Here is a 115,343-nt window from a genome sequence, read left to right on the forward strand (position 1 = left end):
CGCGCGTCAGGGTGCCCGTACCCGCGCCGAAATCCAGGATGTTCTGGCCCGTCAGGCCGATTTGATGGGATGCCAGCCGGTCGAAGGTGACCTGGGGAAAGCCCACCCGGTACCGCACGTATTCGGATGAAGTTTTTCCGTATTCAACGCCGTTCACGTCAACCTCCGCGTGTTGTTTGGGGATGCGTCGCGCGATCGATCGCCGTCGCATCGGCGCACGCCGATCGGGCTTGATCGGGCGGGAGGACGAATGGGAGGGCGAGCCCTCAGAGTTTGGTGGCGGAAACCAGGGTCAAGTAGCGGCCTTTGTGATCCAGGGCCAAACGGGTGATGCCCTTCAACCCCTGATCGGCGAGATCCGCGATCTGGCGCCATTGCTTGTCGCGCTTGGGGTGGAGCAGGTACAACCGGGACTCGCGAGCCATCAACAGCGCGCCGTCGGGTGTCCAGACGTAATCTTCGGCGCCCTCGACGGTCTCCGCCAAAACCTCGCGCTTTTGATCGGACAACCCGAGCTGGAGGATTTGCCAGGTTTTGCCCTCGGGTTTGTGGACCGCGTAGAGGCTTTTCTTGTCGGGAGCCAAGGTGAAACAGCGGCCCACGTCGTTCAGCAGGGTCTTGGGTTGGCTTTTGGCGACGTCCACCCAAACCAGGCGATGGGGCTCACCCACGATGAACAGGGCCAATTGCGTGGGCGACAGCCAGGTGTGGTATCCCACCGAAGTCACCTCCGGCAGAATGAGGCGGGGCTCTCCGCCGTCCAGTGGGAACTGCCACAGCCGCTGGGTTTGATCGGCCTCGACCCGAACGACCGAGAAATGGCGTCCGTCCATCATCAGGGTCGGGCTGAATTCACTCTCGGGTGTCGCGGTTACCTGGGTGGTGTTTCCCGACTTGGGGTCGAAGCGGAAGATATCGGTCTGTTTCCCATCGCGGGAAGCGGTGTAGAGGATTTGGCCGTCGGGGAGAAAGTGAGCCTGGTTTTCGTAACCGGGCTGCTTGGTGATGTTACGGGCGGGACCCAGTTTGGGAAGCGATCGACCGTCCTCGGATTTGCTCCAGGAGAGCTCGACCAGGAAGATGTCGTTATCGGGTAACTGACTGAAAGCCAAGGGAGATAATAGAGCGAGAAGACAAAAAGGCAGGTAGCGCATGATATCCTCGGCAGTAAATACTTTTGGGGCGGCTGGCTTGGACGAGTGGTGGAGAATTGCCGCGATGTGGTGGGTTGATCCGATCATAGCAATTTATTCGTGAATCGTTGTAGCGGGAAATGGGTGTCTGTTGGTAGGATCACCGCTCGACCGTTTGTGAATGAGGGGTCCTTTGCGCACGATCGCCGCACGCCGCGGTGTCGGTTGGCGTGGTTACGGCCGTGGGTCGGTCCGTTTCGTGTGACGTTCGGATGCTAGGATGCAACATGGTAGGCCGCTGGTTCCCCAACGAACGGCTTTGACTTTGCCTTGGGAGAGGGAACATGCCCGTCAAAGTGATCTTGGCGGAGAAACCCAGTGTGGGACGCGATATCGCGCGGGTGCTCGGCGCGAATCGGCGCGGCGACGGCTTCATCGCCGGTCGCGGATTCGTGGTGACCTGGGCGTTGGGACACCTGGTCCAGTTTGCCGAACCCAACGATTACGGTTCGCCCTGGTCGGGACGCTGGTCTTTTTCTCAATTGCCGATCATTCCCGAGAATTGGGAACTGAAGAGCCAGGAGCGTACCAAGGACCAGTTGAAGGTGGTGCAGCGTTGGTTCAACGACCCCGAAACCGAGGAAATCATTTGCGCCACGGATGCCGGCCGCGAAGGTGAGAACATTTTCCGGCTCATCTATCGGTTCACCGGCTGCACCAAACCGTTCCGCCGGCTCTGGATCTCGAGCCTGACCGACGAGGCCATTCGGGAAGGTTTCGCCAATCTCCAGCCGGGCTCGGATTTCGACGATCTGGCCGCCGCCGCCCTGGCGCGTACCCAGGCCGACTGGCTGGTGGGCATGAACATGACGCGCGCCTACACGGTCCACAACAACATGCTGTGCACCATCGGCCGCGTGCAGACGCCGACCTTGGCGATGATCGTGAAGCGCGACTGGGAGATTCGGAACTTCGAAAAGGCCTACTACTACGAATTGGCCGCCGATTTCACCGAGGGTTTTACGGCGAAATACCTCAACGAGGACGGTAAATACCGCATCGACAGCAAGGTGGTTGCCCAACGCCTGCACCAGCAGTTGTCGGTCAACGAGACGGGCACGGTGCTCAAGGTCTCCAAAAAGAAGAAACGCAACCGACCGCCGCAACTGTACGATCTGATCACGCTGCAAAAGGAAGCCAACAAACGCTTCGGGTTCACCGCGCAACAGGTTTTGACCTACGCCCAGCAGCTCTACGAAAAGTTCAAATTGATCACCTATCCGCGAACCGAGAGCCGCCACATTTCCGAGGACATGGCGCCCCAGCTCCCGCGCATCCTGGCCAATCTGGAGCATCCCCAGGCCCCGCTCGCCCTGGAGCGCTTGCGCGGCGGCCACAAGCTCGGCAAGCACTACATGGACAAGACCAAGCTTTCCGATCACCACGGCATCCTGCCCACCGGGCGCCGCCCGCCCAGCAACCTCAGCGGCCCGCCCGCGCTGATCTACAACATGATCGTCACGCGCTTCGTGGCCATCTTCCTTCCCGACCAGGTCGTCGAGGAAACCACGGTCACGATCTCGATCGGCGACGCCACCTTTCAGGCCAAGGGCTCGGTTGAGCTGGAGCGCGGTTGGAAGATCGTGGAACCGCCGCGACGGAAGAAGGAGCCCGCGCCGGGAGAGGACGGCAAGGCGACCAAGAAGGACGACGAAAAGGACTTTGGACGCCAGGCCTTGCCGCCCCTGCAAAAGGATCAGGTGGTTCACATCGACGAAATGCGCCTGGTCGAGCGCGAAACCGCACCGCCCAAACCCTACACCGATGCGACCCTGCTCACCGCGATGAAGAATGCCGGGCGCGAAATCGAGGACGACGCGCTGGCCGAGGCCATGAAGGAATCCGGGCTCGGTACGCCCGCCACCCGAGCCGAGATGATCGAAAAATTGATTCGCACCCGCGTCATCGAACGCCGCAAAAAGGCGCTCCATCCGCTTCCCAAGGGCGATGCCCTCATCGGCATGGTCCAGGAGCCATTGCGCAGTCCCGAACTGACCGGAGCCTGGGAACAGCGCCTCAAGGACATCGAAAACGGCAAGCTGGGCGCGGACCAGTACTACCAATCGATCGTCGCCTTCATCAAGGAGCTGCTGCCCCAGGTGCGCAACAGTAAGGCACTTCGCGGTGCCGATTTCGAGCCGCGCCCCGCCAAAACCGCCAAGGCCGGGTCCGTCGGGGCGGCGACCGACGGGAAAAAACCCGCTTCCCAAGGCGATGGCGGAGCGGTCGCCGATGGCGCCTTGGATCCCAAACCGCGAGGTTTGGATACCCTGGGTACCTGCCCGAACTGCAAGCGCGGTTGGATCATCAAGGGAAAGAGCGCCTATGGGTGCACGCGTTACCGCCCCGGTTGCCGATTCCTGATTCCGCTGGCGCCGGCGAGCAAGAAGCTGACCCAGAAGCAGGTGACCGAGCTGATCGAAAAAGGCAAGACGCGGGTGATCAAGGGCTTCAAGCGCGAAGACGGGCAAACGTTCAACGCCCGCCTCGTTTTGGGCGCCGATCACGCGTTGCAGTTCGAACCGGTGGAGGCCAAACCCAAGAAGGATGCGCCTCCGGACGATCTCCACGACCTGACCTGTCCCCGCTGCGGCCAGGGCCGAATCATCCAGGGCAAACGCGGATTCGGGTGCAACCGGTTCAAACAGGGATGTCGCTTCGTGGTGTGGAACGAGTATGCGGGGAAAACACTGACTCCCAAGCAGATACGGCGACTGCTCGAAAAGGGGAAGACGACGCTGATCAAAGGATTCAAAGGCGAGGATGGCTCTTCGTACGGCGCGCGGCTGGTGTTGGACGCGCAGAAGGAAGTCCAGATGGCGCGCGAATAAAAACGAGCGATCGCCCTTGATCGGCCCTCGCAGGTTTTGGAATGGATGGCCCATTCGACTTTTTCAAGACTTTGAATGACCGTCAAGCATTCTGTTCCTAGATGGATGACGAGGGTCAGGTAGATTTGTTGATCTTCTTGAATTAACTGCAGATAGTCTTTGATGTGTCTTGAAATTGCCGATTGTTCAGGGTTGAGTCGACTCTTTGTTTGAACTGAATATCGTCTTGATGACCTGAATCACTTCTTTTGGCGATGAGGCGCACCATGTTGTATGCAAAGCCGGAGGCATTACCCATCGAATGAATCCGTCTTACTCAACTGTCCGAAGAAGTGTTGGCGTGGGCGAGGCAGACGAATGGCTTCGCCGGTAATCGAACGTGCACCCCGTGTGTGACCCTCGCCCGCGTTCCCCCTACGGCAGTCATCCGCCACCCGTCCCCGATGGTTCCCCCACCGCTTACCCTTTGAGTGCCGAACCTGTACCCATCGCTAGGTTCGGGGCTCGCCGTACCTTTTGCTCGATCCGTCCCTCCGTGAGATCGGCCGGTGCGGCACTTACGCGGCGTTGTTGCTCCACAACGCCGCTTTTTTCTTTTTTGGGGTACCTCTTTTCCAAAGACACTCAAGGGGCCCATTTCACCAGGGGATGGGAGAGATCGATGCCTTCGCTGCTCGGCACGACGCGAATGCCGTAGGCTTTCAGCCCGTTGCGGGTCGGCACGTAGGTGCCCTTCCACCGGCTGCTGCATTCGGTTCGTTCCGTCAGCGCGAGCGGCATGACCACCAATTCGTGAAACTGGCCGTCGTGATCGCGGCGTGCACTGACGAACTCGACCCGAAGGGCCTCGGGCGGGAGATCCGGATGGTGGACCTCGACCAAAATGGGCACCTTCTGGCCGTGGCACACCGATTCTTCGCGCAGCACTTCCACCCTGGCCTCGACGATGCGGGTGTGGGGCCAAGCCTTGTCGATGCGGGCTTTCTCCGCGGCCAGCGAGCGGGTCGCCGCGTATTCCAGCTCGCTCAGTTGGCGGAACCGTTCCTGAATCGGCAGGTAATATCGTTGCCGGTATTCGTGGCCGACGCGACTCGAGGTGAAATGCGAGATCGCCGCGATCATCGATTCCTTGCTCTTTGTCAACCAACTGGCGGAAGGACCCACCAGACAATCCTTGAAGTAGGCCGGAATCACCGTTTGTTCCAGCAGTAGATAGAGGTGTTGGCTGTCGAATTCGTCCTGGTAGTCCTGACTCTCGTTCTGCAGATTCTTGCCGATTGTCCAGCCGTTTTCCCCGTTGTCGCCCTCGACCCACCAACCCGCGGGAATGCTGAGGTTGAGGGCGCCGTTCAAGGCCGCCTTGATACCGGAGAGACCGGTGGCCGAGGCGGGCACCACGGGCGCGTTCAGCCACAGGTCACAGCCTTGGACCAGGCGCTTGGCCATGGCGATGCCGTAATCTTCGAGGAAGATCAACTTACCCAGGAACTCCTCTTCGCGACACAGGCGGTAGGCGTTCTCCAGCAGTTTCTCGCCAAACGTGTCGCCAGGTTGGATCTTGTCGGTGAAAAACACCATGACGGGGCGGTCTTCGAGGTTGACGATGCGGGCCAGGGTGGCCGGGTCCCGAAACAGCAGATTGGCGCGTGAGTGCGGGGTGAAGTCGTGGGAGAAGCCGATGATGAGGGCGTCCTCGCGCATGTTTCCGATGATCTTGGTCAACAGGCTCGGCGAGTCTCGGCGCTTGTGCCAGGTGTGTTCGAGGTGGCGTCGCACGTCGTGAACCAATTTGGATTTGAGCTCTTGGCGAATGCGACGCAGGTCTTTGTCGGGGATCTCGCGCAGGCTGTTCCAGTCGGGGGTGGTGTCGGTTTCGGAGCGCCAGTGTTCGCCGATATTGCGGGACAACAGCTTCTGAATCGGGTCGGCCAACCAACTGGCGGCGTGGATGCCCTCCGTGACGCAGGTGATGGGCAGCTCCGAATAATGGAATCCCGGGGCGATGGTCTGCAGACGGTGGCGCAGCGATTCGCGGTGGGTCTGGCTCTTGGCGACCACGGTACCGGATGCGCGAATGGCCAGCAGGGTCATGGAAAAGTGATGGTGGCCGGGCTCGCTGCGCTGGGCTTTGGATCGCGCCCCATCGGGTGGTGCCGACACCTGGCCCAATGGTTCGGGCCGACTCGATTCCGGCCAGGCCCCCAGTGCCATGATCTGGGACCACGAGGTATCCAGTGCGTGGCGGTAGATACTGAAGTAGGGGCGCATGGTGTCCTCGTCGAAAGCGCCACTGTCCAAATCGGGGTGTTTCCCGGCCTGATGCAGGGTGACCAGGGTGGACTGGCGCACGAATTCCCAGGCCGCCTCGAAATCGAGGTTCGTGTGGTGGATCAGGTACGCGGCCCGACTCAGCGCCGCCAGGGCGCCGGAGCAGTCGTTGAGATGCCAGACCTGCGGTGCGAATCCCAGTTCCCTGATGAGGTTGCAGCCGCCGATACCCAGGATCATGTACTGCTGCAAGCGCAGTTCGTTGTCGCTGGGATTGCAATCGCGAGTGATATGGCGGTCGCGTTCGTGATTGTCAGGGTGATCGGTGTCCAGGAGGTACAGCGAAACCGCGCCCACTTGGACCAACCAGATCTGAACGGTGACCTTGCGTCCCGGAAAGACCAGGGTCGTCAGGAACAGGCTGCCGTCCTCGCGCTTCAAGGGCCGAAGGGGCAGGGAAGTGAAGTCGGACTCCAGTGGTTCGTGGAGTGGATGTCCCTGCAAATCGAATTTTTGGACGTAGTGGCCGCGATGGAATGCGAGGCCCACCGCAATCACGGGCGCGCTGAGGTCGCTGGCGCTCTTGAGGTAATCGCCGGCGGTGATGCCGGAGCTGTTCTGGTACAGCGGCAGGCACTCGTGGATGCCGAATTGGTAGGAAAAATAGGCGATTTCGGGTTTGGCCATGCGCTCCCGGCGTTGGGTCTGGTAGGCGTCGAAAGAGGCCAGGACGCGGTCCAATCTATCCAGGAAAATGGGATCTTGGGCCGCCTTGTCCAGTGTTTCCTGGGGAACCGAATCCAGCAGTTCGACCGGATTGTGGCTCGCTTCGAACCAGACGTCGGGTGAAAGGTCCCGAAACAGGGTTTCGGCATCCGGATGCCAGGACCACCACAGGTTGTAGGCCAGCTCGCGCAGCCGGGTCAGGGAGGTGGGGAGGATGTTGAGCACGGTGAACGGCTTCATGATGGGCCGCAGGTGGTCCTGACTCTCCAGCGGATGGCCTGTGGGCCGGTCTTCCCAAATGGTTTCGGGATGGGTATTGCCTTGGCCGTGGAAACGCCGATCGCGCGTGAGCACCGCCTCGTGATAGGCCTCCAGGTAGTAGCGAATGTACACCGTCCAGTGAATCGCATCGGCGATTTCCTTGGCCTGGCTGCGACGTTTCTCGACCTGGGTCGGCTCTGCCGGGCCGATGCCGCGCAACATGTGTTCGGCGAGGTCGCGCGTCGCCTGTTCGTAATCCGCCTGGGCGCGCGGCATGACGTAGCAGGCCTCGGGATGCTGCACCGATTCGGCGATCCAGTTTCCGAATCCGGACAGGTCGGAAGTGATGGTGGGTACCCCGCAGGCCAGCGACTCCATGGCACTGAACCCCCACGATTGGTAGTGCGAGGGATACACCGAAAGGTCGAAGGCCGGAATCAGTTCCAGGAAGTGGCGCGGCAGGATGGCGTCGCTGCCGTCCAGTTGGGTGGGAATGAAGATGACCTTGATGTGGTCCGCCGCCTCATTGCGGATGTCCAGGCGTTCGAGGTGGGCCAGCAGGGGATCGTCCTCGGGTAGCGACAGTTCGTGGGTGATCAGTTGCGGTTTGGATACCGGACTGACGCCGTTCAACGCGTTCAGCAGCTCCGTTTTCGGGGCCTTGGCCCCGCAGGGCATCAACAGAAAGAGCACCATGTGGCGGTCGGATTGTTCGAGCGATTCCTCCATGAGCGGCAGGCTGTCCAGGATCAGATTGAGGCCCTTGTTGACGTATTCGTATCTTCCCGAGGTCAACACCAGGCTGGTTTTGGCCCGATCCAATTTCTGGTTTGTCATGGCCTCGGTCAACCGGAACAGTTCGTCGCGAATCGCCAATCGCCGTTCGGGTTGCAGGTAATCCTTGTTGGGGAAAGGGTCCGGAAGCGCGTTGGGCAGGATCAACCCCGGTTGGAGATCGTGAAAGACCTGGATTTCCGTCGCGGTGATCGCCGATATGGCGGTGAGACAGTCGGCCTCGGTCATGCAGGCCGCTTCCAGCGACACCTTGGCCATGACGCCCAGTGCCGCGGCCCGTTCCTGGGTGTGGATTTTCTCCATCGAATTGATCAGGTTCTCCCCGGTTCCCGCGATGCCGCGACCGAGGACGGTGTGATGGGCCGTAAAGACCTGGGCCACTTCCGGGCGAGTCTGTTTCAGGTAGAGCAGTCCCGCCCCCACATGCCAGTTGTGCCATTGGGCCAGCACATCGCGTCCGCGGGCTCGTTCCTCCGCGAAGTTGGCGATGATCTGTCCGGCACGATAGCCGAACAGCACCGGTTCCAAGTAGTCCCAATCGGCGTTGACCGAATCCACGCGGTAGTTGTGCCACAGCCATTCCAGGATTTCTCCCTTGCTGCGGTAAGCGCCCGAAAAGTCCACCAGCAGGCAACGCGGATTGCCGGGAACCTTCCAGCGTCCGGTCAGGACGCGCAGTCCTCGTTCGGCGAGACCGCCCAGCCATTTGGCTTCGAAGGGTTCCGGCGCGAACCAGATGTGGGCGTCCTCCGCCTGGTCCGGATGCGGGGCGATCAGGTAGTAGTGATCACCGTAGATCCGGCTCATTTTCAACGCTTTTCCCAGTAGGACCTGGCGGGTGGATCCGCTTTTCTCGCCGAGCTCCCAGCAGACTTCGAAGACGTAGTAGGAATCGGTTGGTTCGCGTGGAGGTGAGATCATGTTCACTCCTTTTTCCGGTACGACGGGTCCGTTGTTCCGCACGGCATGTGCAAGGACGTACGTGCCCGCGAGCCGGAGCGCGCTCCAGGGGTCCTTTTCCGGATGGCACGGGCGAGGACGGTGCCGAAGGTCCAGGGCGGGGATCGATGGAGCTGATCCTTGACGACAGACTACTCAAATCTACGTTATCGGTCTTTTTGTGAATTGTTATTATTCTACCTGGAAACGACTTGGACGGACGAGCAATTCCCGCGGCATCCATCGATCTCGATGGGAGGAGATCCCGAAACCTTTCGGTCTCTCGCGAGGGTTCGCGATCGTCCCGGCGCGAAGGGCGCCTGTTCACGAAATAAACGATGGCCGGAGGAGGCTGGATTTGGTGGAACGGAATGAACGAGCGGAAGGCGACGAAGAACGCCGTGATCCTTCATGGAAAGAGACTTTTCGCGAGGCGTTTCTCAGGTATGTCGCCGAACACGGGCGGCGACCGAATACGATTTATGCCTTCGCCAAATCCCTGAATGCGACCGAGGCCGATTTCTTCTCTTGCTACAACGCTTTTTCGGCACTGGAAAAGGATGTATGGCTGGAGTTTCACCGACAGACCTGCGAGGTGTTGTCGGGCGATTCGGCCTTTGCCGAATACAGTGCGCGCGAGCGAATGCTGGCCTATGCCTACACCCTGATCGAGCAGCTCAAACCCCAACGCGGCTTCGTGTTGAATGCCAACTTGGGATTGGATCCCTGCCCCTCTTTCCTGCAAACCTTTCGGCGCGAGTTCCTCGAATGGGCGTCCCAATTGACGACATTTGCCGAGGAACAGGGTGAGTTTGCCGAACGGCCGCTGTTGAAACCGGATTATCCCCAGTTATTCTGGATGCTCGTGCGGTATTTGATGCAATTTTGGGTACGCGATGAGTCTGCCGATTACCAGGAAACGGACGAGGCGATCGAAAAAGCCGTTCACGCCATGTTCGACACGGCGCAACCCAATTTCCTGGATTCTTGGTTCGATTTGGGTAAGTTGATGCTCCGACAGTTCGGCTCGTTTCGCTAAGGTGGGCGAGAAGTTCGGATCTGGCCGTCGTTCAGTGGTTTTTTTGAAGTAGCCTTTGTCGGTCGGGTGCGTGCATATTTGGTCAAGGTGCAGTATCCGTGTTGATCTGGTGGCTTGGCCACCGGCCGCGTTCGCCTGACCGTCGAATACGGTCGACCATCGCGGTCATGGTGAAAGGTCGTGCTTCACGTACGAATGCGTGTCCCTATGGGTCTCGATGAGGCGCCTGTTTTCTCAATTGTGGTTTCCCATGCGAATGTCCGACTTTGCCCTTTTCAGAGGTTGTCATGAAGGAACAGGAACAGATTCCCACATCCAAGGTGCAGCGGGCCATGCGGTTCGCGCGGACCGGAGCCAAGGTCGGCGGAAATTACGTCAAGCACTATTCGAAGAAACTCCTGGATCCCAGCCTGGATCGCGAAAATCTTCATCAGGAGAATGCCCGCGACATCTATCACTCGCTCAGTGAGTTGAAGGGCAGCGCCCTCAAGGCCGCCCAGATGATCAGCATGCAGCACGATCTGTTGCCGGCGGCCTACCGCAACCAATTCAGCCAGGCTCAATATTCCGCACCGCCGTTGTCCTACCCCCTGGTCGTCAAGACCTTTCGCGAATGCCTGGGCCGAGAGCCGGGCGCCCTGTTCGATGCCTTCACCAAGAGTGCGGTCAACGCCGCCAGCATCGGTCAGGTCCACCGTGCCGAGTGGCAGGGTCAGGTGCTGGCGATCAAGATCCAGTATCCGGGAGTTGCCAACAGTATCGTGAGTGATCTGAGGATGTTGCGCCCTCTGGCCGCACGTATCCTCAATGTCAACGGTCGCGAACTCGACAGCTTCATGGAAGAGATCGCCCAGAAGATGTTGGAGGAAACCGACTACGAATTGGAGCTGCGCCGTTCGCAGGAGATCAGCTCGGCCTGTGCCCATTTGGAAGGCGTGTTCTTTCCCCGGTACTATCCCGAATTCTCCGGAAAACGCATCATCACGATGGAGTGGCTGGAGGGCCTGCATCTCGCGGATTTCCTGAAGACGAACCCCTCCCAGGACACCCGCGATCTGGTAGGACAGCGACTCTGGGATTTCTACCATTATCAAATTCACGAGCTGTTCAAGCTGCACGCCGATCCGCATCCCGGTAATTTTTTGTTTCGGCCCGACGGAACCCTGGGGATTTTAGATTTTGGCTGTGTCAAGGAAATTCCCGAAAGCTTTTACAGGAATTATTTCGGTATGGTTCGTCGCGACCTGCTGGCGGAGGGCAACGAGGCCGAGCGCGACATCTTGTTTCGCAACATGGGCTTTATTTACGACCGCGACAGCCCTTCGGAGCGCCGCATGTTCACCGAGCTGTTTTGCGAAATGATCGAGTTGTTGGCGCGTCCGTTTCACAGCGATGTGTTCGATTTCAAGGACGAAACCTACTTCAAGCAGATCTACGCGATGAGTGAGCGGGTTCAGGCCGATCGCAATGTTCGCAGCAACAAAACCGTGCGCGGCAAAAAGGATGCGATCTACATCGACCGAACCTATTTCGGGATCTATCACATTCTGCACGACTTGGGCGCTCGTATCCAGATTACGCGGCCGGATTGGCTGAAGTGACTTAGGGTCGTTTTGTATCTCGGTCGGCGGTGACTTCCTGGTAAAAAAAGACTTACGCATAAGCAACCCTGCGCCTTCAGAGGAACCCCCTTCCTGCAAAGGACAAAAAAAAGAGAGCGGATCATCCGCTCCCTTTTGCTTATTCTCGTAGAAAATGGGGAGAGTTCACGAAAAAGTGACTAACGCGGGACCAGACGAGATCCCAATGAAGAGGAAGCAATTCGGTTTCCTGAAGTTTTCTGATCGCCGAAACCGACCGATTCGCGCTTCATGGGATGGGCAGCAGCGAGAACGATTCGACGGATGGTACGCCAGGAAGGGGCTACCGATTACTGGCTTCGAAGCTCAAAGACCTTTCATCCAGACTTCTTGGAAGAACCAGCCTCCAAAATTCTCCATTTTCACGAAGTATTCGCGCTTGGTCGAGTCGTACCAGCAACCGTTTTCGGCCATGGCGCGCTCTTGGCACTTTTCCTTGCGAACGAGGTTTTTGATGACCTCGCTGTTTTCCTTGAACGGAGAATACTGACAGATGTCGTTCAGCCGGAAATAGCCCTTCAACTTGAGGATCGAGTTGGCATCGGTCATGTTCTCGGGAATCGTTTTCAATTGTCTGGGGTCGATGTTGGTGGGGATGGATTTGAATTCGGAAATTCGGGAAAAAGTTTTCCGAAATTTGCTCATTTTCAGGACGTATTGGCTGCCCCGCGGCTTGAAAAAGCCGTAGTGCTCGTAGGTGTCGAGCCCCTGCTGCTCCGCGAGTTTGCTCAGCTTCGTCAGTTCCATGGTGGTCATGCCTAAGATGTCCTTGATTTTAGAGAACTTATACATGCCATCCTGGTTGAGGATTTCCTGAGGGGAAACGTCGTTGTCCACGTTGGGCCAATGCATTTCCTCGCGATCGAATTCGAACTTGCCGTTTACCAATTTGTCGAAGTTATTCATGTTATAGCCTCCGCGAAAGTGTCGTTAATTTCGTTTTATGGAATGAATTGAAAAATTTGAATATCTGATTCAGTGAAGGAAGCCCGGCACGCCATTTTAAAATGACAATTCAATGGATGTAAAGAGGTGGGAAAAAAATTGAATGCGGTTAGTTTGTCTGCTCCGGGGAACCCAGAATAGATAAAGAATGTGAATTAGTTGGGTTTTGCTTGCCTCGGAACAGGCTGTGTTTGAAGCCTTTAGGGTCGCACCCACACGCTTCCGAAAAACCAGGGGACGAAAAGCTGCATATCCACGAAATACTCGCGTTTGGTTTCGTCATACCAACAACCGTTGGTATTTTTTGCTTCTTCCTGGTTTTCCTGGCTGCGGACGGAGTTCTTGATCACCTCTTCGCTTTCCTTGAAAGGCGAATAAGCGCAGACCTCCTTGAGGTAGAAGTACCCATCCAACTCGATGAGCGAGTTGGCGTTGTGTATGGCAGTGGGGATCGATTGAACTTGGTCGAGATCAATGTTGGTAGGCAGGTTTTTTCGGCTGGTGTAGTCAGAATAAAAATTGCGAAACAACGACATTCTCACAATGTACTGACTTCCTTTTGGTTTGCCGAAACCGTAGGATTCGTAGGTGTTGATATTGTTCCGGAGTGCGTCCCGACTGATTTTCGTCAGGTCCGCGGTGGAAAGGCTGAGCTTATCTTTGATCTTGGAAAATTTGAACATGCCCGTTTGTACGAGCAGGTCTTCCTCGGTCCAAGAATCCTCAACGTCCGGCCAGGTCATCTCCTCGGTATCGAAGGAGAGTTCCGGCTTCTCTTTCTTACTGGATTTCAAGGCCATAGGCTTGGATAGACCTCCGTGAGTCGATATGGATCGTCATGTAGCGGTCGCTATAGCGGCACCAACCGCATACGAGTCTATGCATAAGTATTAACGACTCGTCAAATCTTCCGTTGCTCGATTTATTATAAACGCAATTGATTGCCAGCTATGGAGAATGCGGCGTTTTTGAGCTGGCTCACGCTATTTTATTCAATCCATGTTTCGTGGCCAAGTCGGAAAAAGTTTTTCCCTTATCGATTTGCCGCTCTTACGAAAGGCAAGTGGGCGCCAGTAAAGGCTTTTCAGCCGATCCAGTGACTTCAAAAAAAATATTGGCTCGGATCCAGCTCACGTGTTTTCAGGTCTTTCGGAAGTGTGAGCTGGCTGATACGGCGAATGTTTCGAGGAATTCTGACAACCAAAAGTACCCTCGAACTTTTACAAAGTCGAGCCTGAAGTTTAACAAAGTGTTTGGTCGCAAAAAATGTTCTGATTGAGATATCTGTCGCCGATCGATACTTCCTCGATCGAATGCGAGGGGTTTCACACCTTGAAAGTCGCGATGATCTGGTTGAGATCGTTGGATAATTCTGCCAATCTGCGGGCTTCCTGACTCAATTGCTCGGCTCCCGAGCGCGAGCCCTTGGCCTGACCGTCCAGGCTCTCGCAGATCTTCAACACTTCCTTGGAGGCCTTGTAGATCGAGCAGGCATCGTCCGCGATGATCTTGGCGCCCTCACCGGATTCCTGGGCTTTCAGGGTCACCGTCTGGGAAAATTCCGCGGACTCCTTGACCGAATGGGAGACCTGGTCCGCTCTTCGGGCCGAGTTGGCCATGCTCTGTTCGATGTCGATGGCGGTCTGGGTTTGTTGTTCCACCGCCGCCGCGATCTCTCCATTTTTCAGGTTGATGACTTCGATGATGCGCACGATGTCCTTGATGGCTTCGATCGCCAAGCCGGTATTGCTCTGTATCGCGCTGATTTTGTTTTGGATATTGTCGGTCGCCTCGGCCGTTTGATTGGCCAGTTCCTTGACTTCGTTGGCGACCACCGCAAATCCACGACCGGCTTCACCGGCACGTGCGGCCTCGATCGAGGCGTTCAGGGCCAACAGGTTGGTGCGTTCGGTGATTTTGGAAATCAAGCTGATGACGTCGCCGATTTCTCTGGCCGCGGTATCCAACTGATTGACGTTGGAGTCGGTGTGGATGGCCTTTTCCGAGGCTTCGATGGAGACCTGGCGGGCGTCGCGGACCGTATCGCCGATTTGTTGGATCGTGCGGCTCAACTCTTCGATGGCTCTCGCGACTTCGCCGACTTCCTGTGACATTTCCGCAGCGGCACCGTCGACCGAGATCAACCCGTCCTGGATTTGGCCGTTGATTTGGGCCATGCTTCCGACCGAATCCGCCGATTTCTTGGCTTCGGTGGCGATACCCGACAGTTTGGTGGAAGCTTCGCGGCTGTTTCGGGAGACTTTCTCGGTTTCTTCCGAGAGCCTTCCGGCAGTGGCCTCGCCGGCGAGACTGCTTTCCGTCAGGCGTTTCGATGCCGCCAGCAGTTCGTTGCCACTGGCGGCCACGTCGAGAATCATCTGCCGGATCTGCTCGTTGTAACTGTTGAACCAATTGGCCAGCTCGCCCATTTCATCGGTGGACATCACTTCCAGCCGATGGGTCAGGTCGCGCCGTTGCAGCATGTCCTGAATGTGGAACACCGTTTTGCGAACGGGGTTGGTGATGCGGTTGACCCACCACAGCGAAACCACGCAGGTGGCCAGGCAGACCAGGAGCCCGATCCACAATAATTGAAGGACCTCGGCGACGACCAGATTGCGGAGGTCGGTGGCGGTGAGGTCGACCGAAACCAGGGCGGTGGTGGTGCCGTCGGCGGCTTTGATGGGTCCGTACCCGGAGATATAGGAGTCGTTGGTACTGCGATAGAGACCGGTGTGGGTCGGTTCACCGGTGTCGAACAGGCGCTGCATGTCGGACTTGACCCCGTATTTGGCGGGGTCGTAGGTGGTCAGTGCCACGTCCTCGGCATTTTGGGTGATGACCACGAACTCCATCAGATTGCTCTTCGGCCGAAAGGTGTAAATCGGTTCGGAAATGCCCGTAGCCGTTTGCACGGCGCGCAACGTGGCCTGGAGCCGCTGGTACTCCGGTGTGTCGATGTCCGCTTTGCCGGAAATCGCCGCGTGCAGGTCCTGTTCGATCAGCAGAGCGGTGGTACCGGCGATTTGCTCTGCGCGAAGACCCAATTCATCTATGGCGGACCGGCGCATGATGTGGTAAGTCACGAAGATGAGTGCGACAGTCGTCAGGATCACAATGGCGACACTGTAAATGGTCAACTTCATTGAAAGCTTCATGTCGGTTCAAAGCTCCTTGGCCAGAATTCCGGCGGCGCCTAGAGATTAAATTGGAATAATGGGTACCTTTATTTCATCGCTCCTTTCTAGAATTCAATTAGTTTTTGTCCGGATTTTCGAAATGGTGTTGCTCCGATGAGGGGAAACCCTTTGATAGGAAGGGTTTCCCGCTTTTGAGAGGCGAGCGGAACCAGGCCCTGGTCGATGCGCGGTTCCGTTTATCTTTTGTGAGGGGCGGATGAGCGTTCAGTTCGATGACTCGCGTTCGGATTTGAACTGGTCCGTCAGACGAGTCTGGATTTCCTTGGGAACCGGTTCGTAATGGGAGAACTTGCGACTGTGGCGTCCGCGACCTTGGCTGATCGAGCGCAGGTTGGACGAATATTTCCATAGTTCGGCCAGCGGGATTTCCGCGTGGATGATCTGGAAGTTCCCTTCCGAATCCATACCCAACACCTTGCCGCGCCGCTGAGATACGTCGCCCATGACGGCACCCATGTACTCTTCCGGGATACGAATCTCCAATTCGTAAAGGGGCTCGAGGATGATGGGGTTGGCTTGGCCCATGGCCTCCTTCATCGCCAGCGAGCCCGCGATCTGGAATGCCATATCGGAGGAGTCGACGCTGTGATAGGAGCCGTCGAACAGCCGCACCGACAGGTCCACGATGGGACAGGTGGTGAGATATCCCTCGGCCATGGCCTGGGTGACGCCTTTCTCGACCGCGGGGATGTATTTCGAGGGTATGGCCCCGCCGACGATGTTGTTCACGAACTGGAAGCCGCCACCGCGGTGAAGGGGCTTGACTTCGATGTGCACGTCGCCGTACTGTCCGCGCCCACCGCTCTGCTTCTTGTAGCGGCGGTGAATGGTGGCCGGTTTGCGAATGGTTTCGCGGAAGGGGATTCGCGGCTCCAGCAGTTCGGCGTTCACACCGAAGCGATCCTGCAGCCGGTGAATGACCCAATCCAATTGCAGCTCGCCCTGCCCGCTGACGATGGTTTGCCGAATTTCACCGTCATAGTGGAAGTGGAAGGTGGGATCCTCCTGGTGCAGCTCCGCCAGACCCTTGCTCAGTTTGTCCTCGTCGCCTTTGCTTTCCGTGACCAGGGCCGCCCGAATCACCGGTTCCGGGAATTTGATCTGGCTGAGAACCACCGGACTGTTGGCGTCACACAGGGTGTCGTTGGTGTGGGCGTGCTTGAGCTTGATGATGCCGCCCATGTCTCCCGGCTCCAGCATGTTGGTCTCGTGCCGTTCCTTACCGTTGAGCATGTACAGGGTCGAGATGCGTTCGGAGGTGTTGTTGTTGGCGTTGTGTACGTCCATGCCGGTTTTCAGCACCCCGGAATAGACTTTCACGAACGACAATTCGCCCACATGGCTCTCCGAAATGGTCTTGAAGATTTGGATCGCCAGTGGTTCTTCCGCCCGACAGGCGCGCGAGACGATGTTGCCGTCGACGTCCTTGCCCGTGATGTCGGGTAGATCGGAGGCCGAGGCGCCGTACTTCACCAGGATTTCCATGATACGCGAGACACCGATGTTGTTTTTGGCACTACAGCAGAGGATGGGGTAGATTTCGTTGTGCTTGCTGGCATGGGAGAGCGCCCGCTTCAATTCCTCTTCCGAGATTTTCTGGTCGTCGAGATACTTTTCCATCAGCGCTTCGTCGTGCTCAATGATGGATTCCATGAACGCCAGACGATAGTCGTTGTACACGTCGCGAATGCTGTCGGGAATCGGTTCTTCGGTATAGGCACCGCTGCCGTCCGTCTGGTAGACCAGAACCGCGTCGCGAATCAGGTCGACGATCTTGGTGAAGCCGGCGCCCGTTTCCACCGGGAATTGCGCCACGATCACGTTGGGCCCGAATTGGTCCATCACTTCCAGGGCGACGCGGTCGAAGGAAATGTCTTCCTTGTCGAGCTTGTTGAAGACGATGAATTTGCTCAGGTCGTGTTTCTTGCCGTACTTCCAGTGGAGCTCGGTTCCGACTTCCACACCGGCGGAGGCGTCCACGGTGACCAGGCCGATATCGACCACGTGCATCGCGCCGTACACCTCGCCGATGAAATCCAGGTAACCCGGCGTATCGACCAGGTTGATCTTGTGCTCCATCCATTGAAAATGCATCATGCTGGTGCTGATGGAGATTTGTCGCTCGATCTCCTGGCGGTGGAAATCCGAGACGGTGTTGCCTTGTTCGACGGTGCCCATGCGATTGATGGTGCCCGCATTGAGAAGCATGGCTTCGGCAAGAGTGGTTTTGCCGGAGCCGCCGTGTCCGCAAATGCCAACGTTGCGAATATCGTCCACTTTCATTTATCGACCCCCGGTATGTGGAATGGCGAACTAAGGTCGGGCCCGGACAGCAAAAGTCAAGTGAACACAGGTGCTTGGATTCAATGCCAAAACCAGGTCGTGCGGCTTGTGCTGTGGGATTGTAAATTGCAGGTAAAGTACTTCCCACTATAGCCGAAAGCGATTCCGCATGCCACGGATAATGGCAAAATTGTGAGGCGCTCGTGGAGATTTCGTGATGTTTCCATCGCCCCACCGGGACCCGTTTCGCCCCGGTTCGCAACGGCCGAACGATCGGTGATTTCAAGGCCGAACCCATGGCTGGCGCGTGTTTTCGGCTTCTGGTATGCTATAGGGCCGCTCGCCCGCCGGCCGGTGCGAGCATTCTTCAGCGAGGCTTCCCCATGTCGTGGTTGAACGTTTCCAGACCGATGGTCATTCTGGCGCCGATGGACGGGTACACCGATCCCCCTTTTCGTCGCTTCATCAAGCACATCGAGCCGCGTGCCGTCGTCTTCAGTGAATTCCTCAGCGCGGCGCTGGCCGCCGGAAAACCATCCCTGGCCCCGACGATGTTCCGCGTCTACGACGACGAGCGTCCGGTCGTGATTCAGCTCTACGGTAAGGACCCCGACCATTTCTGCACGGCCGCGCGCCTGGCCGAGGAACAGGGGGCGGCCGGGATCGACATCAACATGGGTTGCCCCGCCAAAAAGGTCGTCGCCCACCGCCACGGTTCGGCCCTGATGCGCGAAATCGACCTGGCCTGCGACATCATTCGTTCCGTGAAGGCCGCCGTCTCGGTGCCGGTCACGGTCAAGACCCGCTTGGGTTGGGAAAACGATCGCAACCTGATTCCCTTCGCCCTGCGTCTACAGGATTGCGGGTTGGATGCGATCACCATTCACGGCCGCACCTACAGTCAGAAATTTGACGGTGAAGCCGATTGGCTGCCGATCTACGCGCTCAAGGACGCCTTGAGCATTCCGGTTTTCGGAAACGGGGACCTGGTGACGGCCGAACAGGCGCAGGCCAAATTGGGGAACCTGGACGGGGTGATGATCGGACGCGGCGCGGTTTCCGATCCCTGGCTTCTGCAGCGCGTCTGCGACGGCTTCGCGGGCAACGTCGGCGCGGCCCGCCGCATGTTACCCTTTTCTCATAAAGTCAAGGCTTGGAAGCGTTTCGCCCAAATGGCGGTGGCGACCAACCCCAAGAGCGAACGCCATGCCTGCCAGGCCTTTCGCAAATTTCTGGTGCGGCTGCACAAAGATCTCGGACTCTCTCCCGAGGTGCGGCGACCGGCGGTCCAAGTGGCGACGCTCGAAGATATCGAACGGGTTCTGGACCTGTTTCTGGACGCCTCGCAAGAGTTGAGCAGCGTGGTGTGACCCCGCCGCGGCCGATCGAATCCGGAAGCGGGAGAAAGTCATCGACCGACCGAAGCGGGGTTGACGGTTGGGTGTCTCGTGATGCCGGGTGAGGCCGCGCCTCACTTCTTGGCCGAGACGTGACCGATTTGATCGAAGTGCATGCCCAAATCACTGGCGGCCTTGATGCCCATCAACTGAAGCAGGGTGAGGGCGTTGTCACCTTCGGCGGCACCGCCGGCCATCTGAACCTGGGGAACCAACTGGGCTTGGGACATGTACTTGTATTTGGCCACTTCCACTTCCTGCCAGGCGGCGAGCTTGGCATCGAAGACCCGTTGCGGATCGAGCGCGTTCTCGGCCGCCGTGCGGCGCGCCTTGGCCAAGACTTCGAGACCCTCGGCTTCCTTGCGCTGGCGCTCGAGGATTTCCAACTGTTTCAGTTTGTTCTGACGCGCGACTTCGACCTCGCGCTGGGCGTTGATCTTGGCGACGGCCGATTCCTTCTGGGCCTTGATCTCGGCCTCCAGTTTCTCGCGCTCGGCGATGGCGCGCGCTTCGGCGATCGCCTTTTCACCGAGGGCATGGGCGGTCTTGGCTTCCTGCTGGGCTTTTTTCAGGTTCTGGCGGGCCAGGGCCTCGTCTGCCGCGGCCTTTTTCTGGGCTGCCAGGCGCTCGTCCACCCGGGGCTCGTAATCCACATCCTCGATCGAGGCCGAAACCACGACGATCTGGTAGTCCGAAAGCGGATTCTTGGTGCGAATGAAGGTCCCATCCTTGCTCTTCTTCTTCACGACCAGGACTCGGGCGCGGCGTCTGAGGGTGGTTTCCTCCGATGTCGCCGTTGCGGCTTTGCCTTCTCCACTGGTTTCCTCTTCGCTGGTGTGAATCGAATCGACGACCTGCTCGATCACGAAGATGCCGTTGCGGAGCTGATCGTCGAAATCCAGGGTCATTTGACCCGCACCGCCGGAGTAGTGCTCCTCGACGGACATGGTCCGCGCGGATGCCTTGGCCGTCTCGACCACCACGCGCTCCATCAAATTGGAAATCAGGCTCTGCATGCTGCCGAATTCGCGGTGGATGTTGATCATGGCCTCCTCGTTGGTGGGCAACCGGAAGCGCGCCACACCGCGAGCTTCACCCATGGAGGTGTCGAGGAAGCGCACCTTGATCCTCGGCAGTATCGAGGCCGCATCCGCGTTGTTGTTGCCGGTGAAGTTCACGGCAACGACTTTCTTGTATTCGTGAGGGGTTCCGAAGAAACGAAAATAGGGGCCCGGCTCGGTGATGACGCTCAGGTTGCCCGTGATCGATTGAAGCACGATGGTGGTATCCGCGCGGTTGCTGTCCACCATTTGGAAAAGCAGGAAAATCGTTGCGAAAATGAGGCTTAAGGTGATTCCGGCACGCATGGCAAGGCGAGAGGTTCCCCGCTTTCCGAACGAGCCGTCAGGATTCGTTATCGCGTTCTGATCGCTGTCTGACATGTGTTTCCTCCCACTGAAAGATATCTATTTCCATCGGGCGGAAATCTCCGGGGAAAAGTGCAGGCAAACCGGTGACAGGGTTCTGGGGAGGTGGTGCGGGAGAAAAACGACGCGAAGCGACCCGATTCGGGGAACCCGCATGCGCGTAAGAGACATAAAGCCTGTAGGTGGAGCAGCTTGCTCCACCAATCGAAGGGATCTGGCGTGGATCGGAATCGATCATGGAGAGATTTGGAGGCTCGACTTGTCTGCTCCGCTTTTTAATCACTCGATTTTGGGAAGTGTGGGCCGCTTCGAAAAGTCGGCCGAGCCGGCTTACCTACAGCCGCGCCGATCCTCGCAGCATGCGGGAACTCCTCAGAGGGGTGACTTCGAAGAGTACATCCGGCGGATGTACCTACCGGGCACGACGAATCTCTGGGGATTCGGGAACTCCTCGCTTGGGCCGCTTCGAAAAGTTGGCAGGGCCGGCCCTCATTGCATGCGGGAACTCCTCAGAGGGGTGACTTCGAAGAGTACATCCGGCGGATGTACCTACCGGGCACGACGAATATCTGGGGATTCGGGAACTCCTCGCTTGGGCCGCTACGAAAAGTTGGCAGGGCCGACCCTCATTGCATGCGGGAACTCCTCAGAGGGGTGACTTCGAAGAGTACATCCGGCGGATGTACCTACCGGGCACGACGAATATCTGGGGATTCGGGAACTCCTCGCTTGGGCCGCTACGAAAAGTTGGCAGGGCCGACCCTCGCAGCATGCGGGAACTCCTCAGAGGGGTGACTTCGAAAAGTACATCCGGCGGATGTACCTACCGGGCACGACGAATCTCTCGGCATGCGGGAACTCCGAGGCGGTATGGGGATCGGTGCCTGACGTTCGCCGCCGGCGGTGTTCCTTCGACGCCGCGATGGGGGAAGCGTTCAGTCCACCTTGGGGTGGGCCTGGGCGGTGCGCCAATAATCGCGGATACCCTTCAAGAAGGTGCGCAACTTCATGCGCGGGGTTCCCTTGCGGGCGTTCTGTCGGCCGATTTCCCAGAGATACCGGTAGTGCCGGAACAGCGACCGATAGGCGAACAGCAGGCCGTGGCGGTGATCGTACATGTGCGAGGGTTCGCCCGTGGCACCGTTGAGCTCGATGATCTTGAAGGCGCGGCCCTTGCGAAAGTCCTCCAGGTTCTCGGCTCGGATGTCGTAGCGCCCGATGAAGAAACCCGGCATGGATTGTGAGATGGTGTCGATCCGCGCCTCGAGTTCGGGCGTCAGCAAACGGGTGCTGTCGTTGAACACGGTGCCCAGGCAGTGGTTGCCGGAATTGACGAGCTGGATCACTTCGCCTGCCGGCAGTTTGCGTTCGAGGCTCCGTCGAAAGCGATTCATATAGATGTGGATGCGTCCCAGCCCCGACGGATTGCGCAGGATCAATTCCTCGAGCGACTGATTGCCGTCACCGGCGGCGATGGGGAACTCCTTGCCCGTGAGGCCCAGAACCCTGCCGTTCGATTCGTTGGGCAACCGCACGTAGTAGACGCCGAATTCGTAGGGGCCCGGCTGAAACTCCTGGGCCTGGATCAAGGCCGGGTAGGCGCCGAAATATTCGCGCGCCTCCTCGGTACTCTTGATGCGCCGCACGCCGGATCCACGTTGGCCCATGTCGGGTTTCAATATCAGCGGGTAGGACAGCGACTGGGACGCCATCCACGATGCCAGCTTCGACAGCCGATCTTCGACCGGACCCGGTTCGATGCCGATCCAGCGCACGAAAAAAGGATCCTGATCCTCGAAGGCGCCCATGATGCGGCATTTCGATTCACCGACGAAGCCGCTGTAGTCGATACCCGGGTTGGAAAGGAGCGGCAGGGTCAGCGCGCGGAAACGCAGCATCAGCCACAAGTTGTAAAAGAACACGGGAAAGTACAGCACCAGGATCGGCCAGAATTCCCAGCGAAAGATGCGGTGGACGCGGGACTTGACGCGGCGACGGACCTTCCAGTCGCTGAACATCATGACCAGGCGCAGCAGGAGGAACATGGTCAGGATGCCGGTGATCATCACGGGAATCTGGTATTTCTCGCTGAAGACCATCAGGGAAAGCAATTGCTCGCCGAACATCCAGGCCAGCAGCACCAGCAGTGGGGTCCAGACCGCGACCGCCACGGCCGAAGCCAGCAAAAAGTACTTGGCGCGCGAACCCAGCAGACCGGCCGCAAAGTACGTGGGCAGTCGAGTTCCCGGAATGAAACGGCAGACGATGACCACCATCATGCCGTTTTTGGCGAACCAGTCTTCGCATTGGTGGACTTTTTCCTCGGGAAGCAGATTGCGCAGAACGGGTAGCTTGAGCGCGGGTCGACCCAACACCAGGCCCGCCAGATAGAGCAAGCCGTCGCCGACAAAAATGCCCAGGAAACAACCGACGACCGCCACGACCGGGCTGATCGACCCCTGGGCGACCCAAATCCCCGCGCTGATCGTGGTCAAGTCTTCCGAAATGAGGGTGGAAGTGGCCAAGATGAAGATCTTCAGCCAGTCGGGAGCTTCAACGAGCCGGTCAAGCCATGGTTGCAATTGGGTTTGCCTCGAAAAAAGGATTCATGGGACGGAAGCCCGGGTCGGGGACCTGCTTAAAATGGGAAACCGCGCCGGAAAAGCAACGGCGGTTCGGGGCGATAATCTGCAAATTTTCTGGGGAAGAGCCGCCAAGCCCGAGGGGTCAGCAGCGTTAAGAGGACACCGGCCAAACAATATTGAAGGACTTGTTCGTTGAGGGTGGGCTCCAACATCATCTCGAGAAACTTGATGCGGTCTCCCAGGTACATGAAGGACAACGGACAGTAGATCACCAGCATGAACCAGAAGCCGCGATAGCGATTGACGAGGCATTGGAGCGCGAACACCAGGCCGGTCGCGGTGAAAAACAGCTCGCGATATTTGACACGTGGCGGCTCGTCCATCAAGGGAACCAGGCCCTGGGCCCAAACGAACGCGAACACCAGAAAAAAGGCGGCGAGCAGAATTCGCAGGGATTCCGGCTTGAAACGACCGCTGCTCCGCGCGACGGATTGTGTTGGGGATGCCTTTGGTTCGGACACGACTACCTCATCGTTCATGCGCTTTTTCGGAAACGCCGCGGTGGAACCGCCGTATTCCGGGCCCTTCGATGTCGGGAACGCCGACCGCGATGGGGGGCTGACGATTGACCGTTGCGGGACTGAAAGAGCATACGGTTTGATTTCGCGAAAAGTCAACTATCGCGACATTTCTTAGCCGCCGGGCGGCCTGGGTCAGGTGGATTCCGCGATGGGAAAGCGGGCCTCGATGGCGAGGGCTTCGGTGTGCTCGACCGCCTCGGCCACCAGGGCCTCGATATCCAGCTTCCGTTCCTCGCGGTGGACGACCTTGAGTGAGGCGCGGGTGACCGGCTCTTTGGGAGAGAACAGCGAGCAACAATCTTCAAAGGGTTGAATGGAAATGGGGTAGGCACTCATGTGTTCGCTGATGCGAATGATTTCGGTCTTGTCCATGCCGATGAGCGGGCGCAGGATGGGCAGGGGCACGCCTTCGTTGATGGCGGTGATGTTTTCGATCGTCTGGGAAGCGACCTGGCCGAGACTCTCGCCGGTCACGATCGATTGTCCGTTGACCTTTTCCAATAGGGCGACCGCCACCCGCATCATGAACCGGCGGGTCAGGACCACCATGTACTTGTCCAGGCATTCGGCCCGCAAGGTTTTCATGAGTGCCGTGAAGTTCACGACGTAGAGCGTCAGGCCGTTTTGGTAGCGGGCCAGGACATTGGCCAGGTCGACGACCTTTTCGCGGGCCGCCTCCACCGTGAAGGGGGGCGTGTGGAAGTAGATCGCGTCGATGCTGCCGCCTCGCTTTTGAATGAGATGGCCGGCCACCGGCGAGTCGATGCCGCCGCTGAGCAGCAGGCCGTGTTTGGTCTTGCCGTTGACCGGCAGACCGCCCAGCCCTGGCCAGGTATCCAGGTAGAGCCACGTTTCCTTGAGCTCGATCGAGACGGTCAACGGCAGGTCCGGGTGTTTCAAATCGACCTTCAGGTCGAGGCCCTGATCGAGAAGGAACCCGGCCAGTTCCAGTTGCAGATCCATCGAGTTCATCGGATAGCGCTTGTTGGCGCGCCGGCCGCGTACGGCGAAGGTCTTGTCGCTGTTGCAGTGGGGCGCCATCAACTCCCAGGCCTTTTCCTTGATGACCTCGATGTCGTGGCCGACGATCCAGATCGGACTGATGCCCGAAAGGCCGAACACCGTGCTCAGTGCCTTGCGCACGTCCTCCGGCTCGGCTTCGGTCCGCAGCAGAACCTTTTTATGTCGCTTCTCCAGCTTGCCGCCGAGGTGCTTGACGCGGGGTTTGACGATTTTGATCAAATCGTCCACGAATCGGTCCTGATTGCGACCCTTGAGGGCCAGCTCGCCAAATCGCAACACGTAGGCGCTGGGTTTGTCGGACATGAAAGGCTCCTTGAACTGGGACACCGGCGCTCGTTCGCCGGGATTGCCGCTGGCTGCGGTCCTTGCGGGGCGGATCCCCACCGTCGGGAAGCGACGCGGGTGATCCTAGATGATCGTTTCGACCCGAATGGCGATTCGGGTTAGCGTCGGATGGCGCGCCCGGCCGATATCGCCGTGCGGCCCGAACGACCCGGTCGCCGTTCCCTGGAGGAGCGGCGATCCGTGGTTCGATTCAGTTCTCCAGGTAGGCGGGAGCCAGGGCGCGGATTTGCTCCTGCAGGCTCTTGGCGACGCGGGCGCCGTTGATTTCGCATTTTCCACCTTTGTGAAGGTAGAAGGCGAACACCACCTTGGGGTTGTTCAGGGGGAACATGCCGACCATGATGCTGTTGAAGGGGCGGTCGCCGGCGGTTCCGGTTTTCATCGCGGCCTTGACGAAGTCGACGCGGGCCCGGCGGGCCGTGCCGCGCGGCTCCTGCAGGGCGGCCTCCATGGAGGCCTGGAGTTTTTCGGCGGTTGCGGCGGAGAAGGCCGATGTAACATCGCTCGACTCGATTTCGCGGTAGATCTGACCTTCCAGGTTGGCGAACGAATCCAGCATTTGCGGGGTCGGAATCTTGCCGCCGTTGGCGACGGCCGCCGGGATCTTGACCAATCCCAGGACGGTGGTCTCCAACGAGTCCAGGCCAATGGCGATGCGGCCCAATTCGTAGGCGTTCTCCGGGTCGTGACTGACGCGGCCCGGTGTCGCTCTCTTCAGCATGTTGGGCACTTCGCGGTCGTCGAACAGCAGGGAGAACCCCTTGCTCAACTCGGGCCAGCCCAACTCGATGCCCATTTGCGCGAACATCAGGTTGCACGACACCGCCATGCCTTCTTCCACCGAGTTCAGGTCGCCCTGGGTGGTCCAATCGTAGAACAGGCGCCCGCCGATTTTCATGTTGCCGGGATAGTTTTTCGGTGCGAACGGCGTCACGTCGCCGTCCTCCTCGAGGAAGATGCCGTAGGTCAGAACCTTGATGACGGAACCTGGCTCGAAGGTGGTCGTCAACGGGTCGAGGCCTTCGCTGCCATAGGCGGCGAGCACTTCGCCCGTGTCCGGTTGGAGCATGACCATGGTGCCGTTGTAGCCCTTCATCGCTTGGAAGGCGGCCTTCTGCAGATTCAGGTCGAGGGTGCTCTTGATCAGGCTCAGCCGCTCGTCGGTGGAGAGATCGGCGATCGGCGACGCCTCGCCGTTGGGGTCGCCCCAACCGGCGAACAGCTTCGGTGAATCGAAGGCGTAACTTTCCTCGGTAACCTGGTAATTCAGGATCGGGTTGCCGTTGCGATCGACCCAGACCGGGATCTCGTCTTCTTTTTCATAATGGTGGATCAGCTCCGAGAGCTTGGCGAACCGCGGCGTCTCTTTCAGTTTTTGCGGGGTTTTGTCCAGGTAGGAACGGGCTTCGCGAATGTTGCGGTTTCCCAGCGAAAGTGCGCTGAACAGCAGGTAGTAGTCACTCAGTTGGTCCGCTTCCTTCCAGCTCAGCAGGAAGTCGCGGTAGATGCGGCCGCGCTCGTAGGCGCCGCGCGTGTAGAACTTCTCGAGGATCAGGGCCGGATCTCCGCCGGTGCCCGAGGGCTTCTTTTCCAGCACGATCTTGAAATGCGATCGCGCGCTCTCGAGATCCTCGTGGAGCAGGTCGATCACGCCCAGGCCGTCTTGGCCGAGACCTTTGCTGAAGGGGAGACCACTGACGCGTTGGAAGTAGGTGCGGGCTTCGTCGAGGTTGTCGACGGCCAGGGCTTCGTTCGCCTTGACCAGGTTGATTTGAATGAACTTGCGATAACTGAAATAGCCGATGCCCGCGATCACCAGGGCCAAAATCAAAAAGCGCAGGCCGCGGCGGCTTTCGTTTCCGTATCCGCGTCTGCTGTAACCGATCCTTCTGCGCAAAACCATGAAGTGTATCGTCCCCGTCAGGTATGTATTTAAATGATCTCCCGACCATGCCTCATCGCGGCGGAACCGGCGATGGGCCCGGTCACATTCGATGTGGATTGCCGAAATAGGGCGTGCCCGGCACCGCGAAACCGCCATCGGGTCGGCTGGGTTTGGGTACGCGCCTAAAGCCAGCGATCCGAAGGGATTCGTTCCGCCTGAATCGTTCCCATCCGAATCTTAGATCTGCGAGGCGCGTGCCGGGTCCGATCTAACGCCTTGGTTTCGGTCGAACTCCTCCCGACACGAGGTGCGACCCAGGCCATGCCGCGAAACGCGAACGGACGACCTGCTGCACGCGCCTTGTGGGGCACCCTCGCGCAAACCGAATCAGCGTAACACAAAAGTGTTGAGGCTCGCCAGAACGGCGCCAACCCGTGGAGGGAGTGTCGATTATTGATTGGATTTACATGGTGCTTCGTGTTTTCGGAGGTGCGGCATATTTGCCCTGGCCCCGAGGCTCGATGGGCATGCTCGACCACGCGTGTTCAGCGCTGCCAGGTTTGCGGCAGAAACAGGATGAGCAGCGAAAAGATTTCGAGCCGGCCCATGATCATGCACAGGCTGAGAATCCAGATGCCGGGCGTGGGAATGCTCGAAAAGTTCTCGGTCGGCCCCACGTCGCCCAGGCCCGGTCCGATGTTGCTGACGCACGACAGGCTGGCCGTGAAGCTGGTCAGGACGTCCACGCCGTACAGCGAGAGGAAGAACGAGGCCAGCAGGATGATGAAGATGTAGACCATGCCCAGGCTGAGAATGTTCTGGATCACCTCGCGCTTGACGCGTTTGCCGTCGATCTTGATGACGAACACGCCCGAGGGGTGAAGCTGTTGGTTGAGCGCGATTTTCAGGTATTTGGTGAGCAGCAGGATCCGCACGACCTTCATGCCGCCGCCGGTACTGCCGGCACAGCCGCCGACCAGCATCAGGGCCAGCAGGACGACGTGCGTGATCGGCTTCCACTGTTCGAAATCGGCCGTGCCGTAGCCGGTGGTCGTGATGATGCTGACCACCTGGAACAGGCTCTCGCGGAAATTCTGTTCCACCGGGATTTGGGTGTCCAATCTCGAGAAGTAGATGATGAAGGTCGCCGCGAAGATGATGAACAGGTAGAACCGCAGCTCCGAAGTCTGCAGGTAGGATTTGGGTTCACCGCTCAGGGCCCGGTAGTGAAGCGCGAAACTGATCCCGCAGATCAGCATGAAAAAGATGATGATGTACTGGATCAACGGCGAGTGGAAATGGGCGATCGAGGCGTTGTAGGTGGAGAAACCGCCGGTGGCCACGGTGCCGAAGGTATGGCAGGCGGCGTCGTACAGGTTCATGCCGGCGAGCCACAGCAGCAGGAAGCAGAGCAGGGAAACCAGCAGGTAGACGCCCCACAGCAGTTTGGCGGTCTGTTGGATGCGCGGTTCCAGCTTGTCCTTGGTGGGTCCCGGTGATTCGGCCTTGTAGAGCTGCATGCCGCCCAATCCCAGGTAGGGCAGGATGGCGACGGAGAGCACGATGATGCCCATGCCGCCCAACCAGTGGAGAAAGCTGCGCCAGAAGAGAATGCCCTTGGGCAGGGATTCGATTTCGTTCAGGATGGTCGAGCCGGTGGTCGTCAGTCCGGAGGCCGATTCGAAGAAGGCCATGGCGAAGTTGGGAATCGAGCCGGACAGCATGAAGGGCAGCGAGCCCACCAGCGACGCCACCAGCCAACTGAAGCCCACGATGCCGAAGCCTTCCTTCAGGCCCAGCTCGCCTTCGCGGGGCTTGTACTGCTTGAAGCAGGCCGCACCGGCGACGATGGCGATCATGGAGCTGACCCCGATCCACATGGCCACTCGCTCCTCTTCGTAGGCGAGCGATACGAACATGCTCAGAAGCATGCTCAGGCCCATGAAAATGGAGATGATGCCGACGAGGCTGAGGACCAGGCGAATCTTCATTGAAACAACTCTTCCAACCGGCGCTTGCTGGTGTGGCCCGCGATGACCACCACGCGATCGTGTTCCAGGATCTGGGTGTGGCCCGTGGGGATGAAGATTTCGCGTCCCCGCACGATCATGGCGAACAGTACCTCGGGCAGGGCGGGCAGGTCCTTCAGCGGCGTGTTCAGCAACTTGCATCGCGGTGTGGCCGTGAATTCGATGACTTCGGCCTCGTTGCCCTTCAGGGTGGTGACCGAAAGGATGTTGCCTCGACGCACGTATTTGAGGATGGTGTCCACGATCGCCAGACGCGAGGACACCGCCGTGTTCACGCCGACCTGGTTGACCAGCGGCACGTATTCCAGCTTCTCCAGCAGGGCGATGACGATCGGCACGTGTTTGCTGCGGGCGATCAGGCCCGAGAGCAGGTTTTCTTCGTCATCGCGCGTCAGAGCCAAAAAGGCGTCGGCCTCGCCGATACCTTCCAGGTCCCACATCTCCACATTGGTGGGCTCGCCCTGAATGATCAGGGTCTGATCCAGCTCTTCGGCCAGGTGTTCGGCGGTTTCTTCGTCGTTTTCGATGAGCGTGGCACGGATTCGCTGCTTTTCCAGCATCTTGCAGAGGTAGACCGCGACCTTCGAACCGCCCAGGATCATGACCCGCTTGACCTGCTTGCGCTTTTGGCCGCAGAACTCGTACACGTCGTCCAGCGAACTGCGCAGGCAGAAGATGAACACCTGATCGCCGGTTTCCAATCGGGTTTGACCGGTGGGAATCAGGGTGCGGCCGCGACGCGAAATGGAACCGATCAAAAAGTAGTCACGGTCCTGCTTCAGCATGATCTCCGAAAGCGTCTCACCGACGCAGGGCGCACCCGGTTCCACCTTCAGGCCGACCATGATGCCCTCGCCGCCACCGAACTCGGCCACGTCCGAGGCGCCCGGCACGGCCAGCAGGTTGCGGATTTGGAGCGCGCATTCGAATTCGGGGTTGACCAACAGGTCCACGCCCAAGTCGTCCTCGCTGAGCCAGTTGTCCAGCAGGTAGTAATCCATGTTGCTGACGCGGGCGATCTTGAAGGGAACCTTGGACTTGCAGGCGGTCAGGGAGGCGACGATGTTGATTTCGTCCTGATTGGTCAGGGCCATCATCAGGTCGCAGTTTTCGATGCCCGCCGATTGAAGCGTCTTGGGCGAGGCGCCGTTTCCCTGGATCACCAGGATGTCCAACGCATCCTGGAGCCGCTGCATGCGTTCCTTGTTTTCTTCGATGACGGTGACGTCGTGGTGTTCTTTGGAGAGTTGATCGGCCAGATGGGAGCCCACGGCGCCCGCGCCGACAATGATGATTCTCAAGCCTGCCTCTCAGCGCAATGTAGGGTGTTCGAATTCGATCGGGAATGCTGTGCTCGATGGTCCGGCGTGCGCCGCGATCTCGGCCGTTTCGAGGGGAGACGCCGTCGAAACGGGTGCGGAGCACATGGGTTGGACGCGCGTGATGGCACCACATTACGCCAATCAGGGACAAGATACAAGCCGCCGAAGTGGTGAATTCGCTCTGGTTTACCGCCGGCGGCGGCCCGTACTCGTGCAGGTCGAACGGCGCTGGTCCCGGTCAGGTGGTGTCGGTTCGCGATGCCAGTTCCTTCCGATACACCTCGAGGCTCTCGGCATCGAAACACACCAGGTAGACCTTGGCGATCGAGCTCGGTCGCTCCAGAAAGGCGACGATCTCGGTTAGCGCGATATTGGCCGCGTCTTCCTTGGGGTATCGGTACACGCCGGTACTGATGGCCGGAAAGGCGATGGTGGTTGCGCCCAGTTCGGCCGCCCGGGTCAGCGAGTTGCGGTAACAGGAAGCCAGCAAGGCGGCTTCGTTCTTGTGGCCGCCCTTCCAGATCGGGCCCACGGTGTGAACGACCCAACGGGCCGGGAGATCGTAGCCTCCGGTGGCTTTGGCCTCGCCGGTGGGGCAGCCGCCCAGCGTGCGGCATTCGGCCAGCAGTTGCGGCCCCGCGCCGCGGTGAATGGCACCGTCCACGCCGCCGCCGCCCAGCAGGGAACTGTTGGCGGCATTGACGATGGCGTCTACCTCGAGACGGGTGATATCACCCTGGTGAAGCTCGATGTGGTCGTAGATGGACATCCGGGGTACCTCGTGACGCGTGAATTTCGGTGGAAACCGAGCTCATTATACCCGGCTCGCTGCCGGTGGCCCCACCGCTTCGGCGCGACTCGATCGGGCCTCGCCTGCGGGCGTCGCGCCCGGCCATTCGACCTTCAGGCAACCTTTGACCGGGACTTCCCTTCCGTGGTCTAATTTCTCCGGTTTAGCTTTCGTCTTCGCCCGGCTGCACTGCGGCTCCGGCCTCGCTGACGGCGGGCATGTCGATTCCCGCGTCCGGTTTCGGGTGTCTCTGGTCGAACCTCTTCCGGGTTCGACGTCCAGGTATCGCAAGTCAAAGGATTTCCGTGTGAGGATGAACATGGAATCCCAATGTGAACGGCGCGACGGGGGATCTTCGCCCGATACCTGATACCCGAAGATCGGAATCGCGGTCGTTGGCTCAATTTGAATAGCGTGAACGCGTTCGAGCACGTGTTCCGGAAGGAAGAGGATATGTACGGAAAGTCTCAGGAAGTCTTCGATCAAACACTGGAGGAGATTCGCAACGCCGGCCTGTACAAAAGCGAGCGAATCATCACCACCCCGCAAAGTCGCGCCATTCGCACCGGTGCGGAACCCGTGCTGAACTTTTGCGCCAACAACTATCTCGGCCTGGCCGACAATGCCGATCTGATCGAAGCCGCCAAGGTGGGACTCGATAGCCACGGCTTCGGCCTGTCCTCGGTGCGATTCATCTGCGGGACGCAGGACATCCACAAGCAGTTGGAAGCCCGGATTTCGGATTTCCTCGGCATGGAGGACACGATCCTCTATTCTTCCTGTTTCGACGCCAATGCGGGCCTGTTCGAAACCCTGCTCGGTCCCGAGGACGCCATCATCTCCGACCAGTTGAACCACGCCAGCATCATCGACGGCGTTCGCCTCTGCAAGGCCCGTCGATTCCGCTACGCCAACAGCGACATGGCCGACCTCGAACGTTGCCTGAAGGAAGCGTCCGGCCAGCGAATGCGCATGATCACCACCGACGGCGTCTTCTCGATGGACGGTTACATCGCCAAGCTCGATCAGATCTGCGATCTGGCGGAAAAATACGATGCGCTGGTACACGTGGACGATTCCCACGCGACCGGCTTCGTGGGCAAGACCGGCCGCGGCTCGCACGAGCACAACGGCGTCATGGGCCGCGTCGACATCATCACCTCGACCCTGGGCAAGGCGCTCGGCGGCGCATCCGGCGGTTTCACCGCGGCTCACGGGTCGATCGTCGACCTGCTGCGCCAGCGTTCGCGCCCCTACCTGTTTTCCAACACTTTGGCCCCGCCCCTGGTTCAGGCGGGCATCAAGGCCTTCGAGATGCTCTCCGCGACCACCGAATTGCGCGATCGCCTCGAAGCGAATACCAGCCACTTCCGGGAAGGTATGAAGCAGGCCGGTTTGACGGTGCTCGAAGGGGTTCACCCGATCGTGCCGATCATGCTGGGTGACGCCCGGCTCGCTTCCGGGATGGCCGACAAGCTACTCGAGGAAGGGATCTACGTCATCGGCTTCAGCTATCCGGTCGTGCCGAAAGGCCAGGCCCGGATTCGGGTTCAGATCTCGGCCGGGCACACCACCGAGGATTTGGATCGGGCCATCGCGGCCTTCACCAAGGTGGGCAAGGAAATGGGCGTCGTGAGCTGAACGGCCGCATATCCGTGAAGGACGCGAAGGCCACCGGTCTTCGCGTCTCGTCCCGGTGCGCTCCGATGTGCCTCCGCAGGGCCATTCCCAGGGCCCTGGACGGCGCGCTCGTCACCGGGGGCTTCGATCGCCCTCGCGATTGTGGTTCAATAGATGGCGGGGCATCGCCGATCGCGGTGCATCCGGGAGGTACCGTTGGATTTTTTCGTGCCCATGGCAGACGAGGCCACGTTGAAGCGCGAGCGGCAAAAAGCGCGCGAACTACGCAAGAGCGATTGGTGGACGAACCAGGTCGGCCGCGGCTTTTGCTATTACTGCGAAGCGGCCGTGGCGCCTTCCGAGCTCACCATGGACCACAAGACTCCGGTGATTCGCGGTGGGCGTTCCACCAAGAACAACCTGGTGCCGGCCTGCAAACCCTGTAACAACGAGAAAAAGCACATGGTGCTCGGCGAGTGGATTCGCCTACGGGAAGAGGAAGGCCGGCCGCTGGCCTGTGCCAAGAACGATCTCTACTACTGAGCCGCCGCTCAGGCTGGATGGCTGTCCGCGGTTTCGGGTGGTACCTGGCGGTGACTGGGCAGGCCGTCCCGAATGGCCACTTCCACCTTCGATTGGAAGCCCTTGCGATCGCCGACCGTGAACGATTTCGCCTCGACGGGCGGGTGAACCCGAACCCGTACGATTCCCTTGTGGGTCCAGAGATTGTTTCTACCGCAGACTTCCTGCGAGTTTTCGATGGTCACCGGCACGATATCGATCTGCTCCTGGATCGCCAGCAGGAAACCGCCTTTCTTGAAGGGCAGCAGGTGCCCGGTCTTGGTGCGCGTACCTTCGGGAAAGATGACCACGTGGATGCCGCTCTTGATCTTCTGGCCGGTCTTGCGCAGGCTGCCCACGGCTTTGGTGCGGTCGCCGCGATCGACGGGAATCATACCCATCAGCAGCATGGCCTGCCCTAAAAAGGGCACGTACATCAACGAGTGCTTGAAGAGAAAGCGGATGTGGACCGGCAGCGCGGCTACCAGGATCGGAATGTCGATCATGCTGGCGTGGTTGGCCATGTAGATCGAAGGCCGCGATGGGTCCACGTGTTCGAGGCCGGTGACTTCCAGCTTGATGCCGGACATCCAAAATACCGAGTTCGCCCAGAGGCGCAGGATGCGGCTCGGCATGTTGCGCCGCGAAAAGGGGACGACCAGCGCCACCACCAGCGAGAGAATACAGGTTATCGGTACAATCATCAGCCCCGCGACGAGGCTTCGTAGGTTGGGGGGTCCAGCCAACTTTTTCACACCCAAAACGCGTCATGCTCGACGGAACGAATTTCGGTGGTAGGGGGAATCGCCACCAGGCCGCGGGCCGAAACCCAGGTCCGCTCGTCGAGAGAGAATTTTCGAATTTGTCGGCCACGGTGAGGTTGGAGCCGCGAATCCGGTATCGGTCCGCGCGCCGCGCAGGGCAGCGCTTGGAGACCTCACTCCCCGAGAATTGTCGATCCCGGGATGAATCGAATGTGGCTCGAACGTTCCGTGGCCTGCAACCTGAAGTATGCGTCTCGGGTGGATGCGATGTACCGTGATGCGGATGCAGCGCGCCGCCCGGAAGCGCTCAAATCAAGTTCCGTGAGCCACGACCCGAGATTCCCGAGCGTTCCTCGGGAACACTCGCGTCCGCCGCATGAAAGCGACCGGAACTCGAGCATCCGCCAAAGGTGCACCGCTTCTGGTGGAAACCGGGGACGGGCGCTATCTTAACACGGGCCGCGCTCGAGCGTGACCGAGCTTACCTTGAAAATGGCGGGGTCGTGCTTGTCGCCTGCCGTCGGAGGGCCGGCGAGTCGGGTCTTTCCTTTGATCTCGCGAGGCGCTAGGCTTCTCTGGGAGGCTGACTTATGAACACCGACGCGTTGTACGTCCTCTTGCACCGGATCGAGGGACCGGTCAATTTGGGTGCCGTGTGTCGCGCCATGGCCAATACGGGTTTTGCCAACCTACGCTTCACGGGCCCCTTGGATGCACAGAGCGAGGATGCGCGCAAATTCGCCGTCCACGCCCTGCCGTTGCTGGAATCGGGCGGGAAGTGTCGCGATTTTGCCGAACTGATTCGCGGACTGGACCTGATCGTCGGCTTTACACCGCGGTCACCTTGGGCGGATGGGCGCGATTTGGATCTGCCGCGTGCACGGGCGCGAGTCGACACCGCCTTGGCCGAGGGCAAAAAGGTGGGGCTGCTGTTCGGCAACGAGGCGGAGGGTCTGACCAACCGCGATTTGGCGCTTTGTGACGTGCGCGTCGCCTTGCCCGCCCATGCCGATTACGTGAGCATGAACCTCTCCCAGGCGGTGTTGATCGCGCTTTGGGAACTGACGCGCGCACGTGCGGAACCCATCGCGGATCACCCGGTGGTACCCGATCTGGCCGATCCCTTGGAGAAAGAGGCCTTGTTGTACAAGGTACGGCTCTTTTTGGATCGCATGGAGTTCCTGGATCCCCAGCATCCCGACCGGCTTTGGCGCGAAGTGGCGCCCATTTTCAAAACCCGCGATTGGAGCCGGCGCGAAATGCAGCTCCTGTTGGCCATCTTTTCCAAGGGGGCCAGGCGATACGAAGCGCTGCAGCGCAAATTGGGAGAGGACGCGCCTCCCGAAGGGGATGGTGTGGGTTAGATCGATGTCTATCCCGAAACAACGGTATATTGAAATGGTTCCTCGAAATCGGCCGGTTCTCAATTCGAGCTGGCATCGGCCGTCAGGTATCAGGTGTTGCCTGATACCCAATGGCCAAGTGCTTTGCCGATGCCGGACGCCTGAGAGCTGATACCGAGCCCATCCAGCCCGACCACCTTGGGATCGCAATCATTCCGTTTGCGGATGAGCACTAGAGTAGCGGCAGGCCGTGGTAGTTGGAGAAGATGAAATAGGTCGGCGCTTCCTCTTTGCCGGCCCTGCCACAGATATAGGTTCCGCCCTTCAGATAGGTTTGCAGGTAAACGGGAGGCGGCGCTTCCCAATTGACGTCCGAGAAGCGGATCGGAAATTTGACACCGGTGGGATTCGGCGTGTGGAAATACAGTGCGTTGTCGTTTTCCGGGCTTTCGTCGACGGTGATCCAGGTCTGAAAGGGGCCGTCGTAGTCCGTCACCTGGACCAGGACCCGGTTGTACGCCAAAAACAGGCTTTCGACCTTCTCCTGCAGAAACTCGCCGGGACCGAACGGTGTGGACGGTTGCCACTGCCATAGATCGAAGGTGCGCCCCGGGCTCAGATCCATCTGGAATTCCGCTGCCTCGGAAAGCATCTTCTTGACTAGGCGCTTTTTGCCGCGAATTTTCTTGCGGTTCTTTTCGCTGGAAGCCACGCCACCCTTCATGCAATCACCTCATGCCTCGCTCGATCCGAGCGCAACGATCACGGCTTCTCCGATCCATCCAACCCGTCGAAAAACGCGGACCGGAGAAAAAGCCAAGGCTGTATTTTAGCAACTCCGCAATGTTTGCCAATCAAAAACCAAATTCGAGACCGCGACACGAGGCGGAGATTGGGGCAGAACTGTCTGGCGGAGCAGCTTTTGAGGTGATGTGAGGGGTTCGCCAAAGGAGGGGAAATCGCGACGAAGGGAACCGCATTGCGGAGCGGGGAAGGCCGGCGATCATCGCCGCGTACCGAGTGGGGCCGAGGTGGTGCGATGCAGGTCGACCACCACTCGATTCGCCATGGCCCCTATCCGCAAAACGCGAACGAGGTCGAGGACGCGATGGAAACTGGGTGCGGTCAATTCGCTCCTTCGAGCGATTCGTTCTTCTTCTTGGCTTCGGATTCCTGAGATCCGTCCAGCTTGAACTTGCTGGTGATGGCCAACATCGACTGGGCGGCGTCGCTCAAGTCGGCCACGGAACTGGTGCTGCTTCCCAAGGCCGTCACCATCTCGGCGGAAGAGCTCTTGGCTTCTTCGGACTTCTCCGCGAGCAGTTTCGAGTGCTCGAGGATTTCCCGGGTGACGCCGAGCACGCTCGAAGCCTGCTTGAAGGCTTCCTGGCAGGCGTCGCGCACTTCGATGGAGACCTCCAGCGAGGCCTGCACGGACTGGCTGATGGCCTCCGATTCGGTACTGGTATTGTCCAGGTTGCGGTGGATCTCCTGAACGGTCGAGGCCTGCTCTTCGATGGTGGCGACGATCCCGGTGTTGATCGAACTCACCTCGTTCATCACGGTGGCGATCTGGTCGTTGGCTTCGATCACCGTGTTGGTGCTCTGTTGGATCTCCGAGACGCGATTGGCGATCTGTTGCACCGCTTGGGCCGTTTGCTTGGCCAGGTCCTTGACTTCGTTGGCGACGACCGCAAAGCCCTTGCCCGCTTCGCCGGCACTGGCCGCCTCGATCGTGGCGTTCAGGGCCAGCAGGTTGGTCTGCTTGGAGATCGCGTCGATGATCGATACGAAATCGCTGATGTTGCGGGCGTGTTCGTCGAGAACCTTGACGCTTTCGCTGGCCTTTTTCGATAGTTCGGTGGCGTCCGTCGTGGTGCGGGCGCAGTGTTCCATGTTGCGCGAGATTTCCTGCAGCGTGGCCGACAGTTCTTCGACGGCGGTCGCCACTTCGGCGAGGTTGCGGCTCGCCGACTGAACCGACGTGGCCACCTCGGAAATGTTGGAGGACATCTTTTCCGAACCGGATGCCACCTTCTCCATTTCCGAGTGGGAGGTCTCCGTGCCCAGGTTGATGTTGTCGATGCCCTGTTGCAGGGAGTCGCCCACCTGGGCGACCGCGTGGAAGGTGCTGTCGGTACGGTCGACGTTCTGGTGCAGCAGGCCGATGTTGTTGTTCAGGTTGGCGAGCTGGGTGTTGAGCAGGTGGCTCGTCCTGTCCATGCGGCCGATCAAATCGTTGAGCTTGCTCACGAAGGTGTTGAACCACTTGCACAGGTCGCCGATTTCGTCCTGGGTGCTGGCCTTGAGCCGCACGCTCAAATCGCCTTCACCTTCGGCGATGTCCTTGATGATATCGACCACGTCGTTGATCGGGCTGACGATGTAGTTCCCCAGCAGGATCCCGATGACGACGGCCAAGATACATCCTCCGATGACTATAAATAAGGATGTGAATCGATATCGACCGATGATGCCGTCGATGCGCTCCAGGCTGTATACCAGAAAGACCTGGGCGCTGGCGTCCACCGAGCCCTCGTCGAACGCCGCACTTCCGAACACCAGGTGATTGCTGCCCTGGATGTCCAGATCGTCCATGTGGAGGTTGCTGGAAAATCCGTAGTCGGTGTTGTTGGTGATCGCCTTGGCGAATGTGAGGAAATCCGCCTCGGTGGCGGTCTTGACGGGAATGGAGTTCTCGCCGTTCTGAAAGCGGACATTGGTTTTCTGAAGGTAATCGAGCAATTTCTTTTGCTCGGTTTCGAGCGCCTCGGGAGTCATCACGTCTCCCGTGCTGCTCGAGGCGCGATAGGTCCAGGTCTCCGCACCGCTGTCGTAGACGAGCAGGCCGACCAGATCCGAGCCCCTCAATCGCGTGCTCATGCTCTTTTCCACCGCTTCCGTGTCACCCATGATCAAGTTCAGCGTTATCTCGTTGATAAAGCTGGATGTATCGCTCTCGATACGGGTCAGGAACTCATTGAAAAGATTGCGCTGGAAAAGGTAATCCGTCACGAAGGCGAAAACGATCGACAAAACCGCGACCAACGTTAGGAAGCCGCCCCAAATCTTGGTCTTGATTCGGATATTGAGTAAGCTCTTCACCGCCATGCTCATTCCTCGATTTTAATTTTTCCGCTACCCTCGGGAATCTTCAGTTCGAAGCGCGAACTCACTTTGCCGTTGATCTTCAATAGCAAACCGCCGCCCTCGCCGACCAATTGACCACAGGCGCCACCCTTGAATGCATTTTCGGCCGAGGTAAAAACCGGGATTCCCTTCTTCACGGTTTGTTTGACTACGAATTTGATGGAATTGGTTCCGGTAACGATTCGGTCCTCGACCAGGTACACGAAATCGACATCGAAGGATTGGAGGTTTCTCATCGCCGGAGCGATCTCCCGAATAGAGTTGACCGGCACGCGCACGACCATCAGACCGTTCTCGGTGCTCGTCTTTTGAATGGCGGCTTCCACTGCGGAGTCACCCGCTTTGAACAAAATCGCCACGCGTGTGGAATTGGGCATAACTTCCTTGATCAAGCTTACATGTGAAGATAAGCCGTTTTGCGCAAAAACGCTGGATGCGAAAAAAAGGACTATCGGCAGCAACCCGCGTACCACGAACAAACCCCCTTGGAAACAGCACATGCACCAAAGTCTTCATCGACTTTCGTGCGGATTACATGAGAAATGATTTTGGGCACGCATTGGAAGAATAACGAGGATTATAGCACTCCATGCTTCCAACGCCTACCAATAAGGAATCTCGAGCCGAAACGCGACTCGCTGAATTTGCATTGCTTGAGGATGGTCGCCTGATCGAGGGCGCCGGTGCGATCTCGGCGTGTGCCTTCGGGGCGGTGGTTTCCGGGTCGGGTTGGCGGAGCCGTCGGCGGTGATCCGGACAGGTCCGTCGAGGATGGCGATCGAGGTGGCCGCAGGCCTTGGGATGGTGGCGCGCAATCGCGTGCCTCCGCCACATCTTCCCGGTGATGCGTACCGGATCGGCGCAAACCCCCGTCGCCGTCCGAAAGCCGAAGCGGGGTTCCGTGTGGCGCACGTTGGAGAATCGCGCTGAGATGAGGTGCCGGTCGACGGGAGTGCTCCCGCCATGGCCTTTTTCCCAGGGTCTGCTTGAAATCCGGATGAAGAATGTGGGCTTGGACTTACGGCCTCCGAGTGGGGGACCCTACCTGGTAGGGATGTCGAGTGGATGTGCGGAGCCACGATGGCGGCGGTTTGGGGATGCTCAAGGCGCTGGATCGCAGAAGTGATGAAAAGAGTGGGAGGAATGCCCGCTTTGGCCTTTTGAAGTTGAAAAGGGTTGAGATTCGGGTGGCGGTTCGACCGCCGGCAAGCTCAGCTCATTGAAAAAAGGTCGTGGCCCGGTTCATCCACAAGCGTTGTTCTTCTTTCGTCATGCTGGTTGCCGATCGCTTTCCATGGTGTCGATGGGGATGTGCGTTGCGCGGATGCCCCGGGTGAATTCGGCGTGGGATTCCATTCCACCTCGTGTGCCACGGCTCGGGAAATCAACCGCCGATTTGGTTGCTGCTCGAACGTCGAGTGGTGGATGAACTGAACCTAAAGGGAGCCAATCGCTGGCGGGTGGTTTCTGTCGATCATTGGGGGGCAACGGTTTGAACGAATGCTCGAGTGCGGTCGATTCCGCTGGTCGCGCCGCTTTTCAGTGGTGCCGTTTCGATGGCCTCACCGCGGTGGCCCGATCTGGGTGGATCCACCTCGGCAGCTCCTCCCAATCCGTTGAGTTCCTGTTTCTCGGCAAATTCCTTCCGCGCGAGTCGCGCGTTTTAGGTCGAATCGCACCGGTCCTGCAATGTAGAGGCATCGGGCGCGAGTCGTTCGGCTCATTAACACCTGAACCAATTTTATGCGTCAATGGGGGCAGCATGCAATAGGCTCTTTTTATTTGGTTTGTATTGCTGGAATTGCGCTTTTTCGGGGGCTTGTAATTTCTTCCGGAGAGAAAGGGCTTACCTGTCGGAGGTAGCTCACGTGATTGGCTTCTTTGCTCTTGGTTGCTGACCCCGCTCGTGCTGGGTTATACTGCGGGTCGTTATTGTAAGTGGGTAGCAAATTTTTTGTTACGCGAACTACTCGCGGTCATGGGCTCTGGGCCTCTCCCCGTTGGAGTTTTACGCACCCGGTTTCAGCCCGGCACACCGGTTCCGAGTCGGTTTTTGCTCCCCCAATCTTTTGATTTTTTTTGTCGACGCTCCATGCTTCGGTATCGAGCGGCTCCGGCTTCATTCTGGGAAAAAGAAGACTTTGAGGGTATCAACACTATGACAGAGGTCAAACACAGTCACCCGCGCGGCCTGTATGTGCTCTTCATGGCCGAGATGTGGGAACGTTTCAGTTACTATGGCATGCGTGCGCTGCTCGTGCTGTACTGCGCCAAACAGCTTTTCGCACACATGGACAATCCCGATAGTGAGGCCGTGGCGGTGTATGGGAGTTACACCGCGCTGGTTTACCTCACACCGCTGATCGGTGGCCTGATCGCCGATCGTATTCTGGGTTTTCGCAAGGCCGTGATTCTCGGCGGCATTTTGATGTCGATCGGACACTTCGTCATGGCTTTCGAACAGGAACAGGTTTTCTATCTGGCCTTGGCGTTCATCATCGTCGGTAACGGCTTTTTCAAACCGAACATCTCCAGTATCGTCGGTCGTCTGTACGACGAGGGCGATGCCCGCCGCGACGCGGGTTTCACCATTTTCTACATGGGCATCAACCTGGGCGCCTTCCTGGCGCCGTTGATTTGCGGGTACGTCGGCGAGCAGATCGGTTGGCACTACGGTTTCGGGCTCGCCGGGATCGGCATGGTCCTGGGTCTGCTGCAGTTCATCTACGGTCGCAAGCATTTGAAGGAACGGGCCGAGCCGCCCGATGCGGATGCCTTGAAACACCAGGTGCTGCCCGGGGTGAACAAGGAGTGGGCGGTCTACATCGGCTCCTTCCTCGCGGTATTCGTCTTCTGGCAACTGGTTCAGCTCCACACCTTCGTGACCTACATGCTGGGTACCATCGCGGCCCTGTCGGTACTGCTCGTGGCGGGTTACGGCATCTCCAAGTGCGAGCGTATCGAATCCCACCGCCTGTTCGTGGCGTTGGTCCTGATCATTTTTTCCGTGCCTTTCTGGGCTTTCTTCGAGCAGGCCGGCAGCTCCATGAACCTGTTCACCGACGAATTCGTCAATCGCGTGATGTTCAACTTCGAGATTCCGGCCTCGGTCTTCCAGTCGGTGAACTCGCTGTTCATCCTGCTCTACGCGATTCCCTTTTCCATGCTGTGGATCTGGCTGGCGGAGCGTGACAAGGAGCCCAGCACCCCCTTCAAGTTCGGTCTGGGGATCGCCCAGGTGGGACTCGGTTTCGTGTGCCTCTGGTACGGCGCCACCACCGCCAAGGACGGCGGCCAGGTCGCCATGGTCTGGCTGATTCTCGGCTACATGTTCCACACGACGGGCGAACTGTGCGTTTCCCCGGTAGGGTTGTCGATGGTGACGAAGCTGTCGCCGCAGCGCATCACCGGCCTGATGATGGGGATGTGGTTCCTGTTCACCGCCTTCGCCAACAACCTGGCCGGTATCATCGCCAAGTTCACCACCGGTGGAGAAGCCGCCGAAGCCGGTTCGGGCGTCATGGCCTACGGCAGTGTCTTCGGCACGGTGGCCGGCCTGGCGTTCGGGTTCGGATTCTTCGTGCTCGTGATCGCACCGCTGCTCAAGAAGGGTATGCACGGTATTAATTAATGTTTCCATGGAACCCGAATCTCGCGATTCGGGTTCCGCCCTCGTTTGATTGGTCGCCACCATCGCGGCTATTTCTCCCGGGATCGGTCCGCCTGCCGGCGGCGATCGGGAATTGTTGCGCTCACGACAGCGCTATCGGGTTATGATGGCGGGATTTATTTGTCATCCGGCCGGCTGCCGAACGAGCGCGCTTCTCGCGATCGACCGGCAATTTGATAGGCTGCGCGGCTCGTGGCCGGATCGAACGAGGGATTGAGATTCATTGCGAGCGTATTGGCGTGTCCTGAAAGAACATCCCCACTACCGACGGATCTACGTGTCGCGGACGATCTCGTTGTTGGGCGATTGGTTGAACCTGCTGGCGCTGCTGGGATTGCTGCGCGAGTTGGGCCACAATCGCCCCGAACTCATCGGCGCGCTGTTCATCGTCAAGCTGTTGCCCGCGTTCCTGGCCGGGCCGGCGGCCGGGGTCGTGGCCGATCGGGTCAGCCGCAAGTGGATCATGATCGTTTCCGATCTCGTGCGCGTCGCCGTGGTCTCCGCCTTCTTTTTGGTGCCCTACTTTCGCGACCAGGCCGTCGTCTTCGTGCTGGGCCTGGCCCTGGTTCAAGCGGTCGCCTCGGCCTTTTTCGAGCCCGCCAGAACGGCTTGCCTGCCCCAGATCCTGCCCCCCGAGGACCTGACCACGGCCAATTCGCTGGGGGCCCTGACCTGGTCCGTCATCTATGCGTTGGGCGCAGCCCTGGGTGGACTGATCACCCAATTCCTGGGATGGCGGGTGGCCTTGGCCCTCGACGTGTCCACCTATCTGTTTTCGGCGGTTTTCCTGGTGGGTCTGCGATTACCCGTTCGGCCGAAGCGCATCGAGGCCGTCCATTGGACGCGCATCCTGGGCATTCGCGACGTGTTCGAGGGCTTGGGATACGTGCGGTCCCGGCCCCTGATCGGGTACAGCCTGTGTCTCAAGGCCGGCTGGTGCATGGCCGGGGGCGTTCAATTGCTCCTGACCCTCTTTGGCGAACGGGTCTTCAACTTCGGTGGCCATCCCGATCTGGGCACCGCCTTCCTGTTCACGGCGCGGGCGGCCGGAACCGCGTTCGGACCGATCATCGCGCGGCGTTACAGCGGGGAAGACCTGGATCGCATGTACCGCGCCGTGTGGTACTCCTTCTTTTGCGGCGGTTTTTTCTACATCATGCTGGCGTGGGTACAGCACCCGGCCGCAGCTTTCGCCACCGTCTTTCTGGCGCACCTCGGTGGCAGCACCGTTTGGGTCTTCTCCACGGTCCTGCTGCAGCGCCAGGTACAGGATCGGTTCGCGGGGCGCGTGTTTGCCGCGGAACTCGGCCTGGCGACGTTGATGATCTGCCTGTCCACCTTCATCAGCGGGGCCCTGATCGAACGATTGAACGTCGGGCTTCCCCTTCTGGCGGTCCTGCTCGGCAGTGTCATCCTGGTGGCGGGTGTGGTGGCTGTCTGGCGTGGCAGAAAATACCGCGTCGAGATGAGGCTCCCCCAATCGCCTTGAATCGCGATTGGGCGCGGACTCATCCAGGACGAATTTCGAGGTCGGCCGACGGTCGTGGCGACCGGGGCGATGCAATCCGTGTCCCCTCGATGGCGTCGCGGTGCGGCGCTGTGGCCCCGGGAACCGGAGAGGGCTCGGCCTTCGCCTGGGAACGGGAGCCAACATGTTTGAAAAAATAATGTTGAGTCGGTAATCTGGTGGATGCGATCGGCCGCCGCACGGCGACGATCGGCCGGTCGGACCGGTGGGAAATGCTTTGAGTTTTGGGGGTAACTGTGTCATTCTTTTGGAAATTGCAATCACTTCCATCCAACTCTCTTAGGTGACTTCATGACCAAGGTGCTTTTCTGTACCGGGAAAAAGAAGCGTGTGAAAGCGGTCCTCGATTACTACCTCGAGTTGGAAAATGCAAAGAAGATCGAGATCCTGTCCCATAAGATTCAAACCAAGAAAGCACTGTTTTTTGCCTATGATGAGTTGCGCCTGCTTTTTACCGGTTCCACCAAAGACGCGGCTCCCTTGAAACTGCTTCAAGCGGTGGAATACTATGCGTTTCGCGATCAGGCCCTGGTCTTGATGGATTTCGAGAGCCCCACGGCTTCCGACGAAATGTTGAAGGTAAAGGTGCTGACCCTTTGTCATCCTTATATTGCAAAAGGAGTGCGTTGCAAGGTGACACTAAAGGTCAAAAAAGAAACCGAATTTCGCGTGTTTTATCAGGTTTACGGCCAGTTGAAAGGCCCCGTGGATTCGGTATTGGCTTGCCGAGATCAATTGGCGAGCGACAAATTGCTGGATCGGGACAAGACCAGTTTCGTCTTTTAAGGGACGTTCCCGGCGCGATCCAGTGTCGATCCGGAGACGCGATAGTCGTCACTTCCAAGTTGGCGCGTCTGGATGGGCGCGGTATCGGCGTCGCAGGAGCTATCCCTTAGCAAGGCTTTTGGTTTCATACGATTAGATGAAAACTGGCACTCGGTGGCCGAGACCGGTGCCAAGCCCGTTCAGGGGGCATCGTTTAAAATCCGCCGTTTCTGGATGGACAATATCCAAGACCGCTGGGAATCGGATCCGCGATGGCGTCCCCGGCAGGCATCCGAAAAACCCTGGGAAAGCCGGGCGATACGGCCGTGGTTCGACTATGGTGTCGATCTTTGTCTTGGACCTCGAGTTAAAAACGTAGACAGGCTTGCGGCGTTTTTTTTACGTGTTTCGGTAGTGTGTTTGACCTGACCTGGTGGAAAGCCTTGGGGAAGGTCTTGCCGGGCGTCAAACCGTATCGTTGTGAGGATGTAGGAGAGCGGGTCGGCCCTATGAAATATGATTTTTATTGAAAAAACTCTATTTTTGGTCATTTAGGTCATGCCTTTGCCGCTAACTCGAGATTGGCATATTAGGGCTATGGCTTATTGATTTTGAGAATAGACTCTGAGGGCTTTAAAAAAGGACAGTGTGTGAAGGAGGGTGTCGCTGTGAATCTTGGTGAAGTTGGAAAAGAGCGGTGGGGATGTTTTTTTATGTGGCCATGTCAGATCCCGCATTTTTTGCGGGAGGTGATCTAGTGAAAGTAAGGGGTCTGTGCTCAAGCGTTTGGAAATGATTGAGATAGATCGAAGAGACGTTCTGCTGTGGTTCTGTTCGGTTTTCTGCGGTTGGCACTTTGCGGCATGCGCGAGCCTAGTGCTAGATGTATTGAGATTTTCATTAGACTCCATCAGAATCATTCTCTTCTTAGAGATCTCAATAAAGCGCTCGCTGTAAGTCAAACACTGTGTGGACGCCGGCTGTTTTGCCACCCAACCGATCGTCAGTGCCACTTTGGAGCATTTAATCAAGACATTCAGGAGGGCGAAGTCTATAGGAGCTTTGGATTTAGTTGTATGGAATATAATAGAAAATGGCCTATATTGATTGACTTTCGCATTACCCCTTTATAAGATCAGGGCGTTGCATCACCTTATTGAGGAGTGAAAAGTGGGTAAACTCAGGACAGAGCCCAAGCATAAGAGCTTTCTGAAGCAAGAAGAGTATGATGATTACCTTGGCATTCTTCAGGAAGCCCAGCGAGCGGCTGAAGATAATAATGTTTACTGGGACCTTGAGAAAAACGAGAAGGCAAGCCAAGTGAAAAAGGCCTTTCTTTACGTTTCTCGCAAGGAAAATATCGACGTCACTATCCGCCAAGTGCGCGGTGCCAACAGTCTGGCTTTCCACTTCAAGAAAGGCAAGGCTCAAGGCGGTACCCGTATGTCGGCAAAAGAATCACGGGCACGGATTCTCAAATGCCTCAAGTCCGCCGGTGTTCCTCTCAAGAAGAATCAGATCATCCGCGATACCGGTATTTCTGCTTCTACGTGGAACATTCGCATTAAAGAGCTGTTGAAAAGCAAGGAAGTCAAGCGCCAGGGCGACCGTCGTGATACCACCTATACCGTCGCCTGATGTGCACGTTTCCATTTCGATTCCAATGACAACCAGGAGGGGCGCCGCGCGTTGAAACCCATCGTCGGTTCACGCCGCCCCTCGAGTCATCTGGTCGGGTCGTCATCTGAAATGCGACCGAATGGCGTACCGAGGCGCCGACTTACCTCATCCGGGCCGGTTCGAGCATCATCGAAAATCGATGACGCCGAGAAGCCCCTGATTCCGCGATACCGGGTCGCCCTGGTGCGTGAAGCGATCGCGCTACGTGGAGATCGGCGCTTCCGGCGCGCGTTCCGCGGATTCCGGTGCCTCGGTGGTACCCCTCGCTCGCGATCTCATCCGCCTGTGCGTTACCAGCTCGACGACCGCGCGTCATTTCCATCTTAATAATGAAGGTGGATGGCCCGAATCAGGTTTCTCGTTGACAAATCGCTTCGGATACCTTTGATTAGCATGGTTTGCACTTTTTGCCGAAGCGGCTTGCGAGCGGCGTGGGTTTTCCCCGCCGCCTGGTGAACCGCAGGCCCGGGCTCCGAAGCCGGGTCGATCGCCGGCTGTATGTCGGTTGTTCGCAGAGATGATGGAACCAAGGGAAGCCAGGGGGTAGTGGATGCTGTACGAGGCCGTGTTGAAGCGATTCTTTTTCTGTCTGGCGCCCGAGACCGCCCACGACCTGGCCGTCACGGCCGTTTCGAGTTTTCTGGGCGCGGCCACCCTGCCTCTGCAACTGCCGCGAGCGCGCTACGACGCGGCGCGCATGCGCACCGAAATGTGCGGCATTCCGATCGAGAATCCCGTTGGCCTCGCGGCCGGCTTCGACAAGAACGCGCAGATGTTCTCGCGGCTCGATCGGCTGGGATTTGGATATGCCGAGATCGGTACCGTAACCGCGAAAGCGCAAGCGGGCAACCCCAAACCCAGATTGTTTCGGCTCCCCGAAGATCGGGCGCTGATCAACCGGATGGGTTTCAACAACCACGGTGCCGATGTCATCGCCGAGCGATTGGCCTCGAAACCCTCGAGCATCCCCATTGGCGGCAATATCGGCAAATCCAAGGTGACCCCGCTGGAGCAGGCGGTCGAGGACTATACTTACACCTTCAAATTGCTGAAGCCGCTGGTCGATTACTTTGTCGTCAACGTCAGCAGTCCCAATACCCCCGGCCTTCGCCAACTCCAGGAGCGCGAGCCCCTGAAAGCCCTGCTCGGCGCCTTGATGGAGCTCAATCGGGAGCCTCGGCTTCCGCTGCTGCTCAAAATCGCACCCGATCTGAACGAGTCGCAGCTCGAAGACATCGTGGACGTGGTCGAGGCCACGGGGGTGGACGGTGTGATCGCCACCAATACGACGATCGAGCGCGGTGGTCTGAAAACGCCGGAAAGCCGGGTGTCGTCCATGGGGGCCGGCGGTTTGAGTGGTCGACCCCTGCGCGAGCGGGCGACGGAGGTCGTACGCTTTTTACGGGAGCGACTGCCCTCGCGGGTGAGCTTGATTGGCGTGGGCGGCATTTCCAGTGGTGCCGATGCCTACGAGAAAATTCGGGCCGGTGCGGCCTGTGTCCAGATCTATACCAGTTTCATCTATCGCGGACCCGGCACCGTGATCTACATCCTCAACGAATTGGATGAACTGTTGCGGCGCGACGGCTTTGCCACGGTCGGAGAGGCGGTCGGTGCCGACCTGCGGTGATCGCGTCGCCGCCGCTTCTGGTCAATTTCTGGAATTTGGCTTATGATGGGAAACAGGCCCGGGTTGGTCCTGATTGATCGATGGCGACCCCATTTGGTTTGCGGAGTGTGTGCGCCGTTCGCGCGCGCAATCCGGAGATCAAAACACGGCAGCTCGTCCTGCCACGATACAGAGGTGTCCCCATGAGCGCTGAGACTGTGTACATCACCGCCAACCCGACTCCCAATCCGGAGTGCATGAAATTCATCGTCGATCGCCAGATGGTCGAGGGTGACCCGGTTTCCTACGCCAAGCCGGAAGAGGCGGAAGGGAGTCCCCTTGCCGAAAAGCTATTCGCGTTGGACGGAGTCAAATCGATCTTCGCCTTTCAGAATTTCGTGTCCATCACCAAGGTCGACGAACTGGTCTGGCAGCAATTCGCCCGCGAGATCGGCCAGACCATTCGAAACCACGTGCAAAGTGGCGTTCAGCCCCATTTTCGACCCGCCCAGCGCCGTGAAGACGAGGCCCATTCGGACGAAATCGTTCAAATCCGCAAGGTTCTCGATGAAATCCAACCTTACGTGGCCGCGGATGGCGGCAACATCTCCTTTGCGGGCTATCAGGACGGAGTCGTTCAGGTCTTCATGCAGGGGAGCTGCAGTGGCTGCCCCAGTTCCACCATCACCCTGAAGGCCGGAATCGAGCAGAAACTGCGGGCGGTATTGCCGCACATCAAGGAAGTGGTCGCCATTTCCTGAGCGATCCAAAACAGGTGCGTCGCGAACGCGGCGCCCGATTCGTCACGGGTTGGGTCTTGTCCCTGCTTTCGCGTGGACGAATGCCCCCGGGTTGACTATAATGGCCCCATCCTTTTTGGGAGTAGGTGATGATCAATCTCATTTTTACCGCTCTTTACGAAATCGTGATGTCGTTGCGGGTTACCAGCCTGCTGCAATTGATGGGCATCGTTATCGTGGTTTGCCTGATGTCCAGCCCCGGTGCCTGCGCCACCGTGATCGGTATCAGCGCCAAATTGGGCATCGCCCAACACGCCATCAACAAGGGTAAAGAGAAGAAAGCCTGATTTCCATGTGGCAGCCGGTTGAAGACCTGGACGAAATCAACCGCTCGATCGTCAAGCTGGAGCAGGACTTTCTCGCCGTACTACGGCGGCGTCTGAAGCCGGAGCGCCTGATCGCGTCTCCGGCTTTTCGCCATGTGCTCGATTGGGTCGACGAGCACCCCTATCAGGCCGCGTTGATGACGCGTATCAAGAGCAGTCACGCCATGACGCCGCGTCACGGTGTCAACGTGCTGCTGTTGTCGCGCGCTTGGATGTCCTGGGGTCACAAGTTGGGCGCGATGGCCGACAAGCTGTCGGTCGCCGCCTTGTTCCACGATTTGGGTCATTGGCGTCCGGAGGATCTGGTCTACACCTTCGGTTATTTCAGCCACGAAGAAATGAGGCGCATGCGCAAGCACCCCTTGTTGGAGGGCGAGCCCGCCGCCGAGGACGGCGGCCCCTTGGCTGACCCCGACGTGCGTCGCTTCATTCGCGAGCATCACGAGCGCCCGGACGGCAAGGGGTACCCGGCAGGTGTCCGCGATCCCCATCTCCTGTCCCAGGTGCTGCACATCGTCGATTGTTTCGAAGGGTTGACGACCGAGCGGCGCTTTCGGCGACGTTATTCCCATTTCGAGGCGTTGAAGACCATGGGGCGTTGGGCCGGGTATCATTTCGATGCCGGGCTGTTCAAAAATTTCCTGCGCTTTTGGGGCGAGCACCCCTTCGGCAGCTTCGTCAACCTGGTGAACAAGGGTGTGGCCATGGTGCTGCCCGACCCGGAGCAGGGCGAAGGTTTGACCTGCCTGCTGTTGACGAATGTCGATGGCGACGCTCTGGCGGAGCCGGAGCCGATGCGGGTTGGAAATGGGGATGTCGAAGGAGAAGCGCCACCTTGGCGCGAACAGCGCTTGCCGGAAGGTTGGCGAACCGCCCGGCCCGATCTGATGGGGTTGCCGCGGTCCTACTGATTGCGAGAGGTGGGTGGCGGGATTCGGGAAACGAGTCGCGCGAATCCCGCTGGTGGCGAGCCGATGTGGGGTATCGGCGCGCTCGTTCACCTCGCTGAATGGATCTAGAAGCCGAGTTCGGCCTTTCGATCATCTGCCGTGGGGAGCGGATCCTTTTGGTCGGTGATGGGCTGTCCGCCCTCGTCCTTGATCCGAGCCGCCTCGTTGGTGTTGAATTCCAACGCGTCTTCTTCGTTGTCGGGGATCTCGTCCTCGGCATATATCGCTTCGACCGGGCATTCTGCAACGCATGCCGAACAATCGATGCACTCATCGGGATCGATGACCAACTGCTTTTCCATTTCATAAAAGCAATCTACAGGACAGACTAGGACGCAGTCGGTAAATTTGCAATTCAAGCAGTTACTGGTAACGACATGAGTCATATGAGCCTCCAACTCCCGGTATTGAAACTGATCATCATACAAAAAACCACGAAAGGGAGCCAGTTGTAAATGGTCAGTTGAGACTTGACCTTAATTGAGATCGGGTCGCAAAAATGCTTGTCTCTCAAGAGCTTGCCGCCCGGTTGGCTCGGTCGAGTTCCCGTTGGAGGAATGGGCGGAGGTTTGAGCGTAAATCCGCTGCCAGCGTTTTTGCGTCGATTTGCACGCCGTTTTCCCGCAAGCTGGTTACAAAATCCGCGTGAGCGCGGCCCTGACGGTAATCCGGTTCCTTGGGGGGGTATCGCAGTACTTTTTCCATCAGGTCGAGATCCAGGTCCACCAGCAGCGAAGCCTGGTAGAGCAGGTATTGTTTTCGTCGATAGATCGAGCTTCCCAGGATTTTTCGCTGGCCGATGGCGATATCGGAGATGCCGCGTTCCCGGTAGTCCAGATCCGCCCATTGGCCAAACACGGCCATCAGGGCCCGGTTCACCGCCGAGAAATAGCCCAGATTGTGGAAGGGATGGACCACATCCGCGTGAATCGTCACGACGATAGTGTTGGGTCCCAATAGGACGGTCCCGCCTCCGCCCTTGCGTTTGTAGAGCGGGATGTGGCGCTCGCGAAGGGCTTCGATGAAAACCTCTTTTTCCGGTTTCCCGCTGGCGCCCATGACCACGTGCGGGTGGTCGGGTATGGAGACGGAGAACTGCAGTTCGCCGGAAGCGAGGGTCCGCAGTTCTTCGGGGTAGGGTTGCCAAAGGGTCTCTTTTTTCATGGGTCGGATCCATCCTGAATCAGCGAGTTTTTAGAGGGTGCCTCCGAGCTGGCTCGGGGTGCCGTGCAGCTAGGTCTCGGCTGCCGAAAATCGGGATTCAGCCATGAAGCGGAATAAAGATGTCGGCTGAGGCTGGATACCCGATGGCTCGCCCGTGCAACCAAGCCAACGCGGCAGGTGCGATCTTTCCGTTCTGTGGTCGGAGGCGAGGCATGCCCCGCCGGGAAGGAAGCGTCCGCAATCCGTGGGCGAAGCAAGCCGAGACGCCACGTTCGGTCCCGTGTCGCACGATCTGGCTGTTCTCCATGCCTTCGGCAGGGTGTCGCAAGCGCCGACGCCTTTCCTGGGGATGCCCTTGTTGGTCGAGGAGATTGTCGGACTGGAGGGATCGTGGTCCGGCTTCGATGCTTCGCGTCGTGACGCGGGGGTCACGGCCCTGAATGCGGTGTCGTCGCGCCGCCTAGAGCGCCTGAATGGCGTCTTCGACCGTGTCAAACGTCTTGATGTGATTTTGCAGTCCGGTCAATCGAAGCAATTCCTTGATCTTGGTGTTGGTGCGGGCCAGGACGAGTTGCCCGCCGACCTCGTCGAGCGATGTGTAGCCGCCGGCGATTTGGCCGATTCCCAAGCTGTCGATGTATTTGACGCGGGTCATGTCCAGAACGATTTGATGCCTGTTGCGGGCAATTTGTTCGCGAAAAGTATCGGCCAATTTTTGATCTGAGCCGATGGTCACCATTCCGTCGATGGCGATGATTGTGATGTCGTCTACGTCGCTGACCTGAATGTTCATAGTCCCGTAACCCTTAATTAATGGTTAACTTCTCTCTTCATCCTATCATTGATTGGCATCCCAATGTATCCGGAATGAACCAGAAAATCAACCCGACTCACGGCGCCGAGCGCCAGGAGTCGGGTGATGGCGAGCCGGTGTGGCGGGGTGGGGGAGCGGCCTGGAAAAGTGGTGCTTCGAGGCCTCAGTCCGGTGTCGATTCCACCGGGTCACCCACGGTTCCCCTGAAGTTGCAAGGCTTGCTGGTATTGTCGATCTGATGCAGGATGATTTTTTCCATGGCCAGGCGGCATGCGTTGGTGGAACCGGGTAGGGCGAATACGATCGCATGGCCGCAAAGGCCCGCTTCGGCCCGGCTTTGAATCGTGGCCGGACCGATTTGCGCGTAACTCAGGTGACGGAACAATTCGCCGAATCCGGGGATGCGCTTGGTGTAGAGCGGAGCCAGGGCTTCCGGCGTGCCGTCGCGAGGCGTGAACCCGGTGCCGCCGGTCAGGATGACGAATCCGCAGGTGTTGGATGCCACTAGTTGGGCCACACGCTCGCGGATCTGGTCCGGTTCGTCTTTGATGATGGTGTGGAACACGACGTCGTGACCCGCTTCCGCGAGGGTTTCGCGCAGATAGCGGCCCGATGTGTCGGTTTCTTCGGTGCGGGTGTCCGATACGGTGATGACCGCGACCTTGGCCGGGCGGAATGTCGCGTCGCTGTGATTCATGATTGCCTCTCCGTGTCGATGGGGCGGTTCGGGACTCGCGTCGCCCGGGGCCGACCCTCGTGTTCTGTGGGGTTCCGTTGGGAGTCTTTTCGGGTGCCTGCGCTGGTGTCAGAGGGCGTCGGCCAGCTCCACGAGCTGGTCCATGCAGGCTTGCTTGATCTCCGGCGAGCCCGAGGAATTGTAGAGAAAAATCTGGGAGACGTCTTTGACGCCGCAGAAATTGAACACGCCCACTTCTTGAATGAGGCGCATGGCGTCCTCGAGCCTGGGGTCTACGTCCTCTTTCTTGTTGCCCAGTGAGCAGACGAGGATGACCTTCTCGAGTTCCAGCATGCCGCGAGTGCCCTCGGGGCCGTAATCGTAGGCGAAACCCCTGGCGAACACGCGATCGACCCAGCCCTTCATGATCGCGGGCATGCCGTTCCACCAGACCGGGTAGAAGAAGGTCAGGGCAGCGCTCTTTTTCAGTGTTTCGTGGATGGCGGTGACGTCTTCGGGCAGGGGTTTGCCGAAGAACTGATTGAAATCATCGCCGTGCATGATCGGGTTGAAATCGCTTTGATAGAGGTCGTACGTGGTGTGCTCGTGACCGAGGCGGTCCAACTGAGCGGTAAAATGGTTGAGGAGTTCTTGGGTCTGGGAGCCGGGATAGTGACTTGACAAAACATTGGTGACGAACATGGATCCACCTTGACGATTGTGAGGGGTGTACCGAGCCGAAGCTGTGGCCTGGCCGGTGGCGTTCGGGCGTGCAGGCTGAGTCGGCGGGATCGGGTTGAATGACAGGCCCTATCTTAGTCGATTCGTCGCCGATGCGCGAGTCCGCCGCCGACCCGATTGCGCGCGGGGGTGCGGGCTCCTTCCGGTGCGGCGTGGTTTGGGTGTCCCGGTGGCAGGATCGGGGTTTCGGGCATGATTTCGAGTTGTGTCAAAGGTGGCATAGATCACCGTGGGGTTGTGGTCGCAGCACCACAGCGATGTGTGGTATTGTGACCACGTTGTGTGTTAACAGGTTTGAATTCAGTGATTTGGGTGTGGTTTTTTTGTTGGCTTGAAAAGTGCACTGTGGTGCCGCTGGAGGAGTTGCATGAAAAACCAAGCCACAATCAGACACGAAGTGCACGCCGTAGGAACCGGCCTTCATTCCGGAAAATTGGTTCATATGACGTTGCGTCCCGCACCCCCGAACACCGGGATCGTTTTTGTGCGGACCGACCTGCACGGCGCCTACGTGAAAGCCTCCGTCGAAGCGATCGATTTCGAGATGTTGCAATTGGCGACCACCTTGAGAAACGGAGATGTGGTCGTTCAAACCACCGAGCACCTGCTATCGGCCCTTTTCAGTGCCAACGTAGACAACGTCATCGTCGAGATCGACGGGCCCGAGGTTCCCATCATGGATGGCAGCTCGGCGCCGTTTCTGGTGCTTTTGGACGAGGCCGGCATCAAGCGCCAACCCGTCCCCGCCAAGGTGCTCAAGATCGTCAAGCCCTTTTCTTTCGAGGCTGGCGGGAAAAAAGTCTGGGTGACCCCTTCCGGTGATTTTCGGGTCAGTTACGAAATTCGTTTCGATCACCCGCTGATTCAGCGTCAACGCAAGACGATGAACGTACATTCGCGGGAATACGAGGAGCAGGTGGCTCCCGCCCGCACCTTCGGTTTTTTGCGGGACCTCGATTACCTCAAGAGCAAGGGGTTGATCCAGGGCGGCAGCATGGACAACGCGATCGTGCTCGATGCCGATCGCATCTTGAACGAAAGTTTGCGTCTCAAAGATGAATTTGTCAGCCATAAAATTTTGGATATGATCGGAGATTTGGCGGTAGCCGGTGTTCGGTTCCAAGGCCATTTCCACGGATACAAGGCGGGCCACGAAATGCACGCACGGTTCCTGCGGGCCCTGTTGGCGGCCGAGGACTGCTATGTCGTGGTTCAGGACGGCGCCACCTTGCCGGCGGCCTTCGCTCCGGCGGGCGACGTGCCTGTCGCCGTGTGAAGCTTCGTTCAGTCACAGTATCGATTCGGCCCGGCAAATGGTTGGGCCTTCGAAAAAGAGCGCTCCCGAGGTGGAGCGCTTTTTTGTTGTCTTCACGAAAGAACTGTGCCTACGAGATTGCGCTGCCCGTCGTCGCCTCTTGCGGCAAGTGCCCCTTATTTCTAGGGTTGGGCCTGATTTAATCCAGTTGACAAGCCGTGGGGCTTAAGTTAATTTAGGGCAAAGCTCAAGCTAGGATGTTGTATGGCGATTGAGGGAAGCCTACAGAGCGTCGATATTCAGGATATCGCTCAGCTTTTGAATATCAATCGTTCTACCGGCCTCTTGCACATCGAAAGTGACGCCGTCAAGGGCGTTCTTTTTTATCGTGATGGCTCGGTTATCAACGCGGAAGTAGATGGTCTCACCGGTGACAATGCAGCTTATGTTTTGCTGGGTCAGAGTGAGGGCCATTTTCATTTTGAAATAGCCGAACACAGTTCCGACAAGTTGATCTCTCGTTCGATCAACGATTTGGTTCTCGAAGCCGCGCGCCGCAAAGATACCATCAAGCGAATTCGGTCCAGTATCAGCCACGATAACATCGTCTTCCTGCCATTGGTGGACGTGCGAATTCCCAGTCAACGTAAATCGTTTTCCGAATTCGAAATCAAACTGTTGAGCATGCTGGATGGCCAGACCGACTTGAAGGAAGTCATCGGCAAATCCGGCGCATCGGACTTCGAGGTCGTCTATGTGGTGTACGAACTCGAAAAAAAAGGTCATTTAAAGCGCGTCGATATCTATAAATTGTTGGAAGTGGCGCCTCTGAAAAAGCTGTTCGGCAAAAAGACAGAGGTGCAGATTCCATCTGGAATCGTCGACGAGTGGTCGAAAGAATCGGTTATTTATGGCGAATGCAAATATGCGGAAATTCGCACCCAAAAAATGACGTTCGGCCAAGTGGAAATGTCGACCAAAGCCAATAATGACGAGCGTAAGGTGTTCATGCCCAAGAACATTATGGCGCAGTTCGAGGTGAGCCCTGGGGATCGTGTTCTTGTGAAACCCATTCTCTATCCCAATTGACGCGGCTCTGTGCCGTTCCTTTTTCTTCAAGTAATTCGAGAGAGGTTCGATACACGAAGCAGGGCCAGGGAGGATTTTAATGGAGCAGCGCGATCAAAAAGACCCGGGTCATCGTGATCGGGAAAACAAATTGGGAACGGGCAATCACCCCGATCCTCGCGCCCTTTTGGGAAAGATCGAACTCTTTACCAACGAGGTCGGCAAAACGTTCGAGGGCATCTTGGAATCCTTGGAACGTCTTCAAGACGACATCAAGCAGCTCGATCAACTGAAGCAGGTGGCGGTCGTGGCCGAGCAGATGCTCAGCGGCCAGATGAGCAGCCATGTGGACCTCGAGGCCAAGGGGGAAGTGGGTCGCCTGGTGAATGCCATCAACCAGACCCTGGACAATTTACAGCAGCTCGACAAAACCGTGCACCAGGAGACCGGCAAGGTCCCCGAGTTGGCTTCGCACCTGGACCAGATCACCAAGGAAACCGAATCGGCGACCCAGCAGGTCTTGGAAAAGCTCGACGAGATGATCGAGGGTTCCGAGCTTCAGACCAACAGTCTGCAGACCCTCAAGCAGCTCGCGGCCCAACGCCTGGAGATGGACAAGGAAGCCAAGCACGGCGTCGACCAGTTTCTCGAACATCTGGGCAGTGGCGAAGATCGCGAGGCCGTGCTGCAGGAAGCGCTGGACTTCGTCGCGTTGATGGGGGAACAGTCCCGCAAACACCTCTCCAAATCGGAAGAGGTCATGGCCGCCATCGAAGACGCCAACATCCAGGCCGAAAACCTGATGAACTACTCCTTTGACATCATGAACCTTCTACAATTCCAAGACATTACGCGTCAGAAGGTCAGCAAGGTCATCGGCTTGCTCAAGGAAATGCAGGCCGGCTTGTACCGTTTGTTGGGCATTTTCAACATTGAGACGGAGACCGACGACGAGTTGGTGCTGACCGAGGAACACAAGGCCACCCAGGACCGCATTTTCGAACGCGACGCCTTGTCCTCGGATGTCGAGGTGGTCAACGTGGACCAGATCATCAAGGATTTCCAGAAATCGGGTTGAGTTTGCCGCCGTCGTCGAAGGTGGTGAAACGCGTTGTTCGGATGGGATCGAACCGGGCCGAGCATCGTCCGCATCCGGGACTCGACTTGGTTTCGACCGGAAATCGAGGACGCCGGGATGGCATCGGTCGAGGCCTGGGGGGTTCGGTCTTCTCGTCCCTTTCGGGCGGGTCGTCCCGCCGCCTTGGATCGGCCCCGCTTTGGGCTCTTCGATCGGTCATTCTGTCGACCCTTCGACAGGCCCTCCTACCGGCCCTCCGACAGGCCCTCCAGCCGGCCCTCCTACCGGCCCTCTTTCATCCCTACAGCCTTGGAAATACGATATGATAGGAGCATTGCACTACATCGGGAGTGGACGGGGTCGTCCAATTGGGAACCGCGGCGGTCTTGCGGTTTCCATCTTGTTTCCTACTGTGCTAGTATTCCAGGAGTTCAATAGTTGGAAAATTCGAGGATGACGAATTCGATGACTGGAGTGGGTTTCCCGGTGGTCCGGTTCTTCTGTATATGCTGTCTGGGTTTTGTCTGCCTGGCAGGTCCTTCGGTTCACGGACAAAATCCCGAGGACGGTGAATTCCAGGTCATGCTCTCCACCCTTTGGGCTTCCTATCGTCAGGCGAAGTCCCGGGGTGACGAAGAGGCACGGGATCGCGTTTTCCAAACTTTTCGCGATTTGCAGACCAACGCATCCGGTGAAATTTTCGAAACGGCCAGCTATCTGTTCCTCTTCGAAGGGCTCAAGGAGCTCGACGCCGAAAAGTACGAAGAGGCGCGGATCGAATTCCTCAACGCGATCAAGCTGAATCCCTATTTGTGGCCCGGCTACATGGGGCTGGCCAAGATCAAGCAAGTCAAGGATCAGGATACGCGGCTCTACGTGGAGCTCAACAAGAAAGGCATCGGCGAGGCCTTCAATCCGGCCAACGCCTACTTTTTGATCGATGCCTTCATTTGGTTCATGGGAAATCTCTACCTGGTGTTCATGGTCGCCTTCAGCGCCTTCGTATTGATACTCTGCGTGCGCTACATGCGGCCGTTCGTCTTCACCACGCAGGGGGCCATGGAGCATCGGGGAATGAAACCCTTCATCGGAAAGCTGATCGGCTTTTTGCTGCTCTTCCTGCCACTCCTGCTCGGTTTGAACTTTTTCCTGGCAGCCGGCCTGTATCTGGTTCTCTTTTTCCCCTTTTTCGATCCCCGTGAAAAGGCCACCTCGTCGGTGGCGCTGTTGCTGTGGATCCTGATCTCCTGCTGCGGCTACTTTCTGACCAACCTCAACGAAGCGCGCGTGGATCGCTTGCTGCAGGTGCACCTGACCCAATTCTTCCGGGGCCATATCGAGCAGGACATCGCGTTTTTGAAGAAGCAGAACAGCCCCGCCTTTTTGGAAAACCAGAATAAATTCACCCTGGCCAAACTGCAAAAGACGCGCGGTGAGTTGGCGTCCGCCATGGACGCCTATCGCCAGGTCGACGCGTCCAGCGATCTGTGGCCTTCGGCGCAAATCAATCTCGGCAACATCCACTACGAAATCAAGGAATTCCAGCAGGCCATCGAGGTCTACAAGCGAGTCTTGGACCGCCGACCCGACATGGCCTTGGCCCACTACAATCTCAGCGTGGTCCACGCCCAGATGGGGAACCACAACGAGGCCGGCGAGCACCGTACCCAGGCACGTCGGTTGGATCGAAGCCTGGGCGACTCCGTCGATCAATTCGGATCCGGCAGCGACACCGTGGTCGACGCCGGCGGCACACCGGGCCTGCGGCTGATGAGTGCCATTCTGGGTTCGGATCGCGGTTCCCTGGCCGAACAGATGAAGCGCCCGATCGTATTTCTGCCGGCCGCCCTCGGTTTGCTGTTCCTGATCGCCAGTTGGGTCCATACCCGGGCGCGCAACTTCCGCCTGCTCGCCAAGAATTGCGAGAAGTGCGGCATGGTCTATTACCAGAGCGATTCGCCCAACAGCGAATGGTGCAGCCAGTGCGTCAGCCTCTACATCAAGAAGGAAGACCTGCCCAGCGACGCCAAATTGCGCAAGCACGACGAGGTCAAGGCCTTTACCAAGCGCAAATCCATTTTGGACACCACCTTTCAGATCATCCTGCCCGGTTCCAAAAACATCTTGCACGGGAATCCCTGGAGTGGATTCATCATCGTTTCCGTTTGGGCCTTCCTGCTGGTCATGATCGCCTTACCCATGGATCGCATTGCCCATCCCTTCATGCGATATATCGACGGTCCCCTGGTCGTCACCTGGATCTTCGTGGCTTTGGCCGCGGTTTATTGGGTGATTTTCGGGTTACGGCCGATTTGGCAGGAGGACTGAGATGGCGCTCGAGGGTACGCTAAGCGATTTTGGGCTCGCCGACATCTTCCAATTGATCGGTCTCCAGAAAAAAACCGGGGTGCTCACCTTGCGCAACGACAAGGAAGAGGCCCGCATTCTGTTCATGAACGGCCTGGTCGTGGGTGCCGATACCAACAACCAGAAATTGGAAAACCGCTTGGGCCGGGTTCTCGTCAAATCCAACCGCATCTCCCAGGCCGAGTTGGAACAGGCTTTGGCGATTCAGGCCAAAACCCTCCAACGCCTCGGCCAAGTGCTCATCTCCAAGAGCTTCATCAAGCCCGAAGACCTACGCGATTCGCTTCAGACCCAGGTCACGCAGATCATCTACCGCCTCTTCCGTTGGACCGACGGCGAGTACCATTTCCGCCCCGAACGCTACGTCGATTACGACCAGGAGAACTTCACGCCGATCAGCTCCGAATCGATCCTGATGGAAGGCGTGCGGATGCTCGACGAATGGCCGATGATCGAGCGCGTGATTCCCGATTTCGACATCCTGGTGGAACGCACGCCGCGTGGCAAAAAGGTCAAACTCCAGATCGAGAACAACTTCACCCTGGATTCCGGTCTGGGGGAGAGTTTCGATTCCTTGCTGGAAGGCGTGATGTCCGACGGGGGCGATACCGAGCACGGACGCGAGGAAATCGAACAGTTGGATCACCAGCAGGAATTGGTGCTCAAGCTCGTGGACGGACCCACCGTGGTTCAGGACGTCATCGATCGCAGCGGCCTGAACGAATTCGAGACCTGCCGCGCCTTGTACGACCTGATGGGCATCGGCTACGTTCAGCGGGTCACCAGCGACGATGTGGATGGCGATTATCGAGTCATCGAAGAGGAGCGCCAAATACCCCTTTGGATTCCGGTCAGTTTTCTTGTGATCCTGGCTACATTCAGCTTTTTTGTGAGCTGGAATCCGCTCAACCAATATTTCTCCGTACCAGGCTTGAACACCTTCCAGGTCAACCACTACGAATCCATCAGTTTGAATCGTTTGAGGAAGGTAGCCCAAGGGATTGACCTCTATTTCATCCAGCGCGGCGAGCTGCCGGCATCGCTGGGACTGCTGGTCCGACAGAACTTCGTCCGGGCCTCCGAGATCGTCGATCCGCTGGGTCGCGAGTTTGATTACGACGTCTTTTTGAACGAAAATCGTTATAAGATCTACGGCAAGAACATCGATGGTTCCTCTTTGTCGTCGCTGCAGATCCAGAAGATTCTCACCAAAGACCGTTCCACGGAACAAAGCGGTACGGTCAACTGATTCGGGCTGTATTCGGCGCATAGGGACCGCAACGACCTCCATCAGAACGACGTCATGACAGAACGGGATCCCGAAAAGAACAGAGACGATCGAGCGACCCCAGACTCGGTCGACGGACCGATCACGCCCGAATTGCTTCTCGAGGTGCTGAAAAGTACCGACCCGAAGGAAGGCCCTCTCGAGGGGCCCGCGGCTCCGGGGTCCGGTGGGGGCCTGCCGCCGGATTTTTCCGACCTGAGTGCGCTGGACCGCATCAAGGCCCGTCGCCAGGCCAGGCGGCTCAGCCCCGAGGCACGTCAGGTCCTGCTCGCCGCCAGTGAAGACGTGCTTCTCAAATACCTGCTCGAGGTCGACTACCCGGATTGGGATCTCATTCGCGAGCACGAGGCCTTCACCGAAAAGTGGGTCGTGTTGTTCCTGCAGCGGTCCCGGGCCATTTCCTCCGAAGCGGTTCAAGACATCTACCGCCATCGCATCCTGCGCCGCGATTACCATATCTGCCGGGCCATCGTGCGCTGCCGCTTCGCGCCCCAGGGCGTGGCGATGAACCTCGTGCCGCGCCTGCGGTGGGTCGATTTGATGCAGTCTTTGCGGTTGCCCTACCTTTCGGGTGCGGTCAAGTTCCGCATCGAAAAGCAGGTCATGGAAGTCCTGCCCAAATTGGCGCTGGGCCAGAAGATCGCCTTGGCCAAACAGGCGCCCCGCGCCCTGGTTCGACACCTACGCATGGACCCCGATCCCAAGGTGATGCGTGCTCTGCTCCAAAATCATTATTTCACCCACGACGACGCCATGTTCCTCGCCAATTACGGCGAGATCCCGGCCCAGATCCTCGGCGTGTTGGCCAGCCACCCCCGCTGGAACCATTTCAAGGACATCAAGCTCAGCCTCCTGCGCAACGCCAAAACGCCGCGCGGCGCTTTGATGGGGCTCACCAAGGGCATGACCGAGTACGATTTCAAGCAGGTTTTGCGTGACCCGCGCGTTCCGGTATATACTCGCCGCTTGATCGAGCGAATCATGGAAGAGCGTTTTTTCGATGGCAAGCGTCGTGACCGGTTGGCGGCCAAAGCCAACAGCGGGTTGGCAAAGAAGGGGCTCGCGAGCAAGAAAAAGGGAAGCCACAAGCCCTCCGGTTTTTGACCTTCGGGGAGATCGACGGAGGTATCGTGGGTGGCGCCCGCGGCCTCGGCAATCTCCAAGGGTTGCGGTGCGCCTCGTATCTCTCGAGAAAACGCCGAACGACAAGGGAGTGGACCCAAGATGAATTATTGGCTCTTGAAAACGGAACCCGAGGTTTTTTCTCTCGACGATCTGAAGGCCGCGGGCCGCGAACACTGGGACGGCGTGCGCAACTACCAGGCGCGCAATTTCATTCGCGACGAGATGAAAGTCGGTGACGGCGTGCTGATCTATCACAGCCGCACCCAGCCCATCGGCATCGTGGGCGAGGCCCGCGTGGCGTCCGAGCCCTATCCCGATCCCACCCAGTTCAACGCCGACGAAAAATACTACGACCCCAAATCGCCGGCAGACAATCCCCGCTGGTTCGTGGTCGATATCGAATACGTGGACCATTTTCCCAAAGTCCTGCCGTTGGCGGACCTGAAGCAGACTCCCGGCTTGGAGAAGATGGTGCTGACCCAAAAGGGCAGCCGTCTCTCGGTTCAGCCGGTGCGGCCCGACGAATGGACGATCGTTCAACGTTTGGCCGGACGTGCCGACAAGGCCTGAGAATTCGGTGATTCGGTGCCTGGAGGGAAGGGTGGCTCGTTCGGTGTTTCTCAATCGGCTGCCGGGAACGACCCGGGTGGCGGTCGCGGTGGACGGCCGCCTCGAGCGTTATCTGCTTTTCGGCGATGACGATGGGCCGAGGACCGGGGATGTCCATCTCGGTCGCGTGACCTCCGTCCTGCCGTCGATTCAGGCGCTTTTCGTGGATATCGGCCAAAAGGAACCCGCCTTCCTGAACGGCCGCCACCTGCCCCACGGCTGGCTGCCCGACCCGCGAACCCGGGTTCAGGACGTCGTCAAGCCGGGTCGGGTCCTGGCGGTTCAGGTGACGCGACCGCCAGTGGGCGGCAAGCAGGTCCAGGTCAGCGCCAGACTGAAGTTGGGCGGCTTTTGGGTCGAACTTTCCGAGGGCCAACAGGGGCTTCGGTTCAGTGGCCATTTTTCCGGGGATCGAGATGCGGTCCGCCAGGCCTTGGACCCTCTGTTCGGGGACGCCGACGGGGTGGGGCTGCGCGTTCGCTCGGCGGCCTCCGATCGCGAACCCGAGCTCGTCGCCCGCGAGGCCGGCCAATTGATCGAGAACCTGAAGCGATTGCGCGGCACCGACCTGGAAGGCGTCAACCGCCGCCTGTGGCGCCCCTTTTTCCTCGAAACCCTGTTGCAGGAAGGACATAGCGACGCTCCCCGGGCCATCTACTGCGACGATCAGGCGTTTTTCGAGGAGGTGCGCGCCCGCCTGGCCGAGCGTGCACCGAGCTGGGTTTCCCGCGTCCAACTGCACCTCGATGCCATTCCTCTTTTCGACGTCTACAAAATCACCTCGCAAATCAGCGAGGCCACCTCGCCGCGGGTGTGGCTCAAGTCGGGTGGTTTTCTGGAAATCCACCAGACCGAGGCGATGGTCACCATCGATGTCAACAGCGGCAAGAACACCAAGGCTCGCGGGGGTCAGAGCGGGCCGTTGCGCACCAACCTGGAGGCGGTTCGCGAAGGGTTCCATCAAATTCGGTTGCGGCAGTTGGCGGGCCTGATCGCGCTCGATTTGATCAGTATGAAATCGAGTTCCGACCGCAATGCGGTCTCCAAGGCGATTCGCGCCGAAATCGACCGCACCGACGGAAAAATCGATATCGCGACCATCGATCGATTCGGCATCGTGGTGCTGGCCCGGGAACGGCGCCATGCGGACCTGACTCGAACCCTGATGCGGCCCTGTCCCACCTGTGGCGGTAGCGGTTGGTCGCCGAAGCCCGAGAGTGCCGCCCTCGACGTGCAAGGTCACCTTCTGCGCGACGGAGAAACGCTGCGCGGCGAAGCGCTGGAGGTGGTTGCGGCCCCAGACCTGTTCCATTACCTCGAGAAACATCGCAAGCTGTTATTCCAAAACCTGGAACGCGAGTTCGAATTGGAAATCCGGCTGGTTTGCGATGATCGACAGCGCGGCGCCCGTTTCGAGATCCGTCCTGTCTGATTCCTGAAAAGCTTCCGATTTCCTTCTTTAAATCCTTGATAAAAGATGTGGTTTGACGGTTCACGCCAGACTCGCCCCATGTCACAATAGGCCATCGCACCCTAACTCTCGTGGGAGTGGCAGGCCATGAATTCGACGACCGGCGCAATGCAGAGAGGCGACGAGGCCCAACCGCAGCACGAGGCCCCCAAAACCGATGGCCGGGGAACGCAGACCAACATCATGATGGACCCCGATCCTTCGGGTCACAAGTTCGGCACCTTCAGCGGCGTCTTCCGACCGACCATTCTCACCATTCTCGGTGTGATGATGTACTTGCGCGAAGGCTGGGTGGTCGGTAACGCCGGACTGCTCGGCGCCGCCATGGTGATCATCGCCTGCTACGTGATCACCGGTGCCACGGCACTCTCCATTTCCTCCATCACGACCAACATGCGCGTCGGCTCGGGCGGCGTCTTTTCGATCATCAGCCAAAGTCTCGGTTTGGAGGTCGGCGGTGCGGTCGGCGTTCCCTTGTACTTGGCCCAGGGGCTCAGCGCCGCCCTGTACATGCAGGGCATCGTGGAAACCTGGATGTACATGTTCCCCAACCATCCGCAGATCCTGGTGACCCTGGCGATCTTCGCCGTGTGTTTCGGTTTGTCGGTGACCAGCACCAAGCTGGCCTTCCGGGTTCAGGTCGTCGTCATGGTCGGCGTGGTCGCGGCCTTGGCCTCGATGATCATGGGTCTCAAGGTCCATCCCGTGAATCCCAATCCCATCCTGATCGGCGATTTCCCCGAGGGTGGCTTCAGCGTGCTGTTCGCCGTGTTTTTCCCCGCGTCGACGGGCATCCTGGTGGGCTCCAGTCTCTCGGGAACCTTGAAAAACCCACGCAAGAGCATCCCGCGCGGTACCCTCGCCGCCTGGTTCCTGTCCGGGTCCGTCTACCTGGGCCTCGCCGTCTGGTACGCGCTGCTGGGAACGCCCGAACAGCTTCGCGACACCCAGACCATCTTCGCGGTGGAAGCCGCCTTCGACGGGCGCATCGTGCTCATCGGCATCATTTCTTCCTGCTTCTCGGCGACCTTGAGCTCCCTGGTGGCCGCGCCCCAGGTGCTGCAAGCGCTCAGCAGTTATCGCATCGTGCCCTTTCACCAGACCTTCGAAAAGCTCCATAAGAACGAACCGCGTAACGCCACCCTGCTCACCGCCGGGCTCGCTTTCGTATGCCTGCTGGCCGGTGATCTGAACACGCTCGCCTCGATTCTGACCATGTTCTTCCTGGTGATCTACTTCACCATCAATTTGGTGCTCTTCATCGAGCAGCGCCTGAAAATGCTGAGCTTTCGGCCGACCTTCTCGATCCCCTCCTTCGTGCCCATTTTCGGCGCCACCGCCTGTTTGGTCGCCATTATGCTGATCAGTCCCTTGACCGGACTGGTGGCGATCGCCTTCGCCGTCGGCATCTACGCCTATCTCGACCACAAACAGTTGGAAACCCCCTGGGAGACGGTCCACTCCGGGATTTTTGCCAGCATCGCCAACTGGGCCGCCAAGAAAGTCTTTCACACCCGCGCTTCCTATCGCCGCTCCTGGAAGCCCGACCTGCTGGTCCCCGTGCAGCGGAGCACCCAGTTGGAGGGGTATTACCGGATCATCTATGCCTTGACCAAGCCGCGCGGCTCGATTCAGGTGCTCGGAATCCTGGGCGATCAGACCCGCTACCGTGAATCCCAGGAAACCGAATTGCGTTCGCTGGTCAACGACTTCCAGAACGAGGACCTGTTCTCCACCTGTGCGGTGATCGACTCGAACGATTTCCTGGGCAGTCTCTGTGCCTGCATTTCCGTGACGCGCGGCGCCTTCTTCAAGCCCAACACCATTTTCACTTCCATCGAGAACCGCACCGAAGAAGAGCTGCAGCGCATCGTCGATTTGGCGCGCGAGAACGAAATGGGCGTCATGTTCCTGGCCTTTCACCCGGAATCGGGCCTGGGCCGCGAGCGAACGGTGAACCTCTGGGTGCGCGACCAGTCGCCCGACTGGCATTTGGGGCTCAAGCTCTCCAACCTGGACTACGCGGTGTTGATGAGCTACCAACTCAAGGTGAACTGGCAGGCCAAGGCGCGGATGTTGACGGTGGTCAAGGACCCCGGCCACGTGGAAATGGCCGATCGGTTCATTCGCAACTTGCTCGAGTACGCGCGCATGCCGGGTGACATCGAGGTTCTGGCCAAGGCCGGCAACTTCTCGGACTTCCTGATCGAGGCGCCCCGTGCCGATCTCAACATCATGGGCCTCTCCGACAAGGTCGACAAGCAGGCGATGGAGAACCTGGTGCGGGCGACCCAGGGATCCTGTCTCTTCGTGCTCGATTCGAGCTACGCCAGCGCCCTGGCCTGAGCGGCGCTCGCCTGGCTGCTATTGACCCAGGCCGTAGACCATCGGTATCGCGACACAGGCGACCAGCCACAGAATGATCGAGAGCGGCATGCCGATGCGCAGAAAATCGCCGGAGCGGTTCCCGCCCGGCCCCATCACCAGGACGTTGGTCTGGTAGCCGATGGGGGTGGCCAGCGCGGTGCTTGCCGCGAAGGCGACCGCCATGATGAACGGTTTGCTTTGCCAGCCCAATTGTTCGGCCATGCCGATCGCCAGCGGCGCCATCAGGGCCGCCACCGCGGTATTGGACACGAGGTGGGTCAGCACGTTGGTGATCAGGTAGAGGGCGGCCAGCAGCAACAGGGGGTTTTCCGGGCCGGCCAAGGCGATCAGGAGTTGGGTCAGGTCGTCGACGATGCCCACCTTGACCATCGCCGTGCCCAGGGGGATGGTGCCGATCAGCAGGAACAACACGTTGAAGTCGAGGGCTTTGATGGCCTCTTCCAGGCGAAGACAGCCGCGCAGGATGATCAGGGCCGAACCCAGCAGGGCCCAGATGACCAGGGGAACCCGTGTGAACAGGGCCAGGAGGACCACACCGCTCAGGATGGCCAGCGAAAGCTTCGCCTTTTTGAGCCGTCGCGCGGCCGAGACTTCGTCGATGATCAGGACCTCGTTGTTCGAGCGCAGCGCCTCGATGCCGTGGGACTCGCCCTGGACCAGCAACACGTCGCCGGCTTTGATGCGAACTTCGCTGAGATCCCAGAGGTGATTGCGGCCGCCGCGCTGGATGGCCACGACCTTGACGCTGAATCGGCTGTGCAGGGCCAGGTTGGAAATGCGGTTGCCCACGAAGGACGAGTTCGGACGAACCACGATCTCGACCAGCAGAAGCTGAAGGTTGCGGATGGGCACGCTCTCCCGGTCCATCAGGACCTTGCCCCATTCCAGCACTTTGGTGCTCAACAGCTCCGACAGGCTGTCGGTGGTGCCTTCGACGATCAGGGCGTCGTTGGCCTGAATCGGCTTGTCGTGGACATCGGCGTAGAAGTGGATCTCGTCGTGGCGGCGAAGTTGGAGCAATCGAAACGGGCTGGAGGAGGAAAACGCCTCACCGACGGTCTGCCCGATCAGGTTGGAGGTCTGCGGCACGATCATTTCCGTGACGTAGCGCGAGCGCTGGGTTTGCGGCAGCATGGCGCTCAACGACTCCCGGTGCGGCAGCAGCCAGCGACCGAAGAGCAACAGATAGATCGTGCCGATGACGAGGAAGATCAAACCCACGGGCGCGAAATCGAACATGCCCAGATGGGTCTGGGTGTACTCGTGATAGATCTCGTCGATCAGCAAGTTGGTGCTGGTGCCGATCAGGGTGCAGATCCCGCCGAACACCGAAAAATAACTGAGCGGAATCATGACCTTGGACGGCGCCATGTTGTGTTCGCGCGTGATGGTCAGCAGCACCGGAATCATCATGATCACGACGGGCGTGTTGTTCATGAAGGCACTGGTGATGGTGACGACGCCGGCCATCAAGAGGATCAGTCGTAACCAGCTTCCCTTGGACCAGAGCCCGATGCGGCGGGCCAGGGGATCGAAGGCACCGGTGCGCATCAATCCCGCGCTGAGCACGAACATGGCGCCGATGGCCACGGTGGCCGTGCTGGCGAAACCGGCAAGGGCCTCGTCGATTTCCAATACGCCCGACAACGACAGGGCCACGATACTCAGGAGCGCCGTCAGAATGATCGGGATCCGTTGCGAGAAGTAGCAGTACAGCGCGCCGACCAAAATGGCCAGGAAGGCGATTTTTTCGGGGGTAAACGTCATGATGCGGAAACCTTTCCGGTGGGAAACGCGGTCCTGGATCGGATCTCGTGCGGTGGGACGATGGCCGTGATCGAATCGGTGTGTGCCTTCGCGATGCGGCGCAATCGCCGGGGGTCGGGTCCTACCTCCGTGAGAGAGCCTATCCGAGGGATCCGTTACTTTCGTGGCCTGGTGGAACCGAACGCACATCCCCACGGGAATCGCGGCGTTCCGGAGCGACCGGAGGGCGAGACGGGCAGGTGCCGCCGCCCGGAGGCCCCGAACGATCGTTCACTTTTCGCGGGGACTTCGTTCGGGTTCCAAATGGATTTGATTCAGGGATTCAGTGAGTTTGGATCGTGAATCTTATCATGACATTGGCGACCACATCCGGTCTATCATCGAATCGCCGTCCATGACCGCTTCGGGTCTAAAAACCCGATTTCAGCCAGGACCTCGCGCCTTCGCACCGACTTCCCGGGGATAACCAACCGCAAATCGGCTCCAACGTGTTATTTTACCCCGTCGTGCCCATTTGGCCGACGTGTCGCGCCGCCCGCGGAGCCTTGCCGGGCGGAATCGGCGCACGGGCGCCGAAAAACTAGAGGAACGGTGCAAAAAGCGCATGGATCAAGAGAGTCAGTCAGCAACCGAACACCATCCCGCCGAAACGACGAAAACCCAGCACGATCGCGAGGTATGCAGCCACTGCGGGGCCGATCGCCTCGAGGGTGCGAAGTACTGCTACAGTTGCGGACAACCGTTCGTGGCCTCGCGAATGGACCTCTCGGCCGTGGGCATCATGGCCGCCTTCATTTTGCTCGGCAGCCTGTTCGGATACTTGCTGATCGATCGCGTGATCTTGGTCCAGCAAGACGATCACGCCCACCATAACCACGCGGCCGCGCCGACCGACAACCCGCGCATGACCCAATTGAGGGCCAGAGCCGAGTCGGGTGAGCCCGCCGCGCTCATGGACCTCGCCGAGTATCAGATCGAGAGCAGCGTGCATCAGGCCGCCTACCTTTCCCAGGCCGCCGGCACCCTGGAGCGACTTCTTCAGCGCTTTCCCAGCCATCCCTACAGCCTACGCCTGCTGGGGAACATTTACTTTCAGTTGGGCGATCACCAACATTCGGTGTTGTTCTACGAGCGCTACCTGCAGCAGATCCCCAACGACGCCAATGTCATCACCGACCTCGGTACCCAGTATTTCGCGATGGGCGCATTCGAGCGCGCCGCCGGCCAGTACCGCAAGGCCTTGGAACTGTTTCCCGACATCTACCACGCCCAATTCAACCTCTCCCTGGTCTACAAGGAAATGGGGGAATTGACCCTCTCCGAACAGGCGCGTGCGGCCGCGGAGGCCATCGAGCGCCGCGTAGGCAAGACGTTGGCGCCCGATCCCGATCTGGCGCGCCTTCCCGACGGCGCCGATGCCACGCCACAGGTCGCCGAATCCGACCCCTACGGATCCCTGCGCATCTTCTTTGCCGCGCACCCGATCGTCGGGCCCAAAATGGTGGGCTTCGAGGCAGGTGATCAGGGCGCCGTGCTCTCGTTGCGGAACTTCCCGATGGAGGCCATGCCGCCGGTCGCCCGTCAGGCCTTCGACAAGAAGGTGCGGGAGCGCCTCGACCAAATTCCCGAAGGGCAGCTCACGATTCGCGATGCCGACGACGGCGAGGTCATGGCCGAGTACCCAGGCCCGTAGCTGGACGCAACGCCGAAAGGCCGTTTTCCATCCCGAGCGGCGGTGACTTCGGATTTTCGTGGAAATGCGTTGATTCGTGTCCATTCGAGTGATTCGTGGACGAAATTGTCTTGTTCCGAGAAACCAATCGAATGTCTCTTCCTTGTTTAGGGAGATTTAGACTCCTCAGCCACTCTGTGATCTCTCTTCAAACAAAGTGGTGCATTCCTGAGCTGGGTCTTGCCTTCGCCAAATCTTGATCAGGAAGGCAAGAATGATGGAAACCAGGAAAAGCAGGACCATGATGTGACACCAAATGCGGATCCTTTCCTGGTTTCCGATGTTCATGGGTTCCTGCTAAATTTTTCGGATGAACGATCCATGGCCCTTCGCGAGAAACCAGGTGTGCTGTTTTTTTCTCGAAATCGAGCTGGGTATTCCCGCTGGTTCGCTGCTCTTATGTAACGAACTCTGTAAAGCTTGAAGATAAAGCTAAAAACCTAAAAGGGCGGATGTCCGGGGAGTTCGTCAATGAATGTCGGCCCAGCGGGCCAACCTACCTGGCACGACGCCCCTCGCGTGAATGCGGGAACTCCCCAGCGATTCGCTTCGATTGGTTACCCACTTGAAACGCAGGCCCCGGCCTGGGCGGCGACTCGGTGGTTAAACTTCGAACTCACCTCGGGTTGGCATGCAACACCGCTCTTTTTGGCCGACTTCTAGCCGATCGTACTCCGAAACGGTAAGATAGGGATGTTTTCCGCAGCCATTGCACTCGATACCCTTCGTTCGTGGGGCCTCGTCCGGGTCGTGCCTCTTCGCTGGGCGGGTCGGGGGCGAGGTTCAATGCCGCAAGGAGTTCCTTTTGGGAAGACCCGCACCCAACTGGTTTGCCGAGCTGGAGCACCTCAATCCGGATCGTTGGTATACCGCGCCGCGCCTGGCCAAGCGTGTCGCGCGTACTTCAGCCAATGTGCGCCTGGTTCTCAGCCGACGCATTTCGCCCACCTACCAATCGATCAACGGTGAACTCTACGCCACTTGGCTCGGGGCCGATCTGATTCGGCTCGCGAAGCGGTTCGTGGTGGAAAAGCGGGCTCGCGATGCGCGCAAGGCACGCCGCGGCACCGGGCGCCGGGGTCGACCGCGGAAAATCAGGACCGAGTGACGGTGAGCGCCCCGAGATCGCGATCCACGACACCCCCTTCACTTTGCCAAATCTTTGCGAACTTGGCCGCCAGCAGGTTCTCGTCTTTTGGTATGATTGCTGATCAACACCTTTAGATCCGTATTTATTGTTCGACCAGGTCGACCCTACACGGCTTTGGGTTGTCTATTGAGTCGAGAAACGAGGGAATCGCCCCATGAAATGTCTTTTCGGACGCCTTTCGCCCCACTCCGTGATCAAGCGTGTCATCGTCCTGATGACCTTGACCTGCTTGTGCCTGCCGTCGATGGCCCAACATCCGTTCTACGTGCAGACCTACGAAGAGGGAAAAGAGGCCATGCAGCTCGAGGATTGGGATCGCGCCAGCGAGTTTCTGGAGATCGCCGCTTTCGGTCTGCTGGATCACACCGACTACCTCGGCGATATCTACGTGCGCCTGGCCATCGTCCAGGCTTCGCTGGAGGATAGCGCCAAGCTCATCAAGTTCCTCGCCAAGGCCAAGAGCCAGGTAGGCGCCGTCTTCAACAAACCCGAACGCACACCCGCGCCGGTCTGGGAGCGATTCCTCATCGTGTCCGGCCGCAAGAAGGCGCCCCCGCCCCCGATTCCCAAGGAAGTGAGCGAGCTGGAAGCCTATGTGAGCGACCATCCCAAGGTCGAAAAGGGCTGGCTGGCGCTGCTCCCGAAAAAGCGCGAGGGTCGTGCTTCGGTCAACCGTCGCTGGTTCGAGCGGGCCCTGGAGGCGCATCCCAAGTCGGTCGCCATTCTCCAGGAGGCCCTGTTCTTCGCCGAAGAACACGATCGCGGCCGTCAGGCCGAGTCCTTCGCCAAACGGCTTTTCGATTTGGATCCGGAAAACTCGTTGGTGAACGAGTTCTACGGCAACGCCGCCGTCGATGCCGACAAGTACAGCGAAGCGGGCGATTTCTACAAAAAGGTTGCGGGACGGCCGCGGTTCAGCGAAACGGAAGCGATCCAGGCTCGCCTCGAGGAAGAGCTGGAGAAGTTGAAGAAAGCGCGCGAGCGGATGGAACTGGCCAAGGAGCGCGAGGCCAAGAAGGCGGAGGCGGATCGGAAGAAACGCCTCGAGGAACGGGAAGCACGACTCGCTCGGGAGCGGGCCGAGGAAGCCAAGGCCGCCGAGGCGAAGGCCCAGCGCAAACGCGAAGAAGAGAGCCGCAAGACCAAGCGCGAAGAGCGTGCCGCTCGGGACCGCAAATCCACTTCCGACAAGGCCGAAGCGTCCAAAAGCGAGAAAACTGCCGAGAAGGCCGAACCCGATCCCCTGGTCGAACAGGAAGCGCTGGTTCGCGCCAAACCGGAGGATGTCGATGCCCGGTTCGTGCTTGCGCGCATGTACCTCGAAGTCAAGGAAACCCGCAAGGCGCGCCGCGAGCTGCGCAAGTTGGGACGGATCGAGGCGGATTCGCCGCGCTACGCCGAGATTTTTGCCGAGTACAACTACCTCCTCGAACGCCACAAGCGCAACCTGGACGTGCTCAAGGGTCGCCGCGATCTCACGCGGCGGACGCTCTACTTCTATGGGTTGAGCCTCTTCGAAACGGAGAAGTACGAGGAAGCGCGCCAGATTCTTTCCGATCTGAGTCGCAGCGAGTTTCCCAAATTGCGTAACGTGGATGCCGAAATCCGCAAGAACCTGGCGAAGGGAAAGGGGTCGGCCAAACTGGGTGGCCCCACCCCGCGCCATATCGTAGCCTTGGAAAGGAGTGTGGCCGATGGGGAGGCCAAACCCATCGACCGCATTCGTCTCATCGACTACTACCTGTCCGTGGAGAACTGGAAAAAGGCCGAACCCCTGATCGAGGACGGCTACCGCGAGTTCTCGAAAAACCAGGAGTTCCTGTTCTTCCACGGTCGCAGCGAGTTGCATCACGGCAAATTCAAGGAAGCGCTGGAGTTGTTCCAGCGCCTCTTGAATGCGGGATACCGCAAGCGCGACATCCATTACTATGCCGGGCTCGCCGCCATGAAGGACGGCAAGACCGCCGTCGCCGATTACCTGTTCAAAATGGCCGAGAACTACAACACCCAACTCAAGGACGAGATTCGCAGCCTGCAGAGCAAGCAGCGCTGAACCTTTTCTTTCCGCGCGAGAGCCGTCCCACGCTGCTCACCTCGTCGGGACCGGTACGGAACCATTTTTCAGTTCACGCGCAACGGCGATGCCCGCCGTACCGGGAGCAGCCAGCACAGCGGACATGACACCGCCTCAATCCCATTTGGAGAGTTCCAGTCGCAACGTCTGGTAGCGCCGCAGCAATTCCTGCCGTTTCATTTGGAAGACCAGGAAACTGCCGGTGAAAAGGCAGCCGAGCGCCAAGAACACGACGCCGATGAACAGTTTGATGGCGCCGGGTGGTTGGATCATCACCACGTGCACCAACGTGGTGACGGTGTTGAGGAGAAAGAAACCCACACCCAGAAAGAGGTAGATGCGGATGCGGAGGCTGATTCCGGCCACGACGCCCAGCGCCGAAATCAGCGCGGCGCCGACCGGAAACCAGATCGAGTCGCGGAAGTCGATGAGGTTGTAGAAGGCCGAAACACACAGCAGCACCAGGCTGGTCACCAACCGGATGGCTTTGAGCTGGCGCTCGTCCAATTCGTCTCGAAACATCTGGCTGAGTGCCAGGACGCTGGCGGCAACCGGGACCAGATAGAAAAGCGTGTGGTCGAAGCCGCTGCGGGAGAGCCACATGCCCAGGGCGATGTTGGCGAATCCCGCCGCCGCCAGCATCAGGCGCCGATGTTGGGTTTTGGAGAAGGCGAAGTACATCCCGGCCATCAGCAGCGAGACGATTTCGGCGTGATGGTGATCGGCGTTCCCCAGGCCCAACCACATCATGTACCCCCATCCCAGCAGGGCGTAGAGGTGGGAGGCGCGCGCCATGGTCGCCGTGAGTCGATGCCGGCCGCGTTGCAGGACCTCGCGGATGCCGGCCGCCACGGCACCGACGCCGAGCAGCAGGTACGCGTCCAAGGGCGTGCCCAACTGCAGGGTGTCGTTTTGGTCCAGTCGCCAGCGAATCAGGCCGACGAGCAGCCAGAGACCGACTTCGGTCGCTCGCGCGGACCAGGCGGCGATGTCGGGCTCGCCACGCCGAGCGCGTTGCAGGAAGAATCCGGTGGTGATCGTGAGGACTGCGACCAGCATGACGAACTCGGACAACCCAGTCGCGAATGCCGGCATGTCGAGGAAGAAGACGGTCGCGCCGATGGCGACGGCCGCGATCACCCATCCGTGGGCGGCCATCAGGGCCTCGCGTCGCTCGTCCGCGTACCGTTCGCCGCGTACCAGCGGCAACAGCAAGACGGGGGCGGCCACGCAAAGCGACCAAAGCGCCAACCAGCCCAAGTCGAACCCGCGGTTCAGGCAGGTGAGGGCGAAACAGGAAATCGGAATCCAGCCGAGCAGCGTGAGGCGCAGCGGGGCCCGGGTCCAGGGCCGCTGGGGCAGGACCGCCCAGAGCGTGGTCAAGATGCCGGTGTGGAGAAGCGTCATGGGCGAGGGGAAACCCGCCGCGATCGCCTGGCTGAGCGCGGCCACGAACACGACAGAAAATGCCCAGTTGGGAATCCATGGCATCGCTCGATCGCCGAATCGACGCCGCAGGGCCACGGATACCACCAGCAAAAGGGTCAAGGCGCCGAATACCACGGCGTTGGGTGCAGGTACCTGTAACGAGGCGTTGGCGGGGAAGAGGAACAGCCCGGATTGGACGAACCAGATCGCCGTCATCCGGCCGCGGTAGGCGTGCATCCAGCCTGCCGAAATCAGCATCGACAAACCCAGGGTGACGAGTGCGCCGGGACCCTGGACCAGCAGGAACGCTGCGAACGATTGGAGGGCGGCGTTCCCCAGAATGTAGACGCCGAGCCGGTAGCGACGGGCCTCGGAGCCATCCAGACCGGTAAAGCGGGACAGCCAGGTGGGCAGTGTGGGCGGCCAGAGTGCGAGTGCCATGACGGCGTGGATCGTAAGTATCGCGACGAGGGTCGCGGGGGGATCGGCGAAGGTATCGCCAGCCAGGCTGCTGGTGGCCCAGATCAGGCCGAGCCCGGCCAAACCGGTGCCCATCAGGGAAATCGCACCCCTTCTCAGCCAGCGGCAGAGCCGCAGCAAACCCAGGCCGCTCAAAACCAGGACCGGTGCGTCGCCGGCCAGGTTCGCCAATTGAGAATCCGCGGTCTGCAGCAGGAAATGGAGCGCCACGCGGGCGGCGATCGTCGCCAGCGTCAATGCGAAGAGCGACATGGCCGCCCAACGATCCGCCTCGGAGGCGGGACCGCTGCGTTTCAGCTCGTTGCAGGCCAGGAAGTAGCAGGCCGGCGCGGCCAAGATATACATCCCGAGTCCCGTTGCGGGAAGCAGTGCCAGGCCCAAAAGCCAGATGGCGAGGGTCGTGGCGCCACGGGTCAGGGTTTGCGCCACTGGGTTGTCCGAGGGGGTGGTCCAGCGCAGCACCAAGGCCGTGGCGAGCGTCAGGGCGAAGCCCGTCAGGTTTTGGATGTCGAAGGCCTGCAACGGCGTACCGCGGAACAGGAGGTCACCCACGCAAAGGGCCATGATCAGCGACGTCGCGATGAACGAGGCCACCCGGAGCATCCGGCGATAGGGATCGAGATTGGCGATCACGGGTAAGCGGCTCATGGTCGGAACTCCTTTTGGGAACACAGGTAACCGGCCACTCCGAAGACGGCCAGGGTGAACAGAAGGGCCGCGGCCAGCGCGTGGGACAGCGAGAGACCGGGAATCCACTGCCGGCCCGCCAACTCCACGACCGTGAAAAAGTTGGCGTAGGCGAACCAGAAAAGACCCAGCCCGAACAGTCGCTTTTTCTGGATGCGAAACGCGGAGAAAAAAACCAGGGGCAGGAGCGCGTACAGGAACGGCGCGGAGAGGGTGTGGGCGGAATGGGCGTTTTCCAGTTGCGAGACCCCCCAAAGTGCCAGGTGCGCCACGGGGATCAGCGGCAACAGGGCGTACAGGACTTTCTCCATGTGCCGATCGGATTCGGGGTGAGATTTCGTTTCCTCCGCGCTATCGCCGCGAAGGATTCGCCGGGCTCGTTCGAGCAGGTATTCGCTCGCCACGAACAGCCACAGGCCGATCGTCAATCCGCTCAGGAGATCGCCGGTCCACCGCACGCCGAGGTTGCAGGCCACGAAGGCACGCAGGAAGCGGAAGACCGCGTTGAAGGTCGGCTTCACGGCCGGGCAAAGCAGCAACCACACCCAGGCCGAGGACCAGACCGGCAGTCGGGTTTCTTGGGCCAGGAAGGGTTCTGCCAGGAGAAGCATGGTCGCCACCAGGGCCGGAACGGGCCGCCAAAATCCCATCGCGGTTTGGTATCGGGCCTTCCACGGCGCCGGCGTACGGGATCCGATGGGTCCGGTCAGCCACCACAAGGAAGCGAATCCGGCCACGGCGTAGAACACGAACGCCGTGGTTTCGAAAACATCGAAACTGGCGGGGGTGCCGAACCCTTCGGTGTACAGCCGCAGCCAGAGTAGGAAGGTGGCGATGAAAGTGGCGTGGGCGAAGGGACCCGGGTGGTCTTTGGTTGGGAAGCGATCCGCGAACAGGATCAAGAGCGCCATGAAACCGATGGAGGGAAGCGCACCGACCGGCCACAGGAACGGGATGACGAGGAATCCCAACGAAACCGCCATCATCGAAACCAGGGGGGAGGCAGCCGACCAGACCGGAGCCAGGGAGCCTTGGAAGCGCTCGCGACGACGTGCCGTCCAGGCGGCGCCACACTGGAACAGCGCCAGCATCAGCATGACCACATGCGCTTTCCAGGTTGACGGTGTCCACCAGGCCACCACGCCCACCGTGAAGGCCATCGGGACGAAAGCGGTCCAGGCGAAGACGGGTCGTTCCTCTTCGATGGCGGCCCAAAGTGCCGTGCCGGTCACGACGACGAGTGCCGCCAGGTGGGGCAGTCCCGCGGGAAGGGTAAGGATATCGGAAGAAAAAATGGCGCGACCGGCAGCCAGGAGGGTGGTGACACCGGCCGCGCACCGGAGGGTGAGTGGCAACCACTGCGGTGATCGCCATGGGAACGAACGGGAGAGAAAAGAGTCGACGGGCTCTCGCAAAGCCCAGAAATCATGGGTTTTGGCACGCAAGGCGAGGGCGAGGAGCAGGACCGCCGCCAACGCTGCGGGCAAGCCGCCGTATTCGGGGAATCCGAGTCCTGACCGCACCCATTCGACGGTGCATCCGAAGGCCGCGAGTCCGAGCAGGGCCTGAAGTGGTGATTGGGCGCGGCGGCCGATGCGCAGGCCGGACAGGAGTGCGATCGAGCCGCAGAGGGCCAATGCCGTGAACGTCGCCACCTTCGGTGTGGCGGGTGCCCATTGCGTGGCCCAGATCGCGGCCGCGGTGGCCGGGATCAACCACAGGGTTTGAAGTGTGGCGCGATGATCGCGAACGAAGGTCGCCCGATCGAGCCGTCCCCACAGCATCCACGCGGCCAGAGGCAACACGGCTACGAGGGGGTACCAGGCGCCCAACACCTCGGGACTCAACTTACCGGCGAGCAGGCTCACCAGCAGCAGCGGCACCAGTATTTGTTGAACCAGCCACAGCTTGCTTTGGCCGGTGCGATGCAGGCGAACGTGTCCCCACGCCAGAATGGCCACGATCGTTGCCGGCACGACGATCAGGTGAAAGAGGTCGTCTTGCAGCGCGCCCACCAGAGCCAATGGGATCGGCAGGAACACCAGTCCCCAGGTCGTCAGTTGGATCGGGCCTCGGTCCTGGTGACGCTCCCAGGCGTTGGCCAGCACGAAGGCGGGAGGCAGGAGCAGGACCCAATCCGGCGGATCCAGGTGGAGCGTGCGGCCCGTCGCCAGCGCGATCAACCACATGTGCAGGGTCGTGATTTCGCGGGCTGCCCAATGGTCGCTCTGTGTGCTCCAGCGATACCAGGCGAATCCGCTCAAGAGCAGGCTCGAGGTCAGCCAAGTCGGATCGAGGGGAAGGGCCAGCAGGTTGCCGAGCACGCCCAGGGCGCCGGCCGCGATGACCGCGGTCGCGTTGCGCCGTGGAAAAAATGAAATGGCGACGGCGATCGCAGGCAGCAGGAGGGTGAACATCGCCGGTTTGGGACCGACCCGGAAAAAGATCATGGCGAGAGTCGAAGACAACAGGGCGTGGCCCACGTGGATCATCCAGGTGTAGGTGAACCGCTCGGGCGCCACGCGTTCGGCGTGTTTGACGCCCGCGAACACGACGGCGCCCAGCGCGAGCGGCAACATCTGCAGGGCCATGTCCAGCAGGCTTGGCGCAAAGCGGGCGGTCAGGCCTGGCAACAGCAGGAGCGAGGATGCCGCGAACAGGTACAGGTGCGGCGCGAACCCGAAGGGTCCCGATATGCGCTTGCCGATGAAGGACATGGTGGTCAGGAAAGCGACTCCCAAGCCCAGGCCCAGCATGCTGTTGCCCGCCACTGAAAGCGTCAGGCTGGTGGTCAGCAGCAAATAGAAGGGGACCGACAAGAAGGTGAGCGAGGCGAGCAACGCGGTCGCGCGCGGCGAAGTTCCGTGGACTTCGCGTCGTTCGAAGAAGCTGGTCACCCAGGCGCTACCCAACGCGAAGACCGCGATGGGCACGGTGCCGGCCAGGACGCGGAAGGTAACGCCCTTTTCCCACAGCCACATGGACAGGAAGAGCCAGGCCGCCGTGAGCGAGATCGCCCCGATCAGACCCAGCCAGTTTTCCGAGAGAAAGGGCTTCAGATAGAGGTTCCAGGTGCTCGTGGTCTCCACCACGTGGTCGTCGATTTCCTGGCGTCGCACGGGGGCGGACAGGTCTTCCAGGTCCATGCCTTCGTCCTGGTCCACGCCCAACGCCTCGCCGATGACTTCCGATTCGGCCTGGCGGCCCATCGCCGCGTCGGGCTCGTTCTTTTCGGATTTGGGGACCGCGATCGCTTCGGGTGGCGACGTGGCCGGATCCGTGTTCGCGGCCGATGCCGGTCGTTGGGTCCGGATCCATTGTTCGAGCAGCAGCCGGATGGGTGCTTGCTGTTCCCGAGTCTCCCTTGCGGCCAGCTCTTGGAGCAGGATCAGCGGCAAAGCCGATCGTTTCCAGGCCGATCCGAAGGCCATACGACCCATGCGGTCGTCGCGGGCCGCGGCGTTCAATCGGTATTCGATCTGATTCGACGCGACCTTGGGGTCCATGCCCAGGCGCGCGCAAAGCCAAGCCCTGGCCGGCCCGTTCCATTTTTGGTGTTTCATCCAGTCGAGTATCAGGCGAGCCTGGCCGGGACCGCGCCAACCGAGAACCAGCCCCGCGAGGCGGGCGTCGTTGGCGATGCCCGGTTGGCTGCAGCGGTCGTGAAGGCGCTTCCAGCCCGCATCGCCCTCGCACCACAGAGATTCGGAGGTGGCCTCACCCATGGCTATGGTGGTGAATGTGGCCGGTGGTGCAGGTATCGCTTTCCGGCCGAGCCGTGCCTGCAGGTGATTTCGTTCGTGCCGGGAAAGGTCGAGCGTGTCGAGGAGGGCGCTCGAGGCGGTGGGATCGGGCCTGTGGGAACCGGTGGCGAAGGGGATGGGCGGCAGGGCCGAAAAAAAGGCCACGGCGGCCTCGCGCACTGCATCGAGGCACGGAGTGGGCTGGTCCAGCAGCGCCAGCAGGGCGTTCAGGCGCCTCAGATGCGCGGACCAGTCGAAGGCGTGCAGTGGGAATCGTGCATCCGGGTCTTGTTCGAAGAGCTCGCCGACTTCGATGTCCGTCTGGCCGGCTTGGTGTGCCGCGCGGTGTTTGGCCAGCCAGATGCGGGTCCGTTCGGCTTCCTGAATGACGCGAATGGGTTGTTGATCGAGAAGCACTTCGAACCGAGACGTTTCGGCGAGCAGTTGGTCCAGGGCGAGCGGATCGAGTTGGGACACCTTCTCGTTGGTGGCGGTGTCCAGTTGGGAGACCAGTCGTTGGTAGTCGGCGATCTCGAGTTTCTTGTCCGAGCAAAGGCGCCAGATGGCGCTCCGAAGTCTGGCCAAATATACCAGGGATTGTTCCGGGGTCGGGACTGATCTCATGTCGATCCTCCAGGGTACCTACCGTCGGGGGCCTTTTGACGTTCACCGGTGCCTCGAAGTTGGGTAGGTGGGATCCGAACGCGGCTGGGACGCGAGGATGGTATGGCTCCGGTCGCTTCCATCATGGGCCTTTCGGAGGCTCGATGTAAGACCCGCCTGAGAGGTATCGAATTGTGATACCTGGAGGCGCGTGCGCCGCCACGACGCCATGTGGGCTGGCGGTTTTGGCCCTCTTTTCCGCCATTGCGATTCTCGCGGTGTGTCACGTCGGATCGACAGGGGGGGCCGTGGTTCGGAGGATCTGCCGGATGAGTGCACCTGTGCTTGAAACGGCGGTTGGGCGTTCCTCGATGCACCAGAGTCGCCGCCCAGGCCGGGGGCCCCGGTTTCAGGTGGGTAACTAATCGAAGCGAATCGTTTGGGAGTTCCCGCATTTGTGAGAGGGGCGTCGTTGCAGTAAGTTGGCCCGCCGGGCCGACATTTTACGACGAACTCCCCGCACATCCGCCTTTTTAGGTTTTTATCTTTATCTTCGAGCTTTACAGAGTTTGTTACATAAGAGGGGCGCCGTGCCAGGTGGTTAGGGCCGGTAAGGCAGGACCGCTTAGCCCGCTGGATGGACTATCCAAGCGATTCGGACGAGGTGAATCGAAAAGCCTGTGTTTCTGGACGGGAACTTGTTAATTTTGGGAGGGTTCGGTGGGCGCCGAAACCGGTTTTCCAACCCGGCGGGTACGAATCGAATTTCTGGAGCATGGGAGCACTATGAGCCGCATTTTGGATATGGTTCGCGACGAGCAATCGCGTCAGGTTCTACGCCACCTCAACGAGGAGCGTGCCCATTGGCTGGAATGGAAGCCCTTTCAGGCGATTCGCGAAAAGATGGCGTTGCTGCCCGATTTGGCCGCGGATCATGTCGACTTCGACGACGGCGCCATCGTGATCGGCCGCGACTTGCCGCTCGAAGATCGCGAACGGCAAACGATTCTCGAAGCGTGCCAGGCCATACTCCCTTGGAAAAAGGGACCTTATCGACTTTTCGGAATCGAATTGGATGCCGAGTGGCGCAGTGACCACAAGTGGGATCGCATGAAGCACCGTCTCCCCTCGTTCAAGGACCAGGTCATTCTGGATATCGGTGGGAACAACGGCTACTACGCCTTTCGCATGCTGGCCGACGAGCCGTCCTACGTGCTCAACATCGATCCGGTGCCGCGCTTGTGGTACCAGTTCCATCTATTGCAGCATTTCGCGCGGCGACCGGAGCTGGAATTCCAGATGTGGGGTTGGGAGGAGGTCGCCCATTTCGAGAAGTTGTTCGACAGCGTGTTCTGCATGGGCATCCTGTACCATCACTTCAATCCCATCCAAATCCTGAAGAACATCCATCAAGCCCTGAAACCGGGAGGGTTGTTGGTGCTGGAGAGCATCGTGATCCCCGGCGAGGAGGCCTACTGCCTGTTCCCCGAGGATCGCTACGCACGCATGCGCAACGTGTGGTTCGTGCCCACGGTGAGTGCGATGCGGCACATGCTGGCCCGCTGCAAGTTCGAAGATATCGAAGTGGTCGCCGTCAACAGGCACGAGGCACGCGAGCAGCGGACCACCGTCTGGAATCCGGGACAGAGTTACGCCGATTTCGTGGATGCGACCAACCCCGACCGCACCGTCGAGGGTTTGGCGGCACCCCATCGCGCGATTCTGTTCGCGCGCCGCAAAAAGCGCCAGTAACCCGCGGGCGGAAACCGCGGGCCGATCACCACCGGTAGCGGGCTTCGAGCTGAAGGGATTCGGGATCCAGATCCAGGTCGGGCGCCGCGGCACGGTTGGCCTCGCCGGTCACGAACTCGGCCCCGATCCGCCAGTGCCGAGCCGGTTGCCAGAACAACGCGAGGGTCCAGGCCCGGCCGTCCTCCTGATTGAGATCGGCGTTGCTCGACGCCAGGCGTACGTCCAGGTCCTCGGTTTCGAATCGGTCGTAACGGGCGGTCAGGCGCCAGCGATCTTCGGCATCCGCGACGCTCAGCAGGCCGTACCACGCCAAAAACGAGATCTGCACGTTCGGGCTCCTGCGGAACCCCATGCCGGTATGCCCGTCCAGCCATTCTCCAGCGAAGGTCCAAACGGCGTTCGAGCCGAAATCCCAGGAGATGCCGACCTGGTCGAAATCGGTTTCCCAGGCGTATTCGCCGCGATACAACTGGCGATCGGCGCGGTTGTCGAGACGGCTGTACTGAACCAGCAGGCGGCCGTTCCATTCGGCGCCGATCCGTGCGCGCCATCCGGTTTTGTCGTCCAAATCGGTGCCCAGCGGCCTGGTGCCGTCGTCGCGTTGGACCCCGAACGGTCCGGTGTCCGACAGCGATGGGAGCGGCGGCAGGGGCAGGACCTCGTCCCGAACCGTGAGGCGGTTTCCCAGCGAGAAACCGCGCCACGCGAGCGCCGCACCGATGGTGTCGTTGTCGCGCAGTGCGGCCGCTCCGGCGAACAACGCGGTCGTCTCGCTCACATCCACGTGGTAGTTCAAATCGAGGCCCGTGGTGCGTACTTCTTCGCCGATCCAGGTGTTCAGCGCGGAAAAGGTCAGGGTATAGGGACTGGTCCACAAGGGGTCGATGTGTTCCATGGAGGTTTGGGGGAACATCATGCCGCCGCGCAGGCGCAGGCGACCGCCCCGACCCAGGAACAGACCCGTCTGCAGGTAGGCTTCGGTGACGCCCCAGCTCTCACCGGCCACTTCCTCGCGCTCCGAGCGCGCCAGACCGTGAACATAGGCCTTGAAATAGAGCGAGGGTTGCCAGGTGATGGCGAGGTGTCCACGCAGCGCGGCGTTGGTGCCCTGGATCGCGTCGCCCTGCAACTTGCCGAATCCGCCCTCGAGCCAGGTGGTCGTCCCTTCGGCTTCCAACAGTTGGGCGCCGATCCACCCCGAAACCCGGGGCCGGAGATCGGGCTCGTCCTGGAAGCCGAACAGCGTGGCGGGCCAGAGCCAGAAGAGGTGGATCCACATTCTTCGCATCACATCGTTCCTGGTGGCGCCTTTCACGGCGCATCGTTGCCGTTCGTTTCGAGACGTGCTTTCGCGGTCGCTCGTGCTTTCCTCGCGGGCGCCGTCACCGAATCGAGGGCATGCGCGGTCGTTAACCGGGCCGGGCCAAACCCGTACCGGCTTGGTTTCTGTTGTGGGCACCTGGTGCACCATCCTCGTGACTTTTGCTGATCGTCCATCCAAACATCGACACGGCCCGGATTATTTCCATTCGTTGCCCCGTCTCCCGCGCACGCGATATCATCGCCGTGGGAGGATTGGATTTGAAAGACGAACTGTTCAAGGAACCATTGTCGCGCGCTACCGATTTCACTTTCAACCGCGATGTGGCCGCCGTATTCGACGATATGGTCCATCGCTCGATTCCGTTCTATGGAGAAGTCCAGAACATGATCGTGGATTTGGTGGCCCATTACTACCAGGACGAGACCCTGGTCTACGACCTGGGCTGCTCGACGGGGGTGCTGATCGCCAAGCTGGCCGCGGCCTTGCCGGGATTGAAAGGCATTGTCGGCCTGGACAATTCGGAACCCATGATCGAAAAGACCCGGGAACGCCTGGCCGGCCTGCCGTCGAAGGTGCCCATCGATTTGGTGTGTGAGGATCTTCGGGATTTCGAACCGAAGCGAGCCTCGGCCGTGATCATGAACTACACCCTGCAGTTCGTCCGCCCACTTTACCGCGAACACGTGATGCGTCATATCTTCGAGGGTCTGGTTCCCGGCGGTATCTTGATTCTCTCGGAAAAAGTGCTCGAGGACAGCACCGATATCAGCCGCCTGTTCGTGGACATGTACTATCAGTTCAAGCGGCGCCAGGGTTATTCGGATATGGAGATCAGTCAGAAACGCGAACAGTTGGAAAATGTCCTGGTGCCCTATAAAGTCAGCGAGCAGCGTGAACTGCTGCAGCGTTGTGGCTTTCGCGAAGTGGAAATCTTTTTCAAGTGGAATAACTTTGCCTCGTTCGTCGCCATTCGATCGCTGTAGATCGTTGCCTTCATCCCGCCCCGGTCCGTACGGCTCGAATATGGCCCGGAGATTGGGTCTCAAAGACTTCCTGACTCCATTATTCGTCTGTGAGAAGGGTGTTCAGGGGTATGCAGCGGGCTTTGTACTCATGTTATAATGCGCCGGACCTTAAAAAGCCGTGACGTGCGAAAATAGGCGATCGCATCGCAGCGAGCGTAAAGAACGAGTGGTATCACGGGATGCTCGCCGTCTTGACCGCGATGGCGCTGTTTTCGCCACGAAGAGCTCGGCGGTATTGGCCGAGATCGCGGCGAACTTATTGGAAAAATTTATTTTTTTGAGAACACGAGTGCAGTCGGGATGCAGCCTGGTTTGGCCGGGGTACCGACGCGAATGAGGCCGATCCGAGCCACCAGGGCATGCTCGCCCGGGAGGGCGGAAACACCGACCGGCATGTTGCCGGGAGGGCGGCCGGCTTTCGATCGGTGTACCGAAACCGAGCGATCTCGCCTCACGGTTCCGTTTTGGTGGCGCTTGTACCCATTCCTTGTTGGTTGGGGATGATGGAGGATGCTTTTAATGAGCCGGCTTACCTGTTCGAACACGACTCTGGACACCTGTACGAATCCTAAACCGTTCCAATCCGTTCCGCTTTTCTCCGGATGGCGCGCCGCCGCGAGCGCGCTGCTGCTCCTGACGTTGGCCGCACCCCAGGGGCTGTGGGCCGGCGGGAACATGGAGCCGGACGGGGCCATCGACCTGCCGGCCATGAATACCACGATTCCGGAAGGCGGTTCGGTCACCTTCGAGGGAACGGGCAACGACCCCGACGGCAATACGCCCTTGACGTTCCTGTGGGATTTCGACGGCGGCGCGACCAACAGCACGGACGAAGATCCCGGTGCGGTGACGTTCAACACGGCGGGCGTGTACACGGTGACCTTCACCGTGACCGACAGCCTGGCCCTGGCCGATCCGACGCCGGCCCAGGTGGTGATCACGGTCAATGCGCCTCCCGACGGCACCATCGACCTGCCCCTCATGGACACCACCATCGCCGAGGGCGATTCCGTGACCTTCGGGGGCACGGCCAGCGATCCCGACGGCAACACGCCTTTGACGTTTCTGTGGAATTTCGACGGCGGCGCGACCAACAGTACGGACGAAGATCCCGGTGCGGTGACGTTCAGCACGGCGGGTGTGTACAACGTGACCTTCACGGCCACCGACAGCCTCGGCTTGGCCGACCCGACCCCGGCGACCGTGGAGATCACGGTCAACGCTCGGCCCAGTGGGACCATCGACCTGCCCATCGCCAATACGACCATCGCCGAGGGCGAGTCGGTGACCTTCGAGGGGTCCGGCAGCGATCCCGACGGCCACACGCCCTTGACGTTTCTGTGGGACTTCGACGGTGGCGCGACCAACAGCACCGATGAAGATCCCGGCATGGTCACCTTCGACACGCCAGGCGTCTACGACGTGGCCTTCACCGTGACGGACAATCTCGGTTTGGCCGACGCGATACCGGCGATGGTCACGATTACCGTCAATGCCCGGCCGGACGGGACCATCGACAGTCCGGCGACCGATGTCCAGATCCTGCCGAGCGGGACCGTGAATTTCCAGGGCTCCGGCACGGATGCCGAAAACAACCTGCCGTTGACTTACGATTGGTTCTTCGACGGTGCGGCCGGCAACTCGAACCTCGAGGATCCCGGCCTCATCGCGTTTGCCGCGGTGGGTCACTACGACGTGACCCTCACCGTGACGGACAGTCTCGGTGCCGATGACCTGAGCCCGGCCACGCGCCGCGTCACGGTGTCCACGCCGCCCGTGGCGACCATCGACCTACCGATGGCCGACGCCACGATCGGCACGGGCGAGACGGTGACCTTCGGGGGCGGCGCGACTGACGCCGACGGGGATTTGAGCTTCACCTTCCTCTGGGATTTCGACGGCGGCGCCACCAACAGCACGGTCGAGGATCCGGGCGCCGTTCAATTCGACACGCCGGGCCTCTACACCGTCAGTTTCACCGCCACGGACAGCCTGGGCGTGCCCAGCGTGGCGGACACCGTCATGGTGCGGGTCAGCGATCGACCCGATGCCAGCATCGATGCGCCCGTGGGGCCCCAGACCGTGGCGCGCGGCGAGGCCTTGACCTTCGGCGCCACGGGTAGCGATCCCGACGACTCCACGCCGCTGACGTACCTGTGGGATTTCGGCGGCGGTGCCGCCAATATCGGTGTCGAGGACCCCGGTTCGGTTCAATTCAACACCAACGGCATGTTCACCGTGACCCTGACCGTGACCGATAGCTTCGGCCTGGAGGATCTGACGCCGCCGACCCTGACCGTCACCGTGACCGACGCGCCGAACGGAACCATCGACGCTCCCGCCACGAACCAGGTCATCGCGACCGGTGAAAGCGTTTCCTTCACCGGCACGAGCAGCGATCCCGACAATTCCACGCCGCTGACCTTCCTGTGGGACTTCGGTGGTGGCGCGACCAACAGCATGGTCGAGGATCCCGGTTCGGTCACCTTCAACACCGCCGGCGTCTACACGGTCACGTTTACGGTGACCGATGCGCTGGGCATTGCCGATCCCACGCCCGGGACGGTGCAGGTCACCGTGACCGATCGTCCCGACGGCACCATCACGGCGCCCGCCACGGACTTGCTGATCGAGACGGGTAGTTCGGTGAATTTCAGCGCCGATGCCTCGGATCCCGACAACAACACGCCGCTGACGTACCTGTGGGATTTCGACGGCGGCGCGACCAACAGCACGATCGAGGACCCCGGCAACGTGGCCTTCGACACTCCGGGTGTGTACGACGTGACCTTCACCGTCACGGATGCCCTGGGATTTGCCGATCTGTCGCCGGACACCGTGCGCATCACCGTGACCGACGCCCCCGAAAGCACCATCGATCTGCCCGCGAGCAACACGACGGTCCTGGTGAATGGGGCCGTGACCTTCGAGGGGACGGCCACCGATGCGGACAACAATACGCCGTTGACCTTCTTGTGGGATTTCGACGGAGGCGCCACCAACAGCACCACCGAGGATCCCGGCCCGGTCACCTTCGACACCCCGGGGATCTACCAGGTGACCTTTACGGCCACCGATGCGTTGGGCATGGCCGATCCCACGCCGGACACGGTACAGCTCATCGTGACCCACGCGCCCGAGGGCACCATCGACGCCCCGGTTACCGACCAGGTCATCGCCACCGGCACCACCCTGAATTTTCAGGGGACCGTGACCGACGCGGATGACAATACACCCTTCACCTATCTATGGGATTTCGACGGCGGCGCGACCAACAGCACCGACGAGGATCCCGGCGATGTCACGTTCAACTCGGTCGGCGTCTTCGATGTGACCTTTACGGCCACCGATGCCTTCCTCGTGTCCGACCAGACCCCCGCGACCCTGCGGGTGACGGTGACCGATGCACCCTCGGGCACGATCACCAGCCCGGCGGGCAATCAGACGATCGATGTGGGTGACTCGCTGAACTTCGCCGGTGCGGCCAGCGACCCGGACAACACTACGCCGCTCAGCTTCTTATGGGAATTCGACGGTGCGGTGCCCGATCAGAACGTAGAAGATCCCGGTGTCGTCACCTTCAACACCGCGGGCGTCTACGACGTGACGTTCACCGTAACCGATGCGCTGGGGATCAGCGATCCGACGCCCGCGACCCTGACCGTCACCGTCAACGGTCCGCCCAACGGCACGATCGACACGCCCGTCGGCAACCAGAACATCTCCGTCGGGGAGTCCCTGAACTTCACGGGCACCGGCACGGACCCCGACAACAACACACCGCTGACCTACCTGTGGGATTTCGACGGCGGTGCCGCGAACAGCACCACGGAGGACCCCGGTTCGGTGCAGTTCGATTCGCCGGGCTCCTTCACGGTACGATTCACCGTGACCGATTCGCTGGGCCAGGTCGATCCGACACCGGCCACGATGGTGGTCAACGTGGCCAACGCGCCCGCCGGTATCATCGACGAACCCGCCACCGGCCCCGTGATCATCGCACCGGGTGCCTCGGTCTTCTTCCTGGGATCGGTCATCGATCCCGACAACGCCACGCCCTACACCTATCTCTGGAACTTCGACGGCGGCGCGACCAACAGCGTGGTTCAGGACCCTGGCAACGTGGTGTTCCTCAACCACGGCACCTACGACACGACGTTCCAGGTCACCAACGGCCTGGGGATCGCCGATCCCTCGCCACCGGGCGTCACGGTGATCGTGTCCAACCGACCCGAAAGCGTCATCGACAGCCCCGCCGGCCCGGTCAACGTGGGTGTCGGCGGTTCGGTGAGTTTCGCGGGGTCCGGTTCCGATCCCGACGGCGATACGCCGCTGACCTACCTTTGGACCTTCGACGGTGCGGCGCCCGACAGTGCGCTCGAAGATCCGGGCGCGGTGACCTTCAACGCGACGGGCACCTACACGGTGACCCTCACCGCGACCGACAGCCTGGGCGCTCCGGACGACACGCCCGCCACGGTCGTGGTGACCGTGACCGATCCGCCCGACGGCACCATCGACACACCCGCCGCCAACCTTTCCGTGGCGACCGGCGGCACCGTGAGCTTCACCGGCTCGGCTTCCGATCCCGACAACAACCTCCCGTTGACCCACCTGTGGGATTTCGACGGCGGCGCCACCAACAGCACCACCGAAGACCCCGGCGCGATCCAGTTCGACACGCCCGGTGTCTACACGGTGACTTACACCGTCACGGACGCCCTCGGCGTGGTGGACCCGACCCCGGACACGGTCACGGTCAGCGTGACCGATCCGCCCGACGGCACCATCGATGCGCCGGCGAGCGACGTCACCATTCCCGTCGGGGGCTCGGTGACTTTCGCCGGTTCGGGTGTCGATCCGGACAACGACCTGCCGCTGACCTTCCTGTGGGACTTCGACGGCGGTGCGACCAACAGCACGGTCGAGGATCCCGGCGAGATCACCTTCGACAACGGCGGCACCTTCACGGTGACCTTCACCGTATCCGATGCCCAGGGCATCGCCGATCCCACCCCGGCTACGGTCGTGGTCACGGTGACCGGTGCACCGGAGAGTACCATCGACGAGCCGACGGGCCCGGTGACCGTGACCGTGGGTGAATCGGTCACCTTCGCGGGGTCTGGCAACGATCCCGACGGCGACACGCCGTTGACCTACGCCTGGGATTTCGACGGCGCGGCCCCGGCCAGCACGGAAGAGGATCCGGGTGCGATTCAGTTCGACACGCCTGGCGAATACGAGGTGACCCTGACGGTCACCGACGCCCGCGGCATCGCCGATCCCACCCCCGCCAGCGTCACCGTCACGGTTGGCGACACCCCGAACGGCACCATCGACACGCCCGCCGAGGACGTGATCATCGCGGTTGGCGAGTCGGTCAACTTCACCGCCTCGGGCAACGACCCGGGCGGGCATCTGCCGCTCGATTTCCAGTGGGACTTCGGCGGGGGCGCCTCGGACAGCAATGTCGAGGATCCCGGCGACGTGACCTTCAACAGCGTCGGTAACTTCACGGTCACCTTGACGGTGACCAACGACATCGGCCTCGAGGACCCCGTACCCGCGACCATCACGGTCACGGTCAGTGAACGGCCCGTGGGCGCCATCGACACCCCCACCGGCCAGGTCACCATCGTGACCGGCCAAACGGTGGACTTCACCGGCTCGGCCACGGATGCCGACAACACCACGCCCTTCGACTTTGCCTGGGATTTCGGCGGTGGGGCCGCCAACCAGTCGGTCGAGGATCCCGGCGAGGTGGCCTTCGACACCCCTGGCGTCTACACGGTCGTGATGACCGTGACCGACGCCTTGGGGCTCGAGGATTTGACTCCGCCGTCCGTCACCGTTCGCGTCAGTGACGAACCCGACGGCACCATCGACAGCCCGGCCGGCGACATGATCATCGGCACCGGCGAATCGCTGAACTTCACCGCGACCGCCGTCGACAGCGACAACAACCTGCCGCTCACCCATTTCTGGGATTTCGGCGGCGGCGCGAGCGATGCGAACGTGGAGGATCCCGGCGCGGTGACCTTCGATACACCCGGGATCTACACCGTGTCCTATCAAGTCACCGACGCCTTCGGCATCGTGGACCCCACGCCGGCCGAGATCACGGTGACGGTCGCCGACCGTCCCGAAAGTGTCATCAACGATCCGGTCGCCGACATGATCATCGGTAGTGGCAGTTCGTTGTTGTTCTCGGCGACCGGTTCCGATACCGGCGGCAACCAGCCGCTCAGTTATTTCTGGACCTTCGCGGGTGTCGTTCCCGACAGCGCCGAGCGCAATCCGGGCGAAGTCCTATTCGCCAACGCGGGTATCTTCGACATCACCCTCACCGTCACCAACAGTCTGGGCCTCGAGGACTTGACGCCGGCGACCGTGCGCGTCACGGTGACCGATGCGCCCGAGGGCACGATCGACGAACCCGCGGCGAGCGTGGTCGGTGTGGCTCCGGGAGAGTCCGTGACCTTCAGCGCGACCGCGACCGATGCGGACAACACCAATCCGCTCACCTTCGCCTGGTCCTTCGACGGCGGTGCGACCGACGTCACCGTGGAGGATCCGGGCAGTGTCGCGTTCGCCGATCCGGGTGTCTACCAGGTGACCTTCACCGTCACCGACGGCCTGGGCATTCAGGATCCGACGCCGGCGACGCGAACCATCGTCGTCAGTTCCGAGGTGGCCGGTTTTATCGATCACCCCACCAACAGCGTCATCGTCAACCCGGGGACCATGGTCGAGTTTGCCGGAACCGGCGGGGACCCCGCCAACCAGACACCGCTTTCCTTCCTGTGGACCTTCGACGGGGCGGCCCCCGACAGCACGCTGGAAGATCCCGGCTTCCTGACCTTCGATGATCCGGGTTCCTATGCGGTTCGCTTCATCGTGACCAACGCGATCGACGTGGCCGATCCCGACCCGCCGCGACGCACGATCTTCGTCAACGATCCCCCGACGGGCACCATCGAGCAACCCACGGGCGACGTCTCGATCCCCGTCGGCGCCAGCGTGAGTTTCCAGGCTTCGTCGGCCGATCCGAACACCCTGTCCGGCCTGGCGCCCGACACCGATCTTGCCGTGTTGTGGGACTTCGACGGCGGCGCCCCCAACAGCACCGTGGAAGATCCGGGGACCGTGGTGTTCCAGGAGCCCGGTGTGTTCGACGTGACCTTTACGGTGACGGACAGCCGGGGTGCCCCCGATCCCAATCCGCCCACCCGCCGCATCGTGGTGGGTTCGGCGCCCGACGGCACGATCGAATCGCCGGTCGAAGAGGAGCTGACCATCAACCTGGGAGACAGTCTCGACTTCGCGGGCAGCGCGATCGATCCCGACAACCAGATGCCGTTGACCTTTGCCTGGGATTTCGACGGGGCGGCACCGCCCAGCGATCAGATGGAGCCGGGTACCATCCTGTTCGATCAGCAGGAGTCCGGTCCCATCCAGCAGCACCTCGTCACGTTCACGGTCACCAACAACCTGGACATTACCGACCCGATTCCGGACACGACCTTGATCACGGTCAACCGTCCGCCGGCGGGTGCCGAACTGCGCTTGGTGGTCGCCGGTGGCGAGAGCCAGAGTTCCGGCACCCCGACGGTGTTGGATCCGGACGTGGACGACACCCACCTGTTCGAGATCGTCGATCCGCCCGAGTTCGGGTTGTTGGAAGAGTCGGACGGAACGTTCACCTACACCGTGGCTCCCGATCGCCACGGCTCCTTCGAGTTCACCTTCCGAGCCACCGATCCGGGTGGCTTCGAGGTACTGGGTCAGGGCGTCATTCTGGTCCTGACCTCGAAGGTCTACTCCGGGCTGCTGGCATCCTGGCCGGATCCGCCGATCATCGATTGTTTGACTCCGGGCGATACCGAGTGCCAGAACGACATCGACACCCTGTTGGAGATCGTCAACAATCCCGACGTGCCGCGCGGACGTCTCGGCAAGCGATCTCGGGCCTTCAGGCTGGCCGGAGATCCCGCCGCACCGGTCCAGATTCTGGCGGACGGGCCTGTGACTTCAAACGTGGCGCCCTTTGCCGGGATGGATTTGGAACTTCGGGCCGCGATCCAGCGCGAAGTGGAAGACGATTTGGACGGTGCTTGGCCCGGATTCCTGCTGACTTCGGTGCCGGCCTACCTGTCGCCGCCCGGATCGCGGATCGAGCGATGGCTGGCGGCCGTCCCGCCGGACAGCGAGCTCAACGACCTGTGCGAGCACAGCGTGATGGCCCGCTGGCCGCGGTTGGGCATGGTGCCGCGCGAGGGCAGCACCTTCGACCACGGCGAGACCTGGTCGGCGGTGTGCCGGGCCGACGGCAGCGGCGAGGCTTGGTTCGCCCTGTACGTACCGTCCGGGGCTCACGGCAGCCTCACGGTGCGCGCGGTGCCCCACGGTGACGACGGCTTGGACGAGCCCGTCGTCGAGCTGTTCGCCGGCGAAGTGGGTCCCTTCGTCACGCAATGTGGCGACTTGCGCGCCTTGGGCTGCAGCGAGGCCGGTGCCGATTCGGCCGTCACGGTCCATGGCGCCGAGCTGCGTGGCCGGGTTCTGTTCGCGGTCGTGCGCGGGCTGGAAGGCCGCCAAGGCACCTTCACCCTGTTGCTGGAACGTCACTGATCGCGGATACCCGTCCGTTGCGAAGCGCAGCGGGCGGGTGCGCTCTCCATGGCTGCATCCCAGCTTTACGGTATGTTGGGATGTGCACCATCCGGGGCTGATCGATGCCTGGATGGTCGTCGTTGGCGACCAAGCCGTAGGATGGCCGCGGGCGCAGCGACCGTATGCTGGGATCACCATAAAACCCACGTTTGGATGGGGAGTGTCCCGGGCCAATCCTGTAGGGATGGCCATAAAACCCATGTTTGGATGGGGAGTGTCCCGGGCCAATCCTGTAGGGATGGCCATAAAACCCATGTTTGGATGGGTGTGTCCCGGGCCAATCCTGAAGGGATGGCCATAAAACCCATGTTTGGATGGGTGTGTCCCGGGCCAATCCTGTAGGGATGGCCAACCGGATGCTTGGACCACAACTTATTAAAAACGCGGGCCTTTGGCCCGCCACCAGCAGGGACCCTGTAAGGGTCACACATTTCAGCGAAGGGTTAAGGAGGCAGCGCCGACGCAACCCTGGTTGCCTGGGGTGCCCGAACTCCAGCCCTGGAAGGGCGGGACTACGAAGCCGATCGCGGAGTTCACACCACCTCCGGTTGACCCTTCCCTCGAAGTTTACACCACCTCCGGTTGACCCTTCCCTCGAAGTTCACACCACCTCCGGTTGACCCTTCCCTCGAAGTTCACACCACCTCCGGGATCCCCACGCGGAGCCGCCCCGTTGGGGCTGGATGCGGGCACCCCGAACAACCAGGGTTGCGTCGTCGTTCCGACTCCTTAACCCTTCGCTGTAATGTGTCGTCCCTTCAGGACGCCTGCTGGTGGCGTGCCTTCGGCACGCGTTTTAATTTAATGATGATCCCAACATTTCGTTGGCCATCCCTTCAGGATTGGCCCGGGACACACCCATCCAAACCTGGGTTTGATGCGAAGGGCCCATCCCTCCAGGATTGGCCCGGAACATCGACCGACCAAACATGGCGATGGCGTGGCCGCAATCATCCGATCACGATGGGCCCGGAACGGCGCCGCGGCGGAGATGGTACCGCGTCCGATGTGGCCCATCGCTCCAGAATTGGCCCGGAACATCGACCGACCAAACATGGCGATGGTGCGGCCGTTCGAAACCCCAGCGCCAACCTTGGAACGGCGCCCGCCACACTCACTGCACGCGGGTGACGAAGACCCGCGACGTACGGCTGCCGTCCTCGAATACCGCCGTGACCCGCCAGGTGACCGCGGCGCCCTCCGGCAGGGAGCCCAACAGGTTCTCCGGCACCTTGAACTCCGGCTCCACCAGATCCGTCTCGTGCACCAACACGTGGAACAAATCCTCGGTCGTCACGTGTAACTCGTAGCGAATCAGGTTCTTCTGTGCCGGCTCCAGGTTCCAACGCAAGTGGAAATCCGCGCGGCTCAGCCCTTCCTGGGCTGCCAGCTCCGATTCGATGCGCTCCAGGTCCTCGCCGCGATCGATCGAAGTGACCGGTCGCCACAGGTGGGGTCCGAAGATGGGGACCAAGATGCCCAGTAACAATACCGCTGCCGCGACGGTCCAAAGCGGTACGGGGAAGGGGATCACGCGTCCCATGGGTCGCTCGCGACCGGCCTCGAGCTCGGCCGCCAGACGCCAGGATTCGGCGCACACCCCGCACTCGACGGTGTGTTTGACGATGCGGCGGGTGGCGCGTGGGGAGAGCTGGCCCGTTCGGGCTCGCCAGAGTTGGTCCGGCTCCGGGCAATCGTCGCGCGGTCGGGCCCGTTCGGAAAGCTGGGTGAACGCCTGTTGCAATTGGTCGCTGGTGGGATGAGTCATAGAGCACCTCTCTCTTTTGATAGACCCTTTTGTGATAGGCATTTGCGCAAATCGGCCAGCCCTCGATAAATCAAGTTTTCCGTTTTTCGGAGCGACCAGCCCAACAAGCGGGCGGCCTCCGGGGCGCTTTCGCCTTGGAGTTTCAATGCGACCGCCACGCGGCGAGGCGTGATCAGCCCGGTCAGGCAGGCGCGAATGTGGCTGCCGATTTGACGGGCGATCAGGCGTTGTTCCGGGTCCGGTCCGTGGCCTTCCAGCGGGTGGTCACCGCCGCTTTCGTCGGTGGTGCTCCACTCGCGCCGGCTGCGTACGCGACGGATTTCGTCGACCAGCGCGCAATAGGCCGTCCGCCGCAGGTAACTCGCATTGAAGGAACGGTGTTCGTCGCAGTTGCGGATTTGCTCCACGACCCGCATCAGGCTCATTTGAACCAAATCGTCGCTTTGGGCCGAAAGCCAAGTGGGGCAAATGCGGGTGACGGCCTTTTCCAGCTCCCGCCGTAGGGATTCGAGATCGGAAGATGCCGGGGCACCCGCTTCCCAAGCCAGGTCGTCCGCCTGTCGCACGGCGGGTTCGCGGTCGTCGCGATGCCAGTCGGCAGGCGGGGCCTGGTGGGAGGAAGACGTTTCCAACATGGGTTCAACTCCTGGTGTGACGCCGTTGTCGGCGCACCACGCCGACAAGCAGGGAAATCAGGGAAAAGGCGACGAGCGCCCACACGAAAACCGGCAAGCTTTCGCGATCGGGCTCGTCGAACAGCACCGCGTGGCCGTTGCCCAGAACCACCACGTTCGACCAGGTGGCCACCGATTGGTTTGCCTCGTGGCAGTGGCGTTGGGCCATGCTCATCGCGCGAGAAACCGGCAGGCCGTTGGCCAAATGACGGTAGAAGGTGTCGAAAAGGACTTCGGCATTTTGATCGGAGAGCGGTTGCAGCGTGCCGATGACCGTGGTCGCGCCGGCTTGGAGGAAGGAGCGCGCCAGGCTCATGACGCCTTCACCGCGGAAGGTCAGGCCCGAGGCACCGTGGCAGGTGGACAGCACCACCACCTGTCCGTCCAGGTCCAACCGCTCGATTTCCCGAGGCGTCAGGAACCCGTCTTCTTCGTCCGAACCGGGAGCGAGGATGATCGCCGAACGTTGGGGGCGCACTTCGTCGATCACCGCGTGGGCCGCGAAATGGAGCACCTTGTACTGCCGGAGATCCTGCTGCTTCAGGAACTTCTCCGAGGCGCGATCGCCCATCAGCAATTCACTGTCGCGGCCCACATGACGCACCACCGACCGCGCTTCCGACCGCGCGTAGGGGAGGGGACCCAGTTTGGCGCCCGCGATCAGGTCGGCGGGCGTGACCGTTTTGGTGCCGCGGTACAGGCGTTCCCAGCCCCCGCTGTCGGGGCTTTCCTCGAGCGGGGTTTCGATCGCCCGATTGCGCGGATCGGAAAAAACCAGCGCGCCCGAGCCCTTCGCCTGCGGGTTCTGCTTCGACCATCGCAACCACAGGGTCGCCGACGGGACCAGGGTCAGGTGATAGCGAAAGGCCAGCGGCGTGTGGTTCGCGGCCGATTGGAGAAGGCTGAAGGGCAGATGGTAGAGGTGGCCGTCGGGAATGATGACCAGTTCTTCGATGCCTTCGGGCAAATCCGCGAGTGCCCGTTCCATCAGGCGGCGGTAGAGCGCTTCGGCTCCGGCCCGAATCTGTTGGGTGTGTTTGCCTTCGGCGCACAAGTCCCGAAACGTATCGACGGCGGGTTCGATGGCGGCGCGATCCGCCAGTTCGTATACCTCGACGCCCGCGTTGGTGACGACCCACAGCCAAGAACCGCCGTAGAACTGGCCGTAGGGGTTTTCGCGATACGAGAGCTGGTAGGAAAGCAGTGCTTGATGGGGCTCGAGCGCTGCCTGAACCTGTTCCAGGGATGCGGCTTGCAGGCTTTGCCGTCCGCCGTACCCGGCGTGTTTCGCGCGGATTCGAGCGTCCTGTGCGCCGATTTTGGCCGTCAGGGCTTCGCGGAGTTGCCGTTTGCTCGCACGCGCTTCGGGGCTCAGGTCGGGATTCAGCAGGTCCTGATGTAGGCGTACCCATTGGCGGTCCAAGCCGCGGCGGGTCTCGGTCAGGTCGTTCATCTCGTCGGGGAGATCGTTGATCCGCTCGAACGACAGCGATTCCAACAGCGATCTGGCCCGCAGCCGCTCCATGACACGGTGGGCTTCACGGGCCCAGGTCAGGTCCCGCTCTTCGCGGAACAGGCGGCTCAGGTGCCCCACGAGCGCGTAGTAGGAAAACGCTTGATGGGAGAGGAAGCCGGCTCGTCCGATGTCGCTGCTTTGGGTTTCGCGAACGGCCTCGATCAGGTCGAGCAGGTCCAGGGAGCGCGCCAACGCCTCCGCCGGCGGACGGGAGATCCAGTCCACGTGCATGCGGTCGCACCAGGCCGTCAGCAGGATCGCGGGATCTTCGCTCTTGGCGGCGGCCGCGTAGGATCGGCCGATCAGGTTTTGCGCCGCTTGGGGATCGCGGTCGACCCGCCGTGCGGCCAGACCGCGCAGGACCAGACTCTCCAGCTCCGGATCGCCCAGTTCCCGGGTCATGGCCTGGGCCTTGGCGAGGTATCGATCGGCCTGTTCGGTGTCCGCCAACATTGCCGCTTCGTAGAGTACGCGTACCTCCAGCGCCTGGTGTTCCAGAGCCTGGCTGGTTTCGCGCAGCCTCGCCGCCAACTGCGAGGCCTCGTCCCGCGTGGCCGGCGTCCAGGGACCGGTACCGACCAGGCTGATCAGCGTGTTGAGGCTCGCGACGGCGGCCGCATAGGGATCTTCGTGTTTCTCGGCCAGGTCGAGCAAGGCCGCGTAGTACTCGCGGGCCCGGCGCGGCTGACCCAGTTCTTCCGCCAGATCGCCCAGGGCCAGCAGGCAATCGCGGCGCGTGCTGTAACTGCTCTCTTCGCGGAAAAGCCTCGGTTCCAACTGCTCCAACAGCGACTGGGCCTGTTCCAGCGAACCCTTTCGTTTCAGCAGCATGCCGCGATCCAGCGTCGCCGCGTAGATCAGGCTGGCGTCTCTCATCAACATCGCCTGGTGTTGGGCGGCCGCCAAGGCGCGTTCCGCCTCCTGCCAGAGGTTTTGCGTGGTCAGCACGCGGTGCAGGTTGATCTGGGTGTAGACCATGCCCTGCCCGTCCCCGGTCTCGTCGAAGGCATCCAGCGCGACTCGGTAGTGATCGAGGGCCGCCGGATCCATCCGATCCTGGGCGATGTTTCCCAGGTAGAAATGGACCCAGGGCAGCGTCTCCCCGCCTTCCAGAAGCGCCTCGAGCTGCCGCCCGGCCTCGTTCCACAGCCCCTGGCCGCGGGCCACGTCGTAGAAGCATTTGGCCGGACGGTAGTCGCGGGGATCGGGAACGAAGGCCTGCCGGCAGGTGGCGAAGGGATCCTGCCACACGAGTGCGAACCAGTAGATCCACACGGCGCGGTCCTAATTGCCCGGACCGGCCGAGCCGGCATTGTGCAACTTGAGGCCCGCCGGGTTGCCGTCGATGTCCCAGGTCAAGCCGAAGTCGTTGACGAACATCACGGTCCACATCGGTCGCGAGGGCCAGGTCATTTCGTGGACGGTACCACAGGGATCGCTGCCGACGGCGTCGTCCGGGTGGTTCGACTCCGTGGCCGATTCCTCGATGACCTCGTAGTCCAACAGGTACTGGTGGCTCAGGATCGAGTCGGGATCGCTGGGATCGGGTGCCGTGGCACCGAGAAAATTGGTGCCGACCCACAGGAAGTCGCGGCCGCAGTGTTCCTGCCACAGGCCCAGGTAGCGACCGTCGGGTAGTTGCTCCAGATCCATCAGGCGTGCCCCTTCGTAGTGCTTTTGGTGGTACAGGGCGTGGAAATGGTTCCAGTCCGAAGCCAGGATGTAATCCGATTCCTCCGCGGCGAATTCCCACAACCCGGTGTACTGCACCACGCCGCCTTGGCCACTGTTCGTCTCCAGGTCGACGAGATGTTTGCCGCGACTCTCCATCGTTCGATTCAGGGCGTAGAGCTGGGAATAGCTGAGCCCGGTCTCGAAGTGGCGGTGGCGGTGGTCTTTGGTCCACACGGCCGAAAAGCGTTTGCCGCCGTTGGGGTCCAGGGTGATCTCGACATCGCTCAGCGTCAGGCCCTCGCCGCGCATTCTGCTGATCAGGGTCTGGAACTCGCCCAATGGGGTGCCGACCGTGATGCGCTGGGTGGCGGTTCCCCGCGTGAACACCGCCGAGAAATGATGGTTGCCGTCGGTGACTTCCAGGTCGGCGACTTGGTAACCGTCGCGCCAATATTGGTCGACGGTGTAACGAAAAAGAGCCCATTCCACTTGGAGGATGGGCTGAATCGCTTCGTTGGGTTCGTCCTGATCCAGGTAGACACCTACTTCGTATTCGATGGACTGCGGTTTGATCGGTGCGGCGAAAAGGGCGCCGGAAAGGGCGATCGCCAAGTAGAACCATACGGTACGTGCGTGGTGGAAGAGGCCGATAATCATACTGTCTCCTTACCTCGAGGTCGTTCGGAACCGGCTTTATACGAGCGGCTCCGGGTCTTGAACGGATACGGGTGACTTATCCTCTCACTTTTTTTCGCTTATCGAAAAATCCATGAGCGGCCTCGAAGGCAAATTGGCGTTTGGTGATCTGGAAAATGAAAAAAGGGCGGAGTGGTGCTCCGCCCGATTCGATCAGTTTTCCCAGCCGACGTAGATGTCCCATTCGTCCTGGTTCGCCACGGCGTTCAGAACGGCCACCTGCCAGTCGTAGTTGGAGCCGGACCAGTACCAGTAGTAGGCCCTCACGCTGCCGTCATTGGGGTAGTAGGTGGAGAAGGCGTTGTTCCAGCCGTTGTTGTTGCTGTCGCGGTAGAGGAAGGTCAAATAGGCCTCGGCTTCGCCGCTGGCGGAGGTGCAGAACCAGTTGTGGCTGCCGGTGGAGCGGCCACACACGTGGGAGGTCCAGCGATCCGCGTTGTCGCGGCGGTGTTGGTAGCGCTTGCGGGAGGCGAAGGAGCAGCAAACGCCGTTGCCGACCGCGCAGTAGTTTTGCCACAGGGGACCGACGCTCTTCTGGTTCAGGTCGTAGCGATCATGGGGGTAGAGGTGATCGGGGATCCAGTTGTTGAACCAGTTGTTGCTGCAGGCGATGTTGGCCTTCTCGACTTCCATCGCGTCCAGGCGGCCGTCGGCGAACGCCAAGCCGAACTCGGTGACGGCCAGTTCGTCCAGCGCCCAACCGCGGTTCTCCTGTTTCGCGGCTTCCACGGGGTAGATTTCGGCCAGGTCGCGCGGGACGGGGCGCTCTTCGCGGGTGAAGGCCAGGAACAGTTCGTGCGGGGTCGCTTCTTCGAGCTGGAACCCGGAAACGAAGGGGATGTCGCCTTCGGGGACGACTTCGGCGACGCCGACCGTGCGCTGACCGTCCGTCGAGGGCAGGGCCACGAAAATGAGTTGGTGCCCGGTCTCGAATTCGACGATGTCCAGGGTTTCACCGCTCATGGGGGCTTTGAGGTCATGGAGGTGGTCTTCTTCCTCCGAGAAGGTCATCGCGTCCTGGGCGGTCAGGGCGGTGGCGCCGAGCAGGACGAGTACGAGCAACATAGAATACAGTCTGGCTGTAGATCGCATGAGGATCTCCTTTATGTCGAATAGGGTCGGCGTGGTCGCATCGGGCTGTTCCCGCATCCGGACGCGAAAGGGCGCCCGGGATGCGGGAACGATCGTGTCGGTTGCCCGAAGCACGCTGCCGTTTACATGGCCCCCAACGAATGCCGTGTGCGGATCCTCTCAATCTTTTTTTGAAACGGTGGCCGCGGTTTTTTTACCAATGAGTCGCCGCCCAGGCCGGGGGCCCGGGTTTCAGGTGGGTAACTAATCGAAGCGAATCGTTTGGGAGTTCCCGCATTTGTGAGAGGGGCGTCGTTGCAGTAAGTTGGCCCGCCGGGCCGACATTTTTCGACGAACTCCCCGCGCCTCCGCCTTTTTAGGTTTTTATCTTTATCTTCGAGCTTTACAGAGTTTGTTAAATAAGAGCCACGAACAAACGGGGCGGACGCCCAGCTTGATTTCGAGAAAGAAACAACGCGAAGCGAGCCGATCCGAGGAGCTCGTGTGCTCGTAAGTGACGCAAAGACTGTAGGTTGAGCAGCTTGCTCAACCAATCGAAGCGACTTGGCAGAAATATTTTGCGCCATCGAGAGATCGAAGGCCCGACTTATCTGCTTCGCTCTTTTACGAGTCGGTTTTTCGAAGCCTTGATCGCTTCGAAGTGTCGGCCGGGCCGGCCAACCTACTGCCGCGCCGACTCTTAAAGCATGCGGGAACTCCTCGCGTGGATCACTTCGGCGAGGGCTTACCGCCCGCTGAACCTACCGGGCACGACGAATCTCTCGACTTTAGGGCACTCCAGATGGATTCGTTTCAAGAGAGTCCACGGAGAATCCACGGATGGTTTGAACATTCGTGTAAATCTGTGTGATTCGTGGACAGGTCTCTTGGCCAAAGAGGAGCCGGAGAGGAGTGGTTTCTCGGAACAGGACACGTGTGTCCACGGATCACTCGAATAGACACGAATGAAAGCCTTTCCACGAAATGGCCCCGGCAGTACCGCCTGTGACCTCGGTGGTAAAAGCCCGAAGTCATCGTCGATTGGGATCGAGAACGATCTCCTTCACCCAAACAAAAAAAGGCGATCGCGGGGTGACCGCAATCGCCTTTTCGAGAAGGGGAATGATGACGTCGTGATCAGTGCCAGTCGAACAGGACGGCTTCCTCGCCGTGGCGCTCGATCAGGCCTTCGACGTGTTCGATCATGCGCTCGCGGCGTTTGTGGAAGGTCGCCAACTGCATCGGGTTCAGGTGCGATCGCAGCGCCTGCGTCAAGGCCTTCTTGGACGTCGTGCTCAGGGCCTGCCAAAACTTGCGCTCGACTCGCTGGAGCTCCGCCAACCCGGGCGTTCCCGAATCGACCTTGAAGCTGCGCGAGTGGTCGATGTACCAAACGTACCACTGGGCGTCGTAGAGGTAGTTGCCTTCGTGGCGGTCGAAGTTGTAGATCAGGATGTCGAAGGCCCGCATATGCTGCTCGTGTTTCTCACGGTCGAAAAACTCGGGGAAGGGGATGTCGTCCTTGAGGCGCTTCTGCTCGGTGATCGAGTGCTCCACCCACAGTTGGAGCGATCCGTCGCGACCGCGGTAACCGCGGATGACCGCCGGCGGCACGTGGCCCACCTCGAGGAGGCGCGACACCTCGTAGGCCGCCACTTCCAAGCGGAAGCTGTCCTGGTAGAAGCGGTGCAGTTCACCTTTTAGTTTGAGCCGGTTCTTGGTGCTGTGAACGTGGCGGAAAATGCCGCGCAGGTTGGTGCCCTCGCGTTGCAGGTCCAGGCGCAGCGGTTTGGTGATGCCGCCACTCAATACCTTTTCTCCGGTGACCTGGGCCTTCTTCAAGTAGGCCAATAGCGCTTCCTCGCTCCGAAAGGTCAAGGAATGACCTTGGCGATCGGTGAGGCGAGGCGGCTTCGCGCCGTATGTCGTGGTCGATGTTTCGGCCGCCATCGCATCTGCCGGCGTGGTGGCGTTGGGACGTTCGACGTTTTTGGCCGCATGGAGCGAGCCTGGGAAAGAAATCAACATCAGAGCCAGAAAAAGCGTGCGCACAACCATCATGAATCGTTCTCCCGGTTCAAAAACCCGTCCTGGGGTGGACATTCGTGCGTGAATTCCTGTTCCGTTCCGGCGGCCCGTTGTGGGTCCGCTCGGGTGACCGTACCGATCGTGGGCGACTCGGGACCCGGCGAAAGTGCCGCGATGCGACAGGGCCCGATCGACCGACAGCATCATGCCACAAAGCACTGAGGGTTTCTATGGGGAAACTGTGAAAAAACCTATTTTTATTATGAGAATAATGTTTGAAGTATAATTTTAGTATGGAATGTTACAGTTTTGTAATCGAGTGTCAAACTTTGTCCATACAGGCGTAGGTCACCGTGTGATGGCTGAACAGCCGACCCGAGGTGCTCATACACTCGGCCGTTCCGTAAATGAGTTTCTTGCCCGATTTGAGGATCTGCGCTTTGCAGATCACCGGCTCGCGAACCGCCGGACGCAGGAAGGCGTTGTTCAGCTCCGAGGTGACGGCCATCGTTTCCATGCCGATTTCGCTCATGACCGCGAACCAGAAGGCGGCGTCGGCGGCGGTCATCAAGACCGGGCCGGAAACCACGCCGCCAGGGCGATCGAAGCGCGGGTTGTAGGGGATTTCGATGGTCGCACCGCCGCGTACCAGCTCGAGGACTTTCAAATCGTAGCCCTGCATGAAGGGTTCGCGCGCAATCAGGGTTTCGAGGTTGGCCAGGGTGACGGCCGGGGCAGGTGAAGTCATGACGGTTCCTGGGGTTCCGCCGGGGTATCGACCCGAGTCGATGTCCCGAGCGGTGATGTGTGCCGGCCGGGAGGCCTCGGAATCAGAACTTGATCTGGACGGTGCGTTCGACGATGGTTTCGCCGGTCGTGGCCTTGTCGGTGGCGATGATGCGCAACTGGTGTTTGCCGGCCTTTTCGAAATTCACCACCGCTCGGAACAGGCCTTCGCCCATCATGACCGCGGCCACACCGTTGACGTTGACCCCGACATTGTCGCTGGTCTTGCCCGAAATGATCGCCATCCCACCGATAATTTCCACCTTGAGGTCGCGCACTTTCGGTCCTGGCACGTTCGCCTTGGGCCGGCCCGAGTCGGCAATGTCGCCGGTTCGGGAGGATTGGCGAGTCACGCTCAGCATGCGAACGCGCGAAAAGGGGCCCGGCACGTTGTCTTCGCCGAGACCGCGAACGCGCCAGTAATATTTTCCGGTGGGCAGCTCGATTTCGGCACCGCCGCTGCGCACGCCGATTTCATCGGCCTTGCGCGTAAAAAATTGGGGGTGTTCGCTGACCTGGAGTTGAAATTCCGGAATGAACACTTCCGTGTGCCAGCGAAACGAGATGGTGGCCTTCCCGGTCGTCCCGGTGGCGACCGATTCGTTGTTGTTGGGTGAATCCAAGCCGGGTGCCACCGGAATCGGCACCTGGTTGCGACGTCCGTCCACCCACTTCATGGCCTGGTACTTGACCAGGGTTCCGTTTTCGTCGCCTTCGGTCCAGGCCGCGGTACCCTTGTGAAGCGAGAAGTACATTTTTCGTGAAACCGGGATGATGTTCAGCTCGGCACTGCTCACTGCGTTTAGGGTGGCGCGGAACTGGCCCAGCCGCAGGACCACGTTCTGGTCCGTGCCCTTGCTGATGTAGAGCTCGCCCTTGACCAGCTCCAGGTCGTAGTTCTGGCCCGACGTGCTGTACTGGTGCACGATCACCTCCGAGGAGGCTTGCACGAAGATCTTCAACGAGCTGTTGGGGTTCAGTTCGATGCCCGAGCGAATGCCGGTCTCGATCCCGCGCAGCTTGGAGAGGTCCACGTGCGGCGTGATGCGCTCGAAGGCGCCGTCGCCCAAGCGGACCTTGACACTACCGAAATCCTTGAAGTCCACCAGCGTCCGGCTGTTGGAGTTTGCGCGCTGGAAACGATCCAGCTCGCGTTCGATCGTCAGCAGCGCCTCGTGGGCTCGGGTGAATTCGTCCTGAATGATGAGGTCCTGAACCTTGCGCAACTTGGAGCGGGAGTTTTCCACCAGGTCGAGCGCTTCCTGATCGGTGGCCGAAGCTTGGGTCTCGATAAGGACCAACTTTTCGCTGATCATGTTGATCTTTTCCGAGACCTGTTCCTTGGAGACCGTGCTGCCGCCGCATCCGACGAAGCAGAGCAGACTGAGGACCAAGATCGCGGCGCGTGGAAGATCCGTACTCAACCGTCTCTGATTGCCAAGGTAGCTCATAAATTCCCCCGCTTTGGGTGGCCGGAGTTCGCCGTGGGTGCGGGGCCCGCGAGGGGCCCTGCATACGGCGAAGCTCCCTGCCGATTCGTTTTAGGACTCCTTCTTTTCCACATACCGCGTCCAGGGCTTGCGCTCGAAGTAGGATGCGGTCGTGCGCCAGACCACTCCGGAAAGGAGGATGAGCGCCAGAAGGTTCGGGATGGTTACCAGGCTGAGGGCCACGTCGCCGAAATTCCAGATGACGTTGAGCGAGGTGACCGCGCCGATGAAGTGGAACACGATGAAGACGAGTTTGTAGGGCACGATGGCCGCCGGTCCGAAGACGTAGTTGGCGCAGCGATCGCCGTAGTAGCTCCAGGAGATCGCCGTCGAAATGGCGAACAGCACCACGCAGAGCAGGACGATCCACTCGCCGATCCTGCCGAGGTTCTTGCTGAAGGCTTTGGCGGTCAGGGGTGCCGAGGTTTCCACCGCCATGCCGTAGAGCGTCGTCCACTCGGCGCCGTTGGCGGCGACGGCCTTACCTTCGGCGGCGTGGATGACGCCCTCGAAGGTCTGGGTGTGGGCTTCGTCCACGAAAAAGCGATCGACGGTGACATCGTGCCAGGCGAACCGGGTGTCGCCATTTTGGTAATGCGGCTCGCCGGCGACCACGCGAATCAATGCCGGCGCATCGCCCGTGGTCAGGTTACCGCCTGCATCCTGGCTGGTATTGCCGTCGTCGGAGTACACCAGGTAGCTGATATCGCTCGAGGTGAGCGGCATTTCGGTGGGATGCTTGGCGTTCCATACGCCGGTGGAGACGAGAACCAGGCCGGTGATGGTACAGATCAGAATGGTGTCGATGAAGGGTTCCAACAGAGCCACGACGCCCTCGGAAACCGGTTCGTCGGTTTTGGCGGCGGCGTGGGCGATCGGGGCCGAACCCTGGCCGGCCTCGTTGGAGAACAGACCGCGCTTGACACCCCACATCAAGGTACTCAAAAAGACGCCGACCCCGGTTCCGGCCACGCCGGCGGTGGGGTTGAAGGCTTCTTTGACGATGGTGCCGAAGGCGGGGATGACCTCGCTGAAGTTCATGGCCAGGATGATCAGGGCGCCCGCGATGTAGAGCAGCGCCATCATGGGTGCCAGGATCGAGGTGACGCGGCCGATGCGCTTGATGCCGCCGAAAATGATGATGCCCACCAGGGTCGCGGTGATCGCGCCCGTGATGAAGGGGCTCAGGCCGAAATTGCTTTCCACCTGGTCGGCGAGGGTGTTGGCCTGAATGGCGTTGCCGGTGAGGAAGGAGGTCAGCATCAGACCCATGGCGAAAAAGATGGCCAGGGGTTTCCAGAGGACCGCCATGCTGGGGTAGACCTCTTTCAAGCCCTTTTCGATGTAGTACATCGGGCCACCGGCCACCACGCCCTGGTTGCTGGACACGTTTTCTTCGATATTGCGATACTTCAGTGCCAGCGTGACTTCCGAATATTTGACCGCCATGCCGAAAAAGGCGGTCATCCACATCCAAAACAGGGCGCCCGGACCACCCCAGTGAATGGCCACCGCCACACCGGCGATATTGCCCACCCCGACCGTTGCCGAGAGCGCCGTCGTCAGCGCCTGAAAGTGGGAGACATCACCGGGTTCGTTGGGATCGTCGAATTTGCCGCTGGTGACCTCGATGCCGTGCTTGAGGCGTTTGAGCTGAATGAAACCCAGCCGCAACGTGAGAAACAGTCCGGTGCCCAAGAGGGCGACAATCAAAAATGTGGGGGGAACAATATAATTGTTGACAATGTCGGTAATGGTCGTAATGACCTGGGTGATGAATTCCATTTACAAACCTTTTACGGGCGGATTTTGAAAAGACGGATCCAGTGGACCTCCGGCGGGGCACAAATGGGATAGATGGATCGACGTCGCGAGGAGAGCGGATGGGCCCGATCTCTTCGCTTGGATACAACCCAAGCGGGTTAGAGTTGAGTTTATGCAGTCGTGGCCATCTTAGGGTAACTCTGGAAACCCTGTCAAGATTGGTGCTCTCAGTGGCTTGGCTTGTGTGACGGGGATTTCGGGGCCGGTGACTGCCTGAAATCGGGTGGGAACCGGGTTTTGGGGAGCCGTTCGCGGCGGGGGTTGAAGGTCGGAGGGAATTTTCACCACGGAGTGCGCGGAGTTCACGGAGACAGGAACCGAAACGATGACTTCCTGGTTTTCGGTTCCTGTGGAAGCGGTTCGGAGGTCCATCGTGTGTCGGAAAATGTGAGGCCCGAGATCGGAAAGCCTCGGAGAATCGAGGCTTTGGCGGTGGTGGGTAGGCGAGATGTTGGGGATCACCTTGGTTGACGTTTCCATAAGGTTCTTGGAATGAGTGGACTGTGTGGATGAGCCGTGCATGTGAGGTGAGTTTTTCGTGGCTTTTGAATTTCATGGCTTTCTGATTTGCTCGTGGGGAGGCGAGACCTCAGCCGATCTGGGGGGCATGTTGATCGTGTGGGGTTCCTGTCGTAGCGGCCTGGGGTTGATGCGACAAAAAAATCTGGAATGCAGGAAGAAAGGAACCCTGGAAGGACAACGCACCCACAGATGCAGTGCACATTCATTGAACAAAAAGGAAATCATCGCGCCCAAAGATACTATGTGAATTTTTTTGAACTGAAAGAAAAATATTTGGTTTGGGATGTAAATTTTTTAAATGAAACGTTTTGTATGTTGTCTGAGGTGCTCGGGACAGGCGTTCGCAGGAAACTGCCCGGCTCGATATGGGGTGCATTTCCTGGCTTCCTGATCTGCTCGTGGGGAGCCTAGACTTCAGCCGATCTGGGGGGCATGTTGATCGTGCGAGGTTCCTGTCGTAGTGGCCTGGGGTTGATGCGACAAAAAAATCTGGAATGCAGGAAGAAAGGAACCCTGGAAGGACAACCCACCCAAAGGCACGATGGAAGTTTGTTGAAAAAAAAATTCGATGGTTGGGTTGTAGGTATAAATAATTAAAAATAAGTGGTTTGGGTGTGTAGGGCGGAGGGGGTAGACCGGTGTTCGCAGGAACCCACCCGGCGCGATGCCGGACGCTTTTCCTGGTTTCCTGGTGTGGTTGCGGCGGAGGTGAGATCGCTCGGGTAAAAGACCGATCAGGTCAGGTAGCCGCGCAGTTCCTGAATCGCCGAATTCTTGCGGAGCTTTTTCAACGCTACCGCCTCGATCTGGCGAATGCGCTCGCGCGACAGGCTCAACATCTGGCCGATTTCCTTCAGCGTCATCGGCTCCTTGCCCTCCAGCCCGAATCGCAGCCGGATGACCAGGGCTTCCTTCTGGTCCAGGTCCTTGAGGATTTCGCGGACCTGGTGCTCGAACGCTTCCTGGAGCAGGTGCTCGTCCGCCGAGAGCTCCGTGTCTTGGCTGAGCTTGTCCAACAGTTGGAAATCGCTGCTGTCGTCGAGACTCTCGCTCAGCGAAATGTTGTCGCCACTCACCTGGAGCAGTTGCTCCACCTCGGCGACCGTGATTTCGAGGGCTTCGGCCAACTCCTCGACGGTGGGGGTGCGCTCCAGCTTCTGGGTGAGCTGGTTGTACTTCTTGCCGAGCTGGTACATCAGGTTGGCTTGCTTCTGGGGCAGGCGGAAGGCGCCGCTGTGCTTGGCGAGCGCGTGGATGATCGCCTGGCGGATCCACCAAACCGCGTAGGTGATGAACTTGACGTTCTTGCCGGGGTCGAAACGCTTGGCGGCCTCGATCAGGCCGATGTTGCCCTCGTTCATGAGATCCAGGAAGGAAAGTCCCAAACCACGGTACTTTTTACAGATGCTGACGACGAAACGGAGGTTGGACTCGACCATGATCTTGAGAGCTTCCTGGTCGCCGGCCTGGATCCGCGCACCCAACACCTTCTCCTGATCCGGAGTCAATTGCGGGATTTTCGAAATTTCCTGAAGGTACCAGTTCAGATTCTCCGTCGATAAGTGAGAATCCTCCGACATATCCGCGCTCATGGCCCCTCCTTCGGGGAATCCTCGACCATGTCATCCAGCCGGATGATTTTTGTTTTGGGGGAGACCCGAACCAGCGAGTTCTTGTACTTGGTTTCCCCGTCCTCCAGGGTGTCGATCATCACTTGACGAAATGCGCGCAGCAGCTCGTTGACATCCAACTGCATTTTCTCCATCTGTTCGCGCATCTTCAGGACCAGGTCGACACCGGCCAGGTTGACCCCCAAATCGCGCGTGAGATTGAGAATCTGCTCCAGGCGTTCTACATCGGTTTGCGAGTAGAGGCGGGTATTACCCTCGGTTCGCGACGGGCACAGCAGGCCCTCGCGCTCGTACATGCGTAGGGTTTGGGGATGAATCCCATAGGTCTTGGCTACGACACTGATCGAGTAATAGCCCGGTTGTTGTTTCTTTCTTCCTCTCATTTAGGAAAACCTGCGCTCCCGTTGAACTTGATTCCTAAATGCACAGTTGCATTTCGCCTGGCTTAACCATAACACGGTTGGCTTCAGCTCAGTTCCCCACGTGTAGATTTTCCCGAGGGTTCTCCGGGTTGAGCGTTTCGAATTCGCGCAGCAGCTCCTTCGAACGCTCGTCGCGCAAGCGCGGCACGTGGATCCGCACCTCGACGAACTGGTCGCCCACTTGAGATCCACGCAAGGCCGGAATGCCCTTGCCGCGAATCCGGAATTTCTGCCCGTTCTGGGTACCGGGTGGAATTTTGATGGTCGCACTTCCGTCGATCGTGGGCACTTCCACCTTGGCGCCCAGCGTGGCTTCGACGAAACTGATGGGAATCGAACAGTAGAGATTTTCGCCCTTGCGCTCGAAAAAATCGTGATCCTCGACCTTGGTGATGATGTACAGATCGCCCTCGGGACCACCGTGGATACCGGCCTCGCCCTTGTGGGGGACGCGCACCCGGGTTCCGTTGCTGACGCCCGGGGGGATGTTGACCTTGATCTTCTCGGAGAAGGGCCGGGTTCCCGAAGCGTGGCAGGCGCCGCAGGGTTGGCTGTCGAAATGGCCGCGGCCTTCGCAGGCCCGGCAAGGCGTCTCGAACACCATGTTGCCTTGGCGGATCTTCTGCTTGCCGCTGCCGCCGCAGGTGGAACAGGTGGTTTGGCTGGACGTCTTGATGCGGCACTGACCTTTGCATTTGGGGCAGACTTGGGAGCGGTCGATCTTGAAGTTCATGGTCATGCCCTTGATGGCTTCCATGAAGGTCAAGGTTACCGAGTGCTGGATGTCCTGGCCACGTTGGGGCGCGCGGCTCTTGCCGGTGCGGTTGCGGCTGCTGCGGAACATGTCCGAGAAAATGTCGCTGAAATCCTTGGCGTTGGATCCGGCGCCGCCGCCCGAAAAATCGAAGCCCTGGAAGTCGAAGTCGCCGAAACCGCCCCACTGTTTGCCGTAGGGTCCGGAGCCGCCTGGGCCGCCGTGGGGCGGGGTGGCTGTCCCGTATAGATCGTAATTCTTGCGTTTTTCGGGATCACTGAGGACGTCGTAAGCCTCGGAAATCGATTTGAACATGGTTTCCGCGTCTTTGTTGCCCGCATTGAAATCCGGATGATATTTGCGAGCCAGGCGGCGGTACGCCTTTTTGATGTCGGCACCGGAAGCATCCCGTTTGACACCCAAAACTTTGTAGAAATCCTCGGCCATATTTCACCTAAACGTTTCCTCTGCCGAACCTTGTGGGTGCGGTGCAGGCGGATGGGGATGGGAAATGGTGCGATCTCCATCATACCCAAATTAGCGTGTTTGGAAAAGGTAAGGCTTTTGTCCGCGCCGGATGGGGGACCGGGCTGATTGGACGATCGGCAACGGTTCCGGTGGGCCGGGTCCGCGGCGAATCGGCGGGGGTTCCAGTCAAAAAAAGGGAGGCCGTCGGGCCTCCCTTTTTTGGAAACGGATTCACCAGGTCATTCCCGAGGGATGGCCGCTCGAGAATCAGTCGACGACTTCGGCATCGATGACGCCGTCGTCGTTGGGGCCCTGGCCGCCGGGGTTGCCCTTGGGCTGGTCACCCTGCGGACCGCCTTCCTGGCCGGCTCCCTGGTCCTTGTAGAGTTTTTCGCTCCAAGCCGAGACGGCCTTCAGCAGCGTCTCGTAGGCGGCTTCCAACTCTTCCTGGTTTTCGGACTTGACCTTGGTCTTGGCGTCCTCGACCGCTTTGGTCAGGGTTTCGCGGTCGTTGTCGTCCACTTTGTCCTTGTTTTCTTCCATGTTCTTTTCGGTCTGCCAGACCAGCGAGTCGAGCTTGTTGCGCGCTTCGGCCAGGCTCTTGCGCTTCTGGTCGGCGTCCGCGTTGGTCTCGGCTTCCTTGACCATGCGATCGATCTCGTCTTCGGTCAGGCCGCTGGAAGAGGTGATGCGGATGTCCTGTTTCTTGCCGGTGCCCTGGTCCTTGGCGGTCACGTGCAGGATCCCGTTGGCGTCGATGTCGAACGTCACTTCGATCTTGGGAACGCCGCGCGGTGCGGGCGGAATGCCCACCAGGCTGAAGGTGCCCAGGATCTTGTTGTCGCGAGCGATGGGGCGCTCACCCTGGAAGACCACGATTTCCACCTGGGTCTGGTTGTCCTCGGCGGTCGAGAAGACTTCGGATTTCTTGGTGGGAATGGTGGTGTTGCGCTCGATCAGGACCGTGGCCACGCCGCCCATGGTCTCGATGCCGAGGCTCAGCGGGGTGACGTCGAGCAGGAGCAGGTCCTTCACGTCGCCGGCCAGAACGCCGCCCTGGATGGCCGCACCGATGGCGACGACCTCGTCGGGGTTCACGCCCTTGTGGGGCTCCTTGCCGAAGAAGTTGGTGACTTGCTCGACGACCTTGGGAATCCGGGTCGAACCACCGACCAGGACCACTTCGTCGATGTCTTTGTTCTGCAGGCCCGCGTCCTTGAGGGCGTTTTTGCAGGGCACGAACAGGCGCTGGATCAGGTTGTCGATCAGCGACTCGAATTTGGCGCGGGTCAAGGACAGGTTCATGTGCTTGGGCCCGGAGGCGTCGGCCGTGATGAAGGGCAGGTTGATCTCGGTGTTCTGCGTGCTGGAAAGCTCGATCTTGGCTTTTTCGGCGGCTTCCTTCAGACGCTGCAGGGCCATTTTGTCGCCACTGAGGTCGATGCCCTGGTCTTTCTTGAACTCTTCCAGAATCCATTGGATCAGGAGTTCGTCGATGTTGTCGCCGCCCAGGTGCACGTCGCCGTTGGTCGATTTGACCTCGACGACCCCTTCGCCCACTTCGAGGATCGAAATGTCGAAGGTACCGCCGCCGAAGTCGAACACGGCGATGGTTTCGTCGGACTTCTTGTCGAGGCCGTAGGCCAGGGCGGCCGCGGTCGGCTCGTTGATGATGCGCTTGACTTCGAGGCCCGCGATCTTGCCGGCGTCCTTGGTGGCTTGGCGCTCGGCGTCGTTGAAATAGGCCGGTACGGTGATGACGGCATCGGTGATGGTCTCGCCCAGGTAACTCTCGGCGGCCTGCTTCAGTTTCTGCAGGACCATGGCGGAGATCTCGGGGGGCGACATGTCCTTTTCGGAAGTGCGGATGCGGACGTCGCTGTTGGGTCCGGAGATGACTTCGTAGGGTACCCGATCGGCTTCTTTCAACATTTCGTTGTACTTCTTACCCATGAAGCGCTTAGCCGAGTAAATGGTGTTGTCGGCGTTGGTAATGGCCTGGCGCTTGGCGACTTGGCCAACCAGGCGTTCACCGGCCTTGGTGAAGCCGACCACCGAGGGCGTGGTCCGCTGCCCTTCGGCGTTGGTAATGATTTTAGGGTCTTTTCCTTCCATGACGGCAACGACCGAGTTGGTGGTACCAAGATCGATTCCGATGATCTTACCCATGGATTTCCTCCTTGCGAATAGCACGACTCAAATTGACGATTGCCATTATGTGACGTGAGTCAGTTAGTGTCAACTTTTTTTTATAAGAGCGATGTCAAGTTTTTGTGAGCGGATCCGTTGCGCTTTTCCCGAAATCCCCTCCCGCCCGGATCCTTTGGTGCGCTTCTTTTTTTTGCCGCTCCCGGCTCGGGCCGCCGCCGTCCGCACCTTCCGAAACCCCTGTCCGCCACGGCTCCGCGTCCTCTCTCGCGCTTTCTCTTTCCCGCCCTACCCCGCTATACTAGGGAGTGCCCGTCCAGATGCGAGAGTTGTTTCCGCCTTCGGGGGTCGATGACTGGATGGGCTCGCGATTGGATGTCCGGCTTCGGGTCTCGAGTTGATGCCGCTCACGGCGGCTTCGGGCGAGATCTTCCGGTTGAACGGGGAAGTTGTCGGGTCGCCCGACAATGTGCGCGTATCCCTGCAAAGAGTTCGTCGTTTCCGAATGCACCGATCCGGGGCGCCCTGGCCGGGCGTTTTTCCGTTCAGGAGGTTTCCCACATGTCCCAGCCCAATGCCAATGGCCTACGCGATCTCGTCGATTTGCCAGGGCCCTTCTCCTTCAAGGTGATCGTCAATCCCGAGTTTTTGGGGCGCGAAGCCGTCGTCGCCTTGATCGGCGATACGCTCGGCCGCGACCTCGGTTCTCCCGATTGGCGCGCCACGCCGAGCAAAAACGGCAAGTACATGTCCTATACCGTCGACGTGCACATCGAGGTCTTCGAAGAGATCGAAAAGCTCTACGCCGTCTTCAAGGCCGAACAGCACGTGGTCTACGCCATGTGACGCGACGGCGCATCCTCGATCCGTTCGGTTTTTCCTGTTCGCGAGACCGGCCCGAACGACCGTCACCCGCGGTGTCGCGGCCGGGTTTCCGCCGCGCTTCGTCTCCCGGGAACCCGCTTGGTGAGCGAGGTCGCGGAAGTGCGGGCGTCGATTGAACTATAACGAAACATTTCACGTGCACTTGTGCCATGATGGTTGCAAACGTCTTCCAACTCAGTTACGAAAGGGTCGCCCATGATCGATGTTCCGTTTCTGCTCAATCTTCTCGTCGAACGTCACGTGATCACCCCGGAAAAATCTGAATACCTGTTACAGCAGGAGAGCCAGGTCCGCAAGAACATCTTCAGGGCCAATCGGGACAACTACGCCGGCCGCTTCGCCAATGCCAGCATGATCCACCCCATCGACGTGGTACTCAATTTTCCCGATTTTCGCGACGACCCCAAGCGACGCGTGACCGAGGACCTGCTGGCCCAGTTCATCGCCGAGAAGAAACAGGTGCCCTACGTCCACCTGGACCCCCTGCAGATCGATTCCAACCTGCTCGCCAAGCACGTGTCGCGACCCTTCGCCCGCAAATACTTGGTCGTGCCCCTGCGCGAAGAGGAGGAGGGTGTGCTGGTCTGCGCCATGATCGATCCCTTCGATCTGGAGTTGGCGTTCAACCTCAAACGCAACTCGGGCATGGACATCAAGATCGTCGTCGCCCCCAAGAACGAGATCGTTCGCATCCTCACCGAATTCTACGGGTTCCGCCAGAGCGTCCAGAAGGCCGAGAAGGACCTGGACCCGATCGTCAACCTGGGCAACCTGGAACAGCTCGTCAATCTCAAATCGGAGCGCGAGCTGGAGGCCTCCGATTCGCACGTCATCAAGGCGGTCGAATATCTATTGATGTACGCCTACGATCAGCGCTCGAGCGACATCCACGTGGAACCCAAGCGCGAGCATTCGGTGATCCGGTTCCGTATCGACGGGGTCCTGCACGACATCCAGACCATGACCCCGAAGGTCCACGCCGCCGTGCTCTCGAGAATCAAGCTGCTGGCCCGAATGGACATCGCCGAGCGTCGCAAACCCCAGGACGGCCGCATCAAGACCAAGATCAAGGCCCGCGAGGTCGAACTGCGCTGTAACATTTTGCCGGTCGCGTTCGGTGAGAAGATGGTCATCCGGATCTTCGATCCCGAGGTCGTCATGAAAGACCTGCTGGACCTGGGCTTCCGCGAAGACGAATTTCGCGAATACGAGCGATTGATCCAGGAGCCCAACGGTCTCTTCCTGGTGACCGGGCCCACCGGTAGCGGCAAGACCACGACCCTCTACTCGACACTGCAGATGCGGGCCTCGCGTGAAATCAACGTCACCACCATCGAAGATCCCATCGAAATGGTCTACGAGCCCTTCAACCAGGTCCTGGTGAACCCGATTCTGGATTTGAGCTTCGCCGGCGCCCTGCGCACCATCCTGCGCCAGGACCCGGACGTCATCATGGTGGGTGAGATTCGCGATCCCGAAACCACGACCTATGCCCTGCAGGCGGCGCTGACCGGTCACCTCGTGTTTTCGACCCTGCACACCAACGATTCCGCCGCCAGTGTCGCACGTCTCTTCGATTTGGGGGCCGAGCCCTTTTTGCTGGGTTCGACCCTGCTGGGCGTCTTGGCCCAACGACTCGTGCGCCAGGTGTGCCGCCATTGCGCCGAATCCGACATCCTCACCCAGGCCCAGTTGAGCCTGCTGAACATTCGCACCCGGACCGGCAAACCCCTGCGCGTACGGCGCGGCAAGGGCTGTCACGTTTGTCGCTATACGGGGCTGTACGGCCGGACCGGTGTCTTCGAATTGCTGCAGGTCGACGATACCGTCCGCAAAATGATCGTCGCCAAGGATGATACGATTTCCATTCGCAAGGCCTGTCGCCAAAAAGGCATGGAAACCCTCAAGGAATGCGGCATTCGTAAGATGATCGCCGGAGAAACCACCTTCGAGGAAGTCGTAAGAGTCTGTATGATCTAATGTGTCCTCGCGCGTTCGTTTGACAATCGCTTGTCGCCGGCGGTGCACGCCACCCCGGCCATGATCGAACCGGCAACACCGGCTCGACGCCCGTTTTGATGGAGATTTGACCCCATGGCCCAATCCGATTCGTCCAGCCTCCCACCGGCGACCCCCGCCGGTTCCGCTTCCACCGTGTCCGCCAAGAAACCGCAAACCGTTCGCAAGTGGTTCCGGCGCCTGTTTGTGTTCGTGTTGGTCACGTCGATCGGGG

The 115,343-nt window shown here is 60.0% G+C and carries 74 protein-coding genes (2 of these 74 only partly in view); 33 read left to right on the top strand and 41 right to left on the bottom strand.

Going from position 1 to position 115,343, the window contains the following annotated elements; all coding sequences use genetic code 11:
- Both J3U87_RS21030 and J3U87_RS21035 read right to left on the bottom strand, forming a co-directional pair.
- Positions 1–157, bottom strand: partial view of a class I SAM-dependent methyltransferase gene (locus J3U87_RS21030; RefSeq protein WP_237377744.1) — the beginning only. Its footprint begins 626 nt before the window's first position; the window shows 157 of its 783 coding nt (coding positions 1–157); it begins with the start codon at positions 155–157; the stop codon falls past the left edge of the window.
- 109 nt (positions 158–266) lie between these two features.
- The gene (locus J3U87_RS21035) at positions 267–1,154 is read right to left on the bottom strand and encodes a hypothetical protein (protein ID WP_237377745.1); all 888 of its coding nucleotides are present in this window, start codon (positions 1,152–1,154) and stop codon (positions 267–269) included.
- Positions 1,155–1,477: 323 nt separating this feature from the next.
- On the opposite strand from J3U87_RS21035, the gene J3U87_RS21040 reads away from it, so the two are divergent.
- Positions 1,478–4,024 carry a type IA DNA topoisomerase gene (locus J3U87_RS21040; protein ID WP_237377746.1) on the top strand — a complete coding sequence of 849 codons (2,547 nt, stop codon included), beginning with the start codon at positions 1,478–1,480 and terminating at the stop codon, positions 4,022–4,024.
- 624 nt (positions 4,025–4,648) lie between these two features.
- Here J3U87_RS21040 and glgP read toward each other — a convergent pair.
- Positions 4,649–8,995, bottom strand: a complete 4,347-nt coding sequence (gene glgP, locus J3U87_RS21045; protein ID WP_237377747.1) for an alpha-glucan family phosphorylase — start codon at positions 8,993–8,995, stop codon at positions 4,649–4,651.
- A 379-nt stretch (positions 8,996–9,374) separates the two neighbouring features.
- On the opposite strand from glgP, the gene J3U87_RS21050 reads away from it, so the two are divergent.
- A complete protein-coding gene (locus J3U87_RS21050; RefSeq protein ID WP_237384523.1) occupies positions 9,375–10,052 on the top strand; it encodes a hypothetical protein in 678 nt (225 codons plus the stop codon).
- A 287-nt stretch (positions 10,053–10,339) separates the two neighbouring features.
- A complete protein-coding gene (locus J3U87_RS21055) occupies positions 10,340–11,653 on the top strand; it encodes an ABC1 kinase family protein (RefSeq protein WP_237377748.1) in 1,314 nt (437 codons plus the stop codon).
- 345 nt (positions 11,654–11,998) lie between these two features.
- Here J3U87_RS21055 and J3U87_RS21060 read toward each other — a convergent pair whose 3' ends face one another.
- From J3U87_RS21060 to fusA, 4 genes are all read right to left on the bottom strand, one after another.
- Complete coding sequence (locus J3U87_RS21060) at positions 11,999–12,598, bottom strand: hypothetical protein (protein WP_237377749.1); 600 nt, start codon at positions 12,596–12,598, stop codon at positions 11,999–12,001.
- Between the two features lie 239 nt (positions 12,599–12,837).
- Positions 12,838–13,437, bottom strand: a complete 600-nt coding sequence (locus J3U87_RS21065; protein ID WP_237377750.1) for a hypothetical protein — start codon at positions 13,435–13,437, stop codon at positions 12,838–12,840.
- A gap of 525 nt (positions 13,438–13,962) precedes the next feature.
- Positions 13,963–15,795 (bottom strand): methyl-accepting chemotaxis protein, encoded by a 1,833-nt coding sequence (locus J3U87_RS21070; protein WP_237377751.1) that lies wholly within the window; start codon positions 15,793–15,795, stop codon positions 13,963–13,965.
- A gap of 246 nt (positions 15,796–16,041) precedes the next feature.
- A complete protein-coding gene (fusA, locus tag J3U87_RS21075; RefSeq protein WP_237377752.1) occupies positions 16,042–18,120 on the bottom strand; it encodes an elongation factor G in 2,079 nt (692 codons plus the stop codon).
- Positions 18,121–18,503: 383 nt separating this feature from the next.
- Here fusA and J3U87_RS21080 point away from each other — a divergent pair, with 383 nt between their 5' ends.
- The gene (locus J3U87_RS21080) at positions 18,504–19,490 is read left to right on the top strand and encodes a tRNA dihydrouridine synthase (protein WP_237377753.1); all 987 of its coding nucleotides are present in this window, start codon (positions 18,504–18,506) and stop codon (positions 19,488–19,490) included.
- Between the two features lie 101 nt (positions 19,491–19,591).
- Here the strand turns inward: J3U87_RS21080 and J3U87_RS21085 are convergent, their stop codons facing one another.
- The 8 genes from J3U87_RS21085 to J3U87_RS21120 all read right to left on the bottom strand — a co-directional run bounded on the left by J3U87_RS21085 (position 19,592) and on the right by J3U87_RS21120 (position 31,484).
- Positions 19,592–20,959 carry an SPFH domain-containing protein gene (locus J3U87_RS21085; RefSeq protein ID WP_237377754.1) on the bottom strand — a complete coding sequence of 456 codons (1,368 nt, stop codon included), beginning with the start codon at positions 20,957–20,959 and terminating at the stop codon, positions 19,592–19,594.
- Positions 20,960–21,879: 920 nt separating this feature from the next.
- Positions 21,880–23,526: a DedA family protein gene (locus J3U87_RS21090; RefSeq protein ID WP_237377755.1), complete on the bottom strand. Its 1,647-nt coding sequence runs from the start codon at positions 23,524–23,526 to the stop codon at positions 21,880–21,882.
- Between the two features lie 56 nt (positions 23,527–23,582).
- Positions 23,583–24,050, bottom strand: coding sequence for a hypothetical protein (locus J3U87_RS21095; RefSeq protein WP_237377756.1), 468 nt, complete (start codon positions 24,048–24,050; stop codon positions 23,583–23,585).
- A gap of 192 nt (positions 24,051–24,242) precedes the next feature.
- Positions 24,243–25,436, bottom strand: coding sequence for a tRNA uracil 4-sulfurtransferase ThiI (thiI, locus tag J3U87_RS21100; protein ID WP_237377757.1), 1,194 nt, complete (start codon positions 25,434–25,436; stop codon positions 24,243–24,245).
- 232 nt (positions 25,437–25,668) lie between these two features.
- Positions 25,669–27,381: a penicillin-binding transpeptidase domain-containing protein gene (locus tag J3U87_RS21105; RefSeq protein WP_237377758.1), complete on the bottom strand. Its 1,713-nt coding sequence runs from the start codon at positions 27,379–27,381 to the stop codon at positions 25,669–25,671.
- A 527-nt stretch (positions 27,382–27,908) separates the two neighbouring features.
- Positions 27,909–29,354 carry a TrkH family potassium uptake protein gene (locus J3U87_RS21110; RefSeq protein WP_237377759.1) on the bottom strand — a complete coding sequence of 482 codons (1,446 nt, stop codon included), beginning with the start codon at positions 29,352–29,354 and terminating at the stop codon, positions 27,909–27,911.
- Entirely contained in the window at positions 29,351–30,694 is a 1,344-nt protein-coding gene (trkA, locus tag J3U87_RS21115; protein WP_237377760.1) for a Trk system potassium transporter TrkA, read from the bottom strand. The genes J3U87_RS21110 and trkA overlap by 4 nt, the downstream gene beginning before the upstream one ends.
- A gap of 259 nt (positions 30,695–30,953) precedes the next feature.
- Positions 30,954–31,484 carry an O-acetyl-ADP-ribose deacetylase gene (locus tag J3U87_RS21120; protein WP_237377761.1) on the bottom strand — a complete coding sequence of 177 codons (531 nt, stop codon included), beginning with the start codon at positions 31,482–31,484 and terminating at the stop codon, positions 30,954–30,956.
- A gap of 474 nt (positions 31,485–31,958) precedes the next feature.
- On the opposite strand from J3U87_RS21120, the gene kbl reads away from it, so the two are divergent.
- Positions 31,959–33,146 carry a glycine C-acetyltransferase gene (kbl, locus tag J3U87_RS21125; RefSeq protein WP_237377762.1) on the top strand — a complete coding sequence of 396 codons (1,188 nt, stop codon included), beginning with the start codon at positions 31,959–31,961 and terminating at the stop codon, positions 33,144–33,146.
- Positions 33,147–33,341: 195 nt separating this feature from the next.
- Positions 33,342–33,668 carry an HNH endonuclease gene (locus tag J3U87_RS21130; RefSeq protein WP_237377763.1) on the top strand — a complete coding sequence of 109 codons (327 nt, stop codon included), beginning with the start codon at positions 33,342–33,344 and terminating at the stop codon, positions 33,666–33,668.
- A gap of 8 nt (positions 33,669–33,676) precedes the next feature.
- On the opposite strand, the gene J3U87_RS21135 is transcribed toward J3U87_RS21130, so the two are convergent.
- On the bottom strand, positions 33,677–34,390 hold the full coding sequence (locus tag J3U87_RS21135; protein WP_237377764.1) for a lysophospholipid acyltransferase family protein: 714 nt from the start codon (positions 34,388–34,390) through the stop codon (positions 33,677–33,679).
- A 650-nt stretch (positions 34,391–35,040) separates the two neighbouring features.
- On the opposite strand from J3U87_RS21135, the gene J3U87_RS21140 reads away from it, so the two are divergent.
- Positions 35,041–35,814, top strand: a complete 774-nt coding sequence (locus J3U87_RS21140; RefSeq protein ID WP_237377765.1) for an RNA methyltransferase — start codon at positions 35,041–35,043, stop codon at positions 35,812–35,814.
- Positions 35,815–36,025: 211 nt separating this feature from the next.
- Here the strand turns inward: J3U87_RS21140 and J3U87_RS21145 are convergent, their stop codons facing one another.
- The 3 genes from J3U87_RS21145 to J3U87_RS21155 all read right to left on the bottom strand — a co-directional run bounded on the left by J3U87_RS21145 (position 36,026) and on the right by J3U87_RS21155 (position 39,416).
- A complete protein-coding gene (locus J3U87_RS21145; protein ID WP_237377766.1) occupies positions 36,026–36,517 on the bottom strand; it encodes a hypothetical protein in 492 nt (163 codons plus the stop codon).
- Positions 36,518–36,918: 401 nt separating this feature from the next.
- Positions 36,919–38,904 (bottom strand): methyl-accepting chemotaxis protein, encoded by a 1,986-nt coding sequence (locus J3U87_RS21150; RefSeq protein ID WP_237377767.1) that lies wholly within the window; start codon positions 38,902–38,904, stop codon positions 36,919–36,921.
- Between the two features lie 2 nt (positions 38,905–38,906).
- Entirely contained in the window at positions 38,907–39,416 is a 510-nt protein-coding gene (locus tag J3U87_RS21155) for an ABC transporter substrate binding protein (protein WP_237377768.1), read from the bottom strand.
- A gap of 1,685 nt (positions 39,417–41,101) precedes the next feature.
- Between J3U87_RS21155 and J3U87_RS21160 the strand changes: the two genes are divergently transcribed.
- The 8 genes from J3U87_RS21160 to J3U87_RS21195 all read left to right on the top strand — a co-directional run bounded on the left by J3U87_RS21160 (position 41,102) and on the right by J3U87_RS21195 (position 50,232).
- Entirely contained in the window at positions 41,102–42,574 is a 1,473-nt protein-coding gene (locus J3U87_RS21160; RefSeq protein WP_237377769.1) for a peptide MFS transporter, read from the top strand.
- Positions 42,575–42,836: 262 nt separating this feature from the next.
- On the top strand, positions 42,837–44,102 hold the full coding sequence (locus J3U87_RS21165) for an MFS transporter (RefSeq protein WP_237377770.1): 1,266 nt from the start codon (positions 42,837–42,839) through the stop codon (positions 44,100–44,102).
- A 330-nt stretch (positions 44,103–44,432) separates the two neighbouring features.
- The gene (locus tag J3U87_RS21170; protein ID WP_237377771.1) at positions 44,433–44,927 is read left to right on the top strand and encodes a hypothetical protein; all 495 of its coding nucleotides are present in this window, start codon (positions 44,433–44,435) and stop codon (positions 44,925–44,927) included.
- Positions 44,928–46,076: 1,149 nt separating this feature from the next.
- Entirely contained in the window at positions 46,077–46,544 is a 468-nt protein-coding gene (locus tag J3U87_RS21175; protein ID WP_237377772.1) for a hypothetical protein, read from the top strand.
- Positions 46,545–47,136: 592 nt separating this feature from the next.
- Positions 47,137–48,216: a quinone-dependent dihydroorotate dehydrogenase gene (locus J3U87_RS21180; protein WP_237377773.1), complete on the top strand. Its 1,080-nt coding sequence runs from the start codon at positions 47,137–47,139 to the stop codon at positions 48,214–48,216.
- A 182-nt stretch (positions 48,217–48,398) separates the two neighbouring features.
- Positions 48,399–48,956, top strand: coding sequence for a NifU family protein (locus J3U87_RS21185; protein ID WP_237377774.1), 558 nt, complete (start codon positions 48,399–48,401; stop codon positions 48,954–48,956).
- A 128-nt stretch (positions 48,957–49,084) separates the two neighbouring features.
- Positions 49,085–49,282: a hypothetical protein gene (locus J3U87_RS21190; protein WP_237377775.1), complete on the top strand. Its 198-nt coding sequence runs from the start codon at positions 49,085–49,087 to the stop codon at positions 49,280–49,282.
- Between the two features lie 5 nt (positions 49,283–49,287).
- Positions 49,288–50,232: an HD-GYP domain-containing protein gene (locus tag J3U87_RS21195; RefSeq protein ID WP_237377776.1), complete on the top strand. Its 945-nt coding sequence runs from the start codon at positions 49,288–49,290 to the stop codon at positions 50,230–50,232.
- A 104-nt stretch (positions 50,233–50,336) separates the two neighbouring features.
- On the opposite strand, the gene J3U87_RS21200 is transcribed toward J3U87_RS21195, so the two are convergent.
- The 5 genes from J3U87_RS21200 to J3U87_RS21220 all read right to left on the bottom strand — a co-directional run bounded on the left by J3U87_RS21200 (position 50,337) and on the right by J3U87_RS21220 (position 53,627).
- Entirely contained in the window at positions 50,337–50,657 is a 321-nt protein-coding gene (locus tag J3U87_RS21200; RefSeq protein ID WP_237377777.1) for an indolepyruvate ferredoxin oxidoreductase subunit alpha, read from the bottom strand.
- A 124-nt stretch (positions 50,658–50,781) separates the two neighbouring features.
- Complete coding sequence (locus J3U87_RS21205; RefSeq protein ID WP_237377778.1) at positions 50,782–51,435, bottom strand: lipoate--protein ligase family protein; 654 nt, start codon at positions 51,433–51,435, stop codon at positions 50,782–50,784.
- Between the two features lie 460 nt (positions 51,436–51,895).
- Entirely contained in the window at positions 51,896–52,228 is a 333-nt protein-coding gene (locus J3U87_RS21210) for an STAS domain-containing protein (protein WP_237377779.1), read from the bottom strand.
- Between the two features lie 184 nt (positions 52,229–52,412).
- The gene (locus J3U87_RS21215; RefSeq protein WP_237377780.1) at positions 52,413–52,946 is read right to left on the bottom strand and encodes a MogA/MoaB family molybdenum cofactor biosynthesis protein; all 534 of its coding nucleotides are present in this window, start codon (positions 52,944–52,946) and stop codon (positions 52,413–52,415) included.
- Positions 52,947–53,054: 108 nt separating this feature from the next.
- Positions 53,055–53,627, bottom strand: coding sequence for an NAD(P)H-dependent oxidoreductase (locus tag J3U87_RS21220; RefSeq protein ID WP_237377781.1), 573 nt, complete (start codon positions 53,625–53,627; stop codon positions 53,055–53,057).
- A gap of 406 nt (positions 53,628–54,033) precedes the next feature.
- On the opposite strand from J3U87_RS21220, the gene lpxC reads away from it, so the two are divergent.
- The 9 genes from lpxC to J3U87_RS21265 all read left to right on the top strand — a co-directional run bounded on the left by lpxC (position 54,034) and on the right by J3U87_RS21265 (position 66,273).
- Positions 54,034–54,942 carry a UDP-3-O-acyl-N-acetylglucosamine deacetylase gene (gene lpxC, locus J3U87_RS21225; RefSeq protein WP_237377782.1) on the top strand — a complete coding sequence of 303 codons (909 nt, stop codon included), beginning with the start codon at positions 54,034–54,036 and terminating at the stop codon, positions 54,940–54,942.
- Between the two features lie 243 nt (positions 54,943–55,185).
- A complete protein-coding gene (locus J3U87_RS21230) occupies positions 55,186–56,010 on the top strand; it encodes a DUF4388 domain-containing protein (protein WP_237377783.1) in 825 nt (274 codons plus the stop codon).
- A 79-nt stretch (positions 56,011–56,089) separates the two neighbouring features.
- The gene (locus tag J3U87_RS21235) at positions 56,090–57,067 is read left to right on the top strand and encodes a HAMP domain-containing protein (RefSeq protein ID WP_237377784.1); all 978 of its coding nucleotides are present in this window, start codon (positions 56,090–56,092) and stop codon (positions 57,065–57,067) included.
- Between the two features lie 465 nt (positions 57,068–57,532).
- Complete coding sequence (locus J3U87_RS21240; protein WP_237377785.1) at positions 57,533–59,395, top strand: tetratricopeptide repeat protein; 1,863 nt, start codon at positions 57,533–57,535, stop codon at positions 59,393–59,395.
- A 1-nt stretch (position 59,396) separates the two neighbouring features.
- Positions 59,397–60,683, top strand: a complete 1,287-nt coding sequence (locus tag J3U87_RS21245) for a DUF4388 domain-containing protein (protein WP_237377786.1) — start codon at positions 59,397–59,399, stop codon at positions 60,681–60,683.
- Positions 60,684–60,737: 54 nt separating this feature from the next.
- Positions 60,738–61,826, top strand: a complete 1,089-nt coding sequence (locus J3U87_RS21250) for a hypothetical protein (RefSeq protein WP_237377787.1) — start codon at positions 60,738–60,740, stop codon at positions 61,824–61,826.
- A gap of 120 nt (positions 61,827–61,946) precedes the next feature.
- The gene (locus J3U87_RS21255) at positions 61,947–62,417 is read left to right on the top strand and encodes an EVE domain-containing protein (RefSeq protein ID WP_237377788.1); all 471 of its coding nucleotides are present in this window, start codon (positions 61,947–61,949) and stop codon (positions 62,415–62,417) included.
- 31 nt (positions 62,418–62,448) lie between these two features.
- Positions 62,449–63,888, top strand: coding sequence for a ribonuclease E/G (locus J3U87_RS21260; RefSeq protein WP_237377789.1), 1,440 nt, complete (start codon positions 62,449–62,451; stop codon positions 63,886–63,888).
- A 126-nt stretch (positions 63,889–64,014) separates the two neighbouring features.
- The gene (locus J3U87_RS21265; protein ID WP_237377790.1) at positions 64,015–66,273 is read left to right on the top strand and encodes an amino acid permease; all 2,259 of its coding nucleotides are present in this window, start codon (positions 64,015–64,017) and stop codon (positions 66,271–66,273) included.
- An 18-nt stretch (positions 66,274–66,291) separates the two neighbouring features.
- Here the strand turns inward: J3U87_RS21265 and J3U87_RS21270 are convergent, their stop codons facing one another.
- Entirely contained in the window at positions 66,292–68,082 is a 1,791-nt protein-coding gene (locus tag J3U87_RS21270; RefSeq protein WP_237377791.1) for an SLC13 family permease, read from the bottom strand.
- Positions 68,083–68,686: 604 nt separating this feature from the next.
- Between J3U87_RS21270 and J3U87_RS21275 the strand changes: the two genes are divergently transcribed.
- The 3 genes from J3U87_RS21275 to J3U87_RS21285 all read left to right on the top strand — a co-directional run bounded on the left by J3U87_RS21275 (position 68,687) and on the right by J3U87_RS21285 (position 73,017).
- A complete protein-coding gene (locus J3U87_RS21275) occupies positions 68,687–69,775 on the top strand; it encodes a tetratricopeptide repeat protein (protein WP_237377792.1) in 1,089 nt (362 codons plus the stop codon).
- 844 nt (positions 69,776–70,619) lie between these two features.
- Complete coding sequence (locus J3U87_RS21280; RefSeq protein WP_237377793.1) at positions 70,620–70,922, top strand: hypothetical protein; 303 nt, start codon at positions 70,620–70,622, stop codon at positions 70,920–70,922.
- A gap of 196 nt (positions 70,923–71,118) precedes the next feature.
- A complete protein-coding gene (locus J3U87_RS21285) occupies positions 71,119–73,017 on the top strand; it encodes a tetratricopeptide repeat protein (protein WP_237377794.1) in 1,899 nt (632 codons plus the stop codon).
- 135 nt (positions 73,018–73,152) lie between these two features.
- On the opposite strand, the gene J3U87_RS21290 is transcribed toward J3U87_RS21285, so the two are convergent.
- Together J3U87_RS21290 and J3U87_RS21295 are read right to left on the bottom strand one after the other, a co-directional pair.
- Positions 73,153–75,594, bottom strand: a complete 2,442-nt coding sequence (locus J3U87_RS21290; protein WP_237377795.1) for a hypothetical protein — start codon at positions 75,592–75,594, stop codon at positions 73,153–73,155.
- Positions 75,591–80,000 (bottom strand): DUF2339 domain-containing protein, encoded by a 4,410-nt coding sequence (locus J3U87_RS21295; protein WP_237377796.1) that lies wholly within the window; start codon positions 79,998–80,000, stop codon positions 75,591–75,593. Before J3U87_RS21295 ends, J3U87_RS21290 begins: the two co-directional genes overlap by 4 nt.
- A gap of 765 nt (positions 80,001–80,765) precedes the next feature.
- On the opposite strand from J3U87_RS21295, the gene cmoB reads away from it, so the two are divergent.
- Entirely contained in the window at positions 80,766–81,731 is a 966-nt protein-coding gene (gene cmoB, locus J3U87_RS21300) for a tRNA 5-methoxyuridine(34)/uridine 5-oxyacetic acid(34) synthase CmoB (RefSeq protein WP_237377797.1), read from the top strand.
- 25 nt (positions 81,732–81,756) lie between these two features.
- On the opposite strand, the gene J3U87_RS21305 is transcribed toward cmoB, so the two are convergent.
- Positions 81,757–83,019 (bottom strand): OprO/OprP family phosphate-selective porin, encoded by a 1,263-nt coding sequence (locus J3U87_RS21305; RefSeq protein ID WP_237377798.1) that lies wholly within the window; start codon positions 83,017–83,019, stop codon positions 81,757–81,759.
- 293 nt (positions 83,020–83,312) lie between these two features.
- On the opposite strand from J3U87_RS21305, the gene cmoA reads away from it, so the two are divergent.
- Together cmoA and J3U87_RS21315 are read left to right on the top strand one after the other, a co-directional pair.
- On the top strand, positions 83,313–84,038 hold the full coding sequence (cmoA, locus tag J3U87_RS21310) for a carboxy-S-adenosyl-L-methionine synthase CmoA (RefSeq protein ID WP_237377799.1): 726 nt from the start codon (positions 83,313–83,315) through the stop codon (positions 84,036–84,038).
- 561 nt (positions 84,039–84,599) lie between these two features.
- Positions 84,600–92,711: a PKD domain-containing protein gene (locus J3U87_RS21315; RefSeq protein ID WP_237377800.1), complete on the top strand. Its 8,112-nt coding sequence runs from the start codon at positions 84,600–84,602 to the stop codon at positions 92,709–92,711.
- A gap of 1,156 nt (positions 92,712–93,867) precedes the next feature.
- On the opposite strand, the gene J3U87_RS21320 is transcribed toward J3U87_RS21315, so the two are convergent.
- The 13 genes from J3U87_RS21320 to dnaK all read right to left on the bottom strand — a co-directional run bounded on the left by J3U87_RS21320 (position 93,868) and on the right by dnaK (position 112,246).
- Positions 93,868–94,521, bottom strand: coding sequence for a hypothetical protein (locus tag J3U87_RS21320; RefSeq protein WP_237377801.1), 654 nt, complete (start codon positions 94,519–94,521; stop codon positions 93,868–93,870).
- Positions 94,518–95,156, bottom strand: coding sequence for an RNA polymerase sigma factor (locus tag J3U87_RS21325; protein WP_237377802.1), 639 nt, complete (start codon positions 95,154–95,156; stop codon positions 94,518–94,520). The genes J3U87_RS21320 and J3U87_RS21325 overlap by 4 nt, the downstream gene beginning before the upstream one ends.
- Before the next feature lie 4 nt (positions 95,157–95,160).
- On the bottom strand, positions 95,161–97,986 hold the full coding sequence (locus J3U87_RS21330) for a CHAT domain-containing protein (RefSeq protein WP_237377803.1): 2,826 nt from the start codon (positions 97,984–97,986) through the stop codon (positions 95,161–95,163).
- Positions 97,987–97,995: 9 nt separating this feature from the next.
- Positions 97,996–99,042, bottom strand: coding sequence for a hypothetical protein (locus J3U87_RS21335; RefSeq protein ID WP_237377804.1), 1,047 nt, complete (start codon positions 99,040–99,042; stop codon positions 97,996–97,998).
- 192 nt (positions 99,043–99,234) lie between these two features.
- Positions 99,235–100,173, bottom strand: coding sequence for a hypothetical protein (locus J3U87_RS21340; protein ID WP_237377805.1), 939 nt, complete (start codon positions 100,171–100,173; stop codon positions 99,235–99,237).
- A 1,116-nt stretch (positions 100,174–101,289) separates the two neighbouring features.
- The gene (locus J3U87_RS21345; RefSeq protein ID WP_237377806.1) at positions 101,290–102,213 is read right to left on the bottom strand and encodes a hypothetical protein; all 924 of its coding nucleotides are present in this window, start codon (positions 102,211–102,213) and stop codon (positions 101,290–101,292) included.
- Between the two features lie 289 nt (positions 102,214–102,502).
- Positions 102,503–102,928 (bottom strand): PaaI family thioesterase, encoded by a 426-nt coding sequence (locus J3U87_RS21350; RefSeq protein ID WP_237377807.1) that lies wholly within the window; start codon positions 102,926–102,928, stop codon positions 102,503–102,505.
- An 82-nt stretch (positions 102,929–103,010) separates the two neighbouring features.
- Entirely contained in the window at positions 103,011–104,417 is a 1,407-nt protein-coding gene (locus tag J3U87_RS21355) for a hypothetical protein (RefSeq protein WP_237377808.1), read from the bottom strand.
- A gap of 90 nt (positions 104,418–104,507) precedes the next feature.
- Positions 104,508–106,241, bottom strand: coding sequence for an alanine/glycine:cation symporter family protein (locus J3U87_RS21360; protein WP_237377809.1), 1,734 nt, complete (start codon positions 106,239–106,241; stop codon positions 104,508–104,510).
- Between the two features lie 1,295 nt (positions 106,242–107,536).
- Positions 107,537–108,394 carry a sigma-70 family RNA polymerase sigma factor gene (locus tag J3U87_RS21365; protein WP_237377810.1) on the bottom strand — a complete coding sequence of 286 codons (858 nt, stop codon included), beginning with the start codon at positions 108,392–108,394 and terminating at the stop codon, positions 107,537–107,539.
- Entirely contained in the window at positions 108,391–108,816 is a 426-nt protein-coding gene (locus J3U87_RS21370) for a heat shock protein transcriptional repressor HspR (protein ID WP_272932391.1), read from the bottom strand. The genes J3U87_RS21365 and J3U87_RS21370 overlap by 4 nt, the downstream gene beginning before the upstream one ends.
- 88 nt (positions 108,817–108,904) lie before the next feature.
- Positions 108,905–110,056 carry a molecular chaperone DnaJ gene (dnaJ, locus tag J3U87_RS21375; RefSeq protein ID WP_237377811.1) on the bottom strand — a complete coding sequence of 384 codons (1,152 nt, stop codon included), beginning with the start codon at positions 110,054–110,056 and terminating at the stop codon, positions 108,905–108,907.
- Positions 110,057–110,344: 288 nt separating this feature from the next.
- Complete coding sequence (gene dnaK, locus J3U87_RS21380) at positions 110,345–112,246, bottom strand: molecular chaperone DnaK (protein ID WP_272932392.1); 1,902 nt, start codon at positions 112,244–112,246, stop codon at positions 110,345–110,347.
- A 540-nt stretch (positions 112,247–112,786) separates the two neighbouring features.
- On the opposite strand from dnaK, the gene J3U87_RS21385 reads away from it, so the two are divergent.
- From J3U87_RS21385 to J3U87_RS21395, 3 genes are all read left to right on the top strand, one after another.
- The gene (locus tag J3U87_RS21385) at positions 112,787–113,071 is read left to right on the top strand and encodes a DUF493 domain-containing protein (RefSeq protein ID WP_237377812.1); all 285 of its coding nucleotides are present in this window, start codon (positions 112,787–112,789) and stop codon (positions 113,069–113,071) included.
- Between the two features lie 234 nt (positions 113,072–113,305).
- The gene (locus tag J3U87_RS21390; RefSeq protein ID WP_237377813.1) at positions 113,306–115,090 is read left to right on the top strand and encodes a GspE/PulE family protein; all 1,785 of its coding nucleotides are present in this window, start codon (positions 113,306–113,308) and stop codon (positions 115,088–115,090) included.
- Between the two features lie 114 nt (positions 115,091–115,204).
- Positions 115,205–115,343 carry the start of a penicillin-binding protein 1A gene (locus tag J3U87_RS21395; protein WP_237377814.1) on the top strand. 2,591 nt of this gene lie beyond the right edge of the window, so only the first 139 of its 2,730 coding nucleotides appear in the window; its start codon is at positions 115,205–115,207; its stop codon lies beyond the right edge, outside the window.

The organism is Sulfidibacter corallicola (assembly GCF_017498545.1).
GTDB lineage: Bacteria > Acidobacteriota > Holophagae > Acanthopleuribacterales > Acanthopleuribacteraceae > Sulfidibacter > Sulfidibacter corallicola.

Bases quoted from the DNA above. Each gene is read 5' to 3' on its own strand.
- J3U87_RS21325 (WP_237377802.1), bottom strand. From the start codon at position 95,156: ATGTTGGAAACGTCTTCCTCCCACCAGGCCCCGCCTGCCGACTGGCAT.
- J3U87_RS21230 (WP_237377783.1), top strand. From the start codon at position 55,186: ATGGCGATTGAGGGAAGCCTACAGAGCGTCGATATTCAGGATATCGCT.
- J3U87_RS21035 (WP_237377745.1), bottom strand. From the start codon at position 1,154: ATGCGCTACCTGCCTTTTTGTCTTCTCGCTCTATTATCTCCCTTGGCT.
- J3U87_RS21285 (WP_237377794.1), top strand. From the start codon at position 71,119: ATGAAATGTCTTTTCGGACGCCTTTCGCCCCACTCCGTGATCAAGCGT.
- J3U87_RS21350 (WP_237377807.1), bottom strand. From the start codon at position 102,928: ATGACTTCACCTGCCCCGGCCGTCACCCTGGCCAACCTCGAAACCCTG.
- dnaK (WP_272932392.1), bottom strand. From the start codon at position 112,246: ATGGGTAAGATCATCGGAATCGATCTTGGTACCACCAACTCGGTCGTT.
- J3U87_RS21335 (WP_237377804.1), bottom strand. From the start codon at position 99,042: ATGATTATCGGCCTCTTCCACCACGCACGTACCGTATGGTTCTACTTG.
- J3U87_RS21145 (WP_237377766.1), bottom strand. From the start codon at position 36,517: ATGAAGGGTGGCGTGGCTTCCAGCGAAAAGAACCGCAAGAAAATTCGC.
- J3U87_RS21110 (WP_237377759.1), bottom strand. From the start codon at position 29,354: ATGAAGATTCGCCTGGTCCTCAGCCTCGTCGGCATCATCTCCATTTTC.
- J3U87_RS21105 (WP_237377758.1), bottom strand. From the start codon at position 27,381: ATGGTTTTGCGCAGAAGGATCGGTTACAGCAGACGCGGATACGGAAAC.
- J3U87_RS21065 (WP_237377750.1), bottom strand. From the start codon at position 13,437: ATGGCCTTGAAATCCAGTAAGAAAGAGAAGCCGGAACTCTCCTTCGAT.
- J3U87_RS21220 (WP_237377781.1), bottom strand. From the start codon at position 53,627: ATGTTCGTCACCAATGTTTTGTCAAGTCACTATCCCGGCTCCCAGACC.
- J3U87_RS21270 (WP_237377791.1), bottom strand. From the start codon at position 68,082: ATGACGTTTACCCCCGAAAAAATCGCCTTCCTGGCCATTTTGGTCGGC.
- J3U87_RS21255 (WP_237377788.1), top strand. From the start codon at position 61,947: ATGAATTATTGGCTCTTGAAAACGGAACCCGAGGTTTTTTCTCTCGAC.
- J3U87_RS21340 (WP_237377805.1), bottom strand. From the start codon at position 100,173: ATGCGATCTACAGCCAGACTGTATTCTATGTTGCTCGTACTCGTCCTG.
- J3U87_RS21180 (WP_237377773.1), top strand. From the start codon at position 47,137: ATGCTGTACGAGGCCGTGTTGAAGCGATTCTTTTTCTGTCTGGCGCCC.
- J3U87_RS21070 (WP_237377751.1), bottom strand. From the start codon at position 15,795: ATGAAGCTTTCAATGAAGTTGACCATTTACAGTGTCGCCATTGTGATC.
- J3U87_RS21085 (WP_237377754.1), bottom strand. From the start codon at position 20,959: ATGTCAGACAGCGATCAGAACGCGATAACGAATCCTGACGGCTCGTTC.
- J3U87_RS21140 (WP_237377765.1), top strand. From the start codon at position 35,041: ATGAACACCGACGCGTTGTACGTCCTCTTGCACCGGATCGAGGGACCG.
- J3U87_RS21200 (WP_237377777.1), bottom strand. From the start codon at position 50,657: ATGACTCATGTCGTTACCAGTAACTGCTTGAATTGCAAATTTACCGAC.
- J3U87_RS21305 (WP_237377798.1), bottom strand. From the start codon at position 83,019: ATGCGAAGAATGTGGATCCACCTCTTCTGGCTCTGGCCCGCCACGCTG.
- J3U87_RS21120 (WP_237377761.1), bottom strand. From the start codon at position 31,484: ATGTCCATCTACGACCACATCGAGCTTCACCAGGGTGATATCACCCGT.
- J3U87_RS21240 (WP_237377785.1), top strand. From the start codon at position 57,533: ATGACTGGAGTGGGTTTCCCGGTGGTCCGGTTCTTCTGTATATGCTGT.
- J3U87_RS21295 (WP_237377796.1), bottom strand. From the start codon at position 80,000: ATGAGATCAGTCCCGACCCCGGAACAATCCCTGGTATATTTGGCCAGA.
- J3U87_RS21040 (WP_237377746.1), top strand. From the start codon at position 1,478: ATGCCCGTCAAAGTGATCTTGGCGGAGAAACCCAGTGTGGGACGCGAT.
- J3U87_RS21185 (WP_237377774.1), top strand. From the start codon at position 48,399: ATGAGCGCTGAGACTGTGTACATCACCGCCAACCCGACTCCCAATCCG.
- J3U87_RS21365 (WP_237377810.1), bottom strand. From the start codon at position 108,394: ATGAGCGCGGATATGTCGGAGGATTCTCACTTATCGACGGAGAATCTG.
- J3U87_RS21250 (WP_237377787.1), top strand. From the start codon at position 60,738: ATGACAGAACGGGATCCCGAAAAGAACAGAGACGATCGAGCGACCCCA.
- J3U87_RS21320 (WP_237377801.1), bottom strand. From the start codon at position 94,521: ATGACTCATCCCACCAGCGACCAATTGCAACAGGCGTTCACCCAGCTT.
- J3U87_RS21275 (WP_237377792.1), top strand. From the start codon at position 68,687: ATGGATCAAGAGAGTCAGTCAGCAACCGAACACCATCCCGCCGAAACG.
- J3U87_RS21060 (WP_237377749.1), bottom strand. From the start codon at position 12,598: ATGAATAACTTCGACAAATTGGTAAACGGCAAGTTCGAATTCGATCGC.
- cmoB (WP_237377797.1), top strand. From the start codon at position 80,766: ATGAGCCGCATTTTGGATATGGTTCGCGACGAGCAATCGCGTCAGGTT.
- J3U87_RS21170 (WP_237377771.1), top strand. From the start codon at position 44,433: ATGACCAAGGTGCTTTTCTGTACCGGGAAAAAGAAGCGTGTGAAAGCG.
- kbl (WP_237377762.1), top strand. From the start codon at position 31,959: ATGTACGGAAAGTCTCAGGAAGTCTTCGATCAAACACTGGAGGAGATT.
- J3U87_RS21385 (WP_237377812.1), top strand. From the start codon at position 112,787: ATGTCCCAGCCCAATGCCAATGGCCTACGCGATCTCGTCGATTTGCCA.
- J3U87_RS21215 (WP_237377780.1), bottom strand. From the start codon at position 52,946: ATGAATCACAGCGACGCGACATTCCGCCCGGCCAAGGTCGCGGTCATC.
- J3U87_RS21080 (WP_237377753.1), top strand. From the start codon at position 18,504: ATGTCGTGGTTGAACGTTTCCAGACCGATGGTCATTCTGGCGCCGATG.
- J3U87_RS21210 (WP_237377779.1), bottom strand. From the start codon at position 52,228: ATGAACATTCAGGTCAGCGACGTAGACGACATCACAATCATCGCCATC.
- J3U87_RS21205 (WP_237377778.1), bottom strand. From the start codon at position 51,435: ATGAAAAAAGAGACCCTTTGGCAACCCTACCCCGAAGAACTGCGGACC.
- J3U87_RS21345 (WP_237377806.1), bottom strand. From the start codon at position 102,213: ATGATGGTTGTGCGCACGCTTTTTCTGGCTCTGATGTTGATTTCTTTC.
- J3U87_RS21390 (WP_237377813.1), top strand. From the start codon at position 113,306: ATGATCGATGTTCCGTTTCTGCTCAATCTTCTCGTCGAACGTCACGTG.
- J3U87_RS21360 (WP_237377809.1), bottom strand. From the start codon at position 106,241: ATGGAATTCATCACCCAGGTCATTACGACCATTACCGACATTGTCAAC.
- glgP (WP_237377747.1), bottom strand. From the start codon at position 8,995: ATGATCTCACCTCCACGCGAACCAACCGATTCCTACTACGTCTTCGAA.
- J3U87_RS21290 (WP_237377795.1), bottom strand. From the start codon at position 75,594: ATGAGCCGCTTACCCGTGATCGCCAATCTCGATCCCTATCGCCGGATG.
- J3U87_RS21135 (WP_237377764.1), bottom strand. From the start codon at position 34,390: ATGATTGTACCGATAACCTGTATTCTCTCGCTGGTGGTGGCGCTGGTC.
- J3U87_RS21245 (WP_237377786.1), top strand. From the start codon at position 59,397: ATGGCGCTCGAGGGTACGCTAAGCGATTTTGGGCTCGCCGACATCTTC.
- J3U87_RS21195 (WP_237377776.1), top strand. From the start codon at position 49,288: ATGTGGCAGCCGGTTGAAGACCTGGACGAAATCAACCGCTCGATCGTC.
- J3U87_RS21160 (WP_237377769.1), top strand. From the start codon at position 41,102: ATGACAGAGGTCAAACACAGTCACCCGCGCGGCCTGTATGTGCTCTTC.
- dnaJ (WP_237377811.1), bottom strand. From the start codon at position 110,056: ATGGCCGAGGATTTCTACAAAGTTTTGGGTGTCAAACGGGATGCTTCC.
- J3U87_RS21190 (WP_237377775.1), top strand. From the start codon at position 49,085: ATGATCAATCTCATTTTTACCGCTCTTTACGAAATCGTGATGTCGTTG.
- J3U87_RS21370 (WP_272932391.1), bottom strand. From the start codon at position 108,816: ATGAGAGGAAGAAAGAAACAACAACCGGGCTATTACTCGATCAGTGTC.
- J3U87_RS21315 (WP_237377800.1), top strand. From the start codon at position 84,600: ATGAGCCGGCTTACCTGTTCGAACACGACTCTGGACACCTGTACGAAT.
- J3U87_RS21150 (WP_237377767.1), bottom strand. From the start codon at position 38,904: ATGGCGGTGAAGAGCTTACTCAATATCCGAATCAAGACCAAGATTTGG.
- J3U87_RS21355 (WP_237377808.1), bottom strand. From the start codon at position 104,417: ATGAGCTACCTTGGCAATCAGAGACGGTTGAGTACGGATCTTCCACGC.
- lpxC (WP_237377782.1), top strand. From the start codon at position 54,034: ATGAAAAACCAAGCCACAATCAGACACGAAGTGCACGCCGTAGGAACC.
- J3U87_RS21235 (WP_237377784.1), top strand. From the start codon at position 56,090: ATGGAGCAGCGCGATCAAAAAGACCCGGGTCATCGTGATCGGGAAAAC.
- J3U87_RS21265 (WP_237377790.1), top strand. From the start codon at position 64,015: ATGAATTCGACGACCGGCGCAATGCAGAGAGGCGACGAGGCCCAACCG.
- thiI (WP_237377757.1), bottom strand. From the start codon at position 25,436: ATGTCCGACAAACCCAGCGCCTACGTGTTGCGATTTGGCGAGCTGGCC.
- fusA (WP_237377752.1), bottom strand. From the start codon at position 18,120: ATGAAAGTGGACGATATTCGCAACGTTGGCATTTGCGGACACGGCGGC.
- J3U87_RS21055 (WP_237377748.1), top strand. From the start codon at position 10,340: ATGAAGGAACAGGAACAGATTCCCACATCCAAGGTGCAGCGGGCCATG.